This is a genomic window from Wohlfahrtiimonas sp. XWW7 (genome assembly GCF_056716055.1).
In genome coordinates this window covers 412,501-527,843 of record NZ_CP168032.1, presented here as the reverse complement: position 1 = coordinate 527,843, position 115,343 = coordinate 412,501, and the positions used below count along the sequence as shown (strand labels likewise).

107 protein-coding genes, 2 pseudogenes and 1 riboswitch (2 of these 110 only partly in view) are annotated in these 115,343 nt (G+C 38.9%); of the genes and pseudogenes, 64 read left to right on the top strand and 45 right to left on the bottom strand.

Annotated elements, in window-relative coordinates; translation table 11 throughout:
• The 5 genes from ACA100_RS02645 to ACA100_RS02625 all read right to left on the bottom strand — a co-directional run.
• Window positions 1-855: the 5' portion of an NAD-dependent succinate-semialdehyde dehydrogenase gene (locus ACA100_RS02645; RefSeq protein WP_481078463.1), read on the bottom strand. 534 nt of this gene lie to the left of the window's left edge; only the first 855 of its 1,389 coding nucleotides appear in the window; it begins with the start codon at window positions 853-855; its stop codon lies off the left edge, out of view.
• 19 nt (window positions 856-874) lie between these two features.
• Complete coding sequence (gene gabT / locus ACA100_RS02640) at window positions 875-2,176, bottom strand: 4-aminobutyrate--2-oxoglutarate transaminase (RefSeq protein ID WP_481078462.1); 1,302 nt, start codon at window positions 2,174-2,176, stop codon at window positions 875-877.
• A gap of 81 nt (window positions 2,177-2,257) precedes the next feature.
• Window positions 2,258-3,613 carry an APC family permease gene (locus ACA100_RS02635; protein ID WP_481079097.1) on the bottom strand — a complete coding sequence of 452 codons (1,356 nt, stop codon included), beginning with the start codon at window positions 3,611-3,613 and terminating at the stop codon, window positions 2,258-2,260.
• A gap of 380 nt (window positions 3,614-3,993) precedes the next feature.
• Window positions 3,994-4,911, bottom strand: a complete 918-nt coding sequence (gene glaH / locus ACA100_RS02630; RefSeq protein ID WP_481078461.1) for a glutarate dioxygenase GlaH — start codon at window positions 4,909-4,911, stop codon at window positions 3,994-3,996.
• A 279-nt stretch (window positions 4,912-5,190) separates the two neighbouring features.
• Window positions 5,191-5,508, bottom strand: a complete 318-nt coding sequence (locus ACA100_RS02625; RefSeq protein ID WP_481079096.1) for a DUF3870 domain-containing protein — start codon at window positions 5,506-5,508, stop codon at window positions 5,191-5,193.
• A 229-nt stretch (window positions 5,509-5,737) separates the two neighbouring features.
• Here ACA100_RS02625 and ACA100_RS02620 point away from each other — a divergent pair, with 229 nt between their 5' ends.
• The 3 genes from ACA100_RS02620 (at window position 5,738) to ACA100_RS02610 (ending at window position 9,202) form a co-directional block, all read left to right on the top strand.
• Window positions 5,738-7,507, top strand: coding sequence for a DAHL domain-containing protein (locus tag ACA100_RS02620; RefSeq protein ID WP_481078460.1), 1,770 nt, complete (start codon window positions 5,738-5,740; stop codon window positions 7,505-7,507).
• The gene (locus tag ACA100_RS02615) at window positions 7,504-8,457 is read left to right on the top strand and encodes a response regulator (RefSeq protein WP_481078459.1); all 954 of its coding nucleotides are present in this window, start codon (window positions 7,504-7,506) and stop codon (window positions 8,455-8,457) included. The genes ACA100_RS02620 and ACA100_RS02615 overlap by 4 nt, the downstream gene beginning before the upstream one ends.
• A gap of 205 nt (window positions 8,458-8,662) precedes the next feature.
• The gene (locus tag ACA100_RS02610) at window positions 8,663-9,202 is read left to right on the top strand and encodes a pilin (RefSeq protein ID WP_481078458.1); all 540 of its coding nucleotides are present in this window, start codon (window positions 8,663-8,665) and stop codon (window positions 9,200-9,202) included.
• Between the two features lie 62 nt (window positions 9,203-9,264).
• Here the strand turns inward: ACA100_RS02610 and ACA100_RS02605 are convergent, their stop codons facing one another.
• Together ACA100_RS02605 and ACA100_RS02600 are read right to left on the bottom strand one after the other, a co-directional pair.
• Window positions 9,265-14,208, bottom strand: coding sequence for a DUF5724 domain-containing protein (locus tag ACA100_RS02605; RefSeq protein ID WP_481078457.1), 4,944 nt, complete (start codon window positions 14,206-14,208; stop codon window positions 9,265-9,267).
• Between the two features lie 33 nt (window positions 14,209-14,241).
• Window positions 14,242-14,658, bottom strand: coding sequence for a hypothetical protein (locus tag ACA100_RS02600; RefSeq protein WP_481078456.1), 417 nt, complete (start codon window positions 14,656-14,658; stop codon window positions 14,242-14,244).
• Window positions 14,659-14,733: 75 nt separating this feature from the next.
• Between ACA100_RS02600 and lolA the strand changes: the two genes are divergently transcribed.
• From lolA to ACA100_RS02550, 10 genes are all read left to right on the top strand, one after another.
• A complete protein-coding gene (gene lolA / locus ACA100_RS02595) occupies window positions 14,734-15,351 on the top strand; it encodes an outer membrane lipoprotein periplasmic chaperone LolA (protein ID WP_481078455.1) in 618 nt (205 codons plus the stop codon).
• Window positions 15,338-16,651 (top strand): replication-associated recombination protein A, encoded by a 1,314-nt coding sequence (locus ACA100_RS02590; RefSeq protein ID WP_481079095.1) that lies wholly within the window; start codon window positions 15,338-15,340, stop codon window positions 16,649-16,651. Before lolA ends, ACA100_RS02590 begins: the two co-directional genes overlap by 14 nt.
• A 249-nt stretch (window positions 16,652-16,900) precedes the next feature.
• Window positions 16,901-18,100, top strand: a complete 1,200-nt coding sequence (locus ACA100_RS02585; RefSeq protein ID WP_481078454.1) for a hypothetical protein — start codon at window positions 16,901-16,903, stop codon at window positions 18,098-18,100.
• A gap of 162 nt (window positions 18,101-18,262) precedes the next feature.
• Window positions 18,263-19,486, top strand: a complete 1,224-nt coding sequence (locus ACA100_RS02580; RefSeq protein WP_481078453.1) for an aminotransferase-like domain-containing protein — start codon at window positions 18,263-18,265, stop codon at window positions 19,484-19,486.
• A gap of 151 nt (window positions 19,487-19,637) precedes the next feature.
• Window positions 19,638-20,186 carry a prepilin-type N-terminal cleavage/methylation domain-containing protein gene (locus tag ACA100_RS02575; RefSeq protein ID WP_481078452.1) on the top strand — a complete coding sequence of 183 codons (549 nt, stop codon included), beginning with the start codon at window positions 19,638-19,640 and terminating at the stop codon, window positions 20,184-20,186.
• A 47-nt stretch (window positions 20,187-20,233) separates the two neighbouring features.
• A riboswitch (TPP riboswitch) is annotated at window positions 20,234-20,341 on the top strand.
• Window positions 20,342-20,360: 19 nt separating this feature from the next.
• Window positions 20,361-20,981, top strand: coding sequence for a thiamine phosphate synthase (locus ACA100_RS02570; protein WP_481078451.1), 621 nt, complete (start codon window positions 20,361-20,363; stop codon window positions 20,979-20,981).
• Between the two features lies 1 nt (window position 20,982).
• Window positions 20,983-21,189, top strand: coding sequence for a sulfur carrier protein ThiS (thiS, locus tag ACA100_RS02565; RefSeq protein ID WP_481078450.1), 207 nt, complete (start codon window positions 20,983-20,985; stop codon window positions 21,187-21,189).
• On the top strand, window positions 21,190-21,957 hold the full coding sequence (locus ACA100_RS02560; protein ID WP_481078449.1) for a thiazole synthase: 768 nt from the start codon (window positions 21,190-21,192) through the stop codon (window positions 21,955-21,957). It begins immediately after the preceding gene.
• 6 nt (window positions 21,958-21,963) lie between these two features.
• Complete coding sequence (locus tag ACA100_RS02555) at window positions 21,964-23,001, top strand: ThiF family adenylyltransferase (RefSeq protein ID WP_481078448.1); 1,038 nt, start codon at window positions 21,964-21,966, stop codon at window positions 22,999-23,001.
• A gap of 80 nt (window positions 23,002-23,081) precedes the next feature.
• A complete protein-coding gene (locus ACA100_RS02550) occupies window positions 23,082-24,437 on the top strand; it encodes an esterase-like activity of phytase family protein (protein WP_481078447.1) in 1,356 nt (451 codons plus the stop codon).
• Between the two features lie 83 nt (window positions 24,438-24,520).
• Here the strand turns inward: ACA100_RS02550 and ACA100_RS02545 are convergent, their stop codons facing one another.
• The gene (locus tag ACA100_RS02545; protein WP_481078446.1) at window positions 24,521-25,078 is read right to left on the bottom strand and encodes a pilin; all 558 of its coding nucleotides are present in this window, start codon (window positions 25,076-25,078) and stop codon (window positions 24,521-24,523) included.
• A gap of 82 nt (window positions 25,079-25,160) precedes the next feature.
• Complete coding sequence (gene prpR / locus ACA100_RS02540; protein ID WP_481078445.1) at window positions 25,161-26,786, bottom strand: propionate catabolism operon regulatory protein PrpR; 1,626 nt, start codon at window positions 26,784-26,786, stop codon at window positions 25,161-25,163.
• Window positions 26,787-27,033: 247 nt separating this feature from the next.
• Between prpR and prpB the strand changes: the two genes are divergently transcribed.
• The 5 genes from prpB (at window position 27,034) to putP (ending at window position 35,592) form a co-directional block, all read left to right on the top strand.
• Window positions 27,034-27,921 carry a methylisocitrate lyase gene (gene prpB, locus ACA100_RS02535; protein WP_481078444.1) on the top strand — a complete coding sequence of 296 codons (888 nt, stop codon included), beginning with the start codon at window positions 27,034-27,036 and terminating at the stop codon, window positions 27,919-27,921.
• Between the two features lie 37 nt (window positions 27,922-27,958).
• Window positions 27,959-29,119 carry a bifunctional 2-methylcitrate synthase/citrate synthase gene (gene prpC, locus ACA100_RS02530; RefSeq protein WP_481078443.1) on the top strand — a complete coding sequence of 387 codons (1,161 nt, stop codon included), beginning with the start codon at window positions 27,959-27,961 and terminating at the stop codon, window positions 29,117-29,119.
• Between the two features lie 42 nt (window positions 29,120-29,161).
• The gene (locus tag ACA100_RS02525) at window positions 29,162-30,589 is read left to right on the top strand and encodes a bifunctional 2-methylcitrate dehydratase/aconitate hydratase (protein ID WP_481078442.1); all 1,428 of its coding nucleotides are present in this window, start codon (window positions 29,162-29,164) and stop codon (window positions 30,587-30,589) included.
• A 239-nt stretch (window positions 30,590-30,828) separates the two neighbouring features.
• Window positions 30,829-33,984 carry a bifunctional proline dehydrogenase/L-glutamate gamma-semialdehyde dehydrogenase PutA gene (putA, locus tag ACA100_RS02520; protein WP_481078441.1) on the top strand — a complete coding sequence of 1,052 codons (3,156 nt, stop codon included), beginning with the start codon at window positions 30,829-30,831 and terminating at the stop codon, window positions 33,982-33,984.
• A 9-nt stretch (window positions 33,985-33,993) separates the two neighbouring features.
• On the top strand, window positions 33,994-35,592 hold the full coding sequence (gene putP / locus ACA100_RS02515) for a sodium/proline symporter PutP (RefSeq protein ID WP_481078440.1): 1,599 nt from the start codon (window positions 33,994-33,996) through the stop codon (window positions 35,590-35,592).
• Between the two features lie 117 nt (window positions 35,593-35,709).
• Here putP and ACA100_RS02510 read toward each other — a convergent pair whose 3' ends face one another.
• Genes ACA100_RS02510 through ACA100_RS02500 form a run of 3 tightly spaced genes read right to left on the bottom strand, consistent with a single transcriptional unit; the run spans window position 35,710 to window position 39,213 of the window.
• Entirely contained in the window at window positions 35,710-37,044 is a 1,335-nt protein-coding gene (locus tag ACA100_RS02510) for a CoA-disulfide reductase (RefSeq protein WP_481078439.1), read from the bottom strand.
• A gap of 22 nt (window positions 37,045-37,066) precedes the next feature.
• Window positions 37,067-38,500 carry an L-cystine transporter gene (locus ACA100_RS02505; RefSeq protein ID WP_481079094.1) on the bottom strand — a complete coding sequence of 478 codons (1,434 nt, stop codon included), beginning with the start codon at window positions 38,498-38,500 and terminating at the stop codon, window positions 37,067-37,069.
• Between the two features lie 38 nt (window positions 38,501-38,538).
• Window positions 38,539-39,213 (bottom strand): MBL fold metallo-hydrolase, encoded by a 675-nt coding sequence (locus ACA100_RS02500; RefSeq protein ID WP_481078438.1) that lies wholly within the window; start codon window positions 39,211-39,213, stop codon window positions 38,539-38,541.
• Window positions 39,214-39,500: 287 nt separating this feature from the next.
• On the opposite strand from ACA100_RS02500, the gene ACA100_RS02495 reads away from it, so the two are divergent.
• From ACA100_RS02495 to thiE, 6 genes are all read left to right on the top strand, one after another.
• Window positions 39,501-39,815, top strand: a complete 315-nt coding sequence (locus tag ACA100_RS02495) for a DMT family transporter (RefSeq protein ID WP_481078437.1) — start codon at window positions 39,501-39,503, stop codon at window positions 39,813-39,815.
• Window positions 39,815-40,174 carry a DMT family transporter gene (locus tag ACA100_RS02490; RefSeq protein ID WP_481078436.1) on the top strand — a complete coding sequence of 120 codons (360 nt, stop codon included), beginning with the start codon at window positions 39,815-39,817 and terminating at the stop codon, window positions 40,172-40,174. The genes ACA100_RS02495 and ACA100_RS02490 overlap by 1 nt, the downstream gene beginning before the upstream one ends.
• A gap of 94 nt (window positions 40,175-40,268) precedes the next feature.
• A complete protein-coding gene (fnr, locus tag ACA100_RS02485; protein ID WP_077926341.1) occupies window positions 40,269-40,976 on the top strand; it encodes a fumarate/nitrate reduction transcriptional regulator Fnr in 708 nt (235 codons plus the stop codon).
• Window positions 40,977-41,046: 70 nt separating this feature from the next.
• The gene (gene thiM / locus ACA100_RS02480; RefSeq protein ID WP_481078435.1) at window positions 41,047-41,829 is read left to right on the top strand and encodes a hydroxyethylthiazole kinase; all 783 of its coding nucleotides are present in this window, start codon (window positions 41,047-41,049) and stop codon (window positions 41,827-41,829) included.
• A gap of 11 nt (window positions 41,830-41,840) precedes the next feature.
• Window positions 41,841-42,650, top strand: coding sequence for a bifunctional hydroxymethylpyrimidine kinase/phosphomethylpyrimidine kinase (thiD, locus tag ACA100_RS02475; protein ID WP_481078434.1), 810 nt, complete (start codon window positions 41,841-41,843; stop codon window positions 42,648-42,650).
• Window positions 42,647-43,300, top strand: a complete 654-nt coding sequence (gene thiE, locus ACA100_RS02470; protein WP_481078433.1) for a thiamine phosphate synthase — start codon at window positions 42,647-42,649, stop codon at window positions 43,298-43,300. Before thiD ends, thiE begins: the two co-directional genes overlap by 4 nt.
• Here the strand turns inward: thiE and ACA100_RS02465 are convergent.
• The 5 genes from ACA100_RS02465 to ACA100_RS02445 all read right to left on the bottom strand — a co-directional run bounded on the left by ACA100_RS02465 (window position 43,280) and on the right by ACA100_RS02445 (window position 48,841).
• The gene (locus ACA100_RS02465; RefSeq protein ID WP_481078432.1) at window positions 43,280-43,666 is read right to left on the bottom strand and encodes an Rrf2 family transcriptional regulator; all 387 of its coding nucleotides are present in this window, start codon (window positions 43,664-43,666) and stop codon (window positions 43,280-43,282) included. The genes thiE and ACA100_RS02465 overlap by 21 nt on opposite strands.
• A gap of 107 nt (window positions 43,667-43,773) precedes the next feature.
• Window positions 43,774-46,179, bottom strand: a complete 2,406-nt coding sequence (gene gyrB / locus ACA100_RS02460; RefSeq protein WP_481078431.1) for a DNA topoisomerase (ATP-hydrolyzing) subunit B — start codon at window positions 46,177-46,179, stop codon at window positions 43,774-43,776.
• A gap of 71 nt (window positions 46,180-46,250) precedes the next feature.
• Window positions 46,251-47,342 (bottom strand): DNA replication/repair protein RecF, encoded by a 1,092-nt coding sequence (recF, locus tag ACA100_RS02455; RefSeq protein WP_481078430.1) that lies wholly within the window; start codon window positions 47,340-47,342, stop codon window positions 46,251-46,253.
• A gap of 2 nt (window positions 47,343-47,344) precedes the next feature.
• Complete coding sequence (dnaN, locus tag ACA100_RS02450) at window positions 47,345-48,445, bottom strand: DNA polymerase III subunit beta (protein WP_481078429.1); 1,101 nt, start codon at window positions 48,443-48,445, stop codon at window positions 47,345-47,347.
• A gap of 36 nt (window positions 48,446-48,481) precedes the next feature.
• Window positions 48,482-48,841: a response regulator gene (locus ACA100_RS02445; protein ID WP_481078428.1), complete on the bottom strand. Its 360-nt coding sequence runs from the start codon at window positions 48,839-48,841 to the stop codon at window positions 48,482-48,484.
• 143 nt (window positions 48,842-48,984) lie between these two features.
• Between ACA100_RS02445 and pheA the strand changes: the two genes are divergently transcribed.
• Together pheA and folB are read left to right on the top strand one after the other, a co-directional pair.
• On the top strand, window positions 48,985-50,061 hold the full coding sequence (gene pheA, locus ACA100_RS02440) for a prephenate dehydratase (RefSeq protein ID WP_481078427.1): 1,077 nt from the start codon (window positions 48,985-48,987) through the stop codon (window positions 50,059-50,061).
• Between the two features lie 16 nt (window positions 50,062-50,077).
• Window positions 50,078-50,443 carry a dihydroneopterin aldolase gene (gene folB / locus ACA100_RS02435; RefSeq protein ID WP_481078426.1) on the top strand — a complete coding sequence of 122 codons (366 nt, stop codon included), beginning with the start codon at window positions 50,078-50,080 and terminating at the stop codon, window positions 50,441-50,443.
• Here folB and ACA100_RS02430 read toward each other — a convergent pair.
• From ACA100_RS02430 to ffh, 3 genes are all read right to left on the bottom strand, one after another.
• Complete coding sequence (locus tag ACA100_RS02430; RefSeq protein WP_481078425.1) at window positions 50,426-50,689, bottom strand: hypothetical protein; 264 nt, start codon at window positions 50,687-50,689, stop codon at window positions 50,426-50,428. The genes folB and ACA100_RS02430 overlap by 18 nt on opposite strands.
• A gap of 131 nt (window positions 50,690-50,820) precedes the next feature.
• Window positions 50,821-51,807, bottom strand: a complete 987-nt coding sequence (locus ACA100_RS02425; protein ID WP_481078424.1) for a S49 family peptidase — start codon at window positions 51,805-51,807, stop codon at window positions 50,821-50,823.
• A 41-nt stretch (window positions 51,808-51,848) separates the two neighbouring features.
• On the bottom strand, window positions 51,849-53,204 hold the full coding sequence (ffh, locus tag ACA100_RS02420; RefSeq protein ID WP_481078423.1) for a signal recognition particle protein: 1,356 nt from the start codon (window positions 53,202-53,204) through the stop codon (window positions 51,849-51,851).
• A gap of 181 nt (window positions 53,205-53,385) precedes the next feature.
• On the opposite strand from ffh, the gene ACA100_RS02415 reads away from it, so the two are divergent.
• From ACA100_RS02415 to rsmD, 8 genes are all read left to right on the top strand, one after another.
• On the top strand, window positions 53,386-54,111 hold the full coding sequence (locus tag ACA100_RS02415; RefSeq protein WP_481078422.1) for a cytochrome C assembly family protein: 726 nt from the start codon (window positions 53,386-53,388) through the stop codon (window positions 54,109-54,111).
• Between the two features lie 2 nt (window positions 54,112-54,113).
• A complete protein-coding gene (gene tatC, locus ACA100_RS02410) occupies window positions 54,114-54,854 on the top strand; it encodes a twin-arginine translocase subunit TatC (RefSeq protein ID WP_481078421.1) in 741 nt (246 codons plus the stop codon).
• 52 nt (window positions 54,855-54,906) lie between these two features.
• A complete protein-coding gene (locus tag ACA100_RS02405; protein ID WP_481078420.1) occupies window positions 54,907-55,533 on the top strand; it encodes a LemA family protein in 627 nt (208 codons plus the stop codon).
• A 21-nt stretch (window positions 55,534-55,554) separates the two neighbouring features.
• A complete protein-coding gene (gene gltX / locus ACA100_RS02400; RefSeq protein ID WP_481079093.1) occupies window positions 55,555-56,964 on the top strand; it encodes a glutamate--tRNA ligase in 1,410 nt (469 codons plus the stop codon).
• A 72-nt stretch (window positions 56,965-57,036) separates the two neighbouring features.
• Window positions 57,037-59,109 (top strand): glycine--tRNA ligase subunit beta, encoded by a 2,073-nt coding sequence (gene glyS, locus ACA100_RS02395; protein ID WP_481078419.1) that lies wholly within the window; start codon window positions 57,037-57,039, stop codon window positions 59,107-59,109.
• Between the two features lies 1 nt (window position 59,110).
• Entirely contained in the window at window positions 59,111-59,662 is a 552-nt protein-coding gene (locus ACA100_RS02390) for a D-glycero-alpha-D-manno-heptose-1,7-bisphosphate 7-phosphatase (RefSeq protein WP_481078418.1), read from the top strand.
• A gap of 1 nt (window position 59,663) precedes the next feature.
• Window positions 59,664-60,389 carry a lysophospholipid acyltransferase family protein gene (locus ACA100_RS02385; RefSeq protein WP_481078417.1) on the top strand — a complete coding sequence of 242 codons (726 nt, stop codon included), beginning with the start codon at window positions 59,664-59,666 and terminating at the stop codon, window positions 60,387-60,389.
• Window positions 60,389-60,961 (top strand): 16S rRNA (guanine(966)-N(2))-methyltransferase RsmD, encoded by a 573-nt coding sequence (rsmD, locus tag ACA100_RS02380; protein ID WP_481078416.1) that lies wholly within the window; start codon window positions 60,389-60,391, stop codon window positions 60,959-60,961. The genes ACA100_RS02385 and rsmD overlap by 1 nt, the downstream gene beginning before the upstream one ends.
• On the opposite strand, the gene ACA100_RS02375 is transcribed toward rsmD, so the two are convergent.
• From ACA100_RS02375 to hemE, 5 genes are all read right to left on the bottom strand, one after another.
• Window positions 60,941-61,483 (bottom strand): biotin transporter BioY, encoded by a 543-nt coding sequence (locus ACA100_RS02375; protein WP_481078415.1) that lies wholly within the window; start codon window positions 61,481-61,483, stop codon window positions 60,941-60,943. The genes rsmD and ACA100_RS02375 overlap by 21 nt on opposite strands.
• A gap of 74 nt (window positions 61,484-61,557) precedes the next feature.
• Window positions 61,558-62,787: an amino-acid N-acetyltransferase gene (gene argA / locus ACA100_RS02370; RefSeq protein ID WP_481078414.1), complete on the bottom strand. Its 1,230-nt coding sequence runs from the start codon at window positions 62,785-62,787 to the stop codon at window positions 61,558-61,560.
• A 1-nt stretch (window position 62,788) separates the two neighbouring features.
• Window positions 62,789-63,175, bottom strand: a complete 387-nt coding sequence (locus ACA100_RS02365; RefSeq protein WP_481078413.1) for a response regulator — start codon at window positions 63,173-63,175, stop codon at window positions 62,789-62,791.
• Window positions 63,176-63,271: 96 nt separating this feature from the next.
• Window positions 63,272-63,733: an NUDIX domain-containing protein gene (locus ACA100_RS02360; RefSeq protein WP_481078412.1), complete on the bottom strand. Its 462-nt coding sequence runs from the start codon at window positions 63,731-63,733 to the stop codon at window positions 63,272-63,274.
• A 19-nt stretch (window positions 63,734-63,752) separates the two neighbouring features.
• Window positions 63,753-64,811, bottom strand: coding sequence for a uroporphyrinogen decarboxylase (gene hemE, locus ACA100_RS02355; RefSeq protein WP_481078411.1), 1,059 nt, complete (start codon window positions 64,809-64,811; stop codon window positions 63,753-63,755).
• 281 nt (window positions 64,812-65,092) lie between these two features.
• Here hemE and rpsB point away from each other — a divergent pair, with 281 nt between their 5' ends.
• Together rpsB and tsf are read left to right on the top strand one after the other, a co-directional pair.
• Window positions 65,093-65,842 (top strand): 30S ribosomal protein S2, encoded by a 750-nt coding sequence (gene rpsB, locus ACA100_RS02350; RefSeq protein ID WP_481078410.1) that lies wholly within the window; start codon window positions 65,093-65,095, stop codon window positions 65,840-65,842.
• 99 nt (window positions 65,843-65,941) lie between these two features.
• Window positions 65,942-66,817, top strand: a complete 876-nt coding sequence (gene tsf / locus ACA100_RS02345) for a translation elongation factor Ts (RefSeq protein ID WP_481078409.1) — start codon at window positions 65,942-65,944, stop codon at window positions 66,815-66,817.
• 220 nt (window positions 66,818-67,037) lie between these two features.
• On the opposite strand, the gene ACA100_RS02340 is transcribed toward tsf, so the two are convergent.
• The 3 genes from ACA100_RS02340 to ACA100_RS02330 form a co-directional block, all read right to left on the bottom strand.
• A complete protein-coding gene (locus ACA100_RS02340) occupies window positions 67,038-68,744 on the bottom strand; it encodes a proline--tRNA ligase (RefSeq protein WP_481078408.1) in 1,707 nt (568 codons plus the stop codon).
• A gap of 73 nt (window positions 68,745-68,817) precedes the next feature.
• Complete coding sequence (locus tag ACA100_RS02335; protein ID WP_481078407.1) at window positions 68,818-69,324, bottom strand: DUF4124 domain-containing protein; 507 nt, start codon at window positions 69,322-69,324, stop codon at window positions 68,818-68,820.
• A 51-nt stretch (window positions 69,325-69,375) separates the two neighbouring features.
• Window positions 69,376-70,578 carry an amidohydrolase gene (locus tag ACA100_RS02330; RefSeq protein WP_481078406.1) on the bottom strand — a complete coding sequence of 401 codons (1,203 nt, stop codon included), beginning with the start codon at window positions 70,576-70,578 and terminating at the stop codon, window positions 69,376-69,378.
• A 194-nt stretch (window positions 70,579-70,772) separates the two neighbouring features.
• Between ACA100_RS02330 and ndhC the strand changes: the two genes are divergently transcribed.
• The 19 genes from ndhC (at window position 70,773) to ACA100_RS02235 (ending at window position 90,286) form a co-directional block, all read left to right on the top strand.
• Window positions 70,773-71,126, top strand: coding sequence for an NADH-quinone oxidoreductase subunit A (gene ndhC, locus ACA100_RS02325; protein ID WP_481078405.1), 354 nt, complete (start codon window positions 70,773-70,775; stop codon window positions 71,124-71,126).
• Window positions 71,117-71,602, top strand: a complete 486-nt coding sequence (locus ACA100_RS02320; RefSeq protein ID WP_077926311.1) for a NuoB/complex I 20 kDa subunit family protein — start codon at window positions 71,117-71,119, stop codon at window positions 71,600-71,602. The genes ndhC and ACA100_RS02320 overlap by 10 nt, the downstream gene beginning before the upstream one ends.
• A 9-nt stretch (window positions 71,603-71,611) precedes the next feature.
• Window positions 71,612-72,307, top strand: coding sequence for an NADH-quinone oxidoreductase subunit C (locus ACA100_RS02315; protein WP_481078404.1), 696 nt, complete (start codon window positions 71,612-71,614; stop codon window positions 72,305-72,307).
• Window positions 72,307-73,557 carry an NADH-quinone oxidoreductase subunit D gene (locus tag ACA100_RS02310; protein WP_481078403.1) on the top strand — a complete coding sequence of 417 codons (1,251 nt, stop codon included), beginning with the start codon at window positions 72,307-72,309 and terminating at the stop codon, window positions 73,555-73,557. Before ACA100_RS02315 ends, ACA100_RS02310 begins: the two co-directional genes overlap by 1 nt.
• A gap of 29 nt (window positions 73,558-73,586) precedes the next feature.
• Window positions 73,587-74,102: an NADH-quinone oxidoreductase subunit NuoE family protein gene (locus tag ACA100_RS02305; protein WP_481078402.1), complete on the top strand. Its 516-nt coding sequence runs from the start codon at window positions 73,587-73,589 to the stop codon at window positions 74,100-74,102.
• Window positions 74,102-75,391: an NADH-quinone oxidoreductase subunit NuoF gene (gene nuoF / locus ACA100_RS02300; protein ID WP_481078401.1), complete on the top strand. Its 1,290-nt coding sequence runs from the start codon at window positions 74,102-74,104 to the stop codon at window positions 75,389-75,391. The genes ACA100_RS02305 and nuoF overlap by 1 nt, the downstream gene beginning before the upstream one ends.
• Window positions 75,384-77,684: an NADH-quinone oxidoreductase subunit NuoG gene (nuoG, locus tag ACA100_RS02295; RefSeq protein ID WP_481078400.1), complete on the top strand. Its 2,301-nt coding sequence runs from the start codon at window positions 75,384-75,386 to the stop codon at window positions 77,682-77,684. The genes nuoF and nuoG overlap by 8 nt, the downstream gene beginning before the upstream one ends.
• A gap of 4 nt (window positions 77,685-77,688) precedes the next feature.
• Window positions 77,689-78,735 carry an NADH-quinone oxidoreductase subunit NuoH gene (gene nuoH / locus ACA100_RS02290; RefSeq protein ID WP_481078399.1) on the top strand — a complete coding sequence of 349 codons (1,047 nt, stop codon included), beginning with the start codon at window positions 77,689-77,691 and terminating at the stop codon, window positions 78,733-78,735.
• A 14-nt stretch (window positions 78,736-78,749) separates the two neighbouring features.
• Entirely contained in the window at window positions 78,750-79,241 is a 492-nt protein-coding gene (gene nuoI, locus ACA100_RS02285; RefSeq protein ID WP_481078398.1) for an NADH-quinone oxidoreductase subunit NuoI, read from the top strand.
• Window positions 79,242-79,253: 12 nt separating this feature from the next.
• Window positions 79,254-79,919 carry an NADH-quinone oxidoreductase subunit J gene (locus tag ACA100_RS02280; protein ID WP_481078397.1) on the top strand — a complete coding sequence of 222 codons (666 nt, stop codon included), beginning with the start codon at window positions 79,254-79,256 and terminating at the stop codon, window positions 79,917-79,919.
• A gap of 2 nt (window positions 79,920-79,921) precedes the next feature.
• Window positions 79,922-80,254 (top strand): NADH-quinone oxidoreductase subunit NuoK, encoded by a 333-nt coding sequence (gene nuoK, locus ACA100_RS02275; RefSeq protein WP_481078396.1) that lies wholly within the window; start codon window positions 79,922-79,924, stop codon window positions 80,252-80,254.
• A gap of 4 nt (window positions 80,255-80,258) precedes the next feature.
• Window positions 80,259-82,262 carry an NADH-quinone oxidoreductase subunit L gene (gene nuoL / locus ACA100_RS02270; RefSeq protein WP_481078395.1) on the top strand — a complete coding sequence of 668 codons (2,004 nt, stop codon included), beginning with the start codon at window positions 80,259-80,261 and terminating at the stop codon, window positions 82,260-82,262.
• A 10-nt stretch (window positions 82,263-82,272) separates the two neighbouring features.
• Window positions 82,273-83,793, top strand: coding sequence for an NADH-quinone oxidoreductase subunit M (locus tag ACA100_RS02265; protein ID WP_481078394.1), 1,521 nt, complete (start codon window positions 82,273-82,275; stop codon window positions 83,791-83,793).
• A 16-nt stretch (window positions 83,794-83,809) separates the two neighbouring features.
• Complete coding sequence (locus tag ACA100_RS02260; RefSeq protein WP_481078393.1) at window positions 83,810-85,258, top strand: NADH-quinone oxidoreductase subunit N; 1,449 nt, start codon at window positions 83,810-83,812, stop codon at window positions 85,256-85,258.
• A 12-nt stretch (window positions 85,259-85,270) separates the two neighbouring features.
• Window positions 85,271-85,834 carry a molybdopterin adenylyltransferase gene (gene mog, locus ACA100_RS02255; RefSeq protein WP_481078392.1) on the top strand — a complete coding sequence of 188 codons (564 nt, stop codon included), beginning with the start codon at window positions 85,271-85,273 and terminating at the stop codon, window positions 85,832-85,834.
• A gap of 84 nt (window positions 85,835-85,918) precedes the next feature.
• On the top strand, window positions 85,919-87,337 hold the full coding sequence (locus ACA100_RS02250; protein WP_481078391.1) for a DNA recombination protein RmuC: 1,419 nt from the start codon (window positions 85,919-85,921) through the stop codon (window positions 87,335-87,337).
• Between the two features lie 75 nt (window positions 87,338-87,412).
• Complete coding sequence (locus tag ACA100_RS02245; protein WP_481078390.1) at window positions 87,413-87,895, top strand: hypothetical protein; 483 nt, start codon at window positions 87,413-87,415, stop codon at window positions 87,893-87,895.
• A gap of 1 nt (window position 87,896) precedes the next feature.
• Window positions 87,897-89,714 carry an aminodeoxychorismate synthase component I gene (gene pabB / locus ACA100_RS02240; protein ID WP_481078389.1) on the top strand — a complete coding sequence of 606 codons (1,818 nt, stop codon included), beginning with the start codon at window positions 87,897-87,899 and terminating at the stop codon, window positions 89,712-89,714.
• Window positions 89,711-90,286 (top strand): anthranilate synthase component II, encoded by a 576-nt coding sequence (locus ACA100_RS02235; protein ID WP_481078388.1) that lies wholly within the window; start codon window positions 89,711-89,713, stop codon window positions 90,284-90,286. Before pabB ends, ACA100_RS02235 begins: the two co-directional genes overlap by 4 nt.
• On the opposite strand, the gene ACA100_RS02230 is transcribed toward ACA100_RS02235, so the two are convergent.
• The 6 genes from ACA100_RS02230 to ACA100_RS02205 form a co-directional block, all read right to left on the bottom strand.
• Entirely contained in the window at window positions 90,283-91,101 is an 819-nt protein-coding gene (locus ACA100_RS02230) for an oxygen-binding di-iron domain-containing protein (protein ID WP_481078387.1), read from the bottom strand. The two genes, ACA100_RS02235 and ACA100_RS02230, sit on opposite strands and share 4 nt — an antisense overlap.
• A gap of 104 nt (window positions 91,102-91,205) precedes the next feature.
• Window positions 91,206-91,865 (bottom strand): ABC transporter ATP-binding protein, encoded by a 660-nt coding sequence (locus tag ACA100_RS02225; protein WP_481078386.1) that lies wholly within the window; start codon window positions 91,863-91,865, stop codon window positions 91,206-91,208.
• 3 nt (window positions 91,866-91,868) lie between these two features.
• Window positions 91,869-92,519, bottom strand: a complete 651-nt coding sequence (locus tag ACA100_RS02220; protein WP_481078385.1) for an ABC transporter ATP-binding protein — start codon at window positions 92,517-92,519, stop codon at window positions 91,869-91,871.
• Window positions 92,519-93,298, bottom strand: coding sequence for an energy-coupling factor transporter transmembrane component T (locus ACA100_RS02215; RefSeq protein ID WP_481078384.1), 780 nt, complete (start codon window positions 93,296-93,298; stop codon window positions 92,519-92,521). Before ACA100_RS02215 ends, ACA100_RS02220 begins: the two co-directional genes overlap by 1 nt.
• Window positions 93,235-93,813, bottom strand: a complete 579-nt coding sequence (locus ACA100_RS02210) for an ECF transporter S component (RefSeq protein WP_481078383.1) — start codon at window positions 93,811-93,813, stop codon at window positions 93,235-93,237. Before ACA100_RS02210 ends, ACA100_RS02215 begins: the two co-directional genes overlap by 64 nt.
• A gap of 31 nt (window positions 93,814-93,844) precedes the next feature.
• On the bottom strand, window positions 93,845-94,273 hold the full coding sequence (locus tag ACA100_RS02205; protein WP_481078382.1) for a PPC domain-containing DNA-binding protein: 429 nt from the start codon (window positions 94,271-94,273) through the stop codon (window positions 93,845-93,847).
• A 470-nt stretch (window positions 94,274-94,743) separates the two neighbouring features.
• Between ACA100_RS02205 and ACA100_RS02200 the strand changes: the two genes are divergently transcribed.
• Window positions 94,744-96,735, top strand: a complete 1,992-nt coding sequence (locus ACA100_RS02200; RefSeq protein WP_481078381.1) for an RNA-binding domain-containing protein — start codon at window positions 94,744-94,746, stop codon at window positions 96,733-96,735.
• A gap of 14 nt (window positions 96,736-96,749) precedes the next feature.
• Here the strand turns inward: ACA100_RS02200 and ACA100_RS02195 are convergent, their stop codons facing one another.
• The 4 genes from ACA100_RS02195 to ACA100_RS02180 are packed head-to-tail and all read right to left on the bottom strand — an operon-like array spanning window position 96,750 to window position 101,040.
• Entirely contained in the window at window positions 96,750-97,046 is a 297-nt protein-coding gene (locus ACA100_RS02195; RefSeq protein ID WP_481078380.1) for a putative quinol monooxygenase, read from the bottom strand.
• A 10-nt stretch (window positions 97,047-97,056) separates the two neighbouring features.
• The gene (uvrC, locus tag ACA100_RS02190; RefSeq protein WP_481079092.1) at window positions 97,057-98,883 is read right to left on the bottom strand and encodes an excinuclease ABC subunit UvrC; all 1,827 of its coding nucleotides are present in this window, start codon (window positions 98,881-98,883) and stop codon (window positions 97,057-97,059) included.
• 49 nt (window positions 98,884-98,932) lie between these two features.
• Window positions 98,933-100,711 (bottom strand): N-acetylglutaminylglutamine amidotransferase, encoded by a 1,779-nt coding sequence (locus ACA100_RS02185; RefSeq protein ID WP_481078379.1) that lies wholly within the window; start codon window positions 100,709-100,711, stop codon window positions 98,933-98,935.
• A gap of 14 nt (window positions 100,712-100,725) precedes the next feature.
• Window positions 100,726-101,040, bottom strand: a complete 315-nt coding sequence (locus tag ACA100_RS02180; protein ID WP_481078378.1) for a HesB/IscA family protein — start codon at window positions 101,038-101,040, stop codon at window positions 100,726-100,728.
• 176 nt (window positions 101,041-101,216) lie between these two features.
• On the opposite strand from ACA100_RS02180, the gene ACA100_RS02175 reads away from it, so the two are divergent.
• The gene (locus tag ACA100_RS02175; protein ID WP_481078377.1) at window positions 101,217-102,248 is read left to right on the top strand and encodes a hypothetical protein; all 1,032 of its coding nucleotides are present in this window, start codon (window positions 101,217-101,219) and stop codon (window positions 102,246-102,248) included.
• A gap of 21 nt (window positions 102,249-102,269) precedes the next feature.
• Window positions 102,270-103,172, top strand: a complete 903-nt coding sequence (locus ACA100_RS02170) for a hypothetical protein (RefSeq protein WP_481078376.1) — start codon at window positions 102,270-102,272, stop codon at window positions 103,170-103,172.
• Here ACA100_RS02170 and ACA100_RS02165 read toward each other — a convergent pair.
• Both ACA100_RS02165 and ACA100_RS02160 read right to left on the bottom strand, forming a co-directional pair.
• Window positions 103,149-103,631: pseudogene (locus ACA100_RS02165) on the bottom strand (DUF4166 domain-containing protein); the annotation flags it as partial. The gene ACA100_RS02170 and the pseudogene ACA100_RS02165 overlap by 24 nt on opposite strands.
• A gap of 96 nt (window positions 103,632-103,727) precedes the next feature.
• Window positions 103,728-104,156 (bottom strand): annotated as a pseudogene (locus ACA100_RS02160) (thiol-disulfide oxidoreductase DCC family protein); the annotation flags it as partial.
• 142 nt (window positions 104,157-104,298) lie between these two features.
• On the opposite strand from ACA100_RS02160, the gene ACA100_RS02155 reads away from it, so the two are divergent.
• Entirely contained in the window at window positions 104,299-105,114 is an 816-nt protein-coding gene (locus tag ACA100_RS02155; protein WP_481078375.1) for a DUF2314 domain-containing protein, read from the top strand.
• Window positions 105,115-105,187: 73 nt separating this feature from the next.
• Here ACA100_RS02155 and ACA100_RS02150 read toward each other — a convergent pair whose 3' ends face one another.
• On the bottom strand, window positions 105,188-105,949 hold the full coding sequence (locus ACA100_RS02150) for a methyltransferase domain-containing protein (protein ID WP_481078374.1): 762 nt from the start codon (window positions 105,947-105,949) through the stop codon (window positions 105,188-105,190).
• Between the two features lie 44 nt (window positions 105,950-105,993).
• Here ACA100_RS02150 and coaD point away from each other — a divergent pair, with 44 nt between their 5' ends.
• Window positions 105,994-106,485 (top strand): pantetheine-phosphate adenylyltransferase, encoded by a 492-nt coding sequence (gene coaD / locus ACA100_RS02145; RefSeq protein WP_481078373.1) that lies wholly within the window; start codon window positions 105,994-105,996, stop codon window positions 106,483-106,485.
• The gene (queG, locus tag ACA100_RS02140; RefSeq protein ID WP_481078372.1) at window positions 106,478-107,560 is read left to right on the top strand and encodes a tRNA epoxyqueuosine(34) reductase QueG; all 1,083 of its coding nucleotides are present in this window, start codon (window positions 106,478-106,480) and stop codon (window positions 107,558-107,560) included. Before coaD ends, queG begins: the two co-directional genes overlap by 8 nt.
• Here the strand turns inward: queG and ACA100_RS02135 are convergent.
• From ACA100_RS02135 to ACA100_RS02120, 4 genes are read right to left on the bottom strand one after another with little or no spacing between them, the layout of a single operon-like run.
• Complete coding sequence (locus ACA100_RS02135; protein ID WP_481078371.1) at window positions 107,557-108,042, bottom strand: hypothetical protein; 486 nt, start codon at window positions 108,040-108,042, stop codon at window positions 107,557-107,559. The two genes, queG and ACA100_RS02135, sit on opposite strands and share 4 nt — an antisense overlap.
• A gap of 22 nt (window positions 108,043-108,064) precedes the next feature.
• Complete coding sequence (locus ACA100_RS02130; RefSeq protein WP_481078370.1) at window positions 108,065-109,195, bottom strand: ABC transporter permease; 1,131 nt, start codon at window positions 109,193-109,195, stop codon at window positions 108,065-108,067.
• A 1-nt stretch (window position 109,196) separates the two neighbouring features.
• The gene (gene rbbA / locus ACA100_RS02125; RefSeq protein ID WP_481078369.1) at window positions 109,197-111,926 is read right to left on the bottom strand and encodes a ribosome-associated ATPase/putative transporter RbbA; all 2,730 of its coding nucleotides are present in this window, start codon (window positions 111,924-111,926) and stop codon (window positions 109,197-109,199) included.
• Window positions 111,927-111,944: 18 nt separating this feature from the next.
• Entirely contained in the window at window positions 111,945-113,039 is a 1,095-nt protein-coding gene (locus tag ACA100_RS02120; RefSeq protein ID WP_481078368.1) for an HlyD family secretion protein, read from the bottom strand.
• A 244-nt stretch (window positions 113,040-113,283) separates the two neighbouring features.
• Between ACA100_RS02120 and ettA the strand changes: the two genes are divergently transcribed.
• The 3 genes in view from ettA to tsaB are tightly spaced (at most 24 nt apart) and all read left to right on the top strand, a layout consistent with a single transcriptional unit that may run on beyond the window.
• Window positions 113,284-114,951, top strand: coding sequence for an energy-dependent translational throttle protein EttA (ettA, locus tag ACA100_RS02115; protein ID WP_481078367.1), 1,668 nt, complete (start codon window positions 113,284-113,286; stop codon window positions 114,949-114,951).
• 24 nt (window positions 114,952-114,975) lie between these two features.
• Window positions 114,976-115,152: a zinc-finger domain-containing protein gene (locus tag ACA100_RS02110; RefSeq protein ID WP_481078366.1), complete on the top strand. Its 177-nt coding sequence runs from the start codon at window positions 114,976-114,978 to the stop codon at window positions 115,150-115,152.
• On the top strand, window positions 115,149-115,343 hold the 5' end (the start) of the coding sequence (tsaB, locus tag ACA100_RS02105; protein ID WP_481078365.1) for a tRNA (adenosine(37)-N6)-threonylcarbamoyltransferase complex dimerization subunit type 1 TsaB. It continues 513 nt past the right edge of the window; only the first 195 of its 708 coding nucleotides appear in the window; its start codon is at window positions 115,149-115,151; its stop codon lies beyond the right edge, outside the window. The genes ACA100_RS02110 and tsaB overlap by 4 nt, the downstream gene beginning before the upstream one ends.

Here is a 115,343-nt window from a genome sequence, read left to right as displayed (position 1 = left end):
GAATTTCTCAGTAAATTCAGCCAAAACATTTTTATGCACGATGAAACGATTCGCACAAATACATGTTTGCCCCGCATTACGGAATTTCGATGCAATTGCTTGTGTAATTACAAAATCAATATCAGCATCTTCGCAGATGATGAAAGGCGCATGTCCGCCCAATTCCATCGACATATGCTTAACTGTATTTGCACCTTCGCTGATTAAGCGTTTACCAACGGGCGTTGAGCCTGTGAATGTAATTTTACGAATATATTCACTTGATGTGAAAACAGGGCCAACTTCTGAACCAACACCGACAACGCATTGAATGACATCTTTTGGAATGCCAGCTTCATGTGCCAGTTCCACTAATTTAATCATAGTTAATGGTGTATCTTCCGCTGGTTTCACGATGAAAGTACAACCAGCAGCAAGCGCAGGTCCTGCTTTACGCGTCATCATTGCAGCAGGGAAGTTCCACGGTGTAATTGCAGCAACTAAACCAATGCCTTGGCGCGTGACTAAAATACGTTTGTTGTTAGTATTGGCAGGCACTGTACGACCATAAATGCGCTTTGCTTCTTCTGCGTACCATGTGAGATAACTGACAGCATTGATCACTTCACCCAATGATTCGCGCAGTGGCTTACCATTTTCTTCTGTCATGATTTTAGCCACAACATCTTTTTGCTCGATGATTAAATCTGCCCAGCGATCAAGCAATGCCGCGCGCTCATAAACAGAAGCATTGCGCCATGTATGGAATGCATCGTGGCCAGCTTTTAACTTAGCTTCGATCATCTCTTTAGAATCCATTGGCAATGTTGCCAATAGCTCCCCCGTTGCGGGGTTATATACGTTTAATTCACTCATTACAACTATCCTTTGTTGCTTATTTCACGGATGCCAATGCATTATCTAAAATGGATAAACCTTTTGCTAATTCTGCATCTGTAATTGTCAATGGAGCAAGGAAGCGAACCACGTTGCTATTGATCCCAGCAGATAACAACAATAAACCGTTTTCATTGGCGAACTTAGTAATGGCAGATGTTGTTGCTGCATCTGGTTCACGTGTTGCAGGATCTTTTACAATTTCAGCAGCAACCATTGCACCTAAACGGCGAATGTCACCAATGAAATTATAAGTTTTTTGCTTATCTTTTAAGTATGCTTCTAACTTAGCGCCTAAAGCTTCTGCTTTTTCATTCAAGTTTTCTTCTTCAATGACATCAATGACAGCCAATGCAGCAGCACATGCCAATGGGCTACCAGAGAATGTACCACCCAATTCACCAGGATTTGGTGCATTGACAATATCCGCACGGCCAACAACAGCACTTAAAGGAACACCAGCCGCCAATGATTTAGATGTTGTCATCAAATCAGGTACGATGCCGAAATGTTCCATAGAGAAGAATTTCCCAGTACGCGCAAAGCCTGCTTGGATTTCATCCGCAACAAAGATAATGCCGTATTTTTGACAGAAGTTATAAACATGCTCAACAAAGCGTTTTGGTGGCACAACAAAACCGCCTTCACCTTGAATGGGTTCCATGACGATACATGCTGTATTTTCTGGTGATGCAGTTGCTTTAAAGAATTCATTGAAACGAGCAATTGTGTAATCAATATATTCATCTTCTGTCATGTGAGCAGGGCGCTGATAAACATAAGGATATGGCGCTTGATAGATGTCAGAAGCAAAAGGACCAAAGCCAACTTTATAAGGGTTAACTTTACTTGTCATGCTCATTGTTAAGTTTGTACGGCCATGGAAAGCGCGATAGAAAGAAACAACACCTGGACGACCTGTATATTTACGTGCAATTTTTACAGCATTTTCAACAGCTTCAGCACCAGTATTGAATAAAATCGCTTTCTTATCATGATCACCTGCTGTGATTTCACATAGGCGTTTACATAATTCTAAGTAGCTTTCATACATCATTACGTTAAAACCAGGATGTGTGAAGTTTTCAACTTGTGCTTTGATCGCTGCCACAACTTTAGGATGGCTATGACCAACATTCATTACACCAATCGCGCCAGCAAAGTCGATGAACTCTTCCCCTTTTTCAGTTGTGATGGTTGAGTTGACCGCTTTTGTTGCAATGTTTAGATTGCCGTTGCTTACGCCGCGAGCAACATATTTTTGACGGATTTCTTGTAACTGTTCTGTGCTGTATGACATTTTAAATTTCCTCTTTGGTAACTATTATTTTTTACTAACTTTGAGATAAGTAGCAGGCTACTGATCTCTTCTGATTTAATATTATTCTGCTTCTAATCTAACAGAATTATAGTTGATTGTTGGTGCTGTATTTTTATGCATGAATAAGAAATATGCTCCAATGATATACCATCCAAATACCAAGCTCCATTCAATAGGGAAGCTCAATTCAGCTGGCATGCCAGGTAAATACAACGATAAGAATCCGATGCTGAACAATACTGCTAACCAACCAATTGTTTTTGGCCATTTCACAGCATATGGACGCTCTAAATCAGGTTCGATTTTACGAAGTTGTAAGAAAGCTAAAGTTACGATGAGGTAGCCTAAAATTACACCAATACTGCCAGCATTGACCAACCAAACTAAAGATTGGCGACCCAATAATGGTGCTAAGAATGCTAAAGCGGTTAAGAAAATAATTGCGTTAGAAGGCGTTTGATATTTTGGGTGCAATTTTGCAAACCATGTAGGTAACATGCCACGAATCGCCATTGCATACATAATGCGGCTACCGCCAATGACAAATGCATTCCAGCTTGTTACGATCCCTGCGATACCGCCGATCACTAAGATTTGTCCTAATAATTTGCTATCAAATAAATTAGTCATTGCATCTGCTGTTGCTAATTTAGATGTTTGTAATTCTGCATGTGGCAAACCAATGGATACACCGTAGATGATCAATACATAGAAAATTAATGCAGATAAGATGGAAATTACAAGCATTTTACCAATGGATTTAGTTGCTTTAATTTCTGATGCAATTTGTGGAATAACGTCGAAACCTACGAACATGAAAGGTACCATGATCAATACTTTCATCATGCCATCCATTCCATCATTGAAATAAGGTTTTAAATTTTCGCTATCACCATAATAGCCTGCACCAAAGATTAATAAGATACCAACGGCAACGATTGCTGTAGTAAAGATTGTTTGAAAGATTGTTGCTGAACGAATGCCGCGATAGTTCAATGCACCTAAAAATAATGCGCCAACAGAACCGATTAACGCCCACGTTAGGTAAACTTCTGAACCTGCAATGTTCCATAATCTAACTTGATGTTCAATTGGCGTCACATAATCGATCACTGTAGGTAATGCAACAGCTTCAAACGCGATGACAGACATATAGCCAAACAATACAGACCAGCCAGCTAAAAACGATAATGACTTGTTTTTATATGCGCGCTGAACGAATGCAACGCCACCGCCTGTTTCAGGGATCGCTGTTGCTAATTCTGCATAAGTTAAACCGATAAAGATGATCAATAAACCACCGCCAGCGAAAGCAAGGGTTGCGCCTAAGAACCCTGCAGTTGCTACCCAGTCGCCAGATAAAATAACCCAGCCCCAGCCAAGCATTGCGCCCATAGCTAAGAATAATACATCCATAGATGATATCTTTTTATTCATAATTCCTCCTATACGTTTGTAGTCAATGGCATTGAAGCCTTTCGATTTGCTACAAAGTGTGTGATTAGGTTTTTTGTTTTATATGAAGCTAATAATTAAACCGAAATTTTTATATAACATGTTGCATGCAACATGAATGTTTATATTTATACACGAGTGAAATGAATTTGCAACAAATTGGCTACATTAATTTTTAATTGAATATAGAATTTAAGTTGATGCTCTTTAATCAAGGAATGATCTAATAAAGTAAATTCAAAGGATTAGATAGTTGATTAATCGATGATTCGTTCACTGTGAACAGCACCAAAGAAGTTTGGGCTTCTTTGGTCTGTTAAAACATAAACTGTGTTGATGATTTATTCGTAGAAGCGACCACGTTGACGCAGTAATTCACGATTCAAATCAGGATGCTTTTCAAATGCCGCACGGCCATGCAACCAGAACTCATTGTTTAGAACAACTAAACTGCCAACAGGCAATGTTAATTCCACGACATTTTTATCATTTTCCATAGAATGAGATAAATTTTTCAGGAATTTTGCCTCTTCGATTGATTCAGGGTAAGCGAATTGATCAATGAAGCAGATGCAAGGGCGATTATTCTTCAAGAAAAACAATTGGTGATAAACAATTTCTTGTACATTTTTGCTAGGTGGCGCAATGTACTGAAATTTGTGTTGACCCAAAGGATTATTGACGAATGAATCCAACTCTTCCCAATCATCTAAGTGTAATAAACGACTTTCACCGCCTGTTGCATTTTCTTCCACCATTTTCATCATGAGTAACCAATCTGTCGCTTCACTGACAAATGTACCATCTGTGTGTAATGTGAATAGACGATAAGCCTGACGAAGATATGAATCGCTGTTGTCTGTATCTTTTACTACAAAGCGAGCATAGTATTTGCCTGTCATTGAGTCAAAGTTTGAGATCCCTACTAAATGTGCGATGGCTGTTGAGAAGATCACAAATTCATTGGTATCTTGTGAAACACCTTCTAAACCGATTGTAAAGCCACCTGTATCGCGATCATTGATAATGTCACGTAAAATATTGCCAAGATTATGTCCTGCAATGTCCTCTAGCGCTGAAGCGATGACTTGGCGCTCGTAAGGTGTATATTCTAAATGCTGAACGCTGATGCTTTCTTCACGCATTTTATTTAAAAACTGTGTGATCACTTTATTAGACAAAGTGATGTTATGAATGCGCTTGGTTTGTGGATTAAGCGCAATTGAGAAATTCTCATTTGTTTGAATAAATTTAGACATGTTGCCTCCAAGGTGATTTTTTATTAATAAGCCATTGTGCCGAAATTTTGCAAAAAAAAACCAGCAATACAAAGACACTCCATAAGTGGCATTGTATTACTGGTATGACCATTCTCTATCGTCATCACAGAAAGGATGATCTCAAATGGATTTGCAGTATGTTCGTCATAACTTAAATATAAGAAAGGGGATTCAATCGGGTTGGTGATTGTGGGCTCTCTTTTTGAATTAAGTAACTAGAATGTAGCATGCAACTAATTTAATGTCTATCTCTTTTTATCATTTATGTGTTGAGTGATATTGATGATCTAAATCCCTGAGCGCTGCGATCAAAGCGCTGGTTGCTTTCCCTTTGTAACTGGCTTGAATTTGTTGAATGATGGGCTCAATGCCATCATTTAAACTGTAACCTCGTAATAATTCACGAATAAAGTGCTTGCCCAAATCAGTGATTAAAGTGCAGTCTGCTGCCAAAATTACGCCATATTTGGGTTCGATTTCAGCAGTGATGGTCATTGATTCAAACATATGCTTAGCGGCCATACCTTGTGGTAAACGTGCATAGCCAGCAATAAAAAGGTTATTGGTGATGCCCATGAAACTTCTCTCCTCGGTGAAATTCATCATTTTTCTCATAGTGTTATCAAAAGATATTCACAATGAATTGTCAATTGATGGCGGAAGAATATTTTGGATTGTCATATTACTGTCGCATTACTGTCATATTTCCTTCTTATAATGGCCCGCAAAATATGGACTCTTTTGAGTTAGGTGGGCTCAACAATATGTTTCAATTCTGGGAATCAATGACGAAAGGCGCATTAGTATGAAGGTGTTAGGCAGAATTTTAATGACCGTTGCCTTTCTTGCATCCGCAATTGCAGGCTTACTCTATTTTTATATTAATACTGAACGCGTCGATCTAACGATGAGTAATCGTCTGATAGATAATGTGAATCAGATTGTATTGGAGTCTTCAGAATGGGATACAGAAATACTGCGCGTTAATGGTGGTTTATCAACGCAATATGATCAACTTGTGCACGATGAAGACAATATCCAACGCTTATTGAATCAATTGACGGTTTATCCAATGGTGCGAACAGAAGTTCTACAATTGAATAAAACGATGCAGGAAAAATCTAACTTTGTGGCGCAGTTTAAATCAGAAACTACGGTATTAAAGAAAGCCTTGGCGACTTTACCAAATATCTACCAAAGATTGTTAGAAAGTGATGAAATTCAACAATCAGAGTTTGATGAACAATTTCTTAAGCTCTTTACACGCGTTGCCAATTATAGCTTAGACAGTTCTCCTGAAACTTTAGGCGAAATCAAGCAGCAAATACTAGCGATCGAAAATAATTTATTAGAAACGGATCTCGACTTTAAATATCAAGATTTGTTGTATGACTTTTTAGAACAAGTGGGCACAATCATGGTGGCTCGCCCAGATGTGGATGCGATTTTAAAACAGATTGAAGCATTGCCAATACAACAAAATGCCAACAACATAACCAATGCAGTGCGTGCGGAAGTTGCTGTGCAATTGATCGAGCAGGATAAAAATAAAACCTATCTAACTTATTATGCTGCGGCATTGTTACTGATTTTAACAATTTTAGCGGCACGTTTGTTCACGAACTATTTTAGATTAGAACAGATGGTGGAGGAGCGTACATCTGATCTTCAAGCAGCGTTAGAAAATTTAAAAAACTCTGAAATGATTTTAGTGCAAACAGAGAAAATGTCCGCGCTTGGTCAGTTAGTGGCGGGCGTTGCTCATGAAGTCAATACGCCATTGGCTTATACGAAAAATGCCTTGGAATTAACGCAATCCAATATAGAACAGTTGGAATTTAGACGATTTGTGAACCTTGCAGATCTTTTGGTGGATTTGGTGGACAATCCAAAAGCGGATGATGTTCAGGATCAAAAACGCACTATTTTGAAAGAGATTCACCAAATTAAAGGACATTTGCATGATTTAGATTTCGATGGTTTTCGTTATGCCGATATGGTGGACGAGATTAATTCGTTGATCAGCGATGGTATGACGGGCGTAGATCAGATCAGTAATTTAGTCAACAACTTACGCAATTTTAGCCGTTTGGATCGTGGGCATTTGTCTCGCCATAAATTGAGTGAATCTATACAGAGCACATTGACACTGTTGAAATATGAGTTGAAAAACAAACATACCAACATCGACATTGAAGAAGAGTGTGTGATTGAGTGTATGCCATCACAGATCAATCAAGTGTTATTGAACATTATTGGTAATGCGAATCATGCGACGGAAGATGGTGGAAATATTGCAATTAAATTGCAGAAGCTCGATGAAGATTATGCTGGGATTTTCATTCGTGACAATGGTTCAGGCATTGAACCCGATAAATTGAAAGATATCTTTAATCCTTTCTTTACAACGAAAGAAGTTGGGAAAGGTACGGGTTTGGGGCTATCCATTAGCCATAAGATCATTAAGGAGCACAACGGTGAGATTCAAGTGAAATCCACGGTTGGTAAAGGAACAGAATTTTTAATCAAACTGCCATTTGTTATTGCTAAAAAACACGGGAAGGAGTTGGGATGATTCGTAAAAAGATCAATATTTTGTGTGTGGACGATGAGCAGTTAATTCTGAATGCTCTGACTGCATTGTTAAGATTGCGTTATAACGTCATTACAACGACAGATGCAAGGGAAGCTGTGGAAATTTTGAAAACCACAGAAGTTGCAGTGGTGATCAGTGACCAACGTATGCCAGAAATGCTGGGTACGGATTTCTTAAAAATTGCTAAAGAAGTTTCACCGCATACAACTCGCATTTTATTGACAGGCTTTTCGGATTTAGGGGCGATCATTAGCACAGTGAATGAGAGCGAAGTGTATCGTTTTTTAACTAAACCTTGGAGTAATCAAGAAGTATTAGGTATTGTGCGTGATGCTGTCGAAGTTTCTAAGGCATTGAAAGAAAACTCAGAAACTACGGCAAATGAAGCCACAGAAAAAGAACTGTTTAAAGATGTGGTTTTGAATGCAGAACCAATCCAAAATTGGGAAGATTCCTACATTATCTATAAAAGTACAGTTTCCAGCAGTGAATTTGATATTACATCAGAAGCACCTGAATCTGTGAAAGTACTCATCGCTCGTAATAGTGAAGAGGTTTTACAGTTATTAAGCCAATATCCTGTGAAGCTCATCGTGACATATTCGCCATTCTCTAGTGAAGAAGATATTGAATTATTGAAATATTTGAAACGAGAGCTGCCTGAATTATTGAGTATTGGATTGGTTCATCATGCTGATTATCAAGATATTATCACGTTAATCAATGAAGCTAAGTTATATCGTTATGTTGTGATGCCATCAAAACCTGGACAAGTGGCGCATTTTATCAACTCAGCCATTACAATGTTCCATAAATTTAGCCAATCGCCTAGTTTATTGAAACATCAAAAAGTGATGGAGAAAACGCCTATTAAAGAATCATTATTAGGATTGTTGGGCGGCGTTAAGCGATTTTTTAAGTTTTCGTAAATTTTTAGATGATCTATGAAGGGCACAGTTTCTAGCTGTGCTTTTTTTATTGCATTATTAAAAACGATTAAATAACAGTCATTAAATAATCAGAAAAAATAAACTTTTATTTACATATATTTTCATTTATAATTTTTGCAAATAAAAATTAAGTTATGAATATTTGGAAACATCCGCAAAGAATATATGAAATAGAAGAGATACTATGAAAACTAATAAAGGATTTACTTTAATCGAATTGATGATTGTTGTGGCTATCATAGGCATTTTATCCATGATTGCTTTACCTGCTTATCAAATTTATACGAAGAAGACTTATATTGCTGGTGGCTTATATCAGTTTTCATCCATTAAAACAGCAATTATTGAAAATCACGCTGTTAGCGGTGTTGCTGCAGCTCGAGATTTTTCAGATTTAGGCTATTCAAGCAGTGAATTATATAATAATCAATCCGATCATTTAAGAATGGCTTCACCACTCAAGTACGTCAAAATGGAAAGTATTCAGTACAATATGATTCCTGAGCCTGTGAATCGTTTTACATTGGTTTATGATGAAAAAGTGGGGCTGCAACGAAATGAACTGGTTGTAGAAATGTATCCGATGCAGCTTGCCGCTGATAATACAACTGTCACAAGAAGCAATTATAAAACAGTTTGTGTGAGTTATTTAAAAACGCGTCCTAATAATGCAATTCCTAAGGAATATTTACCAGCAAGGTGCGTACCATCGAAAGATCGTTAAAATATTTCTCAATAAAAAGCCTGAATGACTCATTCAGGTCTTTTTTGTTGAGTGCCAATTGTTTAACAAATTTGTTCCAAAATACTCGGATCTTTGATTTTTTGATCCTCGGATAACAAGATAATTTTAGAAATAATCTCTGCAGTTCTTGGGTCTTCATCCGCAAATGGTAAGAAAATTTTGCCGCGATGCTGGCTTTGGATGGCTAAGATATTAATTGCACCTTTGCCTTGTTTCTGTACACCTGCGCTGCCTAAATGCACTGTATATTCACCGAGTGAACCTTGGATAAAGGCAAAATTACCTTCTACTTTGACATGATCTAATTTCAATAATGGCAAGAGTTCAAGAACAATCGCAGCACGCATTTCAATGGTAGAATGGCTTGCTTCAGGATCAACACCGCCAACATGGGCAACGCTCACAACTAAATCAATATCGCGCATCACTTCAGAGAAAATAATGGGTGGTACTTCTGTTAATGCCAATTTCTCACCAGTTTTGCGATCATAAAACTGTACAGCTTCAATTGTGGGCGCTTCGATGTCCGCGGGCGAGAACCAATCTGCCATTGCGTATAAGACTGCGATGATATTTTCACGATAATATACGCGCTGTAAACCATGGGATTCATCCACGCGCCAACCACGAGTTTTTAATAATGCCAATGTTTTTTGTGGCTGAATCTGATGACCATCATAACGATTAGATGCGGATGCTGTTTTCTCATCTTCATTGACGAGATAAAGCTCACGGAAGATCTGTTTGAATGGCTGAATCAACTGATGTTCAAAGGCATAATGCTGATAATTCAGCCACTCTTTTGCATGATAGAGATGATAAGGATGCGCAATAGCGAGCTCAGTTGTTGGATTTAAAGCCAATGCATCATTGAAGCGTACGATTTTATCTTGATCCGTCACAAAAAGAAGCTGAGATAATAAAGGTGCAATCACAGGATGAGATTGTAGCAATGTGAGCTCTTTTGCTGAGAAAGTATCGGCGCGTGTCATGGTTAATTCTAGCGATGCTTTTGCACGACGATATTGCTCTTTTAAATCTGTAACGAGAACTTTGTATTCCACAATCATCGCATTTTTACGAAGTTTTGCAGGGATGGTGGATAATTTTTTACCGTCTTTTTGGCAAATTAATGAGGCGATGCCTTCTTCGTTGATGTGAATGAATAGCTCGATATTTTCTAAAGCCTTTGGTGAGAAATATTCGGTTAATCCTTGGATTTTCAAAGTTTCCATCTGCCAACCGAATCGCAACGTATCTTGGTAACCTGCATTGCGTGCCAAGTTTTCTAAGGCAATCTCTACAGCTTTGGCTTCACTTGCGCGGCGCTGAGCACCAAATTTTTTACTGGCTTTTAAAAATGCCTGTAAGAAATCATAGCGCTTCAATGCTGCTTCTTGAGATTTCTTGCCCAATGGAATCAGTGAGTAAGCTAAAAGTTTATCTTTATTGCGCTTATCATTGAGTTCTTTTTCCAATGCTTTTGTGGCTTTGATTTTGCCTAAAGTTGCATCAGCAAATAGTTGTGCGCGATGATGATTTGCACCACTTGTGATGTATTTTGCGCAATCATATAACAACTCAAATCGCTCTTTACCTAAAGTTTTATAAGCATCATTGAACCAGTTGACATCGAAAGCGCCATCATTGAAGGATTCTTTGGCAATTGGAGAATAGCGCGTGATGACTGCCATTTTTTCATCAGAAATAGATTCATTGACATGAGCATGGAAGTACCAAGCAGCACTTTCTAAGCCGTTCCAATTTAAAAGTTTAGACACAATTGGTAACCAAGCAGGTGAATATAGTGCAGCTTCCAATAAACGGCGATCATCAATGCGACCATTCACAACCGCATTCAATGCCTTAGCATCATCGGTTTCACGTGGAACAGAAACGCGTAATAAGCTTGATAGTACATCTTTTTTACCAGAATTATATGAGCTGATCCAACCGCGCGTTAATGTATCTTTGCCCAAGCCCAAAAGGATGTTTACAAAGTTATCAATCCCTGAATGTTCCTTAATCTCTGTCGCTAAGTAAGAAACGGTTGTGGGTAGATCGCCACGTTTGACTTCAATGTCAATCACATGTTGTGCAAGCTTTTGTGCAAACGTCACTAAAAAAGGATACTGTTTAGCAATGTCTGCGGTATTGTAATAGCGGTGTTTTTGGACAGAGGTAAAACAGCTAAAATCACGACTAGAAGCTATACAGAACGTACGATAAATAGCGCTCTCTTTGAAGAAGCCAAGTGCATAAGCACGCGCCACATCTTCAATCGGCAGATTTGTGTAGAAAAGATCGTTGAGTGAAGCTAAATGCACATCAAGGGCAAGATATTCTAGAAAATCTGTGTCAGCAATCGCCTGTAAACGAAGTTGATTCAGAAGATGATGGAAATCATCCACTTCGATTAATGTTGTGAAATTAACAGTATCACTTTGCCAGTTTTTGCTTGGCGTTATATAAACTTCTCGTTGCCAATTTTCTGTGGGAATGTTCTGCATCAAAATGGCAAATTGATCATGCAACAGGGTAAAGCGTTCATGTGCAGGATGCTCATCCCATAACTGCTCAATGATTCTGCATGCTAATGCATGATGATCATGGGCTCGTATATTGTCGTAGACTGCTTGTGTAATCTCTGCCAAGCGGAAATATTTCGCCACATCATCCAAAACCCAGTTTTCATAAAGTTGATAACGATAGGATGAAAATTCTCGAGTAATGTAATGATTGATATGACTGAGGAGATAATGCTCGACAATTGTGACATTGTTATCCGATAACCACGAGCGCCAAACATCAGGTAAGACAAAGTTATCGATGTTATGAGTTGTGGGATCATTGCTGTTGTAATTAGGATCAGTGAAAATCGGTGCATCTGCACGATAACGCAGATAATTTTCATTGCCTAAAACAACATCAAATGGATCACTATAGCTAGTTTTGGCAACATATTGATGATCCTTATTTTGCTCAATCAGTGCATGCATGGATTGAAACAGTTCGCTCAATCGCTCAGGCGAGATATGTAACATATCATGAATAGCATTAGGGTTTTGAACCGTTAAATCAGGTTTTGCTTCAGGTAATTCATTGACATCATAAATGCCAAAACCATTATCTTTGCTGTAATTCTCAGTTTTATCTGCCTGCAAAGTTTGAATCAGCACTTGCTCTTTTTCAGTGGATTTTGGCAGTAATGTTAAAAGCTCTGTGATCTCTGTTTCTGTCACAGCATCATCTTTTTTCATGGTCAATAAAATATCTAAACCTGCTAAACGACGATTTTCCACTTTGTCGGATAATAATCTCTTCAATAAATCTGTGCGCTGTATGACATCTGTTTTTAAGATGATTTCAATGATGGATTTTCGGATTTCAGGGGTTTTGAGAGATAATAAATCCAGCAATACAGCATATTCATCATGGGATAAAGTCATCTCTTTAATGTGCTCTAAAGCATTGATGCGCACTTGCATGCTTCGATCTTTCAGTGATGCAAATAGGAAATTGCGTTGAATAGGATCATTGAAATCATTCAGCAAAAATTTCACCAAAGCACCACGTTCATCACCAGCGCCTAATGAAGCATGTGTCATTAATAGGTTGATGCGCTCTGGATCACAATCGTAAGCCGTAATGACCAACATTTTTCTATAGAGATCATCGGGTTTAACTGAGTAATTGCACCATTCAAAAGGCGATTGTTGTAGCTGATAACCTGCTTTTGGCATATTCACTAAAGATTCTGTTAATGCAGAAAAATCTCTTTGTCTGACAGAAGCATCTTGGAAATAGGGAAATTGACGAATGCCCGTGAAGAAATTATCTCGATTGTAATAGCCCCAATAACCAAATTGATAAATGTCGTGAATCATTGGTAAAAGCTTAGGTTCAGCATCGGCCAGCATATTGGATGCTGTCGAAAGTTTCAGTGCTGCATCATCCAATTGATTTAAGAAATAAAGCGCCACTTGCTTCTGGTAGAGTTTGCCAGATTCACACATTTGTTGGATCAATGGTAGAACATTGGTCATTTCATGGGTTGCTGTTGACCATAATGCAACATAAAGCTCTAAAACATCTGCACTTGCTAAACCGTCCTTGCGTGCCTGCTCATCATTCAAATAAACATTGGCTAAGTTTGCGAGTTTTTCCACAATGCGTTTATGATCAGCAGCAATTTCTAAGCCCATCCAAACGGCAACCGCGCGTGTTGCTGAGGAAAAGCGTAGTAAATTATGCTCTAACACTGTATTTAACATGCATTTGAAAACATCGAGCTGACCATTATCCGAAGCTTCCAAAATGGATTGGCGTAAACCTTCCTGTAGTTTTGCAGCCAATAATAGATCAATCAATAATTGCTGTAATTCTCCATTGTAACAGCGCGTAATTGCTATGATTGCAGGTGATTTGAGCACTTGAGTATTGTTATCGCTTAAGCATAAATTACGAATAAAATCGATGATCTCTAAATTGCCCATATCAATTTGGTAAGCGATCAAGCTCGGATAAAGATAGTGATCCAAATAAACTTCTGGACGTTGATGATGATCTGAGCTGAAATCTTTTTTCATGTGCTCAAGTAGATCGAAATTTTCCCAATCAAATGCGATGGATTCTAATATTGTGATGTAGTTATTGAGATGGGATTCAATGCTAAAAGTCCTAAATGATCGACGATAATAACTGCGTGAAGGCGTATAACTGATGGCACGCGCCACCAATATTTCAAACATCATTGTGATGTCAGCACCGTGAATGGCTTCAAATAATGGCTTGGCAGTATCTTGGAACATTTCTAGTAAGGATGAGTAGTTTTGTTCGCGCAACCATTCGGCAAGCTCAGTGTGATTCTCATAGTTGCTATTAAAAGATTGTTCATTGTTGTATTTTTGGATTAAATAATCTGCAATCTTTTGACTCTTGCCTGTTGTGGCTGCTAACTGCTCGTAGATGTTCTCTATTGTCATACATTTACTCTTTAAATAGTTTTGAAAATGAATTTAGAATCGTCTGCCTGCTAGAAATGTTAACCGAATGAATGTCACGGTTGCGTCATTGGGCAATGAAAAAGGTTGGTCAAGCGCTGCCTCATCATCATTGATGAATATACGATATAAGCCATCTTCCAAAGCGAGAAGGGCATTATCAATGGCAGATTGTAGATCTTGTTGCTGATCATTTTTACGATCATTGAAACCAATTTTGCCAATATATTCACCATCTAAATAGGCTTCTGTTGTGAGATAAGGCATCAAAGGCGCATCGACTGTTTTTTGATTATAAGCGGTCACTTCATTGGTCACGATTATGGCAATAAAGTCTTGTAAGGATGTTGGCGTTTCAGGCAAATGATAAGCATGTTTCTCTAAAATTGCTTTGCGTTTACCTGCGGCTTTAATTTGTAGATTGATCTTCATGATGGCGATATTAATTTACATGTGCATAAAGGCTTCGAGCGAAGGTATAATAATACGTAAATTCAAGGAGGCTGTATGTTAAAAAAAGTGAGTTTATTGAGTGCATTGGCAACGGTAATGTTTGTACCAGCATTGGCAAATGAAACATTTTTGGTGAATTATTTTAATGATCTATCCACGATTGAAGCGGATTTTGAGCAAACGGTCGTCCAACAAAAAAATAAAGAAACATCTTCTGGTGAATTAAAGATTCGTAAGAAAACGGCTAAAAATTCGGCGGCTGGTTTCTACTTTGATTACACAATGCCATTTGAACAGAAGATCATCAGCGATGGCAAAAAATTGTGGCATTACGATGTGGATCTAGAGCAAGTTGTCATTAAAAAACTTGCCAACTTTGAACAAGATTCACCGATGTTTATGATTTTTAATGATCGCTCTTTGAATCAGCAGTTTGATATTAAAACGATAAAAAATGAATCTAAATATCGTTTAACGCCGAAGAAAAAAGGCGATGTCAATTATATTGAGATTGAATTCAGTCGCGGCAATATTTCAAAAGTATCCGCGAAACAAGTGAATGGTTCACTGGATCTGAAATTGTCCAATGTAGAGATTAATCCGAGCATTAGTAATACTATTTTTAATTTGAAAGTTCCGAAAGGTGTTGATGTCATTGATGAAACAAAATAGTTTATTTGGTGGTAATGATCAAGATTTTGCACCATTAGCAGATCGCATTCGCCCGAGTAAAATCAGCGATGTGGTTGGGCAATCTCATTTATTGGGTGACAATAAGCCGTTAACCATGGCATTTTCAGCACAAAAGCCACATTCTATGATTTTTTGGGGACCGCCAGGCGTTGGTAAAACAACATTGGCGCGTTTATTGGCGGAAGTTTATGATTGTGCTTATATTGCGTTATCTGCCGTCTTTTCGGGCGTGAAAGAGATTCGTGAAGCCATTGAAGAAGCGAAAAACTATCAGTTACAAGGTCGACAAACGATCTTGTTCATTGATGAAATTCATCGTTTCAACAAAAGCCAGCAAGATGCAATGTTGCCGTACATTGAATCAGGTTTAGTGGTTTTTGTGGGCGCAACGACAGAAAACCCATCCTTTGAGATCAATCGCGCATTGCTATCCCGTGCGACGGTTTATCAATTAAAGCCCATTGATTCTGCGGATTTAGCTGAATTAGTGCAAAAAGTGATGGCTGAGCATTACGCACATATTGCAATTGAAAATGGTGCCGTGAATCATTTGGTGGAATATGCTGATGGTGATGCGCGCCGTTTATTGAATCGCTTAGAGCAAGTACTGAATATCGCAGTTGCACAGGATATTACAAATGTTACGACAGAATTTTTAACAGAAGTCTTAACAGAACAACCGAAAGCGATGGATAAAGGCGGCGATCAATTCTATGATTTGATCTCTGCATTGCATAAATCTGTGCGCGGATCTGATCCTGATGCAGCTTTATATTGGTTTTTTAGAATGCTTGAAGGCGGTGTTGATCCTCGTTATTTGGCGCGTAGAATCGTGCGAATTGCGTGGGAAGATATTGGCATTGCTGATCCTCGTGCGATGCAGATCGCCAATGATGCAGCCACAACTTATGAGCGCTTAGGTTCGCCAGAAGGCGAATTGGCGCTTGGCACAGCATTGGTTTATTTGGCATGTGCAGCAAAATCAAATGCTGCTTACAATGCGTTTAATATGGCGCGATCCTATGTGAAGCAAAATCGCTCTTATGAAGTGCCACTACATTTGCGTAATGCACCGACAAAATTGATGGCAGATATGGATTATGGCAAGGAATATCGCTATGCCCATAATGAGCCTTATGCTTATGCGGCAGGAGAGAAATATTTCCCTGATGAAGTGCAAGAACAAACTTGGTATGAACCAACGGATCGTGGCTTAGAGCGTAAAATCCAAGAGAAATTGGCATTTTTGGCGGAGTTGGATAGAAATTCAAAGGAGTGAATTAGCCATACATTGTGATATGTCATAATTTTAGCTATACTCTCGGGTAAGGTTGCCTACCGTACTTACGCATGAGTAGAAAAGGGTTTGAGATTTAGAAGCTTTATTTCTTCAGCAAATTTACAATTTAATTTTCTTTAAAGTATCAACTCGTTTGGTTCTTAGTATTTAAACATGCGTTGCTAATAGTCTTAATGACACCATGAATCTTTTTGATTAAGGATTTTAGAGTTGAAAGTATAGGAAATTATGTCTATTAAAGAATTTGCATTTCAATTATCTAAAAAAATTCAAGAACAATACTCTGTAAAAATTGCTCGTTCGCATATTTACGAACTCATCGCTGTAAGCCAAGGCTATAAAACTTATAATGCTTTTGTTGCACAAAACCTACTATTGCAAGCTAACTATAATAACTTGGAAAAAATTGATCAGCATAAATATATTGATGCTTTGACTTTAGAAATTCTGAGAAATCCTCCTATTGAAGATTATTTAGAAGAGAATGACAATGATCTTTATTGGGATCTTTATGAGGGTCAAATATGCCTAGAGAAAATTAACAAAATTATTATGAGCTTGCATAAACTTTTAAAGGTAGATTATTCAGAAAATATATATTTATCAATTGCTAAAATGATCTATCAAGAAATCTTATGGCTAAATATTAATGTTATTAATTTTAGAGCTGCTAGGGGAAAAGTGAGTAATATTAATTTTGAAGATGGCAAATTAATTAACAGGATAGAAGAGTGGGATGATCTCGAGTACGAATGGGAAGGCATAGAAGATGATTTTGAGCAGTTAGACTTTTTACAGATAGAACAGTATTTAGAACAAATATTATATTATGCCAAAGAACGTAAAAATCCTGATGCTTATGCATTATTAGGAGGATACTACCGTTATTTAGCTAATCAAATAGCGCCTTATGGGCGTGAAGGTTCAACCTTTGGTAGCTATTGGGATAATGATAAGCAGAAACGTATTTATCCTAATGAAGCTAAACAGAATAAAGATAGATATGAGAGATATATAAAACAAGCTGAAGAATTTGAGTTTTATATTAAAAGTTGTCCTTTAAATCTTCAGGAAATTGATTTTGATGCAGATATTTCTTTGGTTTATGAACAGGTTACATTCTTATGTAAGCAAGGTGATATGTGTGCTATTGAAAGTTTACTTTATGAACAGATGTTTAGAGATCATAGAGAAGCATGGTCATATATTTATTTAGCACAAATGTGTGGCGTAGATTTCACTCAAGATAATTTGAGAGCTATTAATATGTACACGGGAGAAGATTATGATGATTACGGTCCTGTAACAGTTACAGGTCGTAAAGCAATTCAACATATAATTAATTTACCTGAATTAGATGTTGAACAATCAAATTTAGCTAGAGCAAAGGCTTTGGAGCTATTTGAGCAACTTGCAGATAAACCATAATAAATACGCATTATCAAATATATATTTACTTTGTTAGAGTCATAAAACTTTATGGCTCTTATTATTAAAAAATAATTTGTCTGATGTATCTATTGCAGAGCCTGTTTAAATTGACTATAACAGTATGATTAGTACACAAAACAGAATCAATAGGGAAAGGAAATGGAAGATATAAATGCACTTTTCGCCAGCCGTGTAGTTGGTGCGCAGAGTTCGATTGTTCGTGAGTTATTGGCATTCAGTAAAATGCCTCACATTATCTCTTTGGCGGGCGGTATTCCTGCTGCGGATATGTTTGATCTTGAAGGTATTGAAGCTGCAACACTTGAAGCGATGAAATTGGGTGTTTCCGCATATCAATATAGTGTGACGGATGGCGAGCCTGAACTGCGTGAAAGAATCACACATTTGATTGCAGAGCGCGGCATCGAAGCAGATAAAGATCAAGTGATGGTGACAAGTGGTTCGCAACAAGGCTTGGATTTAGTTGCTCGTACTTTTATTGATGCAGGTGATGTTGTATTGGTGGAGCAACCAACATACTTGGCAGCGATCCAAGTATTTCGTATGGCGGGCGCGGAAATTACATCTGTCAAAGGTTCTGTAGAAGGCTTAGATCTTGATGATTTAGAAGTGAAATTACAAGCTTTGAGAGCACAGAATAAACGAGTGAAAGCGTTGTATATCGTGCCGACATTTGCAAATCCAACAGGCTCAACAATGAGTAAAGAGAATCGCTTACGCTTATTATCTTTGGCGATTGAGTATAACTTTGTGATTTTAGAAGATGATCCTTATGGCGAAATTCGTTTTGAAGGTGATCGAGTGCCATCTATTTATGGCTTGGCAAAACGTGAGCAAAAAGGAGAAGATCATGTGGTTTATCTCTCTTCTTTCTCGAAAATTCTTGTACCAGGTTTACGTTTGGGATTCATCGTGGCGAACAAAGTGATTCGTGAAAAGATCATTTTAGTGAAGCAATCTGTAGATTTGCATACGCCAGTATTGCCACAATTGATTGTTGAGAGATATTTAGCAAGTGGTCGTTTGAAGGATCGTATTCCTGCAATCTCTTATACTTATGGTGAGCGTTGCCAATCATTAATGAATGCATTGGATGAATATGTGGGCGAGGACTTGGAATATCAAAAACCTGTGGGCGGCATGTTCTTATGGGCTCGTTTGAAAAATGGCATCAGTGCGACAAAATTATTGAACTTTGCTAAAGATGCTGGCGTAGTATTTGTACCTGGTGCTGCATTCTATGCAGAGGGTGCGGATGATGCTACATTGCGTTTATCATTTGCGACAGTGAACCCAGCAGGCACGGTAGAAGCAGCGAAGCGATTAGCAGTTGCAATTCAAGCATATAAAGATAGTCATTAAAAAAATTAATTTTTGTAAAGGCCTGCTAAAAAGCAGGCTTTTTTGATTTTAGTTAGGAAATTACCACTCTTTGAACAAATTTCATGTGAAAAATAATAAATTCATATCCTTTGTACTACCATAAAAAATATTTATAGCTTGGAAGCGTTACATGATGGATTTGGGGGAGAATTTGAAGAGGAATAAAGGGTTTACGTTGATAGAATTAATGATTGTGGTGGCGATCATTGGCATCTTATCAATGCTTGCGTTGCCAGCTTATCAGGATTACACGAAACGTACTTATGTTGCAGAAGGATTAGCGCTTGCAGGGATTGCTAAATTAGCGATTATTGAGACTTTTGCTGCAACGGGCACATGGCCAATATCGAATACAGATGCAGGCTTACCACCATTACACCAAATCACAGGACAATCTGTTTCAGCCATTGGCGTTGCAAATAATGCGGATATTCCAGGGTTAAGTGCTTTTTCAGGCTCTGCGTTATCTGCGATCCTAATCTATTACAATCATAAAGTGATCGGGCAGCCTACAACGCCGCCTGTGAATACAACAGAGTTATCCAATACTGTTGTAATCGTGCCACAATTAACAGGTGATGTTAGCCAATATGGCTCGTATGAATGGAAATGTGTGCGCTACGATAAACAGAATATAGATATGCAATGGCTGCCAACGGCTTGTCGCAATGATATTTAAGATATTGGGAATAAACTTGCAGTAACACGTCGCCTTGATTATACTTTTCCCTTCACTAGAGGTGCTGTTGTGAACAGCTGAGATTGAAGTAAACTTCGGGACTCTTATGACCTGATCTAGTTAATACTAGCGGAGGCAAGTGTTCGTTGTCGCTGATCTCCGCAATGGAGAATTATGTTTCAAATACATGCAGTGACGAATGATCAATCATCGGAATCTATCGAATCTCTCAGTGAGCACATTATTGCTTTGTCGCCATTTGTGGATGCGATTCAGATCCGTGAAAAATCTCGATCACCCAAATCCATTGCTGAACTCATCGAGCGTGTTTCAAAACATGTGGACACTGCCAAGCTAATCATCAATGATCGAGCCGATATTGCTATTGCAACAGGTTTATCGCGTGTTCATTTAACGGAAGTGAGTTTGTCTTATCTACAGTTGCACAAAGCATTTCCAAATTTAACATTTGGGCGATCTTTTCATGAGCTGGAAGATGTTGTCACACATCTCAACGATTATGATTATGGTTATATTGGCCATATTTTTCCAACGGCTTTGAAAACATATCCGCCTTTTGGTTTAGCACAATTGCAGTCATTAGCAAACGAGCGAAAACATGGACGATTGATCGCCATTGGTGGCATTGATGAAACAAATATTACAGAAGTTGCACCGTCAGTTGATGGTGTGGCAGTGATGTCAGGTTTTTTTGCGAAATCCATTGAAGAGAGCATTACACATGCTTGCAATCTTCGTTCTTTGGCGTTGTCTGCCATTGCTGAAAGGAAATGATATGGAAATTACCGTCAATGGTGAAGTGATGACAATCTCTGAAAACGTGAAAACAGTTTCAGATCTTATTCAAATTTTGGATATTGCTCATCGTAAATATTTTATTGTGGAAAAGAACCGAGAAGTGGTGATGAAAGAGGATTATGAGAAAGAATCCGTGAATCACCATGATTATTTTGAGATCGTACATTTTGTGGGAGGTGGTTAAATGACATTGAAAATTGGGGAATTTGAATTCAATTCACGCTTATTTTTGGGCACAGGAAAATATCGTTCGTTTGAAGAACAAAAGGGCGCTGTGGAGGCGAGTGATTCGCAAGTTTTAACATTTGCTGTACGTCGTATGAATATCTTTGATGATCAACAACCTGATTTGTTGGAGCAGTTGGATTTATCTAAATATAAATTATTGCCCAATACAGCAGGTGCAAGCACAGCAGAAGAAGCAGTGCGCACAGCAAAATTAGCAAAAGCTTCAGGTTTATGCGACATGATCAAAGTTGAGATCATTGGTTGCCCAAAAACATTATTGCCTGATCCTGTGGAAACTTTAAAAGCGACAGAAATGTTGTTAGAAGAAGGCATGACAGTATTGGTTTATACATCGGATGATGTTGTGCTTGCGCGTAAACTACAAGCATTGGGTTGTCATGCAATTATGCCAGGCGCATCCCCAATTGGTTCTGGTTTGGGCATTGTGAATCCTTACAATTTACATTACATCATTGAGGATGCAACAGTTCCTGTGATTGTGGATGCAGGTTTGGGTACGCCAAGTGATGTTGCAATTGCAATGGAAATGGGTGCGGATGGTGTTTTGTTAAACAGCGCCGTTGCTTATGCAGAAGATCCTATCAAAATGAGCCGAGCAATGAGTTTGGCGTGTGAAGCTGGGCGTTTAGCATTTGAAGCTAAACGTATGCCAAAGAAATTAACGGCAACAGCAAGTAGCCCATTAACAGGATTGATTGGATAGTTGATCATGGAAAATATCTCGGTCGATCCTCGTTATCATCGCTTGGCGCGTTTTCACAGGATTCAAAATAGCGGTGTGAAGCAACTGAACGATGCAACTGTTGTGATTTTGGGTTGTGGCGCTTTAGGTAGTCAACATGCTGAAACGTTAGCGCGCTCCGGCATTGGGCGCTTGATATTGATCGATCGAGATTTTGTGGAGCTGACAAATCTACAAAGACAAACGCTGTTTACAGAAAAAGATGCACAGTTGGCTCTGCCAAAAGTGATTGCACTGAAAAATCATATTGCGGATATTAACTCAAATATTGAGGTGATTCCTCATATCGCGGACGTTTCTGGCGATAATATTGTGCGTTTAATTCAAGATGCAGATCTTCTGTTGGATGGTACAGATAATCTTGCGCTACGCATGTTGATCAATGATGCTTGTTATCAACTCAATATGCCGTGGATTTTTGGTTCTGCTTTAGAGAGTTATGGCATGAGCCATAATTTTAACTTTCCGCGTCAATCAGATCTCCCTTGTTTACGTTGTATTTTAGGTGCATTGCCATTAGAAAGTGGCGATACTTGTAGTTCTGTTGGTGTGATTCAGCCCATCTTGCAGCTGATTTCTAGCATACAAACCACAGAAGCCATGAAGTTTTTCATCAGCCCAGAGCATGCAAGAAAAACATTATTCACAATGGATTTATGGGAATCTCGCACGCAATCCATGAATTTAGCGAAGCTTAAGAACCGAGATTGTCCAACATGTGGTGAGCATCCCACTTATCCATCTTTGCTAGAAAATCGTAGAGAAGCACAGCGTTTATGCGGTGATGGTTCTGTGATGATCCGTGAAGTTGTCCCATTAGATTTGGAACATTTACAGCAAAAACTCGTTAAGGATAATATTAAGCATCAGTTCAATGATTATTTCTTGAACATTCATCTAGAAAATCATCGAGTGATTTTGTTCAAAGATGGCCGTGGAATTGTGTATAACACTGGTGATGTGGATGAGGCATTGAAGGTTTATCAAATGCTTTTAGAAAAATAATTTTAGATTCAATTCTCCTGTAATAAAGTTGTCATAAAGCATTTATATAATCGCGCTATCTACTATGAGGAGCGTAAAAAATGCGTTTAAAGCAAACTTTAGTTTCATTGGCATTATTTTCAAGTCTAAGTTTTGCATGGTCAAATGACATAGTCATTGATCGTTATGAAGTGGCTTTTCCTGAACATAAAGCAGTTGAATATCAAGGTAAATTTGCATCTGCCTTCCCTGAAGGATTGCCTATTGGTATTGGCTCTGGCTTATATTTTGTGGGTGAAGATAATGGTAAGTTGAAATTTGTAACGGTGACAGATCGCGGGCCGAATGCAGATTCTCCTCAAGTGAATGGCACCAATACAAAGATCTTCATTGTGCCAAATTATACGCCATTGATGATGGATGTTACAGTGAGTGAAAAAGGTGCGATTGCAACGAATCCTCGTCCATTACAAGATGCAAATGGCAACATCTCTGGTTTACCATTGCCAAAAGGTTTTGTCGGTTCAACTCACGAAATTCCATTGACAGAAACTTTAGATATATTGGAAAGCCCGACGAATGGCTTGGATCTTGAAGGCATTGTTGCAGATGGTGAAGGCGGTTTCTGGTTGAGCGATGAATATGGTCCTTTTATGATTCGCATTGATCAGCAGGGGAAAATTTTAGAACAATTAGGTCCAACACCGAATGCAGCAGAAAAAGGCATTGCGACGGGCTTACCAAATATCATTAAATGGCGCCAACCCAATCGTGGCTTTGAGGGCATTGCAAGGTTAACCGATGGCACGATTCTTGCACCAGTTCAAAGTACACTAGATATTGATAATAAAACGGCGGGCAAAGCTGTATTGACACGTTTAGTAAGCTATCATCCTGAAACAAAAGCAACAAAAATGATGGCTTATCCGATCGATGTCGATGCTTATAAATCATCTAAAGATGCCAAAATCGGTGACATTGTTGCATTGGATCAAGATCGTATTTTACTCATTGAGCAAGGTAAAGATAAACATGGTGAAATGCGTAATTTGGTTTACATCGTGAATATGAAGAACGCTTCAGATTTAACTAAATTTGATGAAACACAACCGCCTGAATTCAATACTATGGATGAGTTGAATCAACGTGGCATTCAATTGGCGGATAAAGAGTTGTTAATTGATTTGCGTGAATATGGTTGGAGGCAAGAGAAAGCAGAAGGTTTAGCGCTTGTAGATGATCGCACAATTGCCATCATCAATGATAATGACTTTGGCGTGCAAACAACCTTAGTTAATCCTGTTGGTAAAAGTAAAATGAAAGATTATGCGCTGAATGACAATAAGCAGCTCATGTTAGATGGTAAAGCAGTGGATACAACTATTGCCATTGAGCCTTTAGCTGAGCCTGATAATATCAGTGATTTTTGGGTGATTAAGTTCCCTGAGAAAATTTAAAGGATTGAGAAAATAAAAGCAGCTAAATGATTTTTAGCTGCTTATAGGCATGTTGTTACGTTTACTCATGTAGGAACGAATTGTTAACCAATAGGTGTGGATGCATAATATCGACAGTTGGCAGGTAAATATCTGTCTTTTATGATACCTTTTTTGTTCGATCCCCCTGTGGTGACATCAATGCTATATTGCTTTTTTAGTATATCTTTAACTCGAATTGCAGCATTACCACAGATCCATTGTATAGATCCTGCATCTTTCGCAACAAAAGGAACTATGGGGATCTCTACAGGATGTATAGAAGATTCATCATAATCTTGTAATTGAGGTTTAAAGTGAATATATATAACGCCTTTTTGTAAAGAGATTCCTTTTGTCATTTGCCCTTGTACGCCAATAATTGGTTTACCTGATTCTATTTCCGTGTATGGTAAATTTAAGTCTGCCGTGCCATATGGTAAATAACCATTTAATACATAATGTTCAACTATAGCTTCTTTCATTGGCATGGTTAATGAAATTGCTTCTGTTACATATGCTCTCTTTGTGTAGTCTTGATATGCTGGCATAGCTATCATGGTTAAAATACTAATGATTGCGACTACAATCATTAATTCAATTAATGTAAAGCCTTTAGTCATTATCGCACTGCCTGTGGTTAATTTTAAATATATGTTAATATTTTATTAGTTTATTTTAGTTTTTGCTTATTTTTTTATTGTATCAATGATCTAATTGTGCGGCTTTAAGTCGTCGCCATAATGTCGTGCGACTGATGCCCAAATAGTTAGCGATGGCCTGTTTATCGCCTTTAAATTGTTTCAATAACTCGCGTAGATGATCCTCTTCAGAGCTATTTTTGGTCTCTAGAGAGTGATCATCTTCTTCATCGCTATAGATGTATCGTTCATCTGATAGATCTAGAATCAAATCGCTGGATGGCAATTGTCTCGGATTGGCTTTGAGATAAATAGCAACACGCTCCATAATATTGCGTAATTCACGGATATTACCTGGCCAATTATAGTTCAATAAGGCGCGATCACAAGTTTGTAACGCCACTAAATAATCTTGGCGAATTGGCATGTTGAGTGCAGTTAAGGCTTGTTTCAATAAACTTTCTGCCAATAGAATAATGTCACGGCCACGTTTACGAAGTGGAGGATTAAAGATGCGCAATACGCCTAAACGATAGAATAAATCGAGTCTGAATTTTCCTTCTTTGACCCATTCATCTAAATGAGCATGTGTTGCCGCAATGATTTTAACATCCACAGGAATGGGATTATAACCACCTACGCGTACAATGCTTTTCTCCTCCAAAACACGGAGCAAGCGGTTTTGCAAAGATAGCGGCATTTCTCCGATTTCATCCAAAAAAAGTGTACCATTATTGGCGATTTCAAAAACACCCGCTTTACCTCCGCGGCGCGAACCTGTGAAGGCACCATCTTCATAGCCAAATAATTCAGATTCTAATAATGATTCGGGAATTGCACTACAGTTAATGGCAACAAAAGGGCGCTGTTTTTTCCCCGTTTTATGTTGAAAGTGTGCGGTATATTCATGATGGATCGCATGGGCAATCAACTCTTTTCCTGTACCACTTTCTCCTTGAATTAATGTGGGTGCAGGCGTTTTAGCATAGAGCATAATCGCAGCACGAACTCGTTCTATACTAGGAGAAAATCCTTTAATATCACTGAGATGGTATCTAGCATGTAGAGAGAAATTATTTTCTTTAGTGTGGCGATCTCTGAGTGCCATGGATTGTTTGGCAATTTTAATGGCATTTTTAAATGCATCACGGATGCTGTCTGTGGAATATAAAAATACCGATGGCATATTGGCTAGACGGCAGAGCTCCGTAATCATTCCTGCACCCACAATCACTCCGATGCCCGCTTGCTTCATCTCGTTGATAACGATTTTGGCATCATCTTTGGTGTAATAGATACGTTCTGTAATTTTGATGCCAAAAGCATCTCTGAATTTAGAGAGTGCTGGAAATGGTTTTCGGTAGCTAATGATGCCGATATTAGCACTGATCATTTTTGCATTCGCTAATGCTGTCATTAAATCAAAACCGCTTTCTTTCACAGTAATGACGGGGATCGAGAGACGATCTTTTAAATAAGCACCATTGGAACCTGCCGCGACAATTGCATCACATTGAAGTTCTTTTGTAGCTGTTCTAATGTAGCTAACGGCATCTTCAAAGCTCATTTTTACAGGAATGATTTCGGCTATCTCAGAAAATTCGTTGCTAATTTCTTGAAAAGTTTCATAGAGATGCGTAATGGATACAGTCCAAATTGTGGGGCGATTGAAATTTTTATCTGTCTTCATGGTTATTATGTTTCAAATTTAAGCATATTGTTTCAATTGTTCCACATTATCCTGAATATTGAAACAATAATGTTTAAGAAAATAATTTATTGATGGGAAATGAAAATTATTTTCTAGTGATATAAAACAATCAGATAAACAATTTATTACAAAAAAACTACATAAAAATAAAACTTGGCACGCTAATTGCTTTAATCATTCCAGAATGAACACAACAAAAACAAACAGAACAAACAAAGGAGCGATTATGGTTGGGCAATCTAAAGGTAAGGAATTCAGAGAAGCCTTGGCAGTGGAATCTCCACTTCAATTAGTGGGTGTGATTAATGCCAATCACGCATTATTGGCAAAGCGTGCAGGGTTTAAGAGCATCTATTTATCTGGTGGTGGCGTTGCAGCTGGTTCTTTGGGTGTACCAGATTTAGGGATTGCAACACTGCATGATTTTGTGACAGACATTGATCGCATTACCAATGTGTGTGATCTACCGCTCATTGCAGATGCAGACAGTGGTTTGGGTCCAACAGCATTTAATATCGCTCGTACAGTGAAAGAATATACAAAGGCAGGGGCAGCTGGTCTTCATATTGAAGATCAAGTGACAGCAAAACGCTGTGGTCATCGCCCAAATAAAGAAATCGTTTCTACCGAAGAGATGGTAGATCGTATTAAGGCGGCAGTGGATGCAAGAACAGATCCAAATTTTGTCATTATGGCAAGAACGGATGCGCTCGCTGTGGAAGGGATGGAAAAAACTTTAGAGCGTGCGGCAGCTTATATCGAAGCGGGTGCAGACATGCTTTTCCCAGAAGCCATCACAGAGTTATCAATGTACAAACAGTTCGTCGATAGAACTAAAGTACCAGTATTGGCAAATCTAACCGAATTCGGGCAAACCCCATTATTCACGCTAGATGAGCTCCGTACTGTTGAGGTCGCGATTGCGCTTTATCCATTATCAGCATTTCGCGCTATGAATAAGGCTGCGTTGAATGTGTATGAAACACTTCGTAAAGAAGGTACACAAAGAAGTGTCGTGGATACAATGCAAACGCGTGAAGAACTCTATCAAAGCATCAATTATTACCATTATGAAGAATTTTTAGATTCGTTATTCTCATCGCAAAAAAAATAATAAAGCGATAGAAAACCATCCAAAGGAGAATGCAGTTATGACTCAAAAATTAGAAATTATTGCACCGACGTTTCGCCCTAAAAAATCTGTAGCATTATCAGGTATGATCGCGGGATCAACAGCGCTTTGTACGGTGGGTTTAAATGGCAATGAATTGCACTATCGCGGCTATGATATTTTAGACTTAGCTGAACATTGTGAATTTGAAGAAGTCGCTCATTTATTGATTCATGGAAAACTCCCCACACAAAATGAGTTAAATTTATATAAGAAAAAACTCAAGACTCTGCGTGGTTTACCAAAGAACGTCCAAAAAGCCTTGGAAACATTACCAGCATCATCGCACCCGATGGATGTATTGAGAACAGGTGTTTCTTTAATGGGCTGTATTTTGCCAGAAAAAGAAGGGCAAGATTGTGCGGGTGCGCGCGATATTGCGGATCGCTTAATGGCATCTTTGGGTTCAATGTTAGTTTATTGGTATCAATATAGCCATAACGGCATTCGTATCGAGCTAGAAACAGATGAAGATTCTTTGGGTGGTCACTTTTTACATCTATTACATGGTCATGCGCCTTCGTATGAATATGTTCGTGCAATGCATGTTTCATTGATTTTATATGCAGAGCATGAATTCAATGCATCTACTTTTACAAGTCGTGTGATTGCAGGCACAGGTTCAGATATGTACTCATGTATTTCTGGTGCGATCGGCGCTTTACGTGGACCAAAACATGGTGGTGCAAACGAAGTATCTTTTGAAATTCAGCAGCGCTATAACTCGCCCGATGAGGCAGAAGAGGATATTTTGCGCCGTGTTGCGAATAAAGAGATCATCATCGGTTTTGGTCATCCTGTTTATACATTGGCAGATCCACGTAATGTTGTGATCAAAAAAGTTGCCCATGATTTATCTGTGGATGCAGGTTCATTGAAAATGTACAACATTGCAGAGCGTATCGAAGAATTAATGATGCGTGAAAAGAGCATGTTCCCGAATTTGGATTGGTTCTCTGCTGTTTCGTATCACATGATGGGCGTGCCAACAGCGATGTTTACACCACTATTTGCAATTGCTCGTACATCTGGCTGGGCAGCACATGCCATCGAGCAAAGAAAAGATAACAAAATTATTCGTCCATCGGCTGAGTACACAGGACCAGAGCCAATGGAATTTGTTTTCATCAATGAACGTTAATCATTAACGGATCAATCAATTGTTTATTTTAAGGAAAAAGAAATGCAAAAATTTGATCAAGTAATACAGGATATTGTGTCTTATGTAACAGCTTATGAGATTAAGTCTGACTTGGCTTATCAAACAGCTCATTACTGTTTATTGGATACTTTGGGCTGTGGTTTAGAAGCGCTAGATTATCCCGCGTGTACTAAATTAATGGGCCCAATTGTGGCAGGAACAACTGTGCCAAATGGTGCAAAAATCCCAGGTACACAATTTCAATTAGATCCTGTACAAGCAGCATTTAACATTGGTGCAATGATTCGTTGGTTGGATTTTAACGATACATGGTTGGCCGCTGAATGGGGCCATCCATCAGATAATTTAGGCGGTATCTTAGCGGTAGCAGATTGGTTATCACGTGTTACCATTGCTAATGGTAAAAAGCCATTAACAATGAAAGCTGTGTTAACAGGTATGATCAAAGCACATGAAATTCAAGGCTGTATTGCTTTAGAAAACTCATTCAATAAAGTGGGTTTGGATCACGTAATTTTAGTGAAAGTCGCTTCGACTGCTGTAGTTGCAGAGATGTTAGGCTTAACCAATGATGAAATTTTGAATGCTGTGTCATTGGCTTGGGTAGATGGCCAATCGCTCCGTACTTATCGTCATGCACCAAACACAGGTTCAAGAAAATCTTGGGCGGCGGGTGATGCAACTTCACGCGCAGTGCGTTTAGCATTGATGGCTCAGAAAGGTGAAATGGGTTATCCATCAGCGTTGACGGCTAAAACATGGGGTTTTTATGATGTCTCTTTCAAAGGTCAGGCATTCAAATTCCAACGTCCTTATGGTAGCTATGTCATGGAAAATGTTCTATTTAAGATCTCTTTCCCAGCAGAATTCCACTCACAAACAGCAGTAGAAGCAGCAATGACGTTGAAAGGTGTGTTGGATAGCAAAGGCAAAACTTTTGAAGACATCGAGAAAGTCACAATTCGTACGCACGAAGCATGTATCCGCATCATTGATAAAAAAGGCCCATTGAATAATCCAGCGGATCGCGATCACTGTATTCAATATATGGTTGCAGTGCCATTAATTTATGGTCGCTTAACTGCTGCGGATTATGAAAATAATATCGCAAGCAATCCAGCGATTGATGCACTGCGTGACAAGATGGTTTGTGTGGAAGATCCGCAATTTACTAAAGATTATCATGATCCTGATAAACGCTCGATTGCAAATGCATTAACGATCACTTTGAAAGATGGCACGGTTCTGGATGAAGTAGTGGTTGAATACCCAATTGGGCATAAACGTCGTAGAGAAGATGGTATTCCATTATTAATTGAAAAATTCAAAGTGAATTTGGCGCGTCGTTTCCCTGAGAAGCAGCAAAAGGTAATACTGAATGCTTCGCTTGATTTGAAAGCAATCAGTGAGATTCCAGTGAATGAATATGTGGATCTGTACGTTATTTAAAAATTTATAAATATAATCCCACTTTGCCCACAGTTTGTTGATGTGGGCTTTTTTGTTTTTATAATGCATTGAAATATATTGGCAAGTGATTATTTTATGACTTTTTAATTAAAATAAAAAATTTCTCAATAAAACATTATCTTTATCAAAGATTACTTGTTAATGAATTGTTTTTGTTTCATGATGAGCCTACATTAAAGCTACATAAATTGAATAATAATTTTTTCGGAGGCTGAACAATGTACGATTTAAAGCGCATTATGAATGGCAATGGGCTAAATCAATTAAACTCAAATGAGTTTTTTAGTGAAATAGGGCAAGTTTATTTACAGAATGAGCAAGAGTGCCTAGTAGCTTTAAAGTCAATCATCGAGCCAACATCGAGTGTTGCAGAAAACATACATCAAAAAGCTTATCACTTGGTGGAAGCGATCCGTCATCAGCCTGATATTGAAAGTTCGCTCGATGCTTTATTACGTGAATATAATCTTACTTCTAAAGAAGGTTTAGTTTTGATGTGCTTGGCAGAGGCATTTTTGCGTATTCCTGACAAGAAAAGTGCAGATGCTTTGATCCGAGATAAGATTGTTGGCGTTGATTGGGAAGAGCATAAAGGCAAAAGTAATAAGCAGCTTGTGAACTTCGCCACTTGGGGCTTAATGCTCACCAATAATATTGTGGATGTGAATGAGGCGAGTGGCGTATTTAAAAAGCTTGTGAATTCAATGAGTGAACCTATGATCCGCCAAGCGGTACACTTTGCAATGCAAGTCATGGGTAAACAATTCGTGCTTGGTGAAAACATGCCTGAAGCTTTAAAAAATGGCATGAAACAACGTGAAAAAGGCTATACATTCACATTTGATATGCTCGGCGAAGCTGCGATGACTCGAGAAGATGCTGAGCGTTATTTTGAAGACTATATGAATGCATTGAGAACTGTTGGGCAAGAGAAAGCCATGCCGAATAGTCCTAAGCCTTCTTTGTCCATTAAATTATCAGCACTGCATCAACGTTACAATGTTTCGCAAAAGCATCTAGTGATGACAGAATTATTTGAGCGTGTGAAAGCGCTCGCATTATTGGGTAAAGAGCTTGATGTAGAAATTAGCATCGATGCAGAGGAAGCAGATCGTCTAGAGCTTTCATTAGAATTATTTGAAAAGCTTGTTCGTGTACCAGAAATTGGTGAATGGGGTGGTTTAGGATTGGTGATTCAAGGCTATGCAAAACATGCGATGCCATCATTGATTTGGGTAACATTGTTGGGTAAAGAACTGGGTATTCAAATTCCTGTACGTTTAGTGAAAGGTGCATATTGGGATACAGAAATCAAAGATTCACAAATCCGTGGTTTGAATAACTTTCCTGTGTTTACACGCAAAGAAAATACGGATGTCTCTTATTTAGCATGTGCAAGTTTTATGTTAAGCCAAGCCAAAGGCGTGATTCGCCCACAATTTGCAACGCATAATGCACAAACTGTAATGACGATTCTTGAGCTTAGTCAGCAGCATGACAATGATCAGTTTGAATTCCAACGTTTACATGGCATGGGAGAAGCTTTATACAATGAAGTGATCCAGAAATATCGTAAAAATGTGCGTATTTATGCGCCTGTTGGTTTACATAATGATTTACTGCCTTATTTGGTGCGTCGTTTATTAGAAAATGGTGCAAATTCATCGTTTGTGCACCAATTGGTTGATCCGACTGTGCCGATTGATGGTTTGATTGAACATCCTGCTTTATTGGTGAATCAGAATAAGCCGATAGAGAATCCATTGATCGCAAAATCAGATGATTTATATGGTGATCGAAAGAATTCCCGTGGTTTAAATATGAACTTCACAAGCACATGGAAACCTTTTGAAATCGCTTATCAGAATGAGTTAAAGCGAGAATGGCGAGCTGCACCTGTGATCAATGGTGAAACATTAGCAGAGTTTCATGATAATTATGATGCATTTGCGCCTTTTGACTTAACGCACAAGATAGGGCAAGTTGGTACAGCAACGGATCAACAAGCTAAAACCGCATTGAATGAATTGGCAAAATCATGGCCAACTTGGAATGATACTAAAGTTGAAAAGCGTGCTGAGATTTTAGAAAAAATGGCGGATTTATTAGAGCATCATCGCGTTGAGTTAATTGCATTGTGCACGATGGAGGCTGGTAAAACCATTCAAGATGGCGTGGATGAGATTCGTGAAGCGGCTGATTTCTGCCGTTATTATGCCAAAGAAGCACGCCGATATGGCGAAGTAATAGAGCTGAAAGGTCCAGTTGGCGAACGCAATATTTACTATCGTGAAGGTAAAGGAATCTTTGTTTGCATCAGTCCGTGGAATTTTCCATTGGCAATTTATTTAGGACAAATCGCCGCAGCATTGGTTTCTGGTAATACAGTGATCGCAAAACCTGCTGAAGCAACGCCAATGATCGCTTATCGTGTGTTGGAATTGTTATTTGAAGCAGGTTTACCGAGAAATGTGATTGCATTGTTACCAGGATCAGGCCAACGATTGGGTGATATTTTAACCACTGATCCTCGTGTTGCAGGTGTTTGTTTTACAGGTTCAACGCAAACAGCAAGAACGATCAATATGAATTTAGCAAACCGTGATGGTGCTATTGCAACATTGATTGCCGAAACTGGTGGGCAAAATGTGATGTTTGCAGATTCAACCGCGCTGCCTGAACAAGTGGTGCGCGATGTATTGCAATCAGCATTTGTCAGTGCAGGGCAGCGTTGTTCCGCATTACGAGTTTTATATCTACAAGAGGAGATTGCTGACCGAATTGTTGAGCTTTTGAAAGGTGCATTGGCAGATTATGTTGTGGGATTCCCGTATAATCGCACAACTGATGTGACCTGTGTGATTGATCAACGCGCTAAAGATGGTTTAATGGCGCACATTGAAGCATTAACAGCACAAAATAAATTGGTGGCTCAAGCTCATGTGGATGCTGAGTTGCAAGGCTATTTTGTTGCGCCCACAGTGTTTGAGATTGATTCAATTCAGATGTTAACGAAGGAGCATTTCGGCCCGATATTGCACATAGTGAGATATCAACGAGATGATTTATTGAAATGCATTGATGAGGTGAATCAAACAGGTTTTGGTTTAACGATGGGCATTCATACGCGTAATGATCATATGATTGATGTGATTGAAAAGCATGCGCGTGTTGGTAACTATTATGTGAATCGAAATCAAGTGGGTGCTGTTGTAGGTTTACAGCCTTTTGGTGGTCATGGTTTATCGGGGACTGGACCAAAAGCTGGCGGGCCGTTATATTTGTCAAGATTTATGAATGAACGCTCGACATCCATCAATACAGCTGCCATTGGCGGTGATGCTGCATTGATTGGTTTATCGGCAAAACTTTAAGGAGGATTTATGGGGAGTTTACAACCTTTACATATAACGTTTTTCATCTACATTGTCGCCATGATTGGTATTGGCTTTTATGCTTATAGTACAACACAAAACTTATCTGACTATATTTTAGGCGGTCGTCGTTTAGGTAGTTTTGTCACAGCCTTATCAGCGGGCGCATCAGATATGAGCGGCTGGTTATTGATGGGTTTACCTGGGGCGATTTTGGTTTCGGGGATTTCAGGTTCTTGGATCGCGATCGGTTTAACTGTGGGTGCTTATTTAAACTGGTTATTCGTGGCAGGACGCTTGAGAATGTTCACAGAAAAAGCAGGTGATGCTTTGACATTGCCAGACTTTTTCCATGCACGCTTTGAAGACAATACTCGTTTATTGAAAATTTTCGCGGCGATTATTATTTTATTCTTCTTCGTGATTTACTGTGCTTCGGGTGTTGTGGCAAGTGCGCGTTTGTTTGAAAGTACATTTGGTATGACGTATGAAACAGCATTGTGGGTTGGTGCATTTGCAACGATTGCTTATGTATTCATTGGCGGTTTCTTGGCCGTGAGTTGGACAGATACTGTACAAGCAACATTGATGATTTTCGCATTGTTACTAGTACCAATGGTTGTGATTTTCAAAGTGGGCGATGTTGGTAGTTTTGATATTGCATCTAGCATTGAATTAGTTCGTAGTCACAGCCCATCTCATTTGAATTTTACCCATGGGTTATCATGGATCGCGATCATTTCACTGATGGCTTGGGGATTGGGTTACTGTGGCCAGCCACATATTTTGGTTCGCTTTATGGCGGCTGATTCGGTAAAAACGATTCCAAATGCTCGTCGTATTTCAATTGCATGGATGACAATTTGTTTGGCGGGTGCAGTTGCTGTTGGTTTCTTTGGTTATGCTTACTTCTTGCAATATCCTGAACAAGGTTTGTCGGTGATCGGTGGTGTTGATCCTGCAACTGGTGCGGTAATCAAAGGTAAGGCAGAAACTGTCTTCATGGAATTGGCAAAAGTATTGTTGAATCCTTGGGTTGCAGGCATTGTATTATCTGGTGTTTTAGCAGCAGTAATGAGTACATTGAGCTGCCAATTATTGGTTGCATCAAGTGCTTTGACGGAAGATTTATACAAAGGTTTCTTGCGTAAAGATGCCAAAGAGCAAGAATTAGTTTGGATTGGCCGAATGATGGTATTTGCAGTTGCTGCCTTATCCATCTACATTGCGCATGATCCTGAAAGCAAAGTCTTGGATTTAGTATCGTATGCTTGGGCTGGTTTTGGTGCGGCATTTGGTCCGATTGTTATTTTCTCAATCTTCTGGCGTAAAACGACTCGTAATGGCGCATTGTTGGGTATGATCACAGGCGCATTAACAGTCATCATCTTCCCGAAAATCAAAGAATGGTTAGCAGCAAGCAATGGCGTTGAAGTGGATCAAATCTTATCTTCTATGCCGTTATTGGGCTTATATGAAATCATTCCAGGCTTTGTTTTAGCATGTGTTGTGATCTTTGTTGTGAGCTTAATGGGCAAACCAACACAAACAATGGCAGAGAACTTTGATAAAACTTCTGATGATTATGTGAATGCAATGAAATCATAATATGATTTCATGACCTTGCTCCCTATAGGAGCAAGGTTAATGCTGGATTGAAATTGGAGATAAAAAGAAAGGCTGATGAATTCATCAGCCTTTTTTATTACTTAAAACTAGAAGTGCTTATTTCGCAATACTGCCTGCAATGTTTAAAGCATCCCAAACGCGAGCAAATGGTGGAGCATAAGCAAGATCTAAGAATGCTAAATCTTCCGTAGTTAAGCCTGTCATAATGCCAACTGATAATGCATGCATACGATGAACCGCACCACCATTTTTACCAAAGACTTGTGCACCTAAAATGGCTTTAGTCTCTGCATGGTAGATGAGTTTAATTGTGAGCTGTGCTTGCCCTTTGCAGTAGTTCGCATGGTTTTTATCATTCAAAAGAATCGCTTTATAAGGAATGTTTTCTGCTTTTGCTTCTTTTTCTGATAAACCAGTGCGACCTGCTTCCACCGATAATAATTTTACAGCGGCAGAATTGATCAAGCCTTTAAATACTTTATCACCACCCACAATATTATCACCAATGATACGACCAAGCTTATTTGCACTCGTTGCTAATGGCGAGTAAACATCACGTTTCAATTGAGCATGCCACACCGTTGCACAATCACCCGCAGAGAAAATATCAGGCAATGATGTGCGGCCACGATCATCCACGCGAATGGCACCATTTGGTAACATATTTAAACCGATATCATTAACGAATTGTGTATTAGGGCGAACGCCAGTACAAAGGATGACCATATCTGTAGGATAGCTATCTTTATCCGTTGTCACACCTTTAACTTTATCTTCACCAGTAATGGCTTCAATGGATTCGTTCAAATGTAGATCAATATTGTCATACTGTTCTAACTCAGCTTTGAGCAATTCTGAGATCTCAGGATCAAATGCTTCTGGCATGATGCGATCTAAGCGCTCAAATAGGCGAACTTTTTTGCCTAAATGTGTGAGCGACTCCACCAATTCTAAGCCAATAAAGCCAGAGCCAACAATAGTGATATTTTTAAATGCATCACCTTGTAATAGTGATTTCAGTGTTAAACCATCCTCCATTGTTTTCAATGTGAAAACATTGTCTTTCTCTGTGCCTTTAATGGGCGGAATGATGGCTGTGCCGCCAGTTGCAATCATTAGTTTGTCATAATGATCACTGAATGTATCGCCATCATTCTCAATGACTACGATTTTCTCATCAGGATTCACTGATAGCACCGTATGTTTCGTCTTAACCGTGATGCCTTTTTTGGCAAAATCTTCAGGTGTTAATTCCGACATGTAACTTGGGTCATCAAATTCACCTGAAACGAAATAGGGCAGGCCGCATGCGCCAAAAGATGTGATATTGCTGGCTTCATAGACAACAATTTCAGCATTAGGGTTCACGCGTTTCGCTTTGGCAGCGGTACTCATACCTGCTGCTTCTGCGCCGATAATGATGATCTTCATAGGATCTCCTTATCTTAATAGATTAGTTTAATTCGTTAGTGGAGGAATCTGAATCTAACTGTATCTGTTCGTTGCTGTTGAATACTTGGGTATCCATTTCGCCCATCACTCGTGCGGTCACAGTGCCCGCTGTGATTGAACCTGAAACATTCAATGCTGTACGGCCCATGTCAATTAAAGGTTCGATGGCGATCAATAAACCTGCTAATGCAACAGGATAGTCCATGGCAGATAATACGATCAATGCTGCAAAGGTTGCACCGCCACCAACACCTGCAACACCGAATGAGCTGATTGAGATGATGATTAATAATGGCAAAATGAAACCTAAAGACCAAGGATCAACGCCCATTGTTGGTGCAATCATGAATGCCAACATTGCAGGATAAATACCGCCACAACCATTTTGACCAATCGTTGCGCCAAATGATGCTGAAAAGTTTGCAACACCATCCGAAATACCCAAACCTTGTGTTTGTGTACGAATGTTGAAAGGAATAGATGCCGCACTGCTTCTAGATGTGAAAGCGAAGATCAATACAGGGATGATTTTTTTCACGAATTGTATCGGATTTAAACCTGTTGCTGTGACGATCAATAAATGTACGCCAAACATAATGATTAATGCAACATAAGATGCAGCCACGAAAGAGATTAATTTTGCAATTTCTGCAAATTCAGATACCGCAACCATTTTAGCCATCAATGCCGCAACGCCATAAGGCGTTAAACGTAAAACGATCGTCACTAAACGCATCACGATTGCTTGTGCAACTTGCATAAAATGCTCGAAAGATGCAAATAATTCAGGTTTTTTCTTAGCAATGCCCATCGCTGAAATACCGATGAAAATTGAGAAGATCACAACAGCAATTGTTGATGTGCTGCGTAAACCTGCAATGTCTTGGAATGGATTTTCTGGGATGAAAGCGATGATCATTTTTGGCAGCGAAAACTCACCCATATTTTGGTTAGTTTGTAAAAGTGCTTCACCACGAGCAATTTCAGCTGCACCTGCCGTCATACCTTCTGCATTGAGGCCAAAGAAGTGTGCAACAACGATGCCAACTAATGCGGCAATGACAGTTGTACCCACTAATGTGCCGATAGAAATCGCACTGATTTTACCGATAGATTCCGCACCTTTTAATTTAATGATGGCAGAGATTAATGAAACCATGATCAACGGCATGATGATCATTTTGAGTAGTTTCACATAGCCGACACCAACAATCTCTGTATAGGCAATCGTGTGTTTTAAAATGGCAGCATTTTCAGGATTAATGGATCCATCGCTTGTCGTATATAGGAAATGTAGTACTAAACCGAATAAAACACCTAAACCTAATGCGCTGAAAACTCGCTTGGCGAAGGAGAAGTATTTCTTCTGCATCCAGAATAAAAAGAGAAGAATTGCAACAAAGACCGCAAGATTCAATAGGGTCATCAAGGTTATATTCATAGTTACTCCTTAGTATTTTTGTATTATGAAGTTTAGTGAGTCATTCTGTAATCGACAAATTCGTGGCGATTGGCACGTTTTAAGTAAGGATTTGTTTTAATTTGTGATTCTAGTGTTGCGGTATCGCTTGGACCATAAGCATGACCTGTGTGTAATGTAACATGATGCGGTACAGTTTTGACTATTTTAGTGAGTGATTCAAATAACTCATTTGGGCTAGATCCTGGAAGGTCCGCGCGACCGCAGCCATCAATAAAAATCGTATCACCAGTAATTAGATCATCTTTTAATAAGAAGCAAACAGAGCCAGAGCTATGTCCTGGTGTATGGATGATTTTGGCGGAAGTTTCTCCGATTGTTAAAGTGTCACCATCATTGAAACCTTGAATGTCATCTGGCAATGGTAAGAATACTTTGCTGTTGACGGCTTCTGGTACATTTTTAACGAAATTAATTTCGATTTGGGATGCATATACAGGCACATTGTGGATGGCACGCAAAGCATCGAGTGCATTGGTGTGATCATGATGAGCATGTGTTAACCAAATGGCTTCCAAAGTTACACCTAATTTGTCTAAACGCTGTGCAATGTAATCCGCATTCCATGCGGGATCGAAAACGATCGCTTGTTTTGTAGCTTCATCCACTAAAATATGGCTGAAATTTTGGTAAGGACCAAAAAGTTCGGTGTGAATGCTATAGGACATAAAAAATACCTTATGATTGGAAGAGAATATTGCTGTTAGTATCGTGATTAAGCTAGTTGTGGTCAATAGTCAATTTTTGTAAAGAATGATCAGGATCAGAAGGATCGCGCTTTGTTTTTTTGGCTAAATATAAGGTATTGAAATGCGAATAACTCAATAAATATAAAGATATGTCATAGAGGATTTAAAAGTTGTGTGATCATTAATTAAATTATGATGATAAGACAACACAATTGTGGATTTAATGCTAGAATGATCCTTTTTTAAGCTAGAATTTGACATAAAGAATGCCTGCAAAATTATTACTCGCAGGTGCTATTATTTTTGAAGCACTTGGAATTGTTATGATGAAAGAAGCTCATGGCCTGACGGTCTGGTGGGCTGTCGTTCTCATGGCAGTGTTTTTCGCAGTATCTTTTGTTTGTTTTACATTCTGTTTACGCAAGATGGAAGTGGCCGTGACTTATGCAATTTGGTCTGCATCTGGCGCAATATTAATATTTTTAATCGGAATGTTTTTTTATAAGGAAGCCATCACTCTTCCTATTGGAATTTGCCTAGCATTGATCATTCTAGGCGTATTAATATTAGGTTCGAAATAATGGTAGAATTGATAGCTAAGATCATTCAGTATATTGATAGTTTCAATCCGTGGGTGATGTTAGTTGTTTCAATTCTATTCAGTACAATTGGTACCATTAGTTTAAAGTTTTCCGACGGATTTAAGAATAAAAAGCCAATTATTGGTGTCATCGGCGGATATAGTGTATTTTTTGTATTAATAAATATAATTTTTAAAAATTTAGATGTTAGTATTGGGTATGCTGTTTGGTCAGGATTATCAACGCTAATGGTGTCAGTATCTGGCGTGCTAATTTTTAAAGAGCCATTAACATCCAGAAAATTTTTAGGTTTAGGCTTAATTATTTTAGGTGTGAGTGGTTTAAGTTATTTTAGTTAAATTTTTTGATGATGCACATAGATAATGAAATTTCTATGTTAATATCAGATAGCATTTAAGGTTTGAATATTCAATAAATAAGTGAAGTTAATATATGTCCGTATTGAGAAATCTAAAAATTGCATGCAACAATTGCAGCTTACAGCAGCTGTGCATTCCCGTCGGATTAGAGGGCGAGGATTTCACAAAGCTTGAGTCTATTGTTGGGCATAGCCGACCATTGCCACGAGGCAAGCATATATATCTTCCTGAAGATAGATTTACATCGCTCTACGCTATTCGTTCAGGCTCGGTCAAAACATACAACGTAGCTTCAGATGGTACTGAATACGTTACAGGATTTTATTTGCCTGGAGAAATTATCGGATTAGATGCTGTGGCAACTGGCATTCATCCGTGTGGCGCAAGAACGCTGGAAACGACAAGTTTGTGTGAATTGCCATATGATCGTTTAGAAGATCTATCAGCAATTATCCCGAGCATATCGAAGCAGCTTTTAAGAATCATGAGCCAAGAATTGCATTCAGAAGAGCAGCTATTAATGATGGTGGGTTCGCAATCGGCGGAAGCACGATTAGTTGCGTTATTCTTGAGCTTATCATCACGTTTTTCTCGTCGAGGCTATTCCGCAACAGAGTTTGTCTTGAGCATGTCTCGCTCTGATATCGGTAGCTTCCTAGGATTGGCGGTGGAAACAGTGAGTCGATTGTTAAAACGCTTACAAGAGCAAGAGTTGATTCAGGTGAATCATCGAGAAATTAAGTTGTTAGAGATGGAAAAACTTCGCGCAATGGTGAAGTAAGTAAACCAATGATTAGAAAGCCGTAAGTTTACCTTACGGCTTTTTATTGTATATAAATTTAGGAGGCTTTATGGATGCATATTCATATCTTCATGCATTGCGTCAAAAATCACCGCTTGTTCATAATATGACTAATCAAGTGGTCGCAAACTTTGTTGCGAATGGCTTATTGTCATTGGGCGCATCGCCAATTATGGCGTACGCGGAAGAGGAAGTTGGTACTATCACGAGTATTTGCAATGCGACAGCGCTCAATATTGGTACGATTACTTCTGAAGTTTTCTATGCGATGTTGTTGGTGGGAAAAGCTGCCAATGAATTATCGCATCCTTTGGTATTTGATCCCGTTGGTGTTGGTGCGAGTGATTATCGTAAAGATTGTGCAAAAAGATTATTAGAAACAGCACAAATGACGTTGATTCGTGGTAATGGTGGAGAAATTGCAACTTTATGTGGCATTGATTGGCAATCGAAGGGCGTGGATAGTGGTGAAGGTCATTATGATTTGAAAGATCTTGCTAAAGAAGCGGCATTAAAATTCAATTGTATGATCGCAATCAGCGGAGAAATTGATTGGATCAGCGATGGTCAACGCACTGTTGGTGTAAAAAATGGGCAACCCTTGATGACGCAAGTGACGGGAATGGGTTGTTTATTGACCGCTGTAACCGCAGGGTTCTTGGCAGTGGATCAATCTTTAGATAGTATTATTGCAGCGCACAGTTTATATGGCATTGCAGGTGATCACGCTTATCAAAAGTCACAAGCGCCTGGCACATTCCAAACACATTTTATTGATCAGCTTTATTTATTAACAGAAGCAGATAATCAATATCTTAATATTATCGAATAGGAGAGCAAAATATGATTCCACAGGTTTGTACAATTGCAGGCAGTGATAGCGGGGGCGGTGCTGGCATTCAAGCGGATTTGAAAACATTTCAAGAGCGAGATGTTTTTGGCACTTCAGCAATCATCGCATTGACAGTACAAAATACATTGGGTGTACATGGTGTTCATCCTGTGCCTATGGAATATGTGATTGGGCAATTGGATGCACTGTTTTCTGATTTTGACTTGAAAGCTATTAAAACAGGGATGTTATTAAATAGCGATTATATAATCACTATTGCTAATTATTTGAAAGAGCATTCAAAAGCTGCATTAATCGTTGATCCTGTCATGGTTGCTAAAGGTGGTGCTGCATTGATGGAAGATACAGCAACACAAGCGATGATTGAGTATATGTTGCCATTAGCTACATTAATCACTCCGAATATTCCTGAAGCTGAAACTATTCTAGGTCGAAAGATTGAAAGTGAAGATGATATGGTACAAGCGGCTAAGGGTATTCAAGCGCTTGGCGCTCGCAATGTATTGATGAAAGGCGGTCATTCTTTGAATCATGATGAAGCGCGTGATTTCTTATGGACAGAAGAAGGTAAAGGCTATTGGTTTGGTAGTCAGCGTTTCCATACGAAAAATACACATGGCACTGGTTGTACATATTCAGCGTGCATCACGGCTGAGATTGCGAAAGGTCAGCCTTTGAAAGAAGCGATCGCAACAGCAAAAGAGTACATTACTTCTGCCATTTATCATGGTATTGAAGTTGGACATGGGCATGGGCCAACGAATCATGCCGCTTATCGTAAATTTGGGAAAGTAGAATGATCAATTGGCATAAAGCGCTAAGATTATATTTCATTGCGGGTACACAAGATATTGTGGATCAAGAACAATTGGAAGATGTACTCGAAGAAGCAATTGAGTTTGGCATAACATGTTTTCAATACCGTGAAAAAGGGCAAGGCTCATTAGCTAAATATGAAGATCGTGTTGCGATGGCAAAGCGCCTGCAATTATTGTGCAAAAGTGCAAGTATTCCATTCATTATGAATGATGATGTTGATTTGGCGATAGCAATTGGGGCAGATGCTATTCATGTTGGGCAATCGGATAAGCCAATCGCAGAAACGATTGCTTTGGCTAAACGGCACAATATTGCAGTGGGCTTATCTGTTAATACGATTGAACAGCTGAAAGTCGCAAATACGGTAGATGGTTTAGATTATGTTGGCGTTGGTCCTATTTTTCCAACAACCTCTAAAAGTGATGCCGAGCCTGCCATCGGCGTGAAAGGATTGGCAGAGCGTATATCTTTGTATCCTAATATTCCTAAAGTTGCGATCGGCGGTATTAATACTAAAAATGCAGCAGAAGTTCTACATACAAAAGTGGAAGGCATTGCTGTGATTTCTGCCATTATGGCTTCACAATATCGTGAACGAGATATTGATATTCTATTGATGAATGATGTCTAACAATGTCGTGGAAGCCAGAATATCATCCATTTTGGCTTCTGCATTGAGCATAATTTTCTTAATCGTACAGTTTTCATCTTCATGTACATAGCACTCAAATAGTGATTGTCTACCTTCAATCGCATGGATGATATCTAACATAGAAATATTTTCCCAGCCACGTTTGAGAGAATATCCACCTTGAGCGCCAGACATTGCGCTGACGAGGTTCTCCTTGGAAAGTTTTGTGAGAATCTTTGAAAGATAAGTGGGGGATATGTTCTGTAATTCTGCCAACTCAAGTACACTTGTAGGGGAATCACTGCTTTTTTTTGCAAGAAACATCATTGTATGCAAAGCATAATCAGTTGCTTTTGAGTATTTCATAGACATCCTTGATTAAGATTCGGCTGATTTTGTAATATTATTTTTAATAAAAAACCTCTCAGTATTTATCTAAGAGGTTTTATTTTTATAAAAATCAATAGGTTATATTAAATATCCAAGTTACCAACGAGCTGGGCATTGCTTTCAATAAATTCACGTCTAGGCTCGACTTCATCGCCCATTAACATTGTAAAAGTTTCATCTGCTTTTTGTGCATCTTCCACTTTAACTTGTAACAAGCTACGAACATTAGGATCCATCGTAGTTTCCCACAATTGTTCTGCATTCATTTCACCGAGACCTTTATAGCGAGAAATTGCTTGGCCTTTTTTCGCCTCTTCAATTAACCAATCAATACCGTCTTTAAAGCTCTCGATATTGAAAGTTTTGTCGCGGTACATAACATAAGCGCCATCTTCGATTAAGCCATGTAATTTCTTCGCAACTTCAGCAATGCGTTGATACTCTACTGAGCGAATAAAACGCTCATCTAATGCATAAGTTTTTGTGTGATCATAATGTTTAACATCAACATCGATCCATTGACTATTTGTTTCTGCATCTTCAGACAATTTAACTGCATAGCTCGTACCGACAACAGGATCTTTATTCAAGGCGTTGGATAATGAATTCATCCATGCTTGTGCTTCATTAGAAGTTAAAAGTTCCGTGGTTAATGGTGCTAATTCTGTGAGAGCAGACAATAGTTTTTCTGGATACATATATTGCATGCGTTCGATTAACTGCTCGATATTTGTGACGCTACGTGCAAGCTCTTCCACTTGTGATGGTGCCATTGCTGGTGCATCTTTACTCGCAAACACTTGGCTATTATCTAAAGCATTACTTAAGAAGAAGCGAACCAATTCAGCTTCATCTTTTAAGTAAGTTTCTTGCTTACCTTTTTGGATTTTATACAAAGGTGGTTGAGCGATGTAAATGTGACCATTTTCAACCAATTCACGCATCTGGCGATAGAAGAAAGTGAGCAATAATGTACGAATGTGTGCACCATCCACGTCGGCATCCGTCATGATGATAATGCGGTGATAGCGTAATTTTTCTATATCAAATTCATCACGGCCAATGCCACAGCCTAATGCTGTGATCAATGTGCCAACTTCAGCTGATTGGATAATACGATCAAAGCGAACACGTTCAACGTTTAAGATTTTACCTTTCAATGGCAAAATTGCTTGGAATTTACGGTTACGACCTTGTTTTGCAGAACCGCCCGCCGAATCACCTTCCACGATGTATAATTCTGATAAAGCAGGATCTTTCTCTTGGCAGTCCGTTAATTTACCTGGTAGACCAGCGATGTCTAATGCGCTTTTACGGCGCGTTAATTCACGAGCATTACGAGCAGCTTCACGTGCGCGAGCGGCTTCGATGATTTTGCCTGTGATTAATTTTGCATCATTTGGACTTTCTTGTAAGAAGTCAGCAATTCTTGCGCTCACAACACTTTCAACAGCGCCACGAACTTCACTCGAAACTAATTTATCTTTGGTTTGTGATGAGAATTTTGGCCCTGGCAATTTTACCGAAACAACCGCGGTCAAACCTTCACGAGCATCTTCACCAGATGTGCTAACTTTAGCTTTCTTGAGAAGATCGTTTTGTTCCATGTATTGGTTTAATGTACGCGTGATTGCTGCTCTAAAGCCCAATAAGTGTGTGCCACCATCTTTTTGTGGAATATTATTGGTAAAGCAGTAAACGTTTTCTTGGTAATCCGTTGTCCATTGCAATGCAACTTCAACGATCACGTTATCTTGTTTGTTGTCACAGTAGAAAACAGCAGGGTTGATGATGGTTTTCTTACGGTTGATATGTTCAACAAATGCTTTAATACCACCTTCAAATTCAAAGATGTCTTCAGCGTCGTAACGTTCATCTTTCAAATGAATTTTAATGCCAGAGTTTAAGAAAGATAATTCACGTAAACGTTTTTTTAGGATTTGATAATCGAATACTGTGATTGTGAAAATTTCAGGGCTTGGCTTGAAGTAAACAGTTGTACCAGTATCTTCTTCATCCACTGTGCCGATTTCGCGTAATGGATAAACTGGTGTACCCAATTTATATTCTTGTTCAAATAATTTACCATCTTGCTTAATGAGTAGACGTAAATCAGAAGATAGGGCGTTGACAACAGAAACACCAACGCCGTGTAAACCACCAGAAATTGCGTTATCGTCAAATTTACCACCAGCATGAAGGACTGTCATTACAACTTCAGCAGATGAAATACCTTCTTCTGGATGCATTTTTGTTGGAATACCGCGACCATTATCTGTCACAGTAATAGAATTATCTTTGTGGATAGTAACAGTAATATCATCACAGTGGCCAGCCAACGCTTCATCGATGGCATTATCCACAACCTCAAACACCATGTGGTGTAAGCCGGTGCCGTCATCGGTATCACCAATATACATGCCAGGACGCTTGCGTACGGCATCTAATCCCTTGAGAACCTTAATACTTGGGCTATTTTCAGAGGTCATTCAAATATCCTTTTTTAATTCTAATGAAACATGCAGTTAATTGCTTAATATCTGCATTCAAAAACGAGTTATTATACCATTTTTTGTACAAAACCTGTAGTTATCTTATATTGATGTGGCTGTACAATTTGCGGATGATTCACAAGCTCAGGAAACTCATTTTCTTCTAAACAAGTGATGAATAATTGCACATTCAATTTTAAAAACTCTTCTAATAAGATTTCTCTATGCTGTTTATCGAGCTCTGCACTCATATCATCCATCAATAAAATGACATTTTGTGCTTCATTATGGTTCTGGAAAAGCTGAATTTGTGCCAATGTGAGTGCAATACTTGCCAATTTGATTTGTCCGCGAGATAAATACTCACTAACATTTTTATGATTAGCTTTGACAATAAAGTCACCGCGATGTGGGCCAGCTCTTGTATGTCCCATGATGAAATCTTTCTCACGCTGGCTTTTTAATTCTTCTGCAAAGTTATTGCCTGTAAAACCTTTGCGATATTCCATAGACCAATCGAAAGGTTGATGAATGAGCTTGGATAATAAAGGTGATGCTTTATCAAAGATTGCTTGTACGAATGCTTCGCGTTTTTGTGTAATTTGATCACCAAATTGCACCAGCAATTCATCATAACTATCTAGAAGTTTTGGATTCTGTTTTTGCCTTAAAATAATATTGCGCTGTTTTAATGCGCGATCATAGTTCTGCCATAGATGATGATAGTTGGCTTCGGTATGGAATAATCCCCAATCCATAAATTGGCGGCGAAATTTTGGGCTATCTGTGAGGAGTTTGCCTGTTTCAGGGTCAAGATAAAGGCAAGGCAGCATTTTTGCTAATGTAGAACGCTGCTTTAATGGCGTTGAATCCACGCGTACAATGTGCTCTTGTTTATTGACTTCGATGCCAATCAAATGATCAGAAAGATCTGTATAGCACTTTGTAATCAGGCGCAAAAACTCATGTTCATCCCCGATGATTTTAGCAAATTCACGCTGGCGGAATGAACGAAGATGGGATAAATAGTAAATCGCCTCTAGTAAGCTCGTTTTACCAGAGGCATTTGCGCCGTAGAACACATTACACTTAGAGTGGAAGTCGATGTTTTGTGTGGCGAGATTTCTAAATCCTGTGAATGATAATGATCGAATGATCACGTTTATAGGCGCATCGGCATAACAACGTGATCAACGCTATCATCTTCAGGGTTTTTGATTAAGCAGCTTGAGTTGTTTTCAGTGAAGCTCAATTGAACCATATCGCCTTCAATGTTTTTGAATGCATCTGTGATGTATGAAGCATTGAATGCGATCATGAAATCTTCGCCTTGATAGTTTACTTCTACTTCTTCTTCCGCAACTTCTTGCTCTGGATTGTGTGCAACCAGTTTGATGAGGCAATGAGAGATATTCATGCGAATGCCGCGGAATTTATCTTGCGATAAAATTGATGTGCGCATCAATGAGTCAATCATTTCAACGCGATCCGCCATAATAATTTTCTCACCAACAGGTGGAATGACGCGTTTGTAATCTGGGAATTTACCTTCAATTAACTTCGTTGTGAAGATCATGCTGCCTAATTCAACGCGCAAATGATTTGCGCTCAGCTGCAAATGCATTGGTGCTGCTTCATTCTCAACAAGTTTTAGTAATTCTTCGATGGCTTTACGTGGAATGATGTATTGATTACTGATGTCTGTTGTGCTTTCTAAGGTATATCTACTGAGTGCTAAACGGTGACCATCTGTTGCGACGGCTGCAATTTCAGAATTTTGCACATCAATCAACATGCCATTTAGGAAATAGCGAACATCCGCACTTGCCATTGCGTAAGCAACGCGCTGAATCAATAATCTAAAGCGATCTTTTGGCAATGTTAATGTTTCTGTGAAATCAATGTGATCAAGCACAGGAAACTCTTCTAATGGTAAACATGCTAATGAGAATTTAGAGCGGCCTGCTTTGATCTCCACTTTATCTGGATTAATTTTCAAGTGAACATCAATGCCAGATGGCAATGCTTTTAAAATGTCCAAAAGTTTTTTAGCAGGAATGGTTGTGCCGCCTGTTAACGATGAGATATAAGGCAGAGCACAAGAGAGTTCAATCTCAAGATTAGTTGTGGTCAGAATGATTTCTTCTGCTTTAACCAATAATTTTACATTCGCCAAGACGGGCAATGTTTGACCTTTTTCAGTCACGCCAATTAACGCTTGCAACGGTTGTAACAATTGCTCTCTTTGTACGATTAGTTCCATAATAAAAAATTTCCACTCATGAACAGATTGAATTAATTACAAATTTTTATTGATTTCATTTTCTAGCAAATTGAAATCAATGGGCTTTGTAATATATCCTACCGCACCTTGTTTGCTTGCCCAAATTTTATCTATATCTTCACTTTTTGTGCTGACCATAATCACAGGTATATGTTTGGTCTTATCATTGTGTTTAATGCGACGTAGAGCGCTAAAGCCATTGCACTCAGGCATGACAACATCCATTAATACAAGGTCAGGAAGATTTTGTTCTGTAAGGGCAACAGCTTCATTACCATCTTTTGCTTCAAGAACTTGATGGCCTAACTTTATTAAAAATTTTGCGATTTCTAGTTTTTGTAGTTTTGAATCATCTGCAATTAGTATCTTAGCCACGAATACACCTTTTAATGTTACATTCCACGGTAATTCATTATACAAGAAAAAAAGAGTTTTTAATAACTTGTCTGAAGAGAGATTGACATTAATTTGAGATTTTGTAATGTTTAGATGATTAAAACCACTTTTTAGAGTTAGAAATGACCACAATTGCAATTCACCGCGCAGAAATTGATCAGATTGATCAGCAGCTTTTAAAATTATTCAATGAACGTGCCAAGCATGCAATGGCGATCGGCGAAATTAAGATTTCAAGTGGCGATACAGAAATGTATCGACCAGAAAGGGAAGCTCAGGTTCTGTCTAACTATATGGAAAAAAATCAAGGGCCAATTCCTAATCAAGAAGTTGCAAGGTTGTTTAGAGAAATTATGTCAACCTGTTTATCCCTAGAAAAGCCGCTGGCCATTGCATTTTTAGGGCCAGAAAAAACTTTTTCTGAGTTGGCGGCGCGCAAACAATTTGGTGGGTCCGCAACATTGTCACCACAATCGACGATTCCAGATGTATTTAGAGCGGTTGAAACAGGATTAGTGGATTTTGGTATTGTGCCTGTGGAGAATTCGACAGAAGGCGCGGTGAATTTAACATTGGATTGTTTTGCACAAACTCAGTTGTTCATTTGTGGTGAAACAACATTGCGCATTCATCAAAATTTAATTTCAAGCGCTGCTGATGAGAAGTCTGTGACTAAAGTTTTTGCGCATCCTCAATCATTGGCGCAATGTCGTAGTTGGCTAGATAAGCATTTACCACATGCGGAGCAAATTGCTTGTCACTCCAATGTAGATGCATTAATGCAATCTCAGCAGTCGCCAGAAAATTCTGCTGCACTGGCAAGTGAAGAAGCGGCTCAGTTTTATCAAATTCCAATTTTGGCGAAATATATAGAAGACGATACGTCGAATACAACACGTTTTCTAGTGATTGGTAATAAGAAAATTGCACCAAGTGGTGATGATAAGACAACATTCATGGTTTCAGCTAATGATCGTCCAGGTTTGTTGAATCAATTGATCGAACCCTTATCTGCGCATAATGTGACGATGTCAAGAATTGAGTCACGTCCTGCGCCACACACAATGTGGGGTTATTGCTTTTATATTGATATTATGGGCCATCAAGATGATGCGAAAGTGAAAAAAGCTTTGAGCGAAATTCATAATCGTGCATCATTATTGAAAATTTTAGGATCATATCCACAAGCCCGTTATTAGGAATTAGTAGAACTTTATGGACAAAGTATTTATTCGCAATTTAAAAGCGGATGCCATTATTGGTATTTATGATTTTGAGCGCGTGACAAAGCAGCCGATTATTATCACGCTAGAGATGACTCACGACAATAAAAAACCTGCATCGACGGAAAATATCCTAGATGCATTAGATTATGAAAAAATTTCCAACAGTGTTAAAAATTTAATTGAAAGCTCATCGTTTCAGTTAGTGGAAACATTGGCTGAAACAATTGCACAACATATTTTGACAACTTATGAAACAGAGCAATTGACATTAGAGTTAAACAAACCCAATGCTATAGCGTTTACTGATTCTGTGGGAATTATGATTACGCGTAATCGATCAGATTATATCGGTTGAATCATCTGATAAAAACATTGCAGACAATATAGCCGCATGGAAACCTGCGGTTTTTGTTAAATCTGCTTCTATGTGCGTTGCAAAACGATTGGCTAATTCTAAAAATATGCAGTCTTTTTCTTGTGTAATATATAGTTTGTAGTCTGATTTTAAATGTATTAAGACGTATAACTTAGCCAGTTTTTTAGCGAGTACTTCGCCATCTTTCTTTTGCACGCATCGAATGAACATTTCTTCTGCCATCATTCTGTTATGCCTCTAATTTTCATTGTTTCCTTTAACTCTGTACCATAGCCACTTAGGCAGTATGCTAAGTGTAGTACAGAGCTTAGGAAATCGATTGTTATTCTAGTTTTTGTATAATTTATGGGTAAAGCTTAACGTAATTGTACTTCTGATGATGAATAAAATAATTTTTGCATCGTTGCGGAGCTAAGTTGTTTAACAAAGCGGCTAAAGCCCTCATCTTGTACTGTAAAATCTACAAGATCAGGTACTTGAATAATATCTCTAGAAACACTTCCTGTAGAGCCAAGGCCATCAATTAAACCTAAAGGTAGTGCTTGTTGGCCGCTCCAAATTAACCCACTGAATAATTCAGGTTTGTCTTGTAAGCGATCACCGCGCCCTTTTTTCACTGCATCAATGAATTGAACATGGACAGTATTCAAAACATCTTTCCAAAATTCAGTTTCGCCTGCATTTTGTGGTGAAAATGGATCTAAGAATGCTTTATGTTCGCCCGATGTGTATAAACGGCGCTCAATGCCTAGTTTTTCAATTGTGCCCACAAAGCCAAATGTTGCTGCTGTTACACCGATTGAGCCCACCAAGCTAGCTTGATCAGCATAGATTTCATCAGCAGCAGATGCAATGTAATAAGCACCTGATGCGCCAATATCCATAATCACTGCATAGATTTTTTTGTTATGCAGTTTCTTTAGGCGATTAATTTCATCGTAAACATATGCGCTTTGGACAGGAGAGCCGCCGCCAGAATTAATTCGGAGGATGATTGCTCGTGCTTTAGGATCTTCAAATGCGCGACGTAAAGCTGTGATGATTTTATCTGCGCTTGCATCCGTACTTGCGGAGATTTCACCTTCAATGCGGATCACAGCAGTGTATTCATCCAGTAAATTACCATTGCTATCCATGAATTTTTTCTGCTCGCCCAAAGTCGGGCCAGCGGCGAACATACCAATGATGATCAGGAAATAGATTGCAAAAATTAATTTAAAGAAAATGCCCCAACGTCTCTTTCTGCGCTGTTCAACAACGCCAGCTTGTAGCGTTTTTTCGAGTACAGAGTAAAGTTGCTTATTCAAAGCACTGTCGTTGTTATTATTTTGAAAATCACTCATTTTACAGTCTATTCCTTGTTTTTATTGTGCGTATATTCGAGTTACTTAGGCATGAATTTTTTCATACCTTGGAAAGATCTCATCACTTTACCAATACCGCCTTTTTTCAACTCTTTCATCATGCGCTGCATTTGTTCAAACTCTTTTACTAAACGGTGAACATCTTGGATATCAACACCTGAGCCTTTAGCAATTCTCATACGACGAGGTGCTTTTAATAGTTTGTAATCTTTACGCTCTTTTAATGTCATTGAGTTGATGATGGCAATTTTCTTCTGGAAAACAGAGTCGTCAGCTTTATCTTTAACTTTCTGAGAAATATCACCCATGCCAGGTAGCTTATCTAAGAAAGTATTGATTCCACCCATGTTGAGCATTTGTTCCATTTGAGTTTTGAAATCATCTAAATCGAACTGTTGATTTTTTTTGAATTTTTCAGTGAGTTCAGCAGCTTTATCTTGATCTACTTTGGACTGAATTTCTTCGACTAATGAAACAACGTCACCCATGTCTAAAATACGAGAAGCCATACGATCTGGATAGAAAGGATCTAATGCATCCAATTTCTCACCCATACCGATAAATTTGATTGGCTTACCTGTGATTTGACGAACAGACAAGGCTGCACCACCGCGTGCATCACCATCTACTTTTGTCAAAACAACACCAGTTAATGGCAATGCTTCATCGAATGCCTTAGCTGTATTAACAGCATCTTGACCTGTCATACTATCGACAACGAATAGTGTTTCTACAGGATCAACCGCCGCATGAATGCCTTTGATTTCATCCATCAACACATCATCAATGTGTAAACGGCCTGCTGTATCCACGATTAAAACATCAGCGCCACTTTTCTTGGCCCAATCTTTTGCACGTAAAACGATGTCCACAGGTTTTTCAGAAGGATCAGATGGAATCCACTCAGCGCCAACTTTGCCAGCAACTGTTTTCAATTGTTCGATTGCGGCAGGGCGATAAACGTCCGCACTGACAGCCATAACTTTTTTGTTGTGCTTTTCTTTTAAAAATACAGCCAATTTACCTGTCGTTGTTGTTTTACCTGCACCTTGTAAACCTGCCATCAAAATCACTGCTGGCGGTTGTGTGCGTAAATCCAACTCTGCATTTTCAGCGCCCATCACTGCAATAAGCTCTTCATGGACCACTTTGACTAAAACTTGCCCAGGGTTCAAGCTCGACATAACTTCGCGGCCAATAGCGCGCTCTTTAACTCGCTCAATGAAGCTTTTCACAACAGGTAAAGCAACGTCTGCTTCTAAAAGCGCCATTCTAACTTCGCGCAGAGCATCTTTGATATTATCTTCTGTTAGTCTCGCTTGTCCGCGGAGTGATTTCATCGTTTGGCGTAAACGATCACTTAAATTTTCAAACATAATGCCTCAGAAATGTATTAAATTAGTGTATTATAGTCTAGATAGTCGCCTAGTTTACTTTAATTAGGCATTCCTTTAAAGTCATTCTTCAACAATGTTGATCCATAAGATTATGAATACTCTACTCTTCATAGCAAACATTACATGTTACCTGATAGCGATATTGGGCATTTTCTGTTTTGTGAAAGGAAAGATCTCTAGAAATTGTATTAAAGTCGGCGTGTTTTTTGCATGGTCGGCGGTTATTTTGCATGCGTGGATGTTGAGCCAAGACTTAGTGAGTCAAGGTGGTATCAATATTGGTGCGGCCAATGCTTTTTCGTTAACAATATTGGCAACTTTGATGATCATATTGCCGAATATCCGTAAGCATCCTGATATTTCTATTGTGCTGTTTATTCTGGCGATCATATCTTTGGTGCTTTCAGAGAGTTACGATTCGCAATTGACGCTGAATAGTGCGCGCCCTATTTTGAGCTTGCACATAGTTTTATCCATTATTGCCTATGCAGTGTTGATGGTGGTTGGTGTACAAGCGGCATTAATTGTGCTTCGCCATAGTTATTTGAAAAAGCCAACAGGTTATTTTTTAAATCATTTACCACCGTTGATGAGTATGGAAAAATGGTTATTCCAGTTAATGGGAATTGGTGCTGTATTATTAGCATTAAGCTTGTTAACGGCTGTTTCTTTTATTGATAATTGGTTTGATAAACAATTCATTCATCGATCAATTTTATCCATTGTATCGTTGATTATTTTTATCACTTTGTTGGCATTGCATCACTTTAAAGGATTGCGCGGTAAACCTGCTGCCAAATATGCGTTAATCGCATTTGTTGTTCTCTTGGTCGGAGTATCTGGCTCGAGAGTGGTTCAAGAACTTTTATTAAATCGCACATCTTAATTATGACGACAGAATCAAATGTAAATCAGGAAGAGAGCGCTCAGCAATCTTTAATTCAGCACTTAATGGAACTTAGAAGTTGCATTTTAAGGGCGCTCCTTGGCGTTGTTGTAATCTTTCTAGGGCTAATTTGGTTTAGAAATGACATTTATACCTTTGTTGCTATGCCTTTGATTGATGCGCTGCCTAATGGTAGTAAATTGATCGCAACAGAAGTAACTTCTACATTTTTGGTGCCCATTAAATTGACGCTATGGTTGTCATTTTTTATAGCTGTGCCTTGGGTAATTTATCAGGTTTGGTTGTTCATAGCGCCAGGTTTATACCAAAAAGAACGCAGACTTGTATTTCCAATGATCTCATCGAGTATTTTGCTGTTTTACTCTGGCATGATGTTTGCATATTTTGCGGTTATGCCACTCATGTTTAAGTTTTTAGTGGGAACAACGCCAGATGGTGTTGAAATGGCTACAGATATTAGTCAATATTTATCCGTTATTCTGAGATTATTTTTTATATTTGGCGTAGCATTTGAAGTGCCTGTTGCAATTATTTTGTTGGTATTGATGAATGTTGTGTCTGTGGATAAAATTAGTACAAAGCGCCCTTATATTATTATTGGTGCCTTTGTGGTTGCTGCAGTTGTCACACCGCCAGATGTTTTATCTCAGGTGGCATTTGCAGGGATGACGATTTTGTTATTTGAAGTTGGTTTGTGGATTGCAAGACGACTCAAACGATAAATAATCACTCGCTGTGTTGAATAATAATAGTAAGAAAACGGAGAACAGTATTATGGCAAATATCGCGGAATTTTTTGGATTATCAACGACAGCGTTGATCATTTGGATGATTGTTGTTGCTATCATTGTAGGATTAGCAATGCTGACAATCTCTGTGTACAACGGCTTAGTCTTAAAACGTAATAATTACCAAAATTCATTTGCACAAATTGATACTGCTTTGATGCGCCGTTTTGATTTGATTCCAAATTTAGTGGAAGTTGCTAAGAAATATATGGAGCATGAGCGCGAAACATTGGAAGCTGTGATTTCAGCGCGTAAGCAGGCAAAAGGTAGCTTGGATGCTGTGAAAAATGATTTAGGCAACGCAGCTTTGATGAATGCGGCTTCAAAAAGTGAAGGCGTATTAAATAGTGCATTGGGTCGCTTGATGGCGGTTGTGGAGTCTTATCCTGATCTGAAAGCCAATGACCAGATGCAATCATTACATAATGAGTTAGCAACAACTGAGAACTTAATTGCTGCACATCGTCAAACTTACAATATTGATGCAACGGAGTATAATAACTACTTGCAGGTTTTTCCGAATAATATGATCGGAGGAATATTTAGTTTTAAACCAGGTGCATTGTATGAGATTGATGACGTACAACGTGAAGCACCTAAGGTTAAATTTTAATTATTTGAGATAAAGATGAGTATGAAAGTTAGAACGCGATTTGCCCCTTCTCCTACAGGGTTTCTGCACATTGGTGGTGCGAGAACGGCCCTTTATTCTTGTTTATATGCATTGCACAATAAAGGCGAGACAGTATTAAGAATTGAAGATACGGATTTAGAGCGTTCTACTCCAGAAGCTGTTGAAGCAATCATTGATGGTTTGGATTGGTTAGGTTTGAACTTCAATGAAGGTCCTTTCTATCAAACTAAACGTTTCGATCGCTATAAAGAAGTGATTGCTGAAATGTTAGAAGCAGGCACAGCTTATTATTGCTATTGCACGCAAGAAGAGTTACAAAAAATGCGTGATTTAGCAGAAGCTAATAAAGAAAAACCTCGCTATAACGGCATGTGGCGCCCAGAAGTTGGTAAAACATTGCCTGCAATTCCTGAAGGTGTTCAGCCTGTTGTGCGTTTTCGTAATCCTGAAACTGGTGTAACAAGCTTTGATGACTTGGTGCACGGCACAATCACATTCCAAAATACAGAATTGGATGATTTGATCATTGCGCGTCCAGATGGCACGCCAACTTACAACTTCTGTGTTGTGATTGACGATATGGATATGGGCATTACGCACGTTGTGCGTGGTGATGATCATATCAATAATACACCAAGACAAATTAACATCTTAAAAGCATTGAATGCACCAGTGCCAGCCTATGCGCACGTTGCGATGATTTTGGGTGATGATGGTCAGAAATTATCAAAGCGTCATGGCGCTGTGAGTGTTACTCAATATCGTGATGAAGGTTATTTGCCAGAAGCAGTATTGAACTACTTAATTCGTTTGGGTTGGTCTCATGGCGATCAAGAGATTTTCTCTTGGGCTGAAATGATTGAATTGTTCGATTTGAAAGATGTGAACAAAGCAGCAAGTGCATTCAACACAAGTAAATTATTATGGTTGAACCAACATTACATGGTGCAAAAAGATCCTGCTGAATTGGCAGCATTGTTAGTGCCATATATGCAAGCGATCGGCATCGAAATCACAGATATGGCTTATTTAGAAGCGGCTGCAAAAGCACACGTTGCACGTTGTCAAACAATGGTTGAATTGGCAGCGATGATTCAATATCTCTATGTTGAAGAGTTAACATACGATGAAGAATCTGTAGAACATCATTTAACAGCTGTATCAAAACCAACTTTGATTGCTTTGCGTGACGTATTTGCAGGTTTAGAAGATTGGTCATCAGCACCTTTAAAAGCTGCGATGAAAGATCTCACAAAAACATTGAACATTAAAATGGGTGAAATTGGCATGCCACTTCGTACCGCGATTGTAGGCAGAGCTGCATCCCCGAACTTGGATGAAACTTTAATCCTTGTTGGTAAAGATAGAACGCTTGCTCGTTTAGAGAAAGCAATTGAAAAAATTGGTTAAAACTTTGACCGAATCAACTAAAAAACTATAATCTTAAAGGATTATAGTTTTTTCTTTTATGGACGAAATTGAATGAGCACAGCAGACTTATTAATTGAAATTGGAACAGAAGAGCTTCCACCAAAATTCTTGAATACATTGTCGAATGATTTCAAAGGATTAATCGAAGCAGAATTGAAACAGGCAAAATTAGCATTTGAGGGTTGTGAAGTATTTGCATCGCCTCGCCGTTTTGGTTTGTTGATTAAAAATTTAGTGGGTCAGCAAGCAGATTACGTGAATGAAAAACGTGGTCCTGCGGTTGTTGCGGGTTTCAAAGATGGCGAACCAACTAAAGCATTATTAGGCTTTGCTCGTGGTTGCGGCGTTGAAGTGGATCAATTGATCAAAGTTGCGACGGATAAAGGTGAATGGTTTGCTTTTGAAGAGAAAATCGTTGGTCAGAAAACAGCCGATTTAGTGCCTGCAATGTTGGTGAATGCATTGAATAAATTACCGATCGCTAAAAGAATGCGTTGGGAATCTCATGAATTTGAATTTGTTCGTCCAGTTCGTTGGATCGTATTATTGTACGGTAACGATGTGATTGATACGGAAATCATGGGTGCGAAATCTGATCGTGTCACTCGTGGTCATCGTTTCCATACAGAAGGTACTTTGACAGTTGTAGCACCAACTCAATATGAAACATTGCTAGAAACAGAAGGCAAGGTTGTGCCAAGTTTTGAAAAGCGTAAAGCAAGTATTGTTGAGCAAGTGAATAAAGCAACGGCACAATACGGTAAAGCAATCATGGAACCTTCATTGTTAGATGAAGTGACAGCATTGGTTGAATTGCCAGTAGTATTGGTAGGACAGTTTGAAGAACATTTCTTAGATGTGCCACAAGAAGCATTGATCTCTACAATGCAAGATAACCAAAAATATTTCCCAATCGTGGATAACGATGGCAATTTAACGCGTTATTTTTGCTTTGTGAGCAATATTGAAAGTGAAAACCCACAAGAAGTAATCAGTGGTAATGAACGCGTAATTCGTCCTCGTTTCAGTGATGCAGATTTCTTCTGGAATTCAGATAAGAAAATTCCTTTGGCAGATTATTTGCCACGTTTAGCAACAACAATCTTCCAAACACAATTGGGTTCACAAAAAGATAAAACTGATCGTGTGGGCGCATTGAGTACTGTGATTGCAAAATCCATCGGTGCAGATGTGGATGTGGTTGCTAAAGCTTCCGAATTATATAAATCAGATTTGTTGAGCAACATGGTGCAGGAATTCCCAGAATTGCAGGGTATTATGGGTCGTTACTATGCACTTGAACAAGGTTTGGATGCACGTATTGCTCATTCATTGGAGCAAGTTTATTGGCCAAAATTTGCAGGCGATCGCTTGCCTGAAACTAAAGAGGCTCAAGCATTAGCAATCGCAGAGCGCTTGGATACAATCGTCGGTATTTTCTCCATTGGTCAAATCCCAACAGGTTCACGTGATCCGTACAGCTTGCGCCGTGCTGCATTAGGTATTTTGCGTATTTCAGTTGAGCAAAATGTTGATTTAGATTTGAAAGATTTAATCAATGTTGCTTACTTGAACTTGCCAGCAGAATTACAAAAGCCAGAAGTTGAAGCTAAAGTATTGAACTATATTTTAGAAAGAATGAAAGCTTATACGGCTGAATTGGGCATTGCCCATGATACATTCGAATCCATTTCAGCATTGGAATTGAACAATCCATTGGATATTTTGCGTCGTTTGAATGCGATCACTGAATTCAGAAAAACTGAAGCAGCGCATAGTTTGATTCAATCTAATAAGCGTATCTCGAATATTTTAGAGAAAAACTTGAAAGATCAAACAGCAATGGCTATGAATGCTGACTTATTGAATGAAGATGCAGAAAAAGTGTTGTTCAAGGCGATCACAGAAATTGCACCAGCGTTGGATAAATCTACAGCTGAGCATAACTATGTAGAAACATTGTCACATTTATCAACATTGGCAGGCCCATTGGATCAGTTCTTCATAGATACAATGGTGATGTGTGATGATTTAGCTGTGCGTGAAAATCGTTTACATCTATTGAACCGCATTCGTCAATACTTCAAAGCAATGGCTGACTTGTCTTTGTTGCAAGATATCTAATATGTTGCCAAAGCTCGTCATTCTCGATCGAGATGGGGTTATTAATTACGATAGCCCCGATTATATTAAATCACCTGAAGAGTGGATTCCGATTGAATCGAGCCTTCAGGCGATTCGATTGCTGAATGAGCAAGGAATTTTAGTTGGCGTTGCCAGTAATCAGCGTGGCATTGGTCGCGCTTTATATGATGAAGCAATGCTCGCTTTGATCACTGAAAAAATGTATCAAGCTTGTGCGGATGTTGGTGCAAAAATTGGTGCTTGGCGTTATTGCCCTGCATTGGAACGTACACATCCTGATCATAAGCCTAATCCTGGAATGTTGTTATCCATTATGGATGAATTCAATATTTCACCACAGGATGATTCTGTCTATTTTGTGGGTGATAAATTGAGTGATGTAGAAGCTGCGATCAATGCTCAATGTTTGCCAATTATGGTGGAAACAGGTTATGGCAAAGAGAGTAGTGCGGAAGTGTTGGTTAAATATCCTGATTTGCCCATTTATTCAAATTTACTTGCGTTCGTTGAAGCGCTATTAAAGGATAATTAGTATGATTCAATGGATTCGTTCGTTAATCTTCTTTATTTCATTGATGTTGATTGGTTTGATCTTCATTCCATTCATGATCATCTTTTCATATTTCGTTTCTGAACGCCGTTACTATCCGATTGTTAAACGATGGTGTGCATTATCACTATGGTTATTGAAAGTGATTGTGGGTGTGAAATTTCGTGTGAATGGTATTGAGAAAATTGCGTTATTGAAAGAGCGTCCAGCGATCATTATCTCGAATCATCAGTCAACCTTTGAAACATTCTTATATCCTGTGATATTTCCCGTCTATTGCTTTGTTTTGAAGAAAGAATTGCTGAAAATTCCTTTATTTGGGCAAGGTTTGCGTCGTTTAAATCCGATTGCGATTGATCGTTCAGAAGGGCGTGAAGCATTGAAGATGATGATTGCTAATACAAAAGCGCGTTTGTCTGACAATATTTCTGTTATTATTTTTCCCGAAGGTACACGTGTTTTACCGAATGAATCTGTGCCTTATAAAAATGGTGCATTTTTAGTGGCTTCAAAATTGAAAGCGCCAGTGATGCCGATTAGTGTAAATTCAGGTTTGGCTTGGCCAAGAGGACAGCTTTTAAAGCATAAAGGCACAATTGATATTACGATTGGCGACTTTATCGAAAGCGAAGATAAAAGCGTGCAAGAGTTGAATGACGCAACTTATGCTTGGATCAAGGCAAATGAAAAAACAACATTGGCGAAATAATGGCAAAAGTTCAAAAACATACAATTAGAATCATCGCTGGGGATTATCGTTCCCGTTTATTGGAAGTTGTAGATCGTGATGGTTTGCGCCCAACAGGCAATCGCATGCGTGAAACTCTATTTAATTGGTTACAACCTTTTTTGTATGGTTCGCGTTGTTTGGATCTATTTGCAGGCAGCGGTGCATTGGGATTAGAAGCTTTATCTCGTGGCGCCAAGTTTTCCACTTTTGTTGAAAGAGATCGAGAAGCTTTTCAGGTTGTTCGTAACAATGTTGAGAATATCTGTAAAGAGAGAGATCGCTTTCAGTTAGTCAATAGCGATGCGTTACAGTTTTTATCAAAGAATAATGATGAATTTTCTTTGATTTTTTTGGATCCACCATTTGGATCGCCTGAATTGTTGGAAAAGTCTGTAGAGTTGATTAATACGTTGCCAATTTATCAATCTGTTCAATATGTTGTGCTGGAACGATCCATTCATGCGCCAGTGGTGACATTAGAAGGTTTTCATCTCCATAAAGAGATGAAAACAAAAGAGTCGAATTTAACATTATTTGTTCGCACACTTTAAATAATATCGTGCCGAACCATAACCAATCGCTGCGGATAACGTAGATTTGATGATTCCTGGCACAATGAAGGGAATCATCGCGACATTGATCACTTTCATTATGGATAAATCTTTGCTGATATATAGCCAAGTGCAACCAAAAATCAGTGTGATGAAAGTTGCTAATAAGTTGGCAGCAATGAATGTGATGAATTTTTTCGAGAAATGTAGGCATATTCGCACAGTGATCACATAGAAAACAAAGCCCACAAGAAATCCGCCTGTTGCGCCAAGGATTGCATCGATGCCATATTTTTGATTGGCAAAAATTGGCAATCCTAATGCACCTAACAATAAATAACCTAAGACGACAGCTAATCCGACTCTAAGTGGAAAAACCGATGCTATGATGCCGAGTGCAAGCGTTTGTCCTGTGATTGGGATCATGCCAATTGTGATGGATAGCTGTGCAAAGAGGCTTAAAAAAGCAATTAAAACTGTTGTTAATAATACTGTTTTTGAAAAATTTTGAGGGTTTATCATGGTTTGGTAAACTTAAATCTAAAAATAAAAGTTTACTTGAAAATGCGTGTTGAGACAATGCAATGATTGTGCTGTTAGATTGTTTTGAAGAAGACTTTTGAGTTTCTTGTGTAATCATAGACAGCTAATTTATCCTTAGGTAAGTCGCTGATTTGGGCTTCTTTAAAGCCATTGCCCATGAACCAATGAGCTGTTTGAGTTGTGAGTAAGAAAATGGATTCTAGTCCATCTTCTTGTGCTTTATGCTCCACAAATTGCATCAACTGATTCGCTTTTTTGCCTTTACGATAATCAGGATGAACAATGAGAGAAGCGAGCTCTGTCGTTTTTTCATCAGGATAAGGATAATACGCAACAGCGCCGATGAGCGAGTTATCACGAAACATTAGATAAAAGTTATGAATGTCTTTTTCTAAATCTTGAATGCTGCGTTTTTTCAGTGTGCCATCATCTTCTAATGGTTGCATTAAAGCTTTCAATGCTTGAATGTCTGTTAATTCAGCAGGTTTAATTTCATCATAAGGTTCATTGGTGATCATAGAGCCAACGCCATCACGCGTGAGCAACTCAATGATGAGTTCGCCTTCAACTTTTTTATTGAGCAAGTGAATACGATCAACGCCATGTTCAATAGCAGGAATACTGCGTTGAATTAGTGTGCGTATTTGATGGGATAAATGATCATCTTGACTTAATAGTTTTGCCTGCATTGCATTCATTTCACGTGGTAAGTCTTCGTGTTCTGTCAGGATCATAAGCTTTTGGCACTGTAAGCTACTGGCGATTTTTTCTGCCATTTCTAAGCCATCCATGATGAATGTTTCACCTGTTGGTGCAAAACCAAAAGTTGGAATGATTAAGCAAGATGCGCTTTCTAAAATATGGTTGAGCAGCTCTTTTTTAATGCTTCGTGCTTTGCCAAAAAAACCATAATCAATGCCATTATGAATGCCATAAGGTTTCGTTGTGACAGCACTACTTGAAACAATCGCTGAGCTGATTTGATATTGGTAAAATGCTTGATTGAGTAAAACTTCTGCTTTGCGTTGTGTGACCTGAGTTTGAATGAGTAATTGTTCTAATTTTTCTTCAGACTCAATGACGAAAGGTTTACCAATTGGTTGTGAAGGTGCGATGAGAATAATTTTGATATTCAATGCACATAATAATGCGATGTCTTTAGCGATTGATGCTGCTTGTTCTTGAGATACTTGATCTAGTAAAACAACAAAAGTACTGCCTGAGTAGGTATGAAAATATTGGCCTGCATCGTGCAGTACTTTTAGAATTGTTTGATTAGACATTTTACATGAACTCATCCCAAAGTTTTTGGATGCGTTCAGGTAGCTGCATAGGGTCAAAAGGTTTTGTTAAAACACCTAATAGTTTTGGTGGTTTAGCTTCTGAATATGCAGCAAAGTTTGCATTTGCTGTTAAGAAAATTGCAGGTGTTGTCGCATATTGTGGTTGTTTATGTAACTCTGCAAGTACTTCTGGTCCGCTCATTCCTGGCATCATAACGTCAATGAGGAATAACTGAGGAGAAAATGCATCAACCTTTTCTAGTGCTTCAGCGCCAGAGTTGCAAGCCAATACTTCAAAGCCGCCAACTTCTGATAGAGAAAACTCAATGATGCTGAGGATATCTTGGTCGTCATCAATGCATAAAATTTTTGTTAGTGGTGCTGCCATTTGTGTTCTCCAGTTCATCAATATAGAGCGTGTTTCTTACTATATACTATAAAACTAATAAAATAAATTTCGAGTTTTGCGTGTATCAAACTGCCTTTATATTATTCTCGGGTCGTGGGCTAGAAACAGGTCAGACCAATAGATTGCTTCTCTTACTCTTGGTGTGACTAGTTTCAATGCTTGTGTGCGGGTTGCCCATATCCAATCATTGTGCTCAGGATGCCCTAATTCAGGGTTTATTGGAAGTGAAATCTCATGCCTTTGTGTTTCAGCAAGATGATATCGTGCGATTTTTTTACCTTTAAAGTAAGCGGGTGTTTGATAAAAATCAAAGCCCCAACGGAAGTGTAAATCAGTAATTGTTGTCTCTTCTTGCACTTCTCTAATGGTTGCTTCTATTGCACTTTCACCTAATTCGACTTGTCCCTTTGGGAAATCCCAGAAATTGTAAGCTTTCAGTAATAAATACCGAAAGCTCTTGTGTTCTAATCGCACAATAATTGCACCCGAAGAGAAGATCTCAACATCATCACTCCAATGTTTATCTTCATTTTGCATGGGCGCTCTCTTATTGTTGTTAGTGATAGGCTGGACTGAGTTCATTGACCGCATCCACCATAGCTTTGACATTTTCAGGATCAATGCCAGGGAAAATACCATGGCCAAGATTGAAAATATGACCGCCGCCAACGCCGAATTTATCCAATACTTTTTTAACTTCAGCACGAACAATGTCAGGATTGCTTAACAATACTGCTGGATCCATGTTGCCTTGTAATACAACTTTATTGCCAATCAATGCACGAGCGTGATCCAAATCTGTCATCCAATCTAAACCAACAGCATTGGCGCCAACATTCGCTTGCTCAGATAGCCAAGCGCCACCATTTTTCGTGAAAATAATGGATGGAATTTCTTGGTTGTTGTAGTTTTTGATCAAACCGTTGAGGATTTTTTGTGTATAACGTAAAGAGAATTCTTTATAGCACTCTTTGCTTAATAGTCCGCCCCAAGTATCGAAGATTTGTACAGCGGCAACGCCATTCACGATTTGTGCATTTAAGTAGTCAATCACAACATCTGCCAATTGATCTAATAATGCATGTAACAATGCAGGGTTTGAATACATTAAGCCACGAATTTTTGTGTATTCCTTGCTTGTAGAGCCTTCTAACATATATGTTGCTAGAGTCCAAGGGCTGCCTGAAAAACCGATTAATGGTACACGATTGTTTAATTCTTTAACGATCATGCGCACAGCATCCATCACGTAACCTAGCTCTTCTTCCATGCCAACTTTGCGAAGATTTCTGATTTCTGCTTCTGTGGTTAATGGTTTTCTGAAGATAGGGCCTTTGCCTTCTTCAAATGTTAAGTCCAATCCCATTGCATCAGGAATCGTTAAGATATCAGAGAAAAGAATTGCAGCATCAAAACCAAAACGATCGATCGGCTGTAATGTCACTTCTGTTGCCAATTCAGGCGACATGCAAAGATTCATGAAATTGCCAGCTTTTGCGCGTGTTGCACGGTATTCTGGTAGATAACGACCTGCTTGGCGCATCATCCAACATGGAGTCTTATACGTTTGCTCTCGCAGAAGTGTTTTAATGAAACAATCATTTTTATAACTCATTACGCTTATTCCTTAAAAATTAACTAGCGTAGTCTACCATGAAATGTGGGAATCTTGTAGCTGATGCAGGTGATAAAATGTCTCTTAATCTTTGAAAAAAATTGAATTTTTTAGATCGATATGGTATAAAGTCGCGCTTAGTTTTGGATTTTTGATGATAAAAATTCAAAACTAAGTAATTTAATAAACGACTCACAAGCTGAACTGTTTAAGTGTTGGGTGCTGATAAAGTCCGCTTAAATATGCTTGGAGGCTCAACCCTAAATTTTAAAGGATAAAATATGTCAAACGTTACTATGCGCGATATGCTAGAAGCTGGTGTTCACTTCGGTCACCAAACACGTTACTGGAACCCACAGATGAAAAACTACATCTTTGGCGACCGTCAAAAGATTCATATCATCAACTTAGAAAAAACAGTTCCATTATTTGAAGATGCAATGAACGTAATTTCAAGCATCGCTGCAAAAAATGGTCGCATTCTTTTCGTTGGTACAAAACGTGCAGCACAAGAAACTATCGCAGCTGAAGCAACGCGTGCAGGACAACCTTACGTTGATCACCGTTGGTTAGGTGGTATGTTGACTAACTTCAAAACAGTGAAAAACTCTATCAAGCGTTTACGCGAAATTGAAGCAATGAAAGAAGATGGTTCTATCGAACGCTTCAACAAGAAAGAAGGCATCATGCTTGCTCGTGAATTAGAAAAATTAGAGCGTAGCTTGGGCGGTATCAAAGATATGCCATCTATTCCTGATGCATTGTTTGTAATCGATGTTGGTTATGAAAAAAATGCTGTAGCAGAAGCTCGTAAAATGGGTATTCCTGTAATCGGTATCGTAGATACAAATAACTCACCAGAAGGTGTTGATTATGTTATTCCTGGTAACGATGATGCGATTCGTGCAATTCAATTGTACGCAAAAGCAGCAGCAGATGCTGTAATCGCGGGCCGTGGTTCAAACGCTAAATTGGCTGCTGAAGTTATCGAAAAAGATGGCTATGTAGAAGCTGAAGCTGCTGAAGCATAATCAATCTTAAAGGATTGTTTTTCAAGCATTAAGTAAGAGTCGCCCGTTTCTTGGGCGCTTTTATTTTTAGAGATATTCATTAATTAATGAGGTTTTAAAATGTCAAATATTACTGCTGCAATGGTTAAAGAACTCCGTGAACGTACTGGTTCAGCGATGATGGATTGTAAAAAAGCATTGACTGAAACTAACGGTGACATGGAAGCGGCTATCGATTTGATGCGTAAAAATGGTTTGGCAAAAGCTGACAAGAAATCTGATCGTGCTGCGGCAGAAGGTTTATTGTTGGTTCGTCAAAACGCTTCAAAAGCTTTGATCTTAGAAGTTAACTGTGAAACAGACTTCGTAACTAAGAACGAAGATTTCTTGAAATTTGCTAACGATGCTGCTGATATCGCATTGAATAGCGATGTAACAACAGTTGAAGAATTAGGTGCGCAAGCATTGAATGGTTCTACAGTTGATGAAGTTCGTAAAGGTTTGATCGCTAAAATTGGCGAAAACATGAACGTACGTCGTTTAACAGTATTGAACGCAACTGGTGTTTTAGGTGGTTATGTTCACGGCGGCCGTATTGCAGCGATCGTTGAAGTTGAAGGTGGCGACGAAGATTTGGCAAAAGACGTAGCAATGCACATTGCTGCAGCTAATCCAGTTTGTATCGATGCTTCTGAAGTTCCAGCTGAATTGTTGGATCGTGAGCGCGATATCTACTCAGCACAAGCTGCTGAATCAGGTAAGCCAGCTGACATCGTTGAAAAAATGGTTGAAGGTCGTATTCGTAAGTACTTAGAAGAAGTTACTTTGGAAGGTCAAGCATTCATCAAAGATCCAGACATGAGCGTTGGTAAATTGTTGAAATCTAAATCAGCTAAAGTTAAAGCGTTTGTACGTTTTGAATTAGGTGAAGGCGTAGAAATCACAACAATCGACTTCGCTACAGAAGTTATGGCTCAAGCAGGTTTGAGCAAGTAATTTAAACTTCAGTTTAAATTAGCGAACAAAGAGCGTCTGATTATTCAGGCGCTTTTTTTATTGCTTAAATTTATCAGCTTTTTAGATTCCGGAAAATATATCACTGGATCTCAGTTAGCTGAGATCTGAGATAAAAATTTTTGATAGATATAAAAAATCCTGCCGAGCAAAGCAAGGGCAGGATGATTTATGTTCATTGTTAAGATTTAATCTGTGAAGATTATTTCTTCAATTGGTTCATGATGAATTCAATCGCAGAATCTACAGGGATAAAAGTGCTTTCTGCATCTTTACGGCCTTTGTATTCCAATTCATTATTTTTCAAGCCGCGTTCACCGATTACTAAACGATGTGGCACGCCAATTAATTCGTGATCATTGAATGCATTGCCTGGGCGAATGTCACGATCTTCCAATAATACTTCAACGCCCAATGCTAAGAACTCTTTATACAATTTATCTGCCAATTCTTTCACAACTTCTGATTTGTGATAGTTCATTGGGATCAATGATAGTTTGAATGGTGCCATTGCGTCTGGCCAGATAATGCCTTTATCGTCATGAGATTGTTCAATTGCAGATGCAACAATGCGCGTTACACCGATGCCATAACAACCCATTTCCATGAAAGTTTGTTCGCCATTTTCGTTCACAACCGAAGCATTCATCGCAGTACTGTACTTATTGCCCAATTGGAAAATATGGCCAACTTCGATCCCGCGAATAAACTTGACCGTTCCTTGTCCGTCTGGAGAAATGTCACCTTCTTCAATATTGCGGAAGTCATGAGTTGCAGTTAAAGGTAGATCACGTTCAAAGTTAACACCAACATAGTGGAAGCCATTTTCATTCGCACCGCAAATGAAGTCGCTTTCAGAATACAATGCATGATCAAATAATACAGGAATTGGCAAATTCACAGGGCCAATTGAGCCAGGTGAGACACCTAGTTTTTCAATAATTTCAGCATCTGTTGCGAATTCAATAGGATTAGCAATGCCTTTGAAATTGCCTGCTTTGACTTCATTCAATGAGTGATCACCGCGTAAGCAGATTGCAACTAAACTGCCATCTTCTGCGCGAACAATTAATGTTTTAGTGATTTTAGCAATCGGTACATTCAACTGTTTTGCAACATCTTCCACTGTGCGTGCATTTGGTGTTGCTACTTTTTCAAATGCTTGTTGTGGTGCTGCATATTTTGCACCTGCATTTGTTTCAGCGCGTTCAATGTTTGCTGCGTATGTAGATTCTGTAGAAATTACAATTGCATCCTCACCTGAATCAGCCAATACATGGAATTCTTGTGAGCGATCACCGCCGATTGCACCTGAATCTGCCAATACAGCGCGATATTCCAATTGCAAACGATCAAAGATGGCAGAATATGTACGATACATATTTTGGTATTCAGCTTCTAATGATGCCGCATCAATATGGAATGAGTAGGCATCTTTCATTAAAAATTCACGTGAACGCATTACACCGAAACGAGGGCGAATTTCATCACGGAATTTCCATTGAATTTGATAATAGCTGATTGGTAATTGGCGATAGCTTTTTAACTCTTGGCGCGCAAAATCTGTGATTGCTTCTTCGTGTGTTGGACCTAAGCAGTAATCGTTTTCATGGCGATCTTTTAAAGTTAAGAGTTGTTTGCCAAACTGATCCCAGCGGCCTGTTTCTTTCCATAATTCAGCAGGAATCACAGAGGGCATTAATACCTCTAAGCTGCCAGATTTGTCCATTTCTTCACGAACAACGTTTTCAACTTTGTGCAAAACGCGCAAACCTAACGGCGACCAAGTGTATAAACCTGATGCTAAACGACGGATCATGCCTGATTTGATCATTAACTGATGAGAGATGATCTCTGCATCTTTTGGAAATTCTTTGGTGGTACTCAATGGAAAATGAGAGGTTTTCATATGTGACTTTCTCAAAAAAGGTGTAACAAAAAAATGGAGCCATAAGAGCTCCATTTATAGAACTAAACATAGACTATTGTAAACAATATTTCTCTAAATTATCTATTGTTGTCTTATATTGATCTTGGATTTTTTCAGGCGAAATGCGAGTTTGTGTACCTGATTGTTCAACAAGTAATAGTTGGTCCAAGTCGCCATTTTCTAAGGCATTAAATGTTTCAAGGTTTGTTTGAATGATTTGGCAATATGTCATTGTTGTTGGATCTAAAGCTTCCATTGCTACAGTGACATTAGAGCCTGTCTTTGGACGATCTTCAGGATTAAAACGTTTTTTAGCCTCAATTTCTACTAAAACAGCCTGTGTTGGTTGCATGATGTCGAGCTTTTTAACATCCTTTCCTGTGTTATCAACTTTAGGTTGATCTTTGGCAAAATTGAGAATTTGTTCACGAGTTTCATCTGGTGCATATTCCGTGTAGTGAACAACGCCCTTGCTATCAGTCCAACGATACATTTGCTGAGCTTGCGCTACAGTGGATGCGGCGATGAATAGCATGCAGAAATATAGAGTTTTTTTCATAATAGTTAGCTATTTAGTCATTAATGTTAGTATGATAATTTTATCATACTATTAATCTTGTGGGTTATCCAAATAATATTGTGCAAGCACTGACCAATAAACACCGCCATACAATAAGTTAGTATCATTGAAGTCAAAGCCTGAATTGTGCAGTTTATTGGTTGAAGAATCGGGGCCGTTACCAATGTAAAAATAAGAGCCTTTTTGATCTGCTAACATAAAACCAAAATCTTCAGCGCCCATTGAAGGTGTTTTGCCAGTTGAAATAGAGCATGGCTTGAAGATTGTTTGAGCGGCTTTAAGTGCAATTTCAGTTTCTTTTGTATGGTTGACAGTTGCAATATAGCCATCGACTAATCGAACATCAGCTCGACCACCAAATGCAGTGCAAATACCTGCGGTGATTTCATGGATACGTTTTTTAGTTAAGTCACGAATTTTAGGGTCAAAATAACGGAGCGTTCCAGTTAGTTTAACTGTTTCTGGAATGACATTATGCGCTGTGCCACCATGAATTGTTCCAATCGTAATGATGACGCTATCTGTCGCTGGCATGTTGCGTGTTGGGATTGTTTGTAGAGCAACGATGACTTGAGCTGCCGTTACAATAGGATCAACACCTTTATAAGGATGTGCTGCATGGCAGCCAACACCATGAATATCGATTTCTATACTGACTGTGCCTGCCATTTGTGGGCCATCACAGATTAATAATGTGCCAATATCGGCACCTGGGAAATTATGTGCAGCATAAACTGCATCGACAGGATATTTTTTAAATAAACCAGCTTCTACTAGATCACGGGCGCCAGCGCTATCTTCTTCATTCGGTTGGAAAATCAATAGGATTTCTCCATCAAATTCTGCTTCTTCTTGGAGATACTTAGCAGCAAATAAAAGCATGGATAAATGACCATCATGACCACATGCATGCATTATCCCAGCTTTTTTTGATTTATATGTGAGATTGGTATTTTCGTCAATTGGTAGTGCGTCAATATCGGCTCGTAAACCAATTCTTTTTGAACTTGTTCCTTTTTTTATGAGTCCAATCACACCAGTTTCTAAAAATGAACGATCAGTTTTTATGCCCCATGACTCTAATAGCTCATTGATTTTGTCCGTAGTTGCAAACTCTTTTTTAGAGAGTTCGGGATTTTCGTGAAAAAATTGACGAATTTTGATGAAGTCATTTTCATGCTTTTTGAACCACTGAATGGTTTCTTGATTTTCGTCTAGAAAGTGTAAGGTCATCTTGTACGCGCTCCCAATTAGGTTATTTTCTGTTACTATATGGTACCGTGAAAAACCGAAAGAGTTGAATGCTTTCTCGGTAACAATTAGTATAAGCAATTTGCCTGATCTCGAATCATTACTCAAAAAGTGCTTCTTTTTCAAGGCATAGTTTGCCACCAAAAATTGATGTTTATTAGAAGAGGATAATCGCTATGATGGATTATTTACCAGTGCTCGTGTTTATTGGGTTTAGCCTCATCTTCGGGATAATCTTAGTTGCTCTAGGCTATTTCCTATCTCCCAAAAAAGATAATGTTGAAAAGCTCTCGCCATATGAGTGTGGCTTTGAAGCATTTGAAGATGCGCGAATGAAGTTTGATGTTAGATTCTACTTAGTAGCGATTTTATTTATAGTTTTCGATTTAGAATTAGCATTTTTAATCCCTTGGGCAGTCGTATGGCGTGAGGTTGGAATGGTGGGGATTGCTGCTGTTTCAGTTTTCTTATTTTTGCTCGTTGTGGGATTTGCATATGAGTGGAAGAAAGGGGCATTAGAATGGGAATAGAAGGCGCTTTAGATAAAGGCTTTGTGACAACGACATTAGATAGCGCGATTAATTGGGCTCGAACAGGTTCATTATGGCCTGTGACTTTTGGTTTAGCATGTTGTGCAATTGAGATGATGCATACAGGGGCTGCGCGTTACGACTTAGATAGATTCGGTAACTCTGTATTTAGGCCATCTCCACGTCAATCAGATTTGATGATTGTTGCGGGAACATTAACGAATAAAATGGCTGTGGCATTGCGTAAAGTTTACGATCAAATGCCAGAGCCAAAATGGGTTTTATCTATGGGATCATGTGCGAATGGCGGGGGCTATTATCACTACTCATACGCAGTTGTGCGTGGTGTGGATCGCGTTGTTCCCGTAGATGTTTATGTACCAGGTTGTCCACCAACGCCTGAAGCATTGATTTACGGTATTTTGCAATTGCATAAGAAGATTAAGCGTACAAGTACCATTGCGCGTTTAAGCTAGGGGGAGCCAATGTCGGTTATTTTACGACCAGAAACTATTCTGACGACATTATCGTCTGTATTGGGTGATCGAATCGTTTCAAGCAAGATCGCTAGAAATGAATTGACCATCATCGTTGATAGCGATCATTTATATGAAACTATTGAGTTATTGCACACCAATGACAAATTGCCATTTGAAAATTTGATGGATGTTTGTGGTGTTGACTATGCAGCTTATGGCATCGCGGAGTGGGATGTTGAAGCAAGCAATCATGGCTTCAGTCGCGCGGTTCATGAAACATCTGTTGGACGCAAAGAATCATCTTTAGATGAAGTGCGCAATAATGCAGAAATGCCAAACCGTTTTGCAGCCGTTTATCATCTATTATCTGTGAAATGCAATGCGCGGATTCGTGTCAAAACATTCATGAAAGATGATAACTTTCCAATGGTTGACTCAGTGAATGATATTTATAAAAGTGCCAACTGGTTTGAGCGTGAAGCGTTTGATCTATTTGGCATTATTTTTAATGGGCATCCTGATTTGCGTCGTATTTTAACGGACTACGGTTTCATTGGTCATCCATTACGCAAGGATTTTCCATTAACAGGCCATGTGGAAATTTGGTATGACCCAGAATTAGAAAGAGTGGTTTATCAGCCAGTGAGCATCGAGTCTCGCGTTGTGATCCCTCGCGTGATTCGTAAAGAGGAGCTGAACTAATGGCAAATATTGAAAACTACACATTAAACTTTGGTCCTCAGCATCCTGCAGCGCATGGTGTATTGCGCTTGATCTTGGAAATGAATGGTGAAACCATTATGCGTGCCGATCCACACATTGGATTATTGCATCGTGGTACTGAAAAATTAGCAGAAGCTAAACCTTATAATCAATCGATTGGTTACATGGATCGTATGGATTACTCATCTTGTATGTGTAATGAACACGTGTATGTATTGGCAATCGAAAAAGCATTGGGCATTGAAGCGCCGATTCGTGCGAAATATATCCGTACTTTATTCGATGAAATTTATCGCTTACAAAATCACTTAATGTGGTTGGGTGCACATGGTATCGATTTAGGTGCAATGGGTATGTTCTTGTACTGCTTCCGTGATCGTGAAGATCTAATGGATATGTGTGAAGCTGCAACAGGCGCTCGTTTGCACCAATTCTATTATCGTCCAGGCGGTGTCGCCAAAGACATTCCTGATGTTATGCCAAAATATGAAGTGAATAAATTCCGTAATCAAAAGAAAGTGGATCGTTTGAATAAGCCGCGTGAAACATTCTTGGATTTTGTTAGAGACTTCACCGTGCGTTTTGATAAGCATTTAGAGGAATATAAAACTTTATTGTTTGAAAATCGTATTTGGAAGCAGCGTGTTGTTGGTATTGGTCAAGTTACGGCAGAAGATGCAATGAATTTAGGGTTAACAGGCCCAATGTTACGTGCTTCAGGTGTTGCATGGGATTTGCGCAAAACTCAACCATATGCAGCTTATGAATATTTAGATTTTGATATTCCTGTGGGCAAAGAGGGCGATTGTTATGACCGCTTCTTGGTTCGTTGGGAAGAAATGCGCCAATCTAATCGCATTATGAAGCAATGTGCTGATTGGTTAGAGAAAAATCCTGGTCCTGTAATGCTGGAAGATAGCGTTGTATCCCCACCAAAACGTGCTGAAATGAAAGAATCAATGGAAGATCTGATTCAACAATTTAAGTTGTATTCAGAAGGTTATTGCGTTCCTGAGGGGGAAGTTTACGCAGCAATCGAGCATCCAAAAGGTGAAATGGGCGTTTATCTTGTATCAGATGGTGCGAATAAACCATACCGAGTGAAAGTTCGTCCAGCAGGTTTCCCACATTTAGCAGCATTGGAGACTTTGACAAAAGGTCACATGTTGGGTGATGTGGTTGCGGTTGTAGGTACGTTGGACTTGGTGTTCGGCGACATCGATCGTTAAATATTGATAACTGAATTAAGGCATAGATTATGAGTGCAAAAGACATTTTAACGGAGCGTTCACGACAAGAGATCGATAAATGGTTGAAGCATTTCCCAGAAGATCGTAAACAGTCTGCGCTTTTAGCTGCTCTAAGAGAAGTTCAGCATGACAATAATGGATATTTAACAACAGAATTGATGGATGCAATTGCAGAATATTTGGAGCTTCCACCAATCGCGGTTTATGAGGTTGCGACATTTTACTCAATGTACGAAACAAAGCCTTGTGGACGTAACTCAATTTCGATCTGCACTAACATCTCTTGTATGTTGCGTGGTGGCGAGAAGATTCTTGCACACGTTGAAGGTAAGCTTGGCATTAAAGCTGGTGAGTCGACAGAAGATGGCGTTTTCTACTTGAAGAAAGAAGAAGAGTGCTTGGCTGCTTGTAGTTATGCGCCAGCGATGCAGATCAATCATGTCTATTATGAAAATATCACGATCGAAAAGATCGATGAAATATTGGATGCAATTGCAGCAAGTGCAGAGAAAGGTGAACACTGATGATGAATCAAGTTTGTTATTTTACACTTGGTCATGATGAGCCGTGGTCATTAAAAACCTATGAAGAATTAGGTGGTTATGATGCATGGCGCCGTATTCTCAACGGTGAATTAAGTCGTGATGAAGTGATTGATATGGTGAAAGCCTCTGGGCTTCGCGGTCGTGGTGGTGCAGGCTTCCCAACAGGGGTGAAATGGAGTTTCATGCCAAAAGGTGAAGGCATTACTCGTTACTTAGTGTGTAACTCGGATGAATCTGAACCAGGCACATGTAAAGATCGTGATATTTTACGTTTTAATCCACATGCTTTAGTTGAAGGTATGGCGATTGCAAGTTATGCAATGAATGCTCGTCATGCTTATAACTATATGCGCGGTGAGTTTTTAGATGAACCTGCGATTCGTTTCCAAAATGCATTAGATGAAGCATATGCAGCGGGTTTATTGGGTGAGAATATCAAAGGTACAGGTATTTCTGTAGATATCCACCCTGCAATTGGCGCAGGTGCTTATATCTGTGGTGAAGAAACTGCATTATTAGAATCATTGGAAGGCAAAAAAGGTCAGCCAAGATTTAAACCACCATTTCCCGCAGCTGTGGGTTTATATGGTAAACCGACAACCATTAACAATACTGAATCATTATCCTCAGTGGGTCGTATCATTCGTAATGGCCCTGAATGGTTCTCTGGTTTGGGTATTCCTGGCGCGGGCGGTCAAAAATTATTTGCAGTATCTGGTCATGTTGCAAAACCAGGTAACTATGAAATTAATATGGGCACGCCATTCTCTGAATTATTGGATATGTGTGGCGGTGTTTGGCAAGGTCGTAAACTCAAAGCTGTGATTCCAGGTGGATCATCAGTACCTGTTGTTCCAGGTGACTTGATGATGCAAGCGAATATGGATTATGACTCGATCGCTAAAGTGACAGGATCAATGTTAGGTTCTGGTGCTGTGATTGTGATGGATGAAACAACAGATATGGTTAAAGCATTGCGTTGCCTATCTCGTTTCTATTTCAGCGAATCATGTGGTCAATGTACACCATGTCGTGAAGGTACTGGTTGGTTGTATCGCGTTGTGGATCGTATTTTGCAAGGCAAAGGTGTTCCTGAAGATTTGGAGCGTTTAGAGCACATTGCCAATAACATCGGCGGCCGTACGATCTGTGCACTTGGGGATGCAGCTGCAATGCCTGTGTTGAGTTTCATCAAACACTTTGGTCATGAGTTTGCATATTACATTGAACATGGTAGATCTATGGTTGAAGGAGCGAATAATGACTGATAAGCAGATGCTCTCTATCGAAATAGATGGCAAAAAATATGATGTAGAAGCAGGGCGCTCTGTGATCGAAATCGCAGATGAAGTTGGCGTGCCAATTCCTCGTTTCTGTTATCACGATAAATTATCCATCGCAGCAAGCTGCCGTATGTGTTTGGTGGACATTGAAAGAATGCCAAAGCCAATGCCTGCATGTGCAACACAAGTTTCTGATGGCATGATCATTCGTACACGCAATGAAAAAGCACGCGCAGCACAAAAATCTGTAATGGAATTCTTATTGATCAACCATCCTTTAGATTGCCCTGTGTGTGATCAAGGTGGTGAGTGTGAATTGCAAGATAATTCGGTGGGTTTTGGTAGCCAACATTCAATGTATATTGATGAAAAACGTCATTACGAAAAAATTGATATTGGCCCATTAGTAGAAACATTCATGAATCGCTGTATTCAATGTACGCGTTGTGTGCGTTATGGCGAAGAAGTTGCAGGCTTACGTGAATTGGGTGGCGTAGATCGTGGTGATCGTTTAGAGATCACAACATACGTGAAACATTCATTATCATCTGAAGTTTCAGGCAACATCATTGATTTATGTCCTGTCGGCGCTTTGACGGCAAAACCATCTAAATTCCAAGCAAGACCTTGGGAATACAAAAAGAATGATTCAGTGAGCATTCATGATGGTTTAGGTACAAATACTTCAATTCATACATTGCGCGGTAAAATTGCTCGTGTGGTTTCACGTGAAAACGAAGCGATCAATCAAGTTTGGATCTCAGATCGTGATCGTTTCAGTTATGAAGCAAACTTCAGTGTTGATCGTGCAAAATCACCAATGATTATGAATGAGAAGAAATCATTAGAGCAAGTGGATTGGATCAACGGCTTGAAAGCAACTCGTATGGCAATTGAAGGCGCTGTACAGAAATTAGGTGCGGATCAAGTGGGTATCTTTGTTTCACCATCTGCAACGATTGAAGAGCAGTTCTTAACGAAGCAATTGGCTGATCAATTGGGTATCAAAAAAATTGATTCTCGTTTTAGACAAGTGGATTTCAGCAGTGATTCAGTTGAACCTGCATTCCGTTCACTCGGCGTTGCGATTAAAGATGTTAAATCTTTAGATTCTATCTTTTTAGTGGGTGCTGATCCAAGAATGGAAGTGCCAGTATTGGCGATCGATATTCGCGAAGCTGTTAAAAACGGTGCAAAAGTTGCGTTGTTGAATACTTACGATACTGATCAGTTGCATCCAACAGAAGCAGTGATTGCGGCACCAAATCAATGGGTGAACGTGCTAGCTAATGTATTGGCAGCTATTTCTCAGAAGATGCAAAAAACTGTTGCGCCTGAATTGGCAAGCATTGTGGAAAAAGCAAGCAGTGATGCGAGATCAATTGAGATCGCAAATATGTTTGGTAACGACAATAAACAGTGGATTGTATTGGGTAAAGATGCTGTATCTAATCCTGACTTTTCAGTCATTCGTGCACTTTGCCAAAACATTGCAGAGATTTCTAACAGTGCATTTGGCTATATCGCGGAAGGTGCGAATATGTCAGGTGCTTCATTGATGGGTGTTGCGAAAGGCAATACACATGCAATGATCGAAAACCCATTGAAAGCTTACATCTTAGTTGGGGCGATTGATCCTGAACATGATTTCATTGAGCGTAAAGCAGTGATGAAAGCATTGAAGCAAGCAGAATTGGTTGTGGCAATTACGCCATTTGTTTCTGAAGCATTGCATGATGTTGCAACGATCATTTTGCCAGCAGCAGCTTGGGGTGAAACAGATGGCAGTTTGATGAACTTGGAAGGCGAATTACAAACTGTAAAAGCAGCAGCAGAGCCAAGTTTTGAATCTAAGCCATTATGGAAAATCTTGCGAGTATTGGGCAATGAGTTTGAGTTTTCAGGTTTTGATTATGTTCATTGTTCAGATGTATTGGCGCAATGCACAGATCAATTAGCGACAACTGTTCATACAAATTTCATGCCATACGCAAAAGATTTGAATTGGAAAGCAGTAGAACAAGCAGGATTGGTTGCTGTACCAATGGAATCCATTTACTCAACAGATGCTTATGTCCGTCGTTCAACTGCATTACAAGCAACACCATTGGCTGCACGTAAGCGCGTTGTGGGCAATGAAACTGTGAATCAAACACAATGGATTTTAGAAGGACAAGAATTCAAAGTGCGTTCTACAGTTAAAATGGCGGCCAACTGCTTAAGAGTTCCAAGGGAGTTTGGTTTAATGATTAATTATTACGAAGCGATCGAGGGGTAAAGCAATGGTGGATATTTTTTGGGCGATTGTAGAATACCCGCTTGTATGGGCGCTTTTAAAAACATTGGCAGTCATTTTGCCAGTGGTCATTGCTGTTGCATATATGACTTACGCGGAACGTCGTGTTTTAGGTTTTATGCATGTGCGTTTAGGGCCAAATAGGGTTGGGCCATTCGGTTTATTACAACCTTTTGCCGATTTGATCAAAATGATCTTCAAAGAGTGGGTGATTCCATCCGCTGCGAATAAAGTGTTTTTCGTATTGTCACCAATCATCATTGTAACGACAGCATTTGCTGCTTGGGCAGTTGTGCCGTTTGATCATGGTTTGGTGGGTGCAAATATCGATGCTGGATTGTTGTACATTTTAGCGATGACATCTTTAGGTGTTTACGCAATCATTATTGCAGGTTGGGCCTCTAACTCTAAATATGCAATGTTGAGTGCGATCCGAAGCGGTGCGCAGGTGATCTCTTATGAATTGGCAATGGGCTTTGCATTGATCACTGTGATCATGTTGTCAGGTTCGTTGAACTTAACGAAGATTGTAGAAGGGCAGCAGGGCATGAGTATTTTGAGATGGTATTTCATCCCATTATTACCAATGGCTGTATTGTATTTTATTGCAGGTGTTGCAGAAACTAACCGTGCGCCATTTGACTTGGTTGAGGGTGAATCTGAAATCGTTGCAGGTTTCCATGTTGAATATTCTGGTACAGGCTTTGCATGTTTCTTCTTAGCTGAATATGCCAATATGATTTTAGTGTCTGCGTTAGCATCATTGTTATTCTTTGGTGGTTGGTTATCACCATTCACAGGCATTCCTGGTTTGCAGGATATTCCTTTAATTGGTCAGGATGGTATTTTCTGGTTGTTATTGAAAATGGCATTTTTCTTGTTCACATACATTTGGTTGAGAGCGACATTCCCTCGCTACCGTTATGATCAGATCATGCGTTTGGGTTGGAAAGTTTTCATTCCATTATCCATCGGTTGGATCTTCTTTGTGATCGCGTTATACGCTCTTGGTATTAACTATTGGTTTCAATAGAGTAGGAATTGGCAATGTTTAAGAAATTAAAATCTATCTATGCAACCTTCTCTTTACTAGAATTAAGAAAAGGCTTAGCGATCACGTTTCGCTATATGTTTAAACCTAAGATAACGATCAGTTATCCTGAGGAAAAAACTCCACAATCTCCACGTTTTAGAGGATTGCACGCATTGCGTCGTTATCCTAATGGGGAAGAACGTTGTATCTCATGTAAATTGTGTGAATCAGCATGTCCAGCGCAAGCCATCAACATCGAATCAGATGAACGTGCAGATGGTACCCGCCGCACAACACGTTACGACATTGATTTGTTCAAATGCGTATTCTGTGGTTTGTGTGAAGAGGCTTGTCCTGTTGATTCAATCGTATTGACACGTACTTTTGATTACCATATGGAAACAAAAGGCGACAATATTATGTGTAAAGAAAAACTATTAGCACTTGGGGATCGTTTAGAACCACAAATCGCTAAGGATCGCGCAGCAGACGCGAAATTTCGCTAAGGGGGCTGCAGAATGTTATTAAAAATATTATTTTATGTATTCTCTTTAATCCTACTGTATGCAGCAGTGCGCGTGATTACTGCGCGTAACCCTGTAACAGCAGTGATGCATTTGATTCTATGCTTTGTCACAACAGCTGCGCTGTGGATGTTGATCCAAGCAGAATTTTTAGGTTTAGCGCTTGTTGTGATTTATGTTGGCGCTGTGATGGTTCTCTTCTTATTCGTTGTGATGATGATTGATGTTTCCACAGAACTAGTGAAGGAAGGCTTCATTAAGTATTTGCCATTGGGCATTGTGTTGACGTTGATTATGATCGTGGAAATGGGCATGGTTTTAGTGGGTAAACAATCATTGTTTGCAGACAATCATCCCTATGCCGCTGAGGTTATTTCATCAGCTGTATCCAGCGAATATAGTAATACTGCAAATCTGGGTATGTACTTATATACACATTATATTTATGCGTTTGAAATTGTCGCATTAATCTTATTAGTGGGGATGATTGCAGCGATCAGTTTGACGCTTCGTCCACGCCGCAGTTATACAAGATATATGCCTGTGAGCGAACAGCTAAAAGCTAGACCAGAAGAAAGATTAAAAGTGGTGAAATTGGATGCGTCTCAGTGGGAAGCTTTACCAGTTGAAACACCAACAGCTGAGAAAGGGGAGGGCTAAGCATGCAACTATTGGTAACAGATTACATTATGCTAGCCAGTACAGTTTTCTGTATTGGTATGGCAGGTATTTTCATTAATCGTAAGAACATTGTTGTCTTATTGATGTCAATTGAGTTGATGTTATTGGCTTCTAACATCTTGTTTGTGGCATTTTCTAAGTTTTCAGGTGACTTTTTGGTGCCAACAGCAGAAGATCCATCAGGGCAAGTATTCGTTTTCTTTGTGCTCGCGGTTGCCGCAGCCGAAGTTGCGATTGGTTTAGCCATTTTGATTCTAGTTTATAGAAAACGTCAAACCATCAATGTCGATGAAATGGATGAGTTAAAAGGATAATACTATGAAGACTATCTATTTATTAATCGCATTTTTACCATTGATTGGTGCTGCTTTTGCAGGTTTGTTGTGCCGCATTATTTCTAATAGAGTGGCTCATACAGTGACAATCGGATTGGTAGCAGTTTCAGCAGCATTGTCAGCATATACTTTATATATGCATTCAACGGGTGCAGTGGATGCATTCAATGGCAATGTTTACGAGTGGATGAGCGTTGGCAATATTTCCGTGGCTGTCGGTTTCCTTGTGGATAACTTAACAGCAATGATGTTAGTGGTTGTAACATTCGTATCACTGATGGTTCACATCTACTCAATTGGCTATATGAAGGGTGATGAAGGTTATAATCGCTTCTTCAGCTACATCTCATTGTTCACATTCTCAATGTTGATGTTGGTCATGTCGAATAACTTAATGCAACTCTTCTTCGGCTGGGAAGCTGTAGGTTTAGTATCATATTTATTGATTGGTTTCTGGTTTAAACGCCCAACAGCCATCTATGCAAATATGAAAGCATTCGTTGTGAACCGCGTGGGTGACTTTGGTTTCATTGTTGGTATCGCATGTTTGGTGTATTTGACTGGTAACTTACATTACGATGAAATTTTCAATTCAGTGAAATCAAACACAGGTTTGTTATCACAGACTTGGAGCTTCTTAGGCACAGAATGGAATGTATTAACATTTGCTGCAATCTTCTTATTCATTGGTGCAATGGGTAAATCAGCACAAGTTCCTTTACATGTTTGGTTGCCAGATTCAATGGAAGGCCCAACGCCAATTTCTGCATTGATTCACGCAGCGACAATGGTGACAGCGGGTATTTTTATGGTTTCTCGTTTATCACCCATCTTTGAATTATCAGACGCTGCATTGTCATTCATCATGATCATTGGTGCGATCACTGCATTGTTCATGGGTATTTTGGGTATCTTCCAAAATGATATTAAGCGTGTGGTTGCTTATTCAACGCTATCTCAATTGGGTTATATGACGGTTGCTTTAGGTGCATCAGCATATTCAGCTGCGGTATTCCATTTGATGACTCATGCATTCTTTAAAGCATTGCTATTCTTGGCAGCAGGTTCTGTCATCATCGGTATGCATCATGAACAAGATATGCGTTATATGGGCGGTTTGCGCAAGAAAATGCCAATCACATGGTTCACATGCTTGATCGGCACATTGGCATTGATTGGTACGCCATTCTTTTCAGGTTACTTCTCAAAAGATGCGATCATTTTAGCGGTGGAAAATAGCACAATCTTTGGTAGTGGTTTTGCATACTTTGCAGTGATTGCAAGTGTATTTATCACAGCATTATATTCATTACGATTATATTTCTTAGTGTTCCATGGTAAGCCACGTTATCAAATCGACCATTCTTTGGGCGAACATGATCATAAAAAAGGTTTCTTGGCGCATGAACCACATGAATCTCCATTGGTTGTCACAGTGCCATTAATCTTATTGGCAATTCCATCATTGTTAGTGGGTATGTTTGTTGCGGGTGATTTCATCACAGGCTCATTCTTGAAAGATGCAATTACAGTGAGTAGTGCTCATGATGCGATGGCTAAAGTTGCCTCTGAGTTCCATGGTGTTTGGGCGATGGGTATTCATGGTTTTGTCACCGTACCTGTATGGTTAGCATTCTTTGGTGTATTAGCTGCTTGGTATGTGTATTTGAAGAATCCTTCAATCGAAGCAAGCTATACAGCAACATTGCAACGCACTGGATTAATGAAGATTTTTGCGAATAAATACTACTTTGATGATATTAACCAAAAATACATCGCAGATGGTGCAGTCTCATTGGGTGGTTTCTTCTGGAAGAAAGTGGATGATCGCTTAATTGATCAAACAGCTGTATATGGTTCTGCTGCTTTAATGTCTAAATTGGGTGGCGTATTTAGAAAACTTCAAACGGGTTATCTCTACCATTCTGCGTCATTAATGGCAGTAGGATTGGTAGTCTTGATGACTTGGGTAATCATTTTTAAATAAGGACATAATGATGAGTATCGAAAATATGCCTTGGTTAAGTTTAGTGATTTGGGTCCCGATCATTACAGGGATCGCAACACTGCTAATTGGCGATAAAAATGCTTGCCGTGTGAGAATGTTTGCATTGGCAGCGAGTATTGTGACATTAATCGTGTCATTACCATTGTATGGTTTGTTTGAGGTAGGAACATACGCAATGCAATTTGAGGAGCTGAAATCTTGGATTCCAGCGTTGAATATCAACTACCATTTGGGCGTGGATGGTTTATCTATGCCATTCATTATCTTAACAAGCTTTATGACAGTGGTTGTTATGATTGCGGGTTGGGATGTGATTACATATAAACGTCATCAATATTTTGGTGCGTTCTTAATCATGGCTGGTTTGATGAATGGTGTATTTGCCGCCATGGATTCAGTATTGTTCTATGTATTCTTTGAAGCAATGTTGATTCCAATGTTCTTGATCATCGGTATTTGGGGCGGCCCGAATCGTGTTCAAGCAGCATTGAAATTCTTCTTATACACATTCTTAGGTTCAATCTTCTTATTGGTTGCAATTATTTATTTGTACTTGCAGTCGAATGGTCAAACTTTTGGCATCGAAGCATTCTCACACTTAACGTTAACGTTAGATCAACAAAAATGGTTGTTATTGGCATTCTTGGCTGGTTTTGCGGTAAAAGTACCAATGTGGCCAGTTCATACATGGTTGCCTTCAGCGCACGTTGAAGCGCCTACAGGTGGTTCTGTGATTTTGGCGGCGATTACGTTGAAAATCGGCGGTTATGGTTTCTTACGTTTCATGTTGCCAATCGTGCCAGAAGGTATTGCATTCTTTGCACCAATGATCATCGCAATGAGCATCATTGCAATCATCTATATCTCTTTTGTTGCTTTGGCACAAAAAGATATGAAGAAGTTGATTGCTTACTCTTCGATTGCTCATATGGGCTTTGTGACATTAGGTTTTGTATTGCCAGTTGCATTTACGGATGCACCAATGGCTGCAAACCAAATGGCAATCCAAGGTGGTATGATGCAGATGATCTCTCATGGTTTCGTATCAGCGGCGATGTTCTTATCCATCGGTGTGTTATATGATAGAGTTCATTCCCGTGAAATTGCAGATTACGGCGGTGTGATTAACCGCATGCCAATTTTTGGTGCATTCTTCATCTTCTTTGCAATGGCAAACTCAGGTTTACCAGGTACATCAGGCTTCATTGGTGAGTTCTGGGTATTATTAGCGAGCTTCCATTACGGTATCTACATCACAATCGCAGTGGCAACATCATTGATCTTGAGCGCAGCTTACAACTTGTGGTTAACAAAACGTGTAATCTTGGGTGAAGCAGTTCATGAGCATGTGAAAGAGTTAAAAGATATCAATTCTCGCGAATATTTCTTGTTAGCAATTTTAGCAATCTTTATTGTTTTATTAGGTGTATGGCCAGCGCCACTCGCCAATGTTATGCAGGCATCAATTGATCACCTCATAACAAATATTACAATCATTGGTCAGCCATAGAAAGGATTAAATCATTATGAGTAGCGGATTAACTTCAATGGACTTTATTGCAATTTTGCCAGAATTAGTTCTGACAATTGCAGTGATTGGCGTCCTGTTATTGGAATGTTTTAGTAAGCAAAGTCGCATTATGACGATCCATCTTTTCAGCATGGCTTCAATTTTAGTGGCATTTGTTTTGTTGTTAACGATGGTTCCATCAGGAATTGAGAATCAGTATTTTTGGAATAATGAGGTTGTGATCAATAGCACAACAGGGCAATTGAAAAGTGCAATGCTTTTGGTTGTATTGTTAGGCTTGATCTACAGTTTTCCAAAACTATCAGAGTCTAATTTAAATCATTCTGAGTATTACATTTTGATTCTATTATCGACGATTGGTATGTTGGTGTTAGTGTCAGCCAATACATTATTAATGGTTTATTTAGGATTAGAATTAATGTCTTTACCAATGTATGCATTAGTGGCATTTAATCGTAAAGATGGCAAAGCAACAGAAGCTGCAATGAAATATTTTGTGATGGGTGCAATGGCATCGGCAATCTTATTATTCGGTATGGCTTTAATGTATGGTATTGGCAAATCTTTAAATTTAAAATTGATCGGTGATGCAATGGCTCAACTTATTTCTAAAGATTTCGATCAAAACCTTTTAATTTTGTCCTTCTCGTTAGTATTCATCGTTGTGGGGATTGCGTTCAAATTGGGTGCGGCACCTTTTCATTCTTGGGTACCTGATGTTTATGAAGCAGCGCCAGCACCTGTTGCAATGTTCATTGGTGCAGCGCCTAAGATTGCGGCGATCAGTATGGCTTATTCATTGTTGAAAGTGGCAGGTTTACAAGTCACTTTACAATGGGAGCAGATGTTAGCAATCGTTGTTGTATTATCATTCATCATTGGTAATTTTGTGGCGCTTCGCCAAACAAATCTTCGCCGTATGCTGGGTTATTCAGCTGTATCACATGCAGGTTTTATGTTGTTAGGTTTATTCGCAGGTAATAATAGCAGCATTCCTTCATCAGCATATTTTTATGCGATTACTTATGCATTTACAACAACAGCGGCTTTCGGTTTCATCTTGTTGGTGAATAAAGATGGCCAATCCATTCATAATATTTCTGATTTGAAAGGTTTTGGTCGTCAGCATGGTTACTTGGGCGTATTGATGGCATTGATCATGTTATCAATGGGCGGCATTCCTCCATTTGTGGGCTTCTTTGCAAAATTATTTGTATTACAAAATGCCTATAATGCACATTATGGCTTCTTAGTAATCGTTGGTTTATTGGCATCTGTGATTGGTTTGTTCTATTACTTACGCATCATCAAAGTGATGTTCTTTGATCAACAAGATGATAATGCAAATATCTCCATTACAAATTGCATTGGTTCACGTACAATTTTCTCTGTGAATGTGTTCTTGATTGTATTGTTGGGTTTAGTACCAACATTGATTATGTAATAAGGGAAAATGATGATAAAGATTGGTTTAGTATCTGTGAGTGATCGCGCAAGTTCAGGGGTTTATCAAGATGAAGGGATTCCTTCATTAAAAGCTTGGTTAACCCAAACAATCACAACGCCTGTTGAGTTTGTGGAAGCGCTCATTCCAGATACACAATCTGAAATCGAAGCAACGTTGATTCGATTAGTGGACGATGAAAACTGTTCTCTAGTGTTAACAACAGGTGGAACAGGGCCCGCAATTCGTGATGTGACACCAGAAGCAACATTGGCTGTTGGTACAAAAGAGATGCCAGGATTTGGTGAGCAAATGCGCCAAATCAGTTTGTATTATGTGCCAACGGCGATTTTATCGCGCCAAGTTGCAGTGATTCGCAATCAATCTTTGATTGTGAATTTACCAGGTCGACCAAAAGCAATTGAGGAAACATTGGGCGGCGTTCGTGGTGATAATAATGAGGTGATTGTGCACGGTATTTTCTCAGCCATTCCTTATTGCTTAGATTTGATTGGTGCACCATTTATTGAAACCGATGAATCCATTTGTAAGGCTTTTCGTCCGAAAAAGAAATAAATGATCGAATTATTCAAACAAATTGAATGGAATAATGCTCTCCTTATTGTGATAGGGGGAGCTTTTCTTTTAGGGATTGGGTTAATGGCAATCATTGGCTCAATGAAGCAAACTCGCTTGCGCACGGAGCATGAGTATTTACAGAATGCTCATCATCAATTGCAAGCTACACATCATAATCTCACGCAAGAATTAAAGCAGAGCCAAATGCAAGCACACGCACATGAAACCAATTTGGCGCGAGCAGTTGCTAATATTCAGGCTGCAAAAGAGCACATTGAGGATTTAAGAAATCGCTTACAGAAATTTGAGCAATTAATGCTGACAAAAGAGAGTGAAATCAGAAATCTCTTTGAAAAAAATCAGCAGTTAGAATTAGATGCCACAAAAATTCATACTTATGTGGAAGAGCGTGAAGCATTTTTTGATTCGCAAATTTTACAGCTGCAAGAAAGTAAAGTGGCTTTGAGCCAAGAATTTGAAAACTTAGCCAATAAGATTTTTGAAGAGAAAGGAAAAATCTTTAAAGAGCATAATCAAGCAGGCTTAGAATCTTTGTTGCAACCTTTCAAAGAACAGATTGAAGGCTTTCAAAAGCGTGTTAATGAAGTGCACAATGAATCCAGTAAAGATCATTCCACACTGAATGCAGAAATTCGCAAAGTGATGGAAATTGGTTTAGCCATGAGCGAAGAAGCCAATAACTTAGCTTCTGCTTTAAAGGGCGATTCACAAAAGCGTGGTGCTTGGGGCGAAGCACAATTGCGTAAAACATTAGAGTTGAGCGGATTGATGAAGGACGCTCATTTTGAAATTCAAACGAGTTTCCGTGATCAAGAAGGGAAGCAGAAAATCACAGATTTCTTGATTAATTTACCTGATGGCAAGCACATTATCATTGATAGCAAAGTTTCCTTGAATGCATTTGAGCGCGCAATGTCCGCAGAAGATGATTTGGATTTTGAACGTGCGATGAAAGAGCATGTGAATGCAGTGAAACGCCACATTGAAGATCTATCGCGCAAGGATTACAGCAGTTTATCTGGCGTTCATAGCCCGAATTTTGTGCTGATGTTCATGCCGATCGAATCTGCTTACATTGAGGTTTTGAAGTATCAGCCAGAAGTTTATGATTATGGTTATCAGAAAAATGTGATTTTGGTTTCTCATACAACATTGATGCCGATTTTAAGAACCATTTCAAATTTATGGATGATTGAACATAGCACAGCAGAAGCGAGAGAAATCAGCGAACGTGCAGGCGAGATTTACAATCAAGTGTGCACAATTGCAGAACGATTACAGAAACTCGGTGGTTCATTGAATACCGTGAGCATGCATTATAATGGCACAGTCACCGCATTAGTTGGGCAACAAGGTTTGTATGGTAAAGTGGAAAGATTTAATCAATTATCTGCCAAAGCTCACAAAGAAATGCCTAAAGTTGAAGCAATTTATCCCGATCATCAAGTTGAGCGTCTAATTAATATCAAAGAAGCATGATTGAAATGGCAGTTTCGTAATTCTTAGCCTACAATACACAGATTGCTACATATTATTTCTTGTTAAGGATTGTTCATGGATATCGTTATTCTCTTTGCCCCAAATTTTCCTGAGCTGGCAGAGCAGTTTGCTTCATTAAATGCTCAGAAGCTAACAGTGATCGAGCAAGATCAAGAGATCTATCCTTTAGTTGAAAAGCACGAGATTGTGGCTGTTTCATATGAAACATGGAACTTCGTATGCATGAATATAGAACACTGTTTTGATGATAACTTTGCACAAAAGCTAAAAAAACTCTCCAAAAATCAAGAATTATATATGTTTGCTGTGAATGATTCCGTGAATGGATTATGGTTTGAGCAATACAAAAATGGCCAATTAACACGCCATTGGATGGAAGTGGATTTAGAAATAGAAGGCAATATGGGCGAATATCTACCTGCTGAACATGCTCTCAATTATCCATTCATTGATGAACCTTATGAAGATGTTGGACAAGAATTATTTTATGAAATGATCTTTGAGATCACAGGTTTTGATATTACAGAAACATTCTAATATGTCATTCAATTTAGATCAGAAAGAATTTTTCATTCTTTTAGAAAACACTAAATCTACAGAACATGATGCATTTTTATTTGAAAATCCTGTGGCAGAGATTATTTGTCGTAAGGGTGAAGATTTGCGCGCATGTTTTCAAAAGGTTGATGAATTAAGACAATCTGGGCATTACATCAGCGGTTATGTAAGCTATGAAGCAGGTTATTATCTGGTGGATAAGAATGATTTTAAAATTACTCACCAAAATAATCAGGATGCCATTTTATTACATCTCTATGCTTTTCAAAATGTGACGAAGATCCCGCAAGCTGAATTGAATGATTATTTTAGTAAGCGCGATGCTGGCGAAATAGCTTTAAATAATCTTTCATTTGGTTTGAGTAAAGCTGAATATGAGAAAGGCTTTGAAACCATTCAGCAGAACATTAAAGATGGCAATACTTATCAAATCAACTTCACGACAAAGTTTCATTTTGATTGTGTGGGCAGTGATTTATCGTTGTATCAATCATTGCGTGCGCGCCAAAAAGTAGAGTTTGGCGCATTTTTAAAATTTCCAGAGCATTCTGTATTATCTATTTCACCTGAATTATTCTTTAAGAAAACAGGGCGACACATTGAATCTAAACCGATGAAAGGCACATTTCCACGCGCTAAAGATCCCATAGAAGATCAAGCCATTGTGGATTTTATGCGTCAAGATGAAAAGACATTGTCTGAAAATGTGATGATCGTGGATTTAATTCGTAATGATATGAGCAGAATCACTCAACCTGGCTCCGTTGCGGTTAAAAACCTATTTGAAATTCAGAACTATGAAACCGTGCATCAAATGATTTCTACAGTCACAGGCAAAGTTAATGCTGACATATCTGTAGAAGAGATTTTTACAAATCTATTTCCTTGTGGTTCAATCACTGGCGCACCAAAAATCAGCACTATGAAGATCATCGAGCAAATTGAAAAAGCACCGCGTGGCATTTATACAGGTGCGATCGGTTACATTACGCCAGAGAATGATATGTGCTTCAATGTGCCGATTCGTACAGCAATTTTGCAGAAAGGTGGCAGTGCAGAATTGGGCGTTGGCGGTGGCATTATTCATGGTTCAGTGTGTGAAGATGAATACAATGAATGTCTATTGAAAGCAAAATTTTTAACATCTGTGCAGAATTATCAACTGATTGAATCGATGTTGTGGGATGCAAAAGCACAGAAAATATTACGATTGGATCAGCACGTTGCACGCTTAACAGAATCAGCACAAGCTTTGAATTTTCAATTGGATATTGCTGAACTCACACAAAAATTAAATGATTTTATTGAATTACATATTCAGCAGGATTCTAAAATCCGTGTGTTATTACATCGTGATGGGCAATTAGATATTTCACATTCTGTGATTGAAGCAACGAATGATGATGTGAAGCAGATTATGTTGAGCGATCAGAAAGTTGATGCCAATAATATTCTGCTGAAATACAAAACCACAGAACGCAGCTTGTATGAAGCTGAGTTTCAAAAAGCATCTGCACACAATTGCTACGATGTGCTTTTCATAAACACGAATCATGAAATCACAGAATGTTCGCGCCATAATATTTTTCTTGAAAAAGATGGGCAATGGTTCACACCACCATTAGAATCAGGTTTATTGGGCGGCGTGAAAAGGGCAGAGCTGATTGCAGACTTAAAAGAAAAATGCACAGTTCAAACACTAACATTGGCAGACATTCAAAATGCTGATCGTATATTTGTGACCAATTCTGTGCGTGGTTTGGTGGAAGTGAAATTGGTAGAAAAGGCATCACAATGATCTGTTTAATCGATAACTATGATTCTTTCACTTATAATATTGTGTCGTATTGTCATCAATTGGGGCATCCACTCAGCCTCTATAAAAATGATCAAATTACATTGGATGAATTTGCACAATTGCCCGTGAAATCTGTGATTTTATCGCCAGGACCAGGCACGCCCGATGATTCAGGGATTACATTAGATATCATTCGTGAATATGCAGGCAAATTACCAATTTTGGGTATTTGCCTAGGGCATGAATGCATTGCTCAAGTTTATGGTGCAAAGATCATTCATGCTCATAAAGTTATGCATGGTAAGGTTTCTTTGGTTCATCATGATGGTGAGGGAATATTTTTAGGTGTGCCAAATCCCATTAAAGTGGCACGCTATCATTCTCTGATCATTGATCCTGCAACATTGCCCGATGAGTTCATTGTTTCCGCTTGGTGCGAAAATGATAATGGTACACGAGAAATCATGGGCATTCGCCATAAATCATTACCGATAGAAAGTGTGCAATTCCATCCAGAATCGATCTTGACGGAATATGGGCACTTAATGTTTGCGAATTTCTTGAATCGCTAAACGACTTTCATATCTTCGATTGGCATGTGTAATTTTGGGATTTGATAAGTATCTTGATCCACTAAATCAACTCCACAACGCAATTGTGCAACCCAGTTGATGAAATCATGAATCACTTGTTTATCCAACATTGGTGAGCCATGTTGTGGCAGAATCATCTCAATGTCTAATTCACGAATCATGTGCGCCCATAAACGGCATGCTTTATTGGAAATCATATAGCGCTGGTGGAAGCCTTCCATATAGGGAATGTAATCTTTGAAGGTTTCGATCGGCGTTGCTACTTTTTTAGGATCAACCAATGAAACCCCTAGATCGCCACTGAAAAGAATCTTGCTGATGGGATCATATAATTGAAAGTTACCTTCACTATGAAGATAATGTGCTGGAATAAATCCATATTCAGCACCTTCAATTGTCATCCAAATACCTTTATCGGATAAAGGTATGATTCGATCTGTTGTTTTGCCTTCAGGACAAAAGTGCGGCACAAAGCGTGTCCATAATTCTGAAATGATGAGCTTTGTATCAGAGAAACTGAGCCAACGAGATAGAGAGGCAACAATATCAGGATCTTGGTGTGATGCAAAAATAGCAGAGAGCTTTTTGGGTGAAAAATAATGACTAATCGCCATATATAGTCGGTTATAAGTCATTGCGCCACCAGGATCGAGCAAGATACCAGAATCACCGTGAACAATTAGAAACTGATTAGATTGCACTGCTTCGATATGATCATCTTCTTCAACCAAATCGCAAAACATGATCACTCGATGAAAGCCATCATCAAATAGTATCTCTCCCATCCCGCTCATTCTTTGATCTCCTATCTATTTGTATTATCTTTAAATATAGTCATTCTGTGTTATAGAGAAACGAATACCTCGATTATAGAGTAAAAAATAGCCAGAGTAAAAGATCAACTCGATAGATGCTGCATTATGCCTTTTGTGAGTTGAAGAGTTCGATGAAAATTGCGCGCAATGAATTGTGGATCATGGCTAATGGCAATGATGGTTGTGCCATTGGCTTGCGATTTTTTGAGCCATTGCTCCAAAACTAATAGCCAATCATCATCTAAATCTCGGCTCGGTTCATCTAAAAGTAATATAGGTAAATTTAAAACAGCCAATGAAGCCAAAGTCACCATGCGTTTTTCAGCAGCATTGAGATCTAAAGGATGATCATCTTGGCGATGTGTTAGATTAAATTCTTGAAGAATAGTTGTAACTTTCTCTTCAATCTCTGAAGTCGCATATTTCTGGATTTTTAATCCATAAGCAATTTCAGCTTGAACAGTATTGTGGAAGAACTGTCGTTCTGGTTCTTGGAATAATAAACCCACTAATTTTGCACGCTCGCCTGCGTGAAGCTTAGCAATATCTTGATCATTAATCGTGATGGAACCTTCAGTTGGTTTCAGTAATCCACAGATCAATTTTAATAATGTAGATTTCCCTGCGCCATTATCGCCCATTAATGCGACTGCCTCGCCTTTACCAATGGTTAAATGAATATCTTGTAAACATTTTATATCGCTGTTGGGCCAAGCAAAATGAACATGATTCAACTGCAACATAGATTATCCTCGTTTTGGTAATGTTAAAAGTTGCTCACAAAAAGCCATGAATTCGCTTTTGCGCTTTTCTAAAATGATGATGTTCATCGGTTGCTTAGAATTTAATGCTTTCAATCGCTCTAGAATTTTCGTTTGATAAGCCAATGTCATTCGGCTAAAAGATTCATCCAAAATTAACAGTTCAGGTTGCATCATTAACGCTGCGCCAATCATTAATCGCTGCATTTCTCCGCCAGATAAAGTGCTAGGATCGCGTTTGCGTAAATGCATTAAATCCATCAGTTCTAAAGTTTTTTCTAACTGTGAAAGAATGATAGTATTGTCCATCGCTAAGTTTTCAGGGCCGAAGGTTAATTCTTCTTCCACTGTGAATGCACAACCAGATAATTGCCATTGCGGTGCTTGTTGAACATATTGAATTTTAGAAGATAATTCGATCACTGAGCATTCTAAAATGCATGAATCATTTAAGGTGAGTTCACCTGAAATCTCGCCTGGCAATAATGTTGGCACCCAGCCAGCAATGATAGAGGCAATTGTACTTTTCCCGCAGCCATTACCGCCTTCAATACAGAGCCATTCATGCTCATGCAATGTAATATCTGCAATGTTAAATGTTGGATGATCGCTTTGTGTGAATTGTAGGTCGCGCATTATAAACGCCATAATAAAACTCCTGAAATTTCCATAATCAATAATGCAACTGCGAGATAACGAAAATATTTTTGTGCATGTGAATCTTTGGGTGCCCAAATATTGGAGCGCTTCTTTTGATAACGAAATCCTTTAGATTCCAATGCGGCGATTTTGATGGAAAGATTGGCAAATGTACTATTAATCAATGGAAAAATGATGGCAAGCATTGCTTTTGCCCGTTGAAATAGATTGCCATCTAAACGAACACCACGCGCTAATTGTGCTTCTTGAATGTGCTTAATTTGATTGGATAGCTGCTGCATTAAAAGTAATGGGCTTGCCAATAAATAGGATAAGCCAATGGGTAAACGAGATGCGAATAGTGCTTGGATCATCGTGATGGTTGACACATATTGCATCCAAATTTGTGCTGCTGTGAAGATTGCCAATAATCGCCACCAAATTGTCATGGCATGTTGTTGTGCTTTTGGGTTGATTTCATTACCGAGCCATGAATGCAACAAACCACCATGCACCAACCAAAAACCTAAAGCCATAGGAATCATGAGCAATAATACATAACGTAAACGATATCGGCTGGGTTGCCATGCAATTAAGCACAATACAGTGCTTAATGCTAGGATGATCAAAGATATACCAAGCGGTAACAATAGGGCTTGTACTGCAACGATTGCCCATATTGTTAGCGCTGTGAAAGGATGGAGTTTTTTCATCATTGGATCTGTTGTGGGAACTGTTGTTTTGTACGTTTTGGCAAGTGTTTCACTAATTGCCATGCGATTAAACCTGTGATGATTTTATCGGCTAAGTTTGCCAAAATGATTGTTGAAGCAACGGATTGCCATAACTTTTCACCTGTCGCATGGATATAAGCCACAATAAAGTCGGCGCCGCTACCTGTTACGCCTGCGAATAAATAAGTACGGATCGGTGTTGCAACGATTGTTACGCATAATGTAATGATTACACCGCTGATGATAACTTTATACCAATTGTTAAACATGCCAAAGCGAGCCAAATAACCTGCAGCAATACCAATGATCATAGCAACAGGGGCAAAAGCTGCGGCAACAGGCGAAGAGATTAATCCCCAAATTAAGTTAGTCAATAAACCTGTCAATGCAGCAATCCAAGGCCCGCCCAATAATGCTGCAATGAATGTACCAATGGAATCTAAAAAGATCGGGAGCTTGATCATAGAAGCCACTTGGCCAAGCACCATGTTAATGGCGATACAAGTGGAGATTAAGACAAGCATGTGAGTGGTTAAAAATTTACGATCAATGGCCATGATATTTCCTTTAAATAATTAAAATATTGAATTAAATAGATGTGATAATAAGTTCATCGTAGCCTGAGAGATCACAATGTTCTCGGCTATATTGGCAATTGTCTAAAATGCCAATGACGATTTCTAAAGTGGTGCGTACTATGCAGCCTTCCATTACATGTCCACCAAGCATTGCACCATTTTCATCAGAAACAGATAGATGAATATGCTCGCCTGTAGTTTCGATTGTGCCGATTAAGGAAACGATCTCATAGCAACCTTGTTGGATCGTTGCATCAGGTTTACCTGCATAGCGCAAGCCAAATTGCGATAAGCTACCGACAGATGAAGCAATGAAGCCTGCTTTGATATTGTGCGTTGTGGCTAGGATTCTGATTTCATGGAGCAGATCATCGCCAGGTTTTAAGCGAATGGTGCAGAATTTGGCATCATGAAATGAAAGCGGAAGATTAGGATTCATGAGAATTTCCTTGGTAAAAATCGAACACGACAAAAAGCCATCCGCATGGAATAGCTATAACATCATGTTTATATTGAGAATAATTCATCTTTAGCACTTTTTTGGAATGAGAATAGTTGTGCTAAAGGCGATAACAAGCAGCAGCGTTAAGTCTTTAACACATTCAAGCGTGACACTAAACTAGTGCCTAAAGCTGTCATTCACTGCTTGCGAAAGATCATTGTGAGAATATCCAAAAGATATTGGGGAAGATCCATTTATTATAATGCTTAATCTTTAAATAAAACAGGCTCCATGTGAGTGAATCTACCTTCTGCGATTCTATAAGCATCAATTTGTGGTACTAAACGTTGGAAATGCGTAAAGTTCTTATCTTATTAGTAGGGTGAGAGAATCTATCAACTCATCAATATGTTATTTTTGGTAGAATTATAGAGAATATATTGCATACTTTTAAGGCTGTCATGTTCATGGAAAATTTATTATTAGAAGATTTTTATATAATTGCGGAAGGGCAAGAAATTGAATGCAAGGCAGCTCAAGGTAAAGATGGACAAGGAGAATTACCTAAAGATTTTTGGCCTACTTATTCTGCGATGGCTAATACTGTTGGTGGTGAAGTTTGGTTAGGAATAGCTGAAAAAAATAATATATTTACTCCTATTGGTATTAAAGATATAGAAAGAGTAAAAAAAGATTTATTCAGCACTATTAATAATCCTCAAAAAGTGAGTTGTAATTTACTTTCAGAGGAATCTTTCTCTGTTGTTAGTATTGATGGGGTTAATGTCATCCGAATTACCATTCCTCGAGCAGATAGGCATCAAAAACCTGTTTATTTAGATGATAAAGTTATGAAGGAAACATATATTCGTCAGAATGAGGGGGATTTTAGAGCTGATAAAGAAACTGTCAAACGTCTACTTGCTGAACAGGTAGAAGATTCTAGAGATGAAAAGTTTTTATCTGGATTTTCGATAGAGGACTTTGATATGTCTACAATCTCTGCCTATCGAAATAGATTTTCTGCTGTGAAAGTAGGGCATTCATGGATTGATTTACCTTTAGAAGAATTCCTAGTTAAAATCGGTGCTTTAGGTATTGAGAGATCTTCTAGAGAAACCAAAGTCCGTTTAGCTGGTTTGTTAATGTTTGGGCAATCTGAATCAATTGTTGATGCGTTACCAAATTTCATGTTGGATTATCAAGAGAGGCCAGAGGCTAAAACTGAAAGACGTTGGATTGACCGAGTTGCCGTTGATGGAACATGGTCAGGGAATATTTATGATTTTTTTAGAAAAGTATATCCTAAGCTAGTTAAAGATTTGCAAGTACCTTTTAGTGTAAATGATGGGCAAAGGCAGGATGATACTCCTGTTCATGTCGCACTTAGAGAAGCTTTAGTAAATAGTCTTATTCATGCAGATTATTCTGGTCGTATGTCCATTTTAATAGTAAAGCGACCGGATCTCTTTGGATTTCGTAACCCAGGATTGATGCGAGTTCCCTTAGAGTTAGCTTTGGCTGGTGGTAATAGTGATTGTCGTAATAGACGTTTACAGACTATGTTTCAATTAGTTGGTTATGGTGAAAAAGCGGGATCTGGTATACCTAATATTGTTCATGGTTGGAAACTTCAGCAATGGCAACAACCTGTATTTGAGCAGATAGATAATCCGGAACAAACACTAATTAAGCTTACGATGCATAGTTTACTTCCAGATAGCGTTATGCAAACTCTGCAAGAGAAGTTAGGTGATATTTTCCAAAGTCTTACTGAACTAGAGAAATTAACAGTTGCAACAGCTTATATTGAGCTAAGAGTTAATAATAATCGCATACAAACAATGTGTGATAACCATGCTTCAGATATTACAAAAATGCTAACTAAATTAGTTGCTGATAATATTTTACGTGCTTATGGAAAGAGCAGAGGACGTATTTATTATTTACCTTGGTTGTCAATTTTTAAAAATCAGAATGATGAGTTTGGGTTTAAATTACCGTCGGAAGAACATGTTCTATTAATTGATGATACGCTCAATAACGATGATCTTCATAAGTGGTTGGGAATACAGGAAAAAAATGACAATTTAAGTGTTACGCCGGAGCTTACGCCGGAGCTTACGCCGGAGCTTACGCCGGAGCTTACGCCGGAGCTTACACTGTCAGTATTTATTGAGGTACAGCAAATTCCAAAGGATATTCTCGATTATTTCTATGGCTTAACTGTTAATATTAGAGCGTCAAGAAGAGGTCAAAGAGATGAAGTTGAAAAAATTATTGAGTTGCTGTGCTCAGATTATTACTTAAGTATCAAAGTTATAGCTATTCTACTTGACAGAGATACGGATAATATTCGTAAGACATATTTAAATCCTATGGTAGCAGAAGGAAAACTTCAGCGTCTTTATGAAAATAATTTAAGACATCCGGGGCAGGCGTATACTTCACAAAAATAGAAATGCAAATGTATTTAATGCGTGAATAAAACAGATTCTATGTGTGTGAATCTACCTTCTTTAATGCTATAAGCATCAATTTGTGGCACTAAGCGTTGGAAATGCTCGGAAGCAACATGGGTATCCAATGCATCATAATCTTGCCATTCTTCTATAAAGATAAAGTGCCCAGGATTTTTAAGATCATGGCAAAGCTCATAGCTAATGCAACCTGCTTCTTTATGGGTTGCTTCTACGAGTTCTTGATATAAAGGCAAAATGATCTTAATTTTTGTGGGATCAATAAAATCTTCAGCGATGAGTTTGAGCATGTTATTTTCCTTAATTCTCATGCAATGCATCATAAATCACTTTTGCTAAAGTTTCACTGATTCCGGGAACTTTAGCAATGGCTTCGATGTCTGCTTTTTTCAAAGCTTCCAACCCACCAAAATGGCTGAGCAAAGTTGCTCTGCGTTGTGGGCCAACGCCTTTGATATCTTCCAATAATGAGCGGCGGCGCAATTTATCACGCTGAGAGCGATGTCCTTCAATCGCAAAGCGATGTGCTTCATCACGAATTTGTGTGATCAAATGAAATGCGGCGCTTGTACTTTCAATCGGGATCGGAATGTCATCGCCTGCTTTCCATAAAGTTTCTAAGCCAACTTTTCTGCCTTCACCTTTGGCAACGCCGATCAATAAAACCGAATGGATATTGAGTTCATCCATCACTTCAATCCCAACATTTAATTGATTTTTACCACCATCAATTAAGAGAATATCAGGCAAAGGATTATCTTCAGTATTACTGAAACGGCGCGTTAATGCTTGGCGCATTGCGGCATAATCATCACCGCCTGTAATGTCTTCGATGTTGAATCGGCGATAGAATTTCTTGGTGAATCCTTCGTGTGTATAAACCACATCAGAAGCCACAGTTTTTTCCCCAAAGCTGTGGGAAATATCAAAGCATTCGATGCGCTTAATAATATCGAGATCCAATACTTTCGCTAAACTGTGTAAACGGTGCGTGATATTGCTTGAGCTTGCCAATTTAATCTCGATCGCTTGCTCGGCATTTTTGGCTGCGAGTTCTAGCCAGCGTGCGCGTTGACCCTTCACATTATTTTGCAAAATCACTTTGCGTTCAGCCAAATCCGTTAAACTACTTTCTAGCCAAACTTGATCTTCCAATTGTAACGGAATGTTGAGGATGATATTACGTGGTGGCTTTCTTGCAATGTCATAATATTGCTCGATGAAGCTTCGCATTACTTCATCAGCTTCCGTATCATCAGGCACTTTTGGGAAATAAGCACGCGCACCTAAAACTCGGCCATCACGAATCGTTAAAACTTGTAGCACATGAATATCTGATTCACGCACATAAGCAATTAAATCAATGGAAGCATTGCCTTGTTCAATGTCATTTTTGGATTGAATGAATTGCAAAGCTTTCACTTGATCACGAATGATGGCTGCTTTTTCAAAGGCTAAAGCGTCCACATATTCTTGCATCTTGCGGACTAATTCAGAGATTAAGCCTTGTGAGTTACCTTCTAAAAACATCACAGCATTGTGTACATCTTTTTGATATTGCTCGGCAGAAACTTTCTCTACGCAAGGCGCACTGCAACGCTTGATTTGATATTGCAGACAAGGGCGCGTGCGATGCTTAAAGACAGAATCTTCACATTGGCGAACTAAGAAGATTTTCTTCATTAAATCTAAAGTTTCGCGTACAACGGAAGAGGAAGGATAAGGACCAAAATATTGGCCTTTCAATTTTTTGCTACCACGATAATAAGATAAACGCGGATATTTGCCTGTGGAAAGATAAATATAAGGATAACTTTTATCATCAATCAAGCTCACGTTATAGCGCGGGCGATGCTTTTTAATGAGATTGCTCTCTAATCGTAAAGCATCGTTTTCACTATTGGTGATCGTGACTTCAATGGAATGAATATTGGCTACGAGCGCCATCGTTTTCGTGGATAAGCCTGAAGCACGAAAATAGCTTGTTAAGCGATTTTTAAGATTTTTAGCTTTGCCCACATAAATGATGACATCTTTATCATCACGCATGATGTAGATGCCGGGTTTAGTAGGCGTTGTTTTAAGAAATTCCGAGGAATTAAAAGCCATATTTTTAGTGATCAACATCATCCCCGTTGGAGATGATGTATTGTTATGAATTAATATTGGTTAAGAACTACAAAACTTCTTGTAGCCAAATTTCTAATAGGGCAGAGTGCCACAACTTAGAACCTTGAATGCGAGTGAAGTTATCAGGTGATTCAGGATGATTCAATAAACGATCCACATATTTTGGATTAAAAATGCCGCGTGATTTAGCTTTCTCGCTCGTCAATGCTGAGTGCATCATGTCGTAGAATTCACCACGAACATATTTCAATGCAGGCATTGGGAAATATGCTTTCGGGCGATCAATGATGCTGTCAGGAATCTTGCCACGCGCGATTTCTTTCAAAATACCTTTGCCACCGTGCATCAATTTGTAATGTTCTGGCATGCTTGCAGCCAATTCCACTAATTCATGATCCAAGAATGGCACGCGCGCTTCTAAGCCATGCGCCATCGTCATGTTATCCACGCGTTTTACAGGATCATCCACGATCAATGCTGTGGTATCAAAGCGGAAAACTTGATCCAAATAAGTCGAAGCATAAGGCTTTGTTAATTGATCACGGACATATTCACCCACGATGTCATCCATTTGGAATTTCGGTGCAAATGTATCGCATAATTCAGGATAATCACGGTCAAAATAGTATTGGCTGAAGCGGAGTAAAGGATCACGTTCATTGCTTTCTGCCATTTGTGGATACCAGAAATAACCACCAAAAACTTCATCCGCGCCTTGTCCACTTTGTACGACGCGAACTTGCTTGGAAACTTGCTCTGATAATAAGTAGAAGCCAATAGCATCTTGTCCAAATAAAGGTTCAGTCATTTGTGAAACAGCTTCAGGTAAACGTGTTAATGCTTGGCCATTTTCAATCAAATATTTGAAGTGATTGGTTTGGTAACGCTCAACCACTTGATCAGAAAATTCAAATTCTGAACCTTTCTCTTCAGGTTGATCTTCAAAGCCAATGGAGAAAGTCTGTAAATCTTTAATGCCTTCTTCATGCGCTAAAGCAACGATTAAAGAAGAATCTAATCCACCTGATAATAAAACGCCGACAGGAACATCTGCTGCCAATAAACGACGACGAACAGCGGTACGCAACTTGTCCTCGATAGCATCGCGCCAATCAGCATCTGTCCAATCGCTGTGTTTGTTTTCAGCATCCAATGACCAATATTGGAATTCTTCAATTTTGCCTTGTAAATCTACCCATAAATAGTGAGCAGGCTTTAATTTATGAATACCTTTAAAGATCGTATAAGGCGCAGGCACAACTGCGTGCAATGTGTACATATATTGCAATGCAATTGGGTTGATATCTGTATCCACTAACTTAGAAGCTAATAAGCTCTGAGTATTCGATGCAAATAGGAAATTCTTTTGATCATGTGAGAAATACAATGGCTTAATGCCAATGCGATCACGCGCCACAAACATTTTTTGTTTTTTGCGATCCCAAATGGCAAAGGCGAACATACCAATCAAATGATTGACGCATTTTTCGCCCCATTCAGCATAAGACTTTAATAATACTTCTGTATCACTTTCTGTATGGAATTGATGGCCCTTGTCTTTTAATACAGAACGCAGTTCACGATAATTATAGATCGTACCGTTGAAAACCATTGTATTGCCAGTATCAATATGGTGAAATGGTTGATCCGCACGCGAATCCACATCAATGATGCCCAAACGACGATGTGCAAAGCCAATTGGCCCTTCGCAAAAAACTTTGCCGCCATCTGGTCCACGACGTTTTAATGGTTCACTCATTGTCTCCAAAAGCGATGCTTCTGGGCGCACGTCTGTAAAACTTAATATCCCTGCAATTCCACACATAATCTATTCCTCAGTTAAAACATGAAGCTTTCGCCGCAACCACATTCGCTTTTCGCATCTGGATTACTGAACTTAAAGCTACGATTTAAGCCTTCTTGAATATAATCTAACTGTACATTTTGTACATAAGGTTCGTTTGCTTTGTCCGTCACGATTTTGACAGGGCTTTCTGTTAATACGAGTTTGTCTGTTGTATCATCACATAATTCGATGAAATATTTATAACCAGAGCAACCTGATTTACGAATTGCGATGTTGATGTATTTTTCAGCCGCGGATGCTAATTGTATATCGAGCTGTTTGAATGCGTTGTCTGTTACTGAAAACATAAGATTCTCCAAGTAAAACAATAATGGTTAAGTATAGGATCATTGTACCAATCAATGGGGATCATTTTAGTACTTTTAAATAGGTGCGTTAAAAAGATGTTTGATTGGTGCAATAAAAAGATTGAATGAATTTTTCTAGATAGTTATAAAAATATTTATTAATGGGATCATTTAGCATGAAAATTTATCGGGATATGAAGAGAATTTTGTGGCGTTATATGCTTTATATTTTCTGCTCCTCCATTCTATTTATTGTAATGTTGGAGTTAGTCGAATTACTAATGATCGATAAAAGTGGTGGTGGGCTAGGGTTTATCCTCGTCTTACTTTTAATTGGCGTTGGGATAATAGTTTTGTACAGCGTGTATTGTGTTATTCTTCACCTGTTTTGTATATATCAACCAACTATAGAGATTACAGAAGCAGGTATTCGCTATCCTTATTTATTGCGTGATAATCCTGAAATCAGTTGGGAAAATATTAAAAAATTTGAATATATTGAAGATAGTGATGGAGATTCTACAAGTTACTATATTGTCGTTGAATTAGAAAACAGCATTGATGTTGGCGCTTTTAAGAAAGTGCCAGGTCTGAGTTTATTGAAAGCTGTACAGAAAAAATATGATCATCCGATACTCATATTTTTTGAAGACATCATTAAAGATTATAGTCTTCCAGATCTTGCAGATCGTTTAAATGCAGAGCGTAAACGCATGACAGCACCACATGCGTTTATTCATAAAGATGAGCCTGTATTTTATAGCAAAAGCGATATGCCATTAACAAAGCAGCTAACCCCAATTGGTTTGACAAGCGTAGGTTTTTTAGCGCCTCCATATTTTTTGATTAGAGATAATTCCGAACTTAAAATATTTATGATGATTTTTGGCGCAGTGATGATACTCATTATACTTAAATTATTGTACGATCGTATTCGTGAGTTCTTTAGCCCAGATATTGCGATTAGCTTTGATGAAGAAGGTATTGAGATACTGGATGATCAAAAATTTTCACCGCCCATTGCGTGGCAAGATGTATTAAGCATAGAGATAGAAACACAACAAAAAGGTAAAAAAATTGCACAGCCCGTTCTAGTGATCGAATTGAAATCATCCATAAATGCTGATAAAAAATATTATGAAATTTTTAATACGCTGAAAGATACTAGCGTTTATGAAGTGAAAAATTCATTGGATCATTATTATTAAGCAAATTTAGCAAGGGCACGGATGAAGATTTATAGAGATATGACGGTTATTTTTTGGCAAACAATTATACTAATTATTGGCTTAGGTGTTGTGTTGCCCGTATCTTTTCTAGTGCTGTTATCAATATTGGCAACAATGCCAACATTTGGCATCGAAAGCTTAATTATCTTTTCAGTGGTTATTTCGATATTAGCAGGTTGCTTTTTTGCTTATGTATTAGTTGTGCAGAAGAAAAATGCGAAAAACCCAACCATTGAAACAACTGCATCGGGTTTTCGTTATCCTTATTTATTACAAGATGATATTGAAATTCCATGGGGGAACATTCAAAAGTTTGACTATATCTTGGATCGATCAGGCAAATATAGTAAGCAATACATTGTGGTGGAGTTAAGTGATGATGTTGAGCTTGGAAAGCTCAAACATATGCCAGGGCGAATTTTCCAAAAAAGTTTACAGAAACAGTACGATTCACCGATATTAGTACTATTTAGAGATGTGATTAAAGGGCATAATCTTTCGGATTTAACGGATCGTTTAAATGCTGAAAGAAATCGCTTGGTTTATCCACCTGTTGTGATTGATAGTAAAGAGCCTGTATTTTATCAGCCTAAAAGTGAGACATCATTACTGTCCTTATTAGGATTCAAAAAAGCGCCCAAAGCGGAGATGGCAATATTGTTTGATCAGCAAGGCATCAGCGTGATCAATGGGCAGGTGTTTTCATCGCGCATTGATTGGGATGATGTTCAGCATATTGAAGTTGAAGAGAGAAAAGATGGTCAATGGGTTTCAGAACCTGTATTAGTGATTCAATTACACACCGAACATCATGGGCAATCTCATTATGAAATTGCAAATACGTTACAAGATACAACAGTTTATGAGGTTTTAAATTCACTATGTGGTTATGTCTGCCACTAATTCACCATCATAATCTACTAATGTTCCTAGTATTGGCAAATGAACATATGCCATGAATTGGTATTTACCATCTTCCGATATACTTTCACGAGCATCTGCTTTCGGTGCTAGAAACTTTGGTAGTGGGCAATGCAGGAAAGAGAAAGAATCAAAATCCCAATGCAAAGCATTCGCTTCAACGCGCAATTTAAAATAAAACCGCAATGGTCCAATGCGTTCATACATTAATTTCTTATTAAGATCGCAGCCTAAATAAGATGTGAAAGTATTTTGCCCAAATTGCCTTACCCAAACTTCTTCATTACCACGATAATGCACGCTGACATTGATCGGCGTTTGTGGTGTAATTTTAGGTAATGAATTAATGGTACGAATGATATTCAATAATAGTGAATGAGTGCCACCAACTCGAGCTGAGCCTTGCCAAACACTATTGGGCGATTGATGAAACTCTTTGATGATTTGTGGTAAATGTTGATATTGATCTTTACCTAGCAATAAATACAGCATTTGATGTTCATAACTAGATTTATTAACATCGTTGATCGTTTTGTCCAAAAATCTAGCAGTATGATCGGGCGTTGGCATGATGCAGGAATCATTCTTGCCAAAGAGATGATAACGATTCAGGGCGATTTTCTTATAGAGATAATCACGGATAAATTTAGGAATGATCCAACTGATCGCAGCACCTTTAAAAACCCAAGGCAAACGCGCCATGACACGAATGAAAGCTGTAGATTGTGTATAAATTTGCGTGCCTTCAATCAATGCCATGGTTTCATAGTGATCTAAAGGTAAATTGAAATGTGCGAGTAAAGCTTGCCCTTCAGGCGATTGCACGGTGACAAGTTTAAAATGATGTTTATGATCGTGACGAATAATAAATTTTGCCCAACCTGCACATAATCGGCAAATGCCATCATATAAAATCACTTTGTCATGAAGGCCGATATAGGGCGGTAATGAATTATTGTTATGCATATTAATCACTTCATATTAATCCGTAATAGTGCCTGATATTAACATGTTCTTAGAGATTAAAATTAATATTATCCTGTGTTATTAAAGAATATATAATTCATTCGAATAAAAAATTTTATAAATATTTAAGTGAAGGGAAAACATGGGGATATTTAACTTTTTTAAGCGCAAGAATGTAGATATTGAAGATACAACAAATGATAATTTGATTACGTTTTTTGAACAGGATGAGATGTCTATGCTAGAGGCATTTGAACATGCACAAGCAACATTTCCATATTTTTGGCGTGAATTATCATGGGAATATCGCAGAATTATTCCTGCATTGTCGATTGCGAGTGTGAAAGCTGCATTTTCTCAAGATGTGGAAGGCGGTGAACCAATTGTGGAGCACATGTGGATCAACGATATCTACTTCGATGGCGAAGCAATCATGGGTACTTTGATCAATGAACCTAATGAATTAACGAATGTAGAAGTGGGTGATCAAGTCAGTATTCGTGTGAGTGATGTGGAAGATTGGTTGTTGAGTGATGGCGAAAAAGTTTGTGGTGGTTTTTCTATCCAAGCAATTCGTCAATTAATGGGTGATAAAGAGCGCAAAGAGCATGATCAAGCTTGGGGCTTAGCCTTCAATGAAGATTTTTCTGTGTCATTGATGTTATTTGATGATGCTGAACATGATAGTCATCCAATGGATCGGAATATGGCAGAATCTTTGGGTGAATTTTTGGCAGAAAATCCTGCTGAATTGGTAAATGTTGATGAAATGGGCAATACAATGCTGATTCGTGAAGCGATTGCAGGCAACTTAGTTTCTGTAAAAACTTTGTTAGCAAAAGGCGCTGATGCATCTATTAAAAATAACTTTGGCAAAACAGCGGAAGATTATGCAAAAGCTTATGGCTGGAATACATTGGCTGAGTTGTTGAATAACAAGAGTGCGATAGTTCACTAATCACTCAATATAAAAATTGCTCTTCATATTGGATGCTTCATGAAGAGCAGTTGAGCAACTTTAGATTAAAAGATTACAAATTTTGAGTACGGAGCTTTTTCAAATCAAAGAAAGCTTCGTTCTTGTCATTCAACGGCGCTGAATGCAATGGTGGCATTTGTGCATGGCCATACAAAATTTCGATGGTGATTTCATAAATGCCATTGTCATCAGCCTGTTCATGCATATGATTCACCCAAGCTTGATACCAATTTTGAGTGCGTAAACCTTTCATCAATGGCGCTTGTAATCGCCCGCCAGCAACACGAATATCTTTCAATAATGCTTGAAGATCATTGTATTGCAAAGTAATTTTTTCCAAATGCATAATCACATCCACAAAGCCTTGCGAATGTAAGTAATCACCTAAGCGCTTAATGGAAGGATATTCATTGAATTCTGGGCCATCCACCATCATACAATGCTCAAAACTACCTTCAGCGATAGTGCTTAAAAAGATTTTACCATTGGGATTCAAATGATCTTTCATGGTTTGAATCGTGGTTTCGATATTGGCGGAGTTTTGTAGATAAAGATTGCTGATAATAAGATCCGCAGGTGCTTGATCATCGCCTTCATTCAATTCTCCATAACTTGTATTCGGGTAAGCTTCCTGAAATACAGTCATTAATTGTTGATCCATTTTGCCCATTTCTAAAATGCTTTTTGGGGAAAAAGTAGGATTCTCTTGCAGATAAGTGACAAGCCGTTCTGCAATTTCATGGTGCAAAAAAGCATGATCTTTCAATAACTCAGGATTTTTATGCAATAAAGCTCGGGGATTGAATGCCGACATAAGTTATAATACCCATTTTCTTTTGTGACAATAAAGAGATCATTATGACACAAACCATCGCTGTTTATCCTGGAACATTTGATCCCATCACGAATGGGCACATCGATATTGCAAGAAGAGCTGCGCGTATTTTTGATAAAGTTATTGTGGCGATTGCGAGTGAAACCTCTCCATCGAAACGTCCATTGTTCACAGTGGAAGAGCGCATTGCAATGGCAGAAGAGATCTTTCAAAATGATGAAAATATTGAAGTGCAAGGTTTCAGAACATTGCTGGTTCATTACATGAAAGAGATGAAAGCGGATGTGATCATTCGAGGATTGCGTGCCGTTTCAGACTTTGAATATGAATTTCAAATGGCGAGTTTGAATCGTAATTTACGTCCAGAAGTGGAAACACTATTTTTAACACCATCAGAAAAATATTCATTTATTTCTTCATCCATGATTAAAGAAGCATTCCGTTTGCACGGCGATGTGAGTAGCTTTATTCATCCGATTGTTGAAGTGGGATTACATAAGAAATTACGTGGATAAGCAGTTTACAGATTGTAATGATCCGATATTCATTACCGCATTAACCGATAAAGCCCAAGATTTGGGCTTTACGCATGTTAGCAGTCAATCGCCCGATCCATTGGATGTGAAAGCAGGCTATGAAGCTTGGTTAGAGAAAGGCTATCACGGCACAATGGATTATATGGAAAAGCATGGAGATTTGCGCTTTACACCTGGTGCATTGATGGATAATACCCAAAGTATTTTGACGTTCCGCTTGCCGTATTATCACAACAATGATGAAGCGATGATTACGCTCAAGCAGGATCAGCAGGCGTATATCGCACGTTATGCTTTAGGGCGAGATTATCATAATGTGATTCGTAAACGATTAACGAAATTAGGTGAATGGATTCGTGAACATTTTCCTGATGTAGAATTTCGTGCATTTACAGATAGCGCACCAATTTTAGAACGCGAATTAGCAGAGCGATCTGGTTTGGGTTTCAGCGGCAAAAATACATTGATCATTGACCGTGAAAAAGGTTCTTATTTTTTCTTGGGTGAATTATTCATTACGTTGCCAATTGTTATCCCAAGTGAACCTGTGGATAAGCATTGTGGTCGCTGTACTAAATGTATTCAAAAATGTCCAACGGGCGCGATTGTTTCGCCGCATGTTGTGGATGCGCGTCGCTGTATTTCTTACTTAACGATCGAACATTATGGCGAAATTGATGAAGAGCTTCGTCCATTAATGGGCAATCGAATCTTTGGCTGTGATGATTGTCAGCTGTTTTGTCCATGGAATCGTTTTGCGAATCATGAAGTATTGGAAGATTTTACACCACGACATTCATTAAATGACATTGGCTTATTAGATTTATTAAAGTGGAATGAAACTACCTTTTTAAAGAAAACAGAAGGCATGCCAATTCGTCGAATTGGGCATGCTCGTTTCATTCGAAATATCACTGTTGCATTAGGTAATGCTAGCTATAATCCTGAAATCATTCAGGCTTTACAAGCTTTGGAGATGGAAGAAGATTTTCTTAAAAAACATATCCAATGGGCGATTGATCAGCAACAGGCTAAATGTAAAGTAATTGATTAAGCCATTTCTGGATAAAGTGTAATCATAGAAACACCAAGTTTTTCTAGCTCGTGGATAATAGAGCGTTTTGCATCTTGATCCACAATGATTTCAAGGGGCGCTTTACTCAATTTATCCTTCGCTAATAAGCTGGCTTCATGTTGTTGGTCATTCACAAATATGAAAGTGCCTCGCTCTGTTCGGACAAGGATGTCATTATCATGGCCCATTAATGCACGGCTAATTTTTTGTTTCGGGATATGATAAATGATGATCTCACCATCATTTGGACTATTATCTACACAAGCAAAAAAGAGTGCGATTAAAGGATTACGAGAAACGTCCAATGAAAGTTGTGAACCACAGTTAGCAACATCATTTGGACTATTTAATCCTAAATAGAATAGATGGTGGCTGGGGGATAACTCAATCTTTTGGATAATGTTTAACAGTTCTACAGGTGAAGATATTTTGTGTGTTGTGCTTTGTGATTCTTGTGTCATGGATTTTCCTCTTATAATTTTTTTAAGCCATTTTTGAGATTGTAGATCGAAAACGTTTGTGAGCAAAGTAGAAAAATAGGCTGCCAATCAGTAATAACATAACAAATTGTTTCCAAACGATTGCAAAACCTGCATCTTTGAACAGAATCGCTTTACCAAGTTCAATAAAGTGTGTTGTGGGTGCAATAAGCATGACATTTTGAATGATTTCTGGCATGCTTTCTCGTGGCGTCATACCGCCCGATAACATTTGTAGAGGGATGAGTACTAATAACATTAACATTCCAAATTGAGGCATATTACGTGCAATGGTTGCTAAATAGATGCCGATCGCGCTGACTGCGAATAGATGTAGTGCAGAACCAACTAAAAATAATGGAATGGAGCCAATAATGGGCACATTTAAAGCGCCCTTAACTACAAAGATTAAAGATAATGTTGCCGAGATTAAAACAACAATGCCCATCGACCAAATCTTGGATAACATAATTTCAAAAGGTGTTAATGGCATCACAAGTAGATGCTCCACTGTACCTTTTTCTTGCTCACGTATTAAAGCAGCGCCCGTTAATACAATCGTTAATAACGTGATGAGATTAATCACCTCAATCAATGCGCCAAACCACGATGCAGTTAAATTGGGATTAAAGCGCATACGTTCTTCAATAGTCACAGGATATTGTTGAGCATGGCGCGTACGATCCATAAATTCATTGATCTCACCATTAATAATTTGGTTCACAATCATATTGCCAGTAAATGCTTGTGACATTCGTGTAGCATCAATGTTTAGCTGAATCGAGGGTTGTTTGCCTGCCATAATATCTTTTTGAAAATAGGGCGGAATGTTGACAACAAATGTGTAATCACCTTTATCTAAACCGCGATCCATTTCATTGAGATTGATCTCTTCTGGCTGTGTGAATTCAGGTGGATAAAAAGCTGTTTTAATTCTATTGGACAGCGTGGAACGATCTTCATCCACGAATACAATGGAAGCATTTTTTAAACCATCTGGCATCGCAGTTGCGGCTGTGTAAACAGAAACGGTGAATGTAAAAGCGATGAGAATTAAAAGAATGGGATCGCGGATTAAGCTCCATAATTCTTTAACGCCCAGATGATAGATGTTGGCGATATTCTGACGATTCATGTTACGCCTCCTGTTTCTTCAAAAGCAAAACACTTGCCAAAATAATGATGGGCGCCACAATCGCTAATATCATAAACTCATGGCCGAGTGAATTGATGTGCAATGCTTTGCTGAAAACACCACGAGAAGCCGTTAGCATATGTGCTGTTGGATAAACTCTGCCAATGATTGCGCCTAAAGAATCTAAAGAAGAAACAGGGTTGATCAAGCCTGAAAATTGGATGGCAGGAATCAAGGTACCAATCACCGTGAAGAATATTGCACCAATTTGACTTTTTGTGAGTGTGGATGCAAATAGCCCAAAACCTGTTGAGAACAGACAAAATAGTAATGTCACCAATGATAAAGCTAAGAAGCTGCCTTTCATTGGTACACCAAAAAAGTAGATGGCCAATATGATCATTAAAACGTAGTTGAGCATTGATATTGCGATGTATGGCAATTGCTTACCAAGTAAAAACTCAAGTTTTGTAACAGGTGTAACATAAAGATTAATGATGGAGCCCATCTCTTTTTCACGCACAACAGAAAGTGCAGTGAGCATTGAAGGAATTAACAGCAATAAAATAGGAATGATAGCAGGAACAATGGCTTGGATACTCTTAATGTCAGGATTATAGCGATAACGCATTTCCACATTGAAAGCGGGTTTTAGTTCAATACCATATTCATATTTGGCAACATTCATTAACCAACCTTGATGCAAACCTTGGACATAACCGCGAATGGTTTCTGCGCGTTTTGGCATTGCGCCATCCACCCAAGCGCCAATGGCAACAGGTGTACCTTTGGCAATATCTCGGGCAAAGTTTCCAGGGATTTCTATTGCTAATGCAATTTCTCCACTTTGCATCCGCCGATCCAACTCTTCATAGCTATGAATTGGAGGTTTCTCTACAAAGTAACGAGAGCCTGAAATGTTGTTGGCATAGTTGTGGCTTAATGTCGTTTGGTCTCGGTCAAAGATTGCATAAGGTAGATCTTCGACGTCCAGAGTAATACCAAAGCCAATGGCGATCATTAAAATGATTGAACCTAATAATGCTAATGTTGCACGGATCGGATCACGTTTTAATTCCAAGGCTTCTCGCCACGTATAGCTTAATAACCGTTGCCAACTAAAGCGTTTGAAATGTTTGGTTGTGGAATCTTCGGGGTGATCGCGTGTCAATGTTTTGGGTTGATTTGATTCATCTGTACCAGCACCTGCATCAATCAGGTATTTGATAAAAGCTTCTTCTAATGTTTCAGTTCCTTGCTTTTCAATTAATTTCTGAGGCGTATCACTATCTAGCACTTTGCCAGCATGCATCATGGACATTCGGTCACAACGCAGCGCTTCATTCATAAAGTGTGTAGAAATAAAGATTGTTACGCCATCATTGCGAGATAAATCAATTAATAAACGCCAGAAATTATCACGTGCAACAGGATCAACACCTGATGTTGGCTCATCAAGAATTAATAGCTCAGGTTTGTGCACCATGGCAACAGCTAAGGATAGTCGTTGACGCATACCAAGCGGAATATCATCAGGTAAAGCATGTAATACATCTTTGAGCTCAAAGCGTGCAACCATTTCATTAATGCGCCCATTGATTTTATTGTCAGGCACATGGAATAAGCGCGCATGTAATTCGAGGTTTTGTAATACCGTTAATTCACTATATAAAGAGAAGGCTTGCGACATATACCCGACGCGGCGGCGAGTATCTAAATCTTTAGGATCAATTTCTTTACCAAATAGCCAAGCTTTCCCTTCAGTTGCGGGTAATAGGCCTGTAAGCATTTTCATAGTAGTGGATTTGCCGCAGCCATTGGAGCCTAAGAATCCAAAAATTTCACCTTTATGGATTTCAAAACTGACATTATCAACCGCAGTAAAATCGCCAAAGCGCATGGTTAAACTGTCAGCTTTAATTGCAATGGAAGCATCTTCAAATGTTAAAGGAGGCACTTTAACAGGCTCGAAATTTTCACGTTTTTCTTTGGGTAATAACTGGATGAACGCGCTTTCTAGATTATCACTATCAGTTTTCTGTAAGAGCTCTTTTGGTGTGCCTGTATCTAAAATTTTGCCATCATCCATGGCAATGAGCCAATCGAAACGCTCGGCTTCATCCATATAAGCCGTGGCCACAATGACGCTCATTTGTGGTCTTTCTAATCGAATGCGATCAATGAGATCCCAAAACTGTGCCCGAGCTAAAGGATCAACGCCAGTTGTTGGTTCGTCTAAAATTAATAGATCAGGATCATGAATGAGTGCACAGCATAAGCCTAATTTTTGCTTCATTCCGCCAGATAATTTACCTGCAGGGCGATTTAAGAAGGGATATAAACCTGTGCTTTTTGTGAGATCATCAATGCGTTGTCTACGCTCATATTCATCGTGTCCAAATAAACGACCAAAGAATTGTAGATTTTCTTCGACTGAAAGCGTTGGATAGAGATTTTTACCTAACCCTTGTGGCATATAAGCAATGCGGGGACAAATTTCATCACGCACTGATTTTTGGCGCATGTCTCCATTGAGTACTGAAATGTCGCCCGTTTGCATAGCGCGTGCACCTGAAATGAGTGAAAGTAAACTCGATTTACCAACGCCATCTGGACCAATTAATCCCACAACAATATTGGTGGGGATTTGAATGGATAAATGATCCAGTGCTGTGATTTCACCATATTTCAGTGAAAGATCATTGATTGCGACAACGAATTGATTTTTCATGATAGCTCCTTCCGTTAGTTATTCAGCAGAAGGTTCTTCCAATAGTTTGATGTCAAAGCGCTTTGGCCAAGGCATTTCATCATCTGTTTTAATATAGGCTGCACCTGTGACGCCAGTTTTAATATATTTTTGGTACTTTTTGAGTAATTCAGGATCAAATGTTGCTTTAACCCTGTACATTAATTTTTGGCGCTCATCTTCAGTTTGTACTGTTTTGGGTGTGAATTGTGCCTCAGCAGAAATGAAAGTAATGCGTGCAGGAATCACATATTCAGGGGCGCCATCCAATATAATGCGCACTTCAGAACCGTCCTGTTCGCCTGCCACTAAGCCAATGATGGCTTGTGTTGGCAAGAAAAATGTCATGTGAACTTTTGATAAGTCTAATAAGTTTAAAACTTTGCCGCCTGCACCTAAAACTTCGCCAGGTTCTGCAATTCTATATTGAATACGGCCTTTGACTGGGGCGATTAAGTTTGCATCTTTAATGTCTGCTTGAATACGATCAATGGTTGCTTGTGCTGCTGTGATCTGGGATTCTGTGGCAACATATTGCGCTTTGGCTGCATCAATCGCAGCTTGAGCTGCTTGAACTCGTGCTTTAGCTGTTTCTATTTCAGCTTGTAAAACTTTGGTGTAAGCTTCTTGATCATCTAAATCTTGTTCAGTTGTTGCACCTTTTGATGTTAATGTTTGGATTCTCTGTAATTTTCGATTTGCGGCATATAATTGGCTCTCTTTGGCAGAAACCGCAGATTGTGCGGCTGCTTTGTCACTTTCTCTTGCTGCGATCACAGCTTTTGCGCTGTTTGCTTGATGAATGGCTTGTTGATGATGTGCTTTAGCTTCATTTAATTGGGCTTCTAAAGTATCCAATTGCATCACTGCTAGAACTTGACCTTTTTCGACATAATCACCTTCATCGGCGGATATTGTATTAATCCTGCCAGGTAACTTAGTGGAAATATCCAATGGTGTTACTTCAATTCGGCCATTACTTGCTGTAATGCCTTGAAGATCATCTTGTGAAAAATACCAACCTGCACCTGCAATGATGGCAATGGCTGCAACAATCAGGCTTGTTTTTGCTTTATTATTCTGTGGTGAGCTCATTGAGCACCTCCAAAAAAATTTAGTGAATGACTATTTGGAATATTTTCATAAATTATATGGATTAGTTGTATCATTTTTCTTATTAAATAGCCATTTTGAACTCGGGTTAAAGCAAGGGAAATATGCTGTAATCTGCCTGAAAATGATAGGTTTTGACATTTGTCATTGAAAACAAGCGTTTTCAACACGAATAGGGTAAAATGGCTTCATTTTTTATATTACTACTTAAGGAAAACAAATAAGTATGGCGCAGTTTATCTATACTATGAACCGAGTAAGCAAGATCGTTCCACCGAAAAGGGAGATCTTGAAAAACATTTCACTTTCTTTCTTCCCAGGCGCAAAAATCGGTATTTTGGGTTTGAATGGTGCGGGTAAATCCACATTATTGAAGATCATGGCTGGCGTTGATAAAGAGATTCAAGGTGAAGCTCGTGCTCAAACTGGTATTAAAATTGGTTACTTAGCACAAGAGCCACAATTGGATGAAACAGTGGATGTTCGTGGTAACTTAGAACAAGCATTAGGCCCAATTAAAGAAGCGTTGGCTGAATTAGACAAAGTTTACGCAGCGTACGCGGAACCAGATGCAGACTTTGATGCATTGGCATCTAAGCAAGCAGAATTGGAATCTTTCTTAAGCACGGTTGATGGCCATGCGCTAGAGCGTCAATTGGAAATCGCAGCAGATGCATTGCGTTTACCACCTATGGACGCTGATGTGACAGTATTGTCAGGCGGTGAAAAACGTCGTGTTGCTTTATGTAAATTATTATTATCTAAACCAGATATGTTGTTATTAGATGAACCAACAAACCACTTGGATGCTGAATCTGTGGCTTGGTTGGAGCGTTTCTTACATGATTATCCTGGTACTGTTGTTGCAGTAACGCATGATCGTTATTTCTTAGATAATGTTGCGGGTTGGATCTTAGAACTTGACCGTGGACATGGTATTCCATGGGAAGGTAACTACTCTAACTGGTTAGAGCAAAAAAATAAGCGTTTAGAGACTGAACAAAAGCAAGAAGAAGCATTTGCTAAAACATTGAAACAAGAGTTGGAATGGGTTCGTCAAAATGCTAAAGGCCGTCAAGCTAAGTCTAAAGCGCGTATTCAGCGTTTTGAAGAGTTGGAAAGCCAAGAATTCCAAAAACGTAACGAAACAATGGAAATTTATATTCCAGCAGGCCCACGTTTGGGTGAATTAGTGATTGAAGCGACAGATGTTGCAAAAGCATTTGGCGATAAATTGTTGTATGAAAACTTAAGCTTTAATTTGCCTCGCGGCGGTATTGTTGGTGTGATTGGTCCAAATGGTGCAGGTAAATCAACACTATTTAAGTTAATGACTGGCCATTTAGAACCAGATCAAGGAACATTCCGTGTTGGTGAAACTGTTCAATTGGCTTATGTAGACCAAAGCCGCGACACTTTGGATGGTAGCAAGACAGTTTGGGAAGAGATTTCTGAAGGACAAGATATTATTCGTGTAGGTACTTATGAAATCCCTTCACGCGCATATTGTGGTCGTTTTAACTTTAAAGGCTCAGATCAGCAGAAATTCATCAAGGATTTATCAGGCGGTGAGCGTAATCGTGTTCACTTAGCGAAAGTATTGCGTTCTGGTGGCAATGTTATCTTGCTGGATGAGCCAACGAATGACTTGGACGTTGAAACATTGCGTGCACTTGAAGATGCGATCTTAGCATTTGCAGGTTGTGTTGTGGTAATCTCGCATGATCGCTGGTTCTTGGATCGTGTTGCAACGCATATCTTAGCGTTTGAAGGTAATTCACACGTTGAATGGTTCCAAGGTAACTATGCAGATTACGAAGTTGATCGTAAACGTCGTTTAGGTATGGATGCGGATCAACCTCATCGTTTGAAATATAAGCCAATTTCTCGTTAATCAAAATTATAGAGGGAATATCTAATGAATGCTCATCCTGAGACTCACCATGTTAAAGATAGAGAAGTGATTGTTTGTTGTCCACCAGAGAATGTCGATGTGTGGGATCTGCATCCAAGAGTTTATTTAGCACTGAATGAAGATGGTTCGGTAACATGCCCATATTGTGGTGATATTTACACAATGGATGAACAAGCGTGAAAATTTTAGCAATTGATACATCAACAGAGGCGTGTTCTGCTGCGCTTTATATGGATGGAGAGTTGATAGAGCGCTATCTTGTCGCGCCTCGTAAGCATATTGAGTTATTAAAACCAATGGTGGAAGAGGTGATGCAAGAAGCAGAGGTTGATGTGAATGATTTAACAGGATTGGCATTTGGTGCTGGTCCT

Excerpts from the sequence above, each read along its gene's own strand:
- ACA100_RS02330 (WP_481078406.1), bottom strand. The coding sequence starts at position 70,578 with ATGACCTTACACTTTCTAGACGAAAATCAAGAAACCATTCAGTGGTTC.
- ACA100_RS02365 (WP_481078413.1), bottom strand. The coding sequence starts at position 63,175 with ATGGCAGCACCACTAACAAAAATTTTATGCATTGATGACGACCAAGAT.
- ACA100_RS02200 (WP_481078381.1), top strand. The coding sequence starts at position 94,744 with ATGGAAAATTTATTATTAGAAGATTTTTATATAATTGCGGAAGGGCAA.
- rpsB (WP_481078410.1), top strand. The coding sequence starts at position 65,093 with ATGTCAAACGTTACTATGCGCGATATGCTAGAAGCTGGTGTTCACTTC.
- ACA100_RS02615 (WP_481078459.1), top strand. The coding sequence starts at position 7,504 with ATGATTCGTAAAAAGATCAATATTTTGTGTGTGGACGATGAGCAGTTA.
- ACA100_RS02210 (WP_481078383.1), bottom strand. The coding sequence starts at position 93,813 with ATGGCCATTGATCGTAAATTTTTAACCACTCACATGCTTGTCTTAATC.
- gabT (WP_481078462.1), bottom strand. The coding sequence starts at position 2,176 with ATGTCATACAGCACAGAACAGTTACAAGAAATCCGTCAAAAATATGTT.
- ACA100_RS02335 (WP_481078407.1), bottom strand. The coding sequence starts at position 69,324 with ATGAAAAAAACTCTATATTTCTGCATGCTATTCATCGCCGCATCCACT.
- ettA (WP_481078367.1), top strand. The coding sequence starts at position 113,284 with ATGGCGCAGTTTATCTATACTATGAACCGAGTAAGCAAGATCGTTCCA.
- glyS (WP_481078419.1), top strand. The coding sequence starts at position 57,037 with ATGAGCACAGCAGACTTATTAATTGAAATTGGAACAGAAGAGCTTCCA.
- uvrC (WP_481079092.1), bottom strand. The coding sequence starts at position 98,883 with ATGTTGATCACTAAAAATATGGCTTTTAATTCCTCGGAATTTCTTAAA.
- nuoL (WP_481078395.1), top strand. The coding sequence starts at position 80,259 with ATGAAGACTATCTATTTATTAATCGCATTTTTACCATTGATTGGTGCT.
- ACA100_RS02260 (WP_481078393.1), top strand. The coding sequence starts at position 83,810 with ATGAGTAGCGGATTAACTTCAATGGACTTTATTGCAATTTTGCCAGAA.
- ACA100_RS02430 (WP_481078425.1), bottom strand. The coding sequence starts at position 50,689 with ATGATGGCAGAAGAAATGTTCATTCGATGCGTGCAAAAGAAAGATGGC.
- ACA100_RS02425 (WP_481078424.1), bottom strand. The coding sequence starts at position 51,807 with ATGAGTGATTTTCAAAATAATAACAACGACAGTGCTTTGAATAAGCAA.
- ACA100_RS02490 (WP_481078436.1), top strand. The coding sequence starts at position 39,815 with ATGGTAGAATTGATAGCTAAGATCATTCAGTATATTGATAGTTTCAAT.
- nuoG (WP_481078400.1), top strand. The coding sequence starts at position 75,384 with ATGACTGATAAGCAGATGCTCTCTATCGAAATAGATGGCAAAAAATAT.
- ACA100_RS02605 (WP_481078457.1), bottom strand. The coding sequence starts at position 14,208 with ATGACAATAGAGAACATCTACGAGCAGTTAGCAGCCACAACAGGCAAG.
- ACA100_RS02590 (WP_481079095.1), top strand. The coding sequence starts at position 15,338 with ATGAAACAAAATAGTTTATTTGGTGGTAATGATCAAGATTTTGCACCA.
- ACA100_RS02320 (WP_077926311.1), top strand. The coding sequence starts at position 71,117 with ATGGGAATAGAAGGCGCTTTAGATAAAGGCTTTGTGACAACGACATTA.
- pabB (WP_481078389.1), top strand. The coding sequence starts at position 87,897 with ATGTCATTCAATTTAGATCAGAAAGAATTTTTCATTCTTTTAGAAAAC.
- ACA100_RS02225 (WP_481078386.1), bottom strand. The coding sequence starts at position 91,865 with ATGTTGCAGTTGAATCATGTTCATTTTGCTTGGCCCAACAGCGATATA.
- hemE (WP_481078411.1), bottom strand. The coding sequence starts at position 64,811 with ATGAGTTATAAAAATGATTGTTTCATTAAAACACTTCTGCGAGAGCAA.
- ACA100_RS02545 (WP_481078446.1), bottom strand. The coding sequence starts at position 25,078 with ATGACTAAAGGCTTTACATTAATTGAATTAATGATTGTAGTCGCAATC.
- ACA100_RS02585 (WP_481078454.1), top strand. The coding sequence starts at position 16,901 with ATGTCTATTAAAGAATTTGCATTTCAATTATCTAAAAAAATTCAAGAA.
- ACA100_RS02550 (WP_481078447.1), top strand. The coding sequence starts at position 23,082 with ATGCGTTTAAAGCAAACTTTAGTTTCATTGGCATTATTTTCAAGTCTA.
- ACA100_RS02360 (WP_481078412.1), bottom strand. The coding sequence starts at position 63,733 with ATGCAAAATGAAGATAAACATTGGAGTGATGATGTTGAGATCTTCTCT.
- ACA100_RS02220 (WP_481078385.1), bottom strand. The coding sequence starts at position 92,519 with ATGCGCGACCTACAATTCACACAAAGCGATCATCCAACATTTAACATT.
- rbbA (WP_481078369.1), bottom strand. The coding sequence starts at position 111,926 with ATGAAAAATCAATTCGTTGTCGCAATCAATGATCTTTCACTGAAATAT.
- glaH (WP_481078461.1), bottom strand. The coding sequence starts at position 4,911 with ATGTCTAAATTTATTCAAACAAATGAGAATTTCTCAATTGCGCTTAAT.
- prpC (WP_481078443.1), top strand. The coding sequence starts at position 27,959 with ATGACTCAAAAATTAGAAATTATTGCACCGACGTTTCGCCCTAAAAAA.
- ndhC (WP_481078405.1), top strand. The coding sequence starts at position 70,773 with ATGATGGATTATTTACCAGTGCTCGTGTTTATTGGGTTTAGCCTCATC.
- ACA100_RS02130 (WP_481078370.1), bottom strand. The coding sequence starts at position 109,195 with ATGAATCGTCAGAATATCGCCAACATCTATCATCTGGGCGTTAAAGAA.
- ACA100_RS02195 (WP_481078380.1), bottom strand. The coding sequence starts at position 97,046 with ATGCTCAAACTCATCGCTGAAGATTTTATTGATCCCACAAAAATTAAG.
- ACA100_RS02385 (WP_481078417.1), top strand. The coding sequence starts at position 59,664 with ATGATTCAATGGATTCGTTCGTTAATCTTCTTTATTTCATTGATGTTG.
- ACA100_RS02155 (WP_481078375.1), top strand. The coding sequence starts at position 104,299 with ATGGGGATATTTAACTTTTTTAAGCGCAAGAATGTAGATATTGAAGAT.
- ACA100_RS02170 (WP_481078376.1), top strand. The coding sequence starts at position 102,270 with ATGAAGATTTATAGAGATATGACGGTTATTTTTTGGCAAACAATTATA.
- ACA100_RS02185 (WP_481078379.1), bottom strand. The coding sequence starts at position 100,711 with ATGTGTGGAATTGCAGGGATATTAAGTTTTACAGACGTGCGCCCAGAA.
- ACA100_RS02620 (WP_481078460.1), top strand. The coding sequence starts at position 5,738 with ATGAAGGTGTTAGGCAGAATTTTAATGACCGTTGCCTTTCTTGCATCC.
- ACA100_RS02525 (WP_481078442.1), top strand. The coding sequence starts at position 29,162 with ATGCAAAAATTTGATCAAGTAATACAGGATATTGTGTCTTATGTAACA.
- ACA100_RS02500 (WP_481078438.1), bottom strand. The coding sequence starts at position 39,213 with ATGTCCTATAGCATTCACACCGAACTTTTTGGTCCTTACCAAAATTTC.
- tsf (WP_481078409.1), top strand. The coding sequence starts at position 65,942 with ATGTCAAATATTACTGCTGCAATGGTTAAAGAACTCCGTGAACGTACT.
- ACA100_RS02570 (WP_481078451.1), top strand. The coding sequence starts at position 20,361 with ATGTTTCAAATACATGCAGTGACGAATGATCAATCATCGGAATCTATC.
- ACA100_RS02600 (WP_481078456.1), bottom strand. The coding sequence starts at position 14,658 with ATGAAGATCAATCTACAAATTAAAGCCGCAGGTAAACGCAAAGCAATT.
- prpB (WP_481078444.1), top strand. The coding sequence starts at position 27,034 with ATGGTTGGGCAATCTAAAGGTAAGGAATTCAGAGAAGCCTTGGCAGTG.
- ACA100_RS02510 (WP_481078439.1), bottom strand. The coding sequence starts at position 37,044 with ATGAAGATCATCATTATCGGCGCAGAAGCAGCAGGTATGAGTACCGCT.
- folB (WP_481078426.1), top strand. The coding sequence starts at position 50,078 with ATGGACAAAGTATTTATTCGCAATTTAAAAGCGGATGCCATTATTGGT.
- ffh (WP_481078423.1), bottom strand. The coding sequence starts at position 53,204 with ATGTTTGAAAATTTAAGTGATCGTTTACGCCAAACGATGAAATCACTC.
- ACA100_RS02235 (WP_481078388.1), top strand. The coding sequence starts at position 89,711 with ATGATCTGTTTAATCGATAACTATGATTCTTTCACTTATAATATTGTG.
- ACA100_RS02315 (WP_481078404.1), top strand. The coding sequence starts at position 71,612 with ATGTCGGTTATTTTACGACCAGAAACTATTCTGACGACATTATCGTCT.
- ACA100_RS02245 (WP_481078390.1), top strand. The coding sequence starts at position 87,413 with ATGGATATCGTTATTCTCTTTGCCCCAAATTTTCCTGAGCTGGCAGAG.
- lolA (WP_481078455.1), top strand. The coding sequence starts at position 14,734 with ATGTTAAAAAAAGTGAGTTTATTGAGTGCATTGGCAACGGTAATGTTT.
- fnr (WP_077926341.1), top strand. The coding sequence starts at position 40,269 with ATGTCCGTATTGAGAAATCTAAAAATTGCATGCAACAATTGCAGCTTA.
- ACA100_RS02340 (WP_481078408.1), bottom strand. The coding sequence starts at position 68,744 with ATGAAAACCTCTCATTTTCCATTGAGTACCACCAAAGAATTTCCAAAA.
- ACA100_RS02375 (WP_481078415.1), bottom strand. The coding sequence starts at position 61,483 with ATGATAAACCCTCAAAATTTTTCAAAAACAGTATTATTAACAACAGTT.
- ACA100_RS02175 (WP_481078377.1), top strand. The coding sequence starts at position 101,217 with ATGAAAATTTATCGGGATATGAAGAGAATTTTGTGGCGTTATATGCTT.
- coaD (WP_481078373.1), top strand. The coding sequence starts at position 105,994 with ATGACACAAACCATCGCTGTTTATCCTGGAACATTTGATCCCATCACG.
- ACA100_RS02135 (WP_481078371.1), bottom strand. The coding sequence starts at position 108,042 with ATGACACAAGAATCACAAAGCACAACACACAAAATATCTTCACCTGTA.
- nuoI (WP_481078398.1), top strand. The coding sequence starts at position 78,750 with ATGTTTAAGAAATTAAAATCTATCTATGCAACCTTCTCTTTACTAGAA.
- argA (WP_481078414.1), bottom strand. The coding sequence starts at position 62,787 with ATGTCTAATCAAACAATTCTAAAAGTACTGCACGATGCAGGCCAATAT.
- ACA100_RS02310 (WP_481078403.1), top strand. The coding sequence starts at position 72,307 with ATGGCAAATATTGAAAACTACACATTAAACTTTGGTCCTCAGCATCCT.
- ACA100_RS02495 (WP_481078437.1), top strand. The coding sequence starts at position 39,501 with ATGCCTGCAAAATTATTACTCGCAGGTGCTATTATTTTTGAAGCACTT.
- ACA100_RS02230 (WP_481078387.1), bottom strand. The coding sequence starts at position 91,101 with ATGAGCGGGATGGGAGAGATACTATTTGATGATGGCTTTCATCGAGTG.
- thiE (WP_481078433.1), top strand. The coding sequence starts at position 42,647 with ATGATCAATTGGCATAAAGCGCTAAGATTATATTTCATTGCGGGTACA.
- gltX (WP_481079093.1), top strand. The coding sequence starts at position 55,555 with ATGAAAGTTAGAACGCGATTTGCCCCTTCTCCTACAGGGTTTCTGCAC.
- nuoH (WP_481078399.1), top strand. The coding sequence starts at position 77,689 with ATGGTGGATATTTTTTGGGCGATTGTAGAATACCCGCTTGTATGGGCG.
- ACA100_RS02580 (WP_481078453.1), top strand. The coding sequence starts at position 18,263 with ATGGAAGATATAAATGCACTTTTCGCCAGCCGTGTAGTTGGTGCGCAG.
- ACA100_RS02575 (WP_481078452.1), top strand. The coding sequence starts at position 19,638 with ATGATGGATTTGGGGGAGAATTTGAAGAGGAATAAAGGGTTTACGTTG.
- ACA100_RS02110 (WP_481078366.1), top strand. The coding sequence starts at position 114,976 with ATGAATGCTCATCCTGAGACTCACCATGTTAAAGATAGAGAAGTGATT.
- ACA100_RS02560 (WP_481078449.1), top strand. The coding sequence starts at position 21,190 with ATGACATTGAAAATTGGGGAATTTGAATTCAATTCACGCTTATTTTTG.
- prpR (WP_481078445.1), bottom strand. The coding sequence starts at position 26,786 with ATGAAGACAGATAAAAATTTCAATCGCCCCACAATTTGGACTGTATCC.
- ACA100_RS02555 (WP_481078448.1), top strand. The coding sequence starts at position 21,964 with ATGGAAAATATCTCGGTCGATCCTCGTTATCATCGCTTGGCGCGTTTT.
- ACA100_RS02625 (WP_481079096.1), bottom strand. The coding sequence starts at position 5,508 with ATGGGCATCACCAATAACCTTTTTATTGCTGGCTATGCACGTTTACCA.
- dnaN (WP_481078429.1), bottom strand. The coding sequence starts at position 48,445 with ATGGAACTAATCGTACAAAGAGAGCAATTGTTACAACCGTTGCAAGCG.
- rsmD (WP_481078416.1), top strand. The coding sequence starts at position 60,389 with ATGGCAAAAGTTCAAAAACATACAATTAGAATCATCGCTGGGGATTAT.
- gyrB (WP_481078431.1), bottom strand. The coding sequence starts at position 46,179 with ATGACCTCTGAAAATAGCCCAAGTATTAAGGTTCTCAAGGGATTAGAT.
- nuoK (WP_481078396.1), top strand. The coding sequence starts at position 79,922 with ATGCAACTATTGGTAACAGATTACATTATGCTAGCCAGTACAGTTTTC.
- thiD (WP_481078434.1), top strand. The coding sequence starts at position 41,841 with ATGATTCCACAGGTTTGTACAATTGCAGGCAGTGATAGCGGGGGCGGT.
- ACA100_RS02180 (WP_481078378.1), bottom strand. The coding sequence starts at position 101,040 with ATGTTTTCAGTAACAGACAACGCATTCAAACAGCTCGATATACAATTA.
- thiS (WP_481078450.1), top strand. The coding sequence starts at position 20,983 with ATGGAAATTACCGTCAATGGTGAAGTGATGACAATCTCTGAAAACGTG.
- ACA100_RS02280 (WP_481078397.1), top strand. The coding sequence starts at position 79,254 with ATGTTATTAAAAATATTATTTTATGTATTCTCTTTAATCCTACTGTAT.
- ACA100_RS02305 (WP_481078402.1), top strand. The coding sequence starts at position 73,587 with ATGAGTGCAAAAGACATTTTAACGGAGCGTTCACGACAAGAGATCGAT.
- ACA100_RS02120 (WP_481078368.1), bottom strand. The coding sequence starts at position 113,039 with ATGAGCTCACCACAGAATAATAAAGCAAAAACAAGCCTGATTGTTGCA.
- ACA100_RS02205 (WP_481078382.1), bottom strand. The coding sequence starts at position 94,273 with ATGAATCCTAATCTTCCGCTTTCATTTCATGATGCCAAATTCTGCACC.
- ACA100_RS02150 (WP_481078374.1), bottom strand. The coding sequence starts at position 105,949 with ATGTCGGCATTCAATCCCCGAGCTTTATTGCATAAAAATCCTGAGTTA.
- mog (WP_481078392.1), top strand. The coding sequence starts at position 85,271 with ATGATAAAGATTGGTTTAGTATCTGTGAGTGATCGCGCAAGTTCAGGG.
- nuoF (WP_481078401.1), top strand. The coding sequence starts at position 74,102 with ATGATGAATCAAGTTTGTTATTTTACACTTGGTCATGATGAGCCGTGG.
- ACA100_RS02390 (WP_481078418.1), top strand. The coding sequence starts at position 59,111 with ATGTTGCCAAAGCTCGTCATTCTCGATCGAGATGGGGTTATTAATTAC.
- ACA100_RS02610 (WP_481078458.1), top strand. The coding sequence starts at position 8,663 with ATGAAAACTAATAAAGGATTTACTTTAATCGAATTGATGATTGTTGTG.
- ACA100_RS02215 (WP_481078384.1), bottom strand. The coding sequence starts at position 93,298 with ATGGCAATTAGTGAAACACTTGCCAAAACGTACAAAACAACAGTTCCC.
- ACA100_RS02405 (WP_481078420.1), top strand. The coding sequence starts at position 54,907 with ATGGCAAATATCGCGGAATTTTTTGGATTATCAACGACAGCGTTGATC.
- tatC (WP_481078421.1), top strand. The coding sequence starts at position 54,114 with ATGACGACAGAATCAAATGTAAATCAGGAAGAGAGCGCTCAGCAATCT.
- thiM (WP_481078435.1), top strand. The coding sequence starts at position 41,047 with ATGGATGCATATTCATATCTTCATGCATTGCGTCAAAAATCACCGCTT.
- putA (WP_481078441.1), top strand. The coding sequence starts at position 30,829 with ATGTACGATTTAAAGCGCATTATGAATGGCAATGGGCTAAATCAATTA.
- ACA100_RS02465 (WP_481078432.1), bottom strand. The coding sequence starts at position 43,666 with ATGAAATACTCAAAAGCAACTGATTATGCTTTGCATACAATGATGTTT.
- ACA100_RS02265 (WP_481078394.1), top strand. The coding sequence starts at position 82,273 with ATGAGTATCGAAAATATGCCTTGGTTAAGTTTAGTGATTTGGGTCCCG.
- ACA100_RS02635 (WP_481079097.1), bottom strand. The coding sequence starts at position 3,613 with ATGGATGTATTATTCTTAGCTATGGGCGCAATGCTTGGCTGGGGCTGG.
- ACA100_RS02250 (WP_481078391.1), top strand. The coding sequence starts at position 85,919 with ATGGCAATCATTGGCTCAATGAAGCAAACTCGCTTGCGCACGGAGCAT.
- pheA (WP_481078427.1), top strand. The coding sequence starts at position 48,985 with ATGACCACAATTGCAATTCACCGCGCAGAAATTGATCAGATTGATCAG.
- putP (WP_481078440.1), top strand. The coding sequence starts at position 33,994 with ATGGGGAGTTTACAACCTTTACATATAACGTTTTTCATCTACATTGTC.